This is a genomic window from Novosphingobium piscinae (genome assembly GCF_014230355.1).
GTDB classification, from domain to species: domain Bacteria; phylum Pseudomonadota; class Alphaproteobacteria; order Sphingomonadales; family Sphingomonadaceae; genus Novosphingobium; species Novosphingobium piscinae.
This window is the reverse complement of the sequence record NZ_JACLAX010000010.1, coordinates 1-115,343: the sequence shown is the minus strand read 5'-3', so window position 1 is coordinate 115,343 and position 115,343 is coordinate 1. Positions and strand designations below refer to the sequence as shown.

Sequence of the window (115,343 nt, the reverse complement as noted above, 5' to 3'; positions counted from 1 at the left end):
CGAGCATGCGCTCCAGCCAGGGGTTGCCCGCAGTGCGCCAGATGAGCTGGTGGAACCGGCGATCGAGATCGGCCGCCTCGGCCAGCGGCCCTTCCCAGTGCTCCATCTGCTCGACCAATGCCTCGAGCTGCGCCCGGACCTCCGCGGTCATGTGCACGCGGGCCAGCTTCATCGCCTCGGCTTCCAGCACGATCCGCAGCGAGTTGATCTGCTGCACTTCCACCTCGGACAACTGGATGACGAACATCCCGCGCCGCTCGAGGTTCATTACAAGGCCCTGCTCCTGCAGATGCGATAGAGCCTCGCGTACCGGGATGCGGCTGGTCGAGAACTCGCGCGCGATCTGGCTCTCGTTCAGGCGGTCGCCCGGCTTGAAGCGCCCCTCGAGAATTTGCTGGCGCAGGACCCGCGCGATGTGGTTGCGCAACGTGGATGGGGTTTCGCTGGGGGCGAGGTGTTCGACAGTCGCCACGGAGCCAGATTCCTCTTTGCCAGAGCCGATGCAGCCCTTCCGCGCCCGTCTCCGCCTCGGGGCTAGCATATAGTCGCCAATTCGGACCACGCAAGCGGCGCCGCGCCAACCGAGCGGGGGAACGCACCATCCCGACGCCTCAGTGGTTGTGGCGGGGCAATCGTGCCCCGACCTGCTGGAACTCGACCGCATACTCCAGCACCGCACCGCCTTCGAGGCTGCCGACGTGGGCGCGGTACATGGCCTCCCACGGGGTCTGGCTTGCCGGCATCGCAGGAGGGACCTCGGCGCGGCGGCGGGCGATTTCAGCCTCGTCGACCAGGGCGTCACAGCGGCCGGTGTTGAGATCGATCCGGATGATGTCGCCGGTGCGCAGCCATGACAGTCCCCCGCCCGCCGCCGCCTCGGGGCTGCAGTGGACGATCGACGGGCTGTCCGACGTGCCGGACTGGCGTCCGTCCCCGATTGTCGGCAGGCTGGTGATCCCGGCGCGGATCAGGGCGTCGGGCGGCTGCATGTTGACCACTTCGGCGCTACCCGGCCACCCCAGTGGCCCGGCGCCCCGCATCACCAGGATGCACGTCTCGTCGATCTGCAACGCGGGGTCATTGATGCGGTTGTGGTAATCGTCGCCGCCGTCGAACACGATCGCGCGGCCCTCGTAGACCCCGGCAGCGCCGGGCCGCTCGAGATAGCGCCGACGAAACCCGTCGCTGATCACGCTGGCCTTGAGGATCGCGAAATCGAACAGGTTGCCGGTGATGGGCAGCAGCCCGGCCGCGGGCAGCAGAGGTTCGGCCACGGTGCGGATCACGTCGCCATCGGCATCTGCCGCATCGGCGATGTTGGCGCCCAGTGTGTGGCCGGTCACAGTCATCCGATCGGGGTGGAGCAGGCCGGCGCGGGCCAGCTCCTTGAGCACGACGGGCACACCCCCCGCCCGGGCGAAGCCTTCGCCCAGATGGGTCCCGGCCGGGGCCATATTGAGGATCAGCGGAACACTGGCGCGCTCGCGCCAGTCCTGCACAGTCACGGTCTGGCCAGCGTGACGGGCCATCGCGGTGATGTGCGGCTGGGCATTGGTCGAGCCGCCGATTGCCGCGGTCAGGGTGATGGCGTCGAGGAAAGCCTCGCGGGTCAGGATCCGGCTCGGACGCAGATCCTCCTCGACCATCTCGACGATGCGTCGTCCGGTAGCGTAGGCATACTGTGCCCGCTCACGCCAGGCTGCCGGGATCGCCGCGCAGCCGGGCAGCGACAGACCCAGCGCCTCGGCGATGGCGTTCATGGTGGAGGCTGTGCCCATGGTGTTGCAATGACCGACCGACGTGGCCGAGGCGGCGGCAGCGGCGATGAAGTCCTCTTCGTCGATCTCTCCGGCGGCCAACCGCTTGCGGCTGGCCCAGATCACCGCACCGGACCCAACCCTGCGGCCCTCGTGCCAGCCGTCGAGCATCGGCCCGCCCGACAGGACGATGGCGGGCAGGTCCATCGTGGCGGCGGCCATGATCCCGCTCGGCGTGGTCTTGTCGCAGCCAGTGGTCAGGACCACGCCGTCCAGCGGATAGCCGTTGAGAATCTCGACCAGCCCGAGATAGGCGAGATTGCGGTCCAGGGCCGCGGTTGGCCGGCGACAGTTCTCGAAGATCGGGTGGAGCGGGAATTCCATCGCAATTCCACCGGCATCGCGGATCCCTTCGCGCACGCGCTGGGCCAGCTGCAGATGCACCCGGTTGCAGGGGTTGAGATCACTGCCAGACTGCGCGATGCCGATGATCGGCCGCCCCGAGCGGAGCTCGTCCGGAGTCAGACCATAGTTCATGAAGCGCTCGAGATAGACCGCGACCATGTCGGGCCGAGCAGGATTGGCAAACCAGTCCTGCGAGCGCAGGCGCCGTGGCGATGCACCGTCAGGTCTGTCGCTGGCTGTCACCCGGTCTCCCCCGCATCGGCGCTGTCTGCCGCCTTGCGCGGCCGCCAAACTGTATATAGACGACAGTTTATGACTGTCAAACGCGTGCCTGTGGGCGCGACCCCGCGATGAAGATGGCGCCGCCGGACGGCGCGGTCATGGCGCGCCGGGCCGAGATTGCCTCGGCCCTCGCCGCGCTGGTGCCCGATGGCGTCATCGCCGACGATGCCGGCGTCTCGCCCTATGGCAGCGATGGCCTCACCATGTACCGACAGAGCCCGTTGGCGGTCGTGCTGCCGCGCACGACGGCCGAGGTCTCGGCGGTGCTGGCCTGGTGCCACGCGCAAGGGGTCAAGGTGGTGGCGCGCGGAGCGGGCACATCGCTCTCGGGCGGGGCGCTGCCGCTGGCCGACGGCATCGTGCTGGGCATGGCCCGGTTCAACCGCATCCTCTCGATCGACTACGCCGACCGGGTGGCCGTGGTCCAGCCCGGCGTGACCAACCTCGCCGTGTCCCAGGCAGTCGCCGCCCGAGGCTTTTACTATGCACCCGACCCGTCAAGCCAGATTGCCTGCTCGATCGGCGGCAACGTGGCAGAGAACGCCGGGGGCGTGCACTGCCTCAAGTACGGCACAACCAGCCCCAACCTGTTGGGGGTCGAACTCGTGTTGATGGACGGCACCGTGCTGCGACTGGGCGGGGCGGGAATGGAGCAGCCGGGCTATGACCTGCTCGGACTGGTCTGCGGATCCGAGGGCCTGCTCGGCGTGGTGACCGAGGCCACGGTCCGCATCCTGCCCCGGCCGGCGACGCAGCGCGCGCTGCTGCTGGGCTTTCCCAGCGTGGCCGACGCGAGCGACTGTGTGGCCGCAATCATCGCCGCGGGCATTATCCCAGCCGGGCTGGAGATGATGGATGCGCCGGCAATCCGGGCTGCCGAGGCCTTTGTTCAAGCGGGCTATCCGACCGACGTGGCCGCGCTGATGATCGCCGAGGCCGATGGCTGTCCGGCCGAAGTCGACGACCAGATCGCCCGCATCACCGCGATCGCCCAGGCCCACAACTGCCAGCACCTGAAGGAAAGCAGCGACGAGGCCCAACGCCTGCTGTTCTGGGCCGGGCGCAAGGCGGCTTTTCCGGCGGTGGGACGCATCGCCGCGGACTATTACTGTGTCGACGGTACGATCCCGCGCCGCCAGTTGGGTGCGGTCCTGGCTGAGATCTCGGCGATCGCCGCCCGTCATGGCCTCGGCGTGGCGAACGTGTTCCATGCCGGCGACGGCAACCTGCATCCGCTGGTAATGTACGATGCGCGGATCCCGGGCCAGACCGAGGCCGCCGAGGCTGCCGGGTCCGAGATTCTCAAGGCCTGTGTCGATGCCGGTGGGGTACTGACCGGCGAGCACGGCGTGGGGGTCGAGAAGCGCGACTTGATGGAGCACCAGTTCGGTCCGGTCGACCTCGCCGTGCAGAGCCGGCTGAAATGCGCGTTCGACGAGCGCGGCCTGCTCAACCCGGGCAAGGTGTTCCCCACGTTGAGCCGCTGCGCCGAGCTCAACGCCATGCATGTCCATGGTGGGCAGCTTCCCTTCCCCGACCTGCCGCGGTTCTGATGGTCTACCGTCCCGCCTGCGTCGAGGACCTCGCAGAGACCCTGCGCACCGCCGGCGCCCGGGGCGAAACCCTCGCGGTGACCGGCAGCGGCAGCAAGCCGGGGCTCGGCCCCGGCGAGGCGGCGGCGAGGCTTGACCTGACCGCGCTGGGTGGCCGGGTGGAGCACGATCCGGGCGAGCTTCTGCTGACCGCACCGGCCGCCATCCCGCTGGCCGAGATCACTTCACTGCTCGCCGACGCCGGCCAGTGCCTCGCCTTCGAGCCGCTCTCCCCAGCCGCGATCTGGGGACAGGGTGAGGGCACGCTGGGCGGGACGGTCGCCTGCGCCCTGTCCGGTCCTCGTCGTCCCTTCGCGGGTGCCGCGCGGGACCATGTCCTCGGCCTGGCCGGAGTCACCGGGCGCGGCGAGATCTTCCGCGCCGGCGGCAAGGTGCTGAAAAACGTCACCGGCTTCGACCTGCCACGGCTGCTCACCGGTTCGCGCGGAACCCTCGCGGTGATCACCGAGCTGACGCTCAAGGTGCTGCCGCTCCCCCCGGCCGAGGCAACGCTGCGCCTGCCCGCCGCCACGGCGGCCGGCGCGGTGCGGCTGATAGCCGAGGCGCTGATGGTCGATGGCGGGTTGACCGGCGCGGCCTGGCGGGACGGCATGGTGCTGCTAAGGCTGGAATCGACTGCCCGGGCCCTGCCCGCACTGGTCGCCGCCGCACAGGCCAGGCTGCCCAGCGGCGAGTTGGTCGAGGGGGCCGCGAGCCGGGCGCTGTGGGCCGCCGCGGCCTGCCTGCCCGCGGCGACCGATGCCGGGGACAGTCTCTGGCGCTGTGCGCTCCCCGCCAGCCGCGCTCCCGCTCTGGCCGCGCTGCTCCCCGCTGGCGCCGGGCTGACGCTTGACTGGGGCGGCGCCCTGGCCTGGCTAAGTCTGCCGCCTGAGCTGGCCGAGTTCGATGTCCATGCCGCGCTGGCGACCGCCGCTGGGCGCGAGGGGCATGCCGAACGGCTGCGCGGACCCGCCGGAGACATCCCCCCCCGCGCGCCGCTCGAACCCGGGCCAGCAGCGCTTTCGGCCCGGCTCAAGGCCCTGTTCGATCCCGCCGGGATCCTGTCGCCGCGGGCCGCCCCTGGAGCCGGCGCATGAGCGAAAGACCGGCCGGCATCGATCTGGACGGCGCCGCGGCGCGGATCCGACAGTGCGTGCACTGCGGGTTCTGCACCGCCACCTGCCCGACCTACCTGGTCACTGGCGACGAGCTCGACAGCCCGCGGGGTCGGATCTGGTTGATCAAGGACATGCTGGCCGCGCCCGACCTGGCGCCGTCGCCCCGTGCGGTGCACCACATCGACCGCTGCCTGTCCTGCCTGTCGTGCACCACGACCTGCCCGTCAGGGGTGGACTACATGCATCTGGTTGATGCCGCCCGGGCGCATATCGAGACCCGTCATCGCCGGCCACTGGGGCAGCGGCTGCTCCGTGCCGCGCTACCGGCACTGCTCACCCGGCGGCGCCTGTTCCGCCTGCTGCTGCGCGCCGGACGCCTCGCGCGGCCGCTCAGCCGGCTCCTCCCCGCACCACTCGCCGCCATGATCGCGATGGTTCCCGCCACGCTCGCCGCGCCGGGTCTGGCGGAGCAGAGGCAGGCCCTTGCTCCGGCTGCCCCCCGGCGCGGGCGGGTGATCCTCCACCTTGGCTGCGTCCAGCCGGTCCTGCGACCGGCGATCGACGATGCCGCGCTGCGCCTGCTTGCCCGCCACGGGATCGAGGTGGTGATCACCCGGCAATCGGCCTGTTGCGGTGCGCTCGATCACCATCTGGGCCGCGAGCCCGCTGCCGTGGCCCATGCCCGCGCCAACATTGCGGCCTGGGAGGCGGCCGGGCCGGTCGATGCCATCGTGATCACCGCCTCGGGCTGCGGTACTGTGATCAAGGATTACCCGGCGCTGTTCGCTCAGGATCCGGATATGGCCGCCCGTGCTGCTGCGGTCTCCGGAAAGGCGGTCGATATTGCCGAGTATCTGGCCCGGCTGCCCGCCCTGCCATCATGCCTTGCGCCCGGTGTACCGGTGGCATGGCACAGCGCCTGCTCGTTGCAACATGGCCAGCAGGTCAAGACTGCGCCGCGCGCCCTGCTGGTCGCGGCCGGCTTCGACGTCAGGGATCCGGTTGAGGCCCACATCTGCTGCGGCTCTGCTGGCAGCTATGCGATTCTCCAGCCCGCGCTCTCGGCCACGCTTAAGGCCCGCAAGCAGGCAGCACTGATGGCGACCGGCGCGCGCATCGTGGCTAGCAGCAATATCGGCTGCATGGGCCAGATTGCCGCGGATCAACTGCATACAGTGCATCTGGTCGAGCTGCTGGATTGGGCCAGCGGCGGACCGATTCCTCCGGGGGTGGCCGCAGCCAACTGTTGAGTTTTGGCATCACCGACACACTTTCGGTGGTCCCGACCGCAAAGGAGACCTGCCCGAGACGAGAACCCGTTGACTGTATCTGTATACAGTGTACAAGAAGGTCAAGCCAATGGCCGTGACGGCTGTGGTGGCCTGCCAGTGTCGTGACGCCTCCGCCAAGCAGCGGCGGCGCACGTGAGTTGGTGCAGGGAGGATGCCTTGGCAGCGCGACTGCCCGCCCCCGGCAGCATCCGGCGGGCGATTGACATCGTCTCCTCACCGGCTCGGCGCATGCGGCGGGCAAGATCGCTCTGGGGGAGATAACATGAAGCGCATCGAGTTCATGAAGTCGGATCGCCTGCATCGCGCCACCTACCTGACCGGCGCGGCCGTGCTGGCGCTGACCCTTGCCGGCACCGCAGCGGCCCAGACGGCTGCCGCACCGGCCGATGCCAAGACCGGGGCGGCGACCGCGGGCGCCGGCACCGGGGAGGACGATTCCGAGATCGTGGTCACGGGCACCAGTATCCGCGGTGTCGCCCCGATCGGCTCGCCATTGGTTGGCGTCGATCAAGAGTTCGTCAAGGTCAATGCCCCGGCCAACATGTCCGAACTGCTCAGCCTGGTACCCCAGCTGGGCAACTTTGGCGTCAACCACGAGATCGCTACGACCGGGCGCTTCCGCACCGGCGGCTTCCTGCCCAACATCCATAACATCGGCATCTTCGCCACGCTTGCGCTGTTCAACGGCCACCGCATGGCCGCGGTCGGCGGCGAGGCGGTCCTGCCCGATCCGGGCATTGTCCCCGTCATGGGCATTGGCCGGGTCGAGATCGTCGCCGACGGCTCATCAGCGGTCTATGGATCGGACGCCGTCGCCGGTGTGGCGAACTTTATCTACCGCCGCGACATGGACAGCTTTGAGGCTCAAGGCACTTACGGGTTCTCACCCGAGCACAGCTACGAAAAGCGCAACCTCGGGCTCGGTTGGGGCAAGAAGTGGTCCACCGGCAACGTGATGATCGTTGGCGAGTACAGCTCCAACAAGTCTCCGTTCAACTCGGAGATTCCCTTCCTCCGCGCGGATCAGCGCTTCCGTGGCGGCCGCGACCAGCGCACCACGGTCTGCGACCTGCCAAACGTGACGATCGGCAGCACAGTCTATGCTTATCCGTCCTTCGCGGTAGGCACCGCCAACCGCAATCGCTGCGAGAATCAGCTCAACACCGAACTGGTCCCGGAATCGACCCGCTATTCGATGCTCGCGACCTTCCGGCAGGAGCTCAACGACACGATCACCGTGTGGGCCGAGGGCAACTACTCCAAGCTCGACACCTCGCGCGTGGCCAACCCGCGCGCACTCAACCTCACCGTGCCCCAGACCAATCCCTACCTGACCCTGCCCCCCGGCGTGACGCTCGCGCCGGGCCAGACGGTCGCCGTGGCGCGCAATGGCGAAGGCCTGTTCCCCAACCCGGTGAACGTGCAAAGCTCAGAGGTCATCGGCGTGACGCTGGGCGCAGACGTCAAGCTCGGCAGCGGCTGGCTGCTCAACGTGATGACCCACTATTCGAAGACCAACGACTTCAACTCCCAGCCGGAAATCGATCTGGTGGCGGCGCAGAACCTGGCCAACGGCACCACCCTGGCCACGGCGTTCAATCCCTTCGGGCAGGCCGCGCAGAACAACGCCAGCGTGCTGGCCCAGATCAACAACGGTTTCACCCAGATCAACGACAGCTCGCAGTACCTGCGTCAGCTGATGGTCAAGGCCGATGGTCCGGTGTTCGCGCTGGGCGGCGGCGACGTCCGTGTCGCGATCGGCAGCGAGTTCCGCGACGAGCAAGCCAACCAGCTGCAGATTGGCGGGGTTCCCGGCCCGCAGCAGCTGCTGGTCCGCAACGACAAGATCTCGCGCTTCGTCGCGGCGGCCTTCACCGAGATCAACTTCCCGTTCTTCACCTCAAGCAACGGCCGTCCCGGGCTTGAACGGCTCGAACTGTCGGTGTCCGGCCGCTACGATCACTACCAGAAGCTGGGCGGCACATTCAATCCGAAGGTCGGCCTGGTTTGGGCACCGGTCGAGGACCTGTCGCTGCGCGGCTCGTGGAGCACCAGCTTCGTCGCGCCGAACCTGGGCCTCATCACCTCGATCTTCGGCGTGCCGCAGATCGGGCTCAACATCGCCGGCTTCGGCAACAACGTGAACATCTACAACCAGGGCGGTGGCAATCCGGCCCTGACCCCTGAAGAGGCCGAGACCTACTCGCTCGGCGCCGATTTCAAGCCCAGCTTCATCCCGGGTCTGAAGTTCAGCGCCACCTACTACAACGTCAAGTACAAGAACCTGATCTACAAGCCGACCCAGGCGGACGCGTTCAACAACCCGTTCTTCGCCTTCGCGGTGGTGCGCAACCCCACTGCCGCCCAGGTGGCAGCAGCAATCGCCGCCGCGCCGCCACAGAGCCCGGTGCCGTCGCGGATCGACGCGATCTTCCAGTCCTTTGCGATCAACGTGGGCCAGCGGATCATCGACGGTCTCGACTTCGACCTGAACTACCGCGTGCCCACCAGCATCGGCAACTTCACCGTCAACGTGAACGCCAACCGGCAGCTGGGCTTCCGGCAGGAGTTGGCGCCGGGCACCGGTTTCCAGGACATCATCGGTCAGCAGAATGCCATCAAGTGGCGCGGCCGCGGCCAGCTGAGCTGGAACCGCAACAACCTCACCGTGTCCGGCTTCATGACCTATGTCGGCGGCTTCACCAACATCACCACCGGCACCCCGTTCCCGAATGTGAAGAGCTGGGAAACCTTCGACCTGACTGTCCAGTACGATCTGCCCAACGTACTCAAGGGCAGCCAGATCCAGCTGCGCGGCTCGAACATCTTCAACCGGTGGCCACCGTTCTACGACGGAACGCTGGGCTTCTTCCAGAATGCGCACTCCCCGTTCGGGCGCACGCTGGAGATCACCTTGCGCACCCGGTTCTGAGCTTCACCCTGAAGACCCTTGTGCCGGGCGCTCGCGCCCGGCCCTTTTTTCAGGGCCCTGCGAGAGGAGTCCCCGCATGCAGATGACCCGTCGCCGGTTCGGCCAGTCAGCGCTCGCCGCCACCCTCTTCGCCGGGTTCCCCAGCCTGGCCATCGCCGAGGCCGAAGGGGTCCTGCCCCGCAAGTCGCCGCTCGGCGTGGCCGCGACCGGACTCTCGGCGCACCTGCGCGGACTGGACGGGGTTGCCAAAGGCCTGCGCGAGGATCCCGTGGCCTTCCTCGACTATGTGCGCAGCCTCGGTGGCGGCGGGGTGCAGATCGGCGTGGGCCAGGCCGACATTTCACGCTTCCGCGCCCGGCTCGAGCAGCTCGGCATGTACTACGAGGGTCAGGCCAGCCTGCCCACCCGCAGCGACGGTGACTATGGGCCGTTCGAGGCCAGTGTCCGGGCCGCAGCCGAGCTTGGCGCGACCTGTGTGCGGGCGGTCTCGCGGCCGCCAGCGGACAGCACTGGCCGGCGCTACGAGTCCTTTACCAGTCTGGCCGACTGGTCGCGCTGGCTGGCAGAAGCCAACACCATTATCGAACGCTGCGTGCCGATCGCCGAGAAGTACCGCGTGGCGATCGCGCTGGAGAACCACAAAGACCGGACAGTCGCGGAGCACGTCGCGCTGCTCAAGCGGATCGACAGCGCCTATCTCGGCAGCCTGATCGACCCGGGCAACAACATGAGCTTCATGGAACGCCCCGAGGAAACCGTGACCGCGCTCGCGCCTTGGGTGAAGGCCTGTTCGCTCAAGGACATGGGAGTGGCCCCTTACGCCGAGGGTTTCCTCCTGTCGGAGGTGCTGTTCGATACCGGGATGACCGACCAGGCGCGGCTTTTCGCGATCATGCGCAAGGCCAATCCCCGAATTTTCCCGACCACCGAGCTGATCACCCGCGATCCGCTGAAGGTGCCGGTCCTGACCGACCGCTATCATGCGGCCTTCGCCGACCGCCGGCCACGCGTCGACCGATGGATGGCAATGGTGCGGCGCCGGCAGACCGCACTGCCGATCGTGAGCACGCTCTCGCCCGCGGAGCAGTTCCGGCTTGAGGAGGAGAACAACCGCCGGGTGTTTGCCTGGGGTCTGGCCAAGCTGGCCTAGCCACAGGGTCGCACCGCGGGGCGCGCCGGACCGCCGGCCTGGCGCGCCCCGCGTCGCCGCCTAGCGGGTCGGGGTGAGCTGCGGGTACTTGATCCCCAGCTGCTCAAGGTAGCTCGGGTACTTGGCAGGGTCGTAGTAGTACTTCTTCAGCTCGGGCCGGATTCGCTCCATCAGCTCCTTGTTGAGGTGGATCGCCGGCTTGTCCTCGGGGGTCAGGACCGGATCGTACTTCTGGTCCTTGAGCTGCACGGTCTGAAAATAGGTCTTGGCATCGGTGACCAGCTTGGGCGTGGTGAGCACGTCGAGCACGGTCATCGCCACGGCCTTGGCGCCGGCCACCGCCCCCTTGTGGGCGATCGGCGTGGTCATGGCGATCGCCGAGGTGACGTTGTGGCCGATCATGCTGGGGATGTTGGACGGGAAGCGGATCGTGATCGTCGGCACGGTCCACATGATGTCGCCGATGTCATCCGATCCACCGCCGGTCGACGGACCGCGCGTGTCCGGGTTGGATAGCGGTTCGACCTCGGTCTTGAGCGGAGCGACCTTGAACTTCAGCGCCTCCTGGACCGCCTTGGTGAAAGCCTGGTCGTCGGGCGTCCACTTGGGCATGCCGACCAGCTTGATGTTCTCGTAGGCGGCCTCGGCCAGCGGCTTGTTGCCGAAGTTCGGCGCGGCATAGCCGAGCACCCGCTTGGTCATGGTTGTCCCGGTCGCCTTCGCCGCGGCCTCGGCGATCTCGGTGCCGGTCTGGTAGAGCTTGCGGATCGAATCGAAGGTCTGTTCACGGAAGTAGTACCAAACCGTGGCCTCGCCCGGGACGATGTTGGGCTGCCCGCCGCCATTGGTGATCACATAGTGCGAGCGCTGTGTCAGGGGCAGGTGCTCGCGCCGCATGTTCCAGGCGATGTCCATCAGCTCGACGCCGTCAAGCGCGCTGCGCCCGGACCACGGCGAGCCCGCGGCATGGCTGGTGATTCCCTTGAAGGTGTATTCGACCGAGACCATCCCGTTGTTGCCGGAATCGCCGTAGCTGGTGCCGAAGCTGGAGGCGACGTGGGTGAAGATCGAGACGTCGACGTCCTTGAACAGGCCGGCGCGAACATAGAACGCCTTGGTCGCCAAGAGCTCTTCGGCCACGCCGGGCCACAGCATCAGCTTGCCCTTGAGCTTGTGCTTGATCATCACCTCCTTGGTCGCCAGCGCGGCGGCGATGATCAGCGGCATGCCCGAGTTGTGGCCCTCGCCGTGACCCGGGGCACCGGCCACCAGGGGCTTGATCTGCGGCACCCCCGGAACCTGCGACAGTCCCAGCAGACCGTCGACGTCCGAACCGAGCGCCACGACCGGTCCGTCGCCGTTGCTCCAGGTGGCGGTCCAGGCGGTGGGAATGCCCGCCACGCCGCGGTTGATGGTGAAGCCGTTCTTCTCGAGGATGCCCGTCAGGTATTCCGCGGTCTGGTACTCCTGGAACCCCGGCTCCTGGAAGCTGAACACCGAATCGACCATCTCCTGAACCAGCTTGGCCTGGCCATCGATCAGTGCCGCCGCTTCGGTCTTGAGCGCGGGCGGGGCCTTGGCTGCCACGCTCAGCGGGGTGCCGGCGAGCAGCAGGGCCATGGTCGAAAGTACCGCTGTCTTCATCATCATCGTCTCACTCCCATCGGGAACTGTTGAAGCTCTCCCGCGCCCGGGGCGCCGCGCCGCGCCACCCCGGGCCGGCGGTTTACATCTTGATGCGCACGCCCATCCGGAACACGCGACCGAGCACGTCGTAGAGCGCGCGGTTGGTCTGCGGATAGGCCGGGGTGTTGTTGCCGGTCGGGCCGTTGCCGACCAGCACCGGATCCTTGTTGGTCAGGTTGCGGATCGACAGGAAAGCCTGGGCCTTGGCGCCCGCCACCTCGAAATTGTAGCTGGCGTTGATGTCGTAATAGAACGCGCCGGCAATCGAATTGAGGTTCACGGTGCGGCGGTCAGCGGTCGAGAGCGGACAGTCGGCGGTGCAGACGATGTAGTTGTTGTTGTAGACGCCGCCCGACACGCCGCGGGCCACGCCCTGGATGCTGAAGCCGCTGTCGAAGTCGTAGCCGGCGGTGAAGCGGTAGGTCCACTTGGGCAGGCCGCCGGTATTCTGGCCGGCGGCATCGGTCTGCAGCGTCACGCCGTTGTCGGTCACCAGCTCGATCGCATGGCTGGCAAGGCCGCGCAGGGTCAGGTTGCCCGGACCGATCTGGCGGCGGTAGCTCGCCTCGATATCGATCCCGCTGGTCTCAAGACTGACGAAGTTGGTCGGCTTGATCTCGATGCTGGTCACCGCGAGGCCGGGTGTGGTGACCCCACGACCGCCGGTGGTCGAGATGAAGGTACAGGCCGTGGCGATCTGCTGGAGATAGCACTGGTCAACCAGCGTCTGCGCGGTCAGCGAGTCGATCGAGCCCGACAGGTCGATCTTGTAGTAGTCCACCGACATCGCGAAACCGGGCAGGAAGGCCGGTGTGGCGACCACGCCGACGCCGTAGGTGCGCGCCACCTCCGGCTTCAGGCCGGGATTGCCCACCGTCGATTCGTTGAACTGGTTGGCGGCGACCGAACCGTTGGGCTGGGGCACGTTGACCGTGTTGGTGCGGCCCGTGCCCGGGGCGAACAGCTCGGACAGGTTGGGCGCGCGGATATCCCGCGAGACCGTGCCGCGCAGCTTGATGTCGGGGATGACCTGCCAGGTCAGACCGGCCTTCCATGTCGTCACCGTGCCCGAGGTCGAATAGTCCGTCAGGCGCGCCGCCCCGTTGAAGTCGAGCCCGGAGGCCAGCGGCACGATGGTTTCGACGTAGCCTTCCTTGACGGTGTAGGCACCGATGGTCGGCAGGTAGTTGCCGTAGATCCAGGTGCCGGTGGTCACCCCGTTGGCGACCAGCGGGCGGAACAGCTGATCGACCTGCCCGTTCACCGATTCCTTGCGGTATTCGCCGCCGAAGGCGAGCGAGACCTGGCCGGCCCAGGTGCTGAACAGATTGTTGGTCGAAACGTTGAGCGCGACCACCTCCTGCTTGAGCTGCTGGGTGCGCAGCGGCTGCTGGCCGTTGTACAGCACATAGTCGATCGCCGCCTGCGAGGCGCCGTTGGTGCCGATCCGGTTAAGCGGGACACAGGAGCGGTCGTCGTTGGTGGTGTTGGCGTCGACGTTGATCCGGCAGACCACCGTGCCCGCAGCATAGCCCCCGACGTTGCCCGCCAGCGCGGCCACCGCATCGGTGGCTGCAGCCATGCGCGCAATGTTCCAGGTGTTGGTCAACAGCTCGCGCGTCTTGGTCTCGCCGAGCTGGTAGTAGCCATCCCACTTCCAGTCCTTGCCCAGCGCGCCGAATTCGCCGTTGGCTCCGACGACGTAGCGATAGACCTCGCGCGTATTGTCGCTGCCCTGCGGCGGCAGGAAAATGTTGCTGGTCCCGATCTGGATCGAGTTCAGGTTGTTGGCGACCATCGCCGCCCGCACCGAGTCCGGCAGGAAGGCGTTGTCGCGCTGGATCGTCACACCCACGGTCGGGGTTTGCTGATAGAAGCTCTGGCCGTTGTACTTGCTGTAGGCGAACTGGCCGAAGACGTTGAACGCAGGCGAGAACTCGAAACTCAGGCGTCCGAAGGCCGAGGTCCGCTTTTCGGCAGGGAGCAGGGTGGCGCTGCTGCGATGACCAGCCGTGGTTATCGCGAGGTCGCCACCGACCATCCACTGGCCGCTGGTCGGGCCGAACACCAGCTGGTTGACCGTGGCCCTGCCCGTGGCCGGGTTGATCGAACCGAAGTAGGTCCCGCTGAGCGGCCCGGTGCTGATCAGGCCGCCGGGGGTGAACTGGCCAGTGCCGATTCCCGATGCGATCAGAAACTCGTTGACGCAGGGCGTCGAGGCCAGCGTATCGCGGCAACCGGCGGCGCTGTAGGCCGGGTTGTTGGCGAGGAAGAAGCCGCTGTCGTTCCAGTCGCGGTCGATGCTCTGGATGCCGGTCTGGGTGAAGTGCTCGACCGAGGCGATGGCGTGGCCGCGCCCGTCGGCGAATTTCGTGCCGACCGTGCCGGACAGCTTGTGGTTCGGACCATCCCCATAAGTGGTCACGCCATACTCGTACTCGGCGTTGAACCCGGTGAACTCCTTGTTGAGGATGAAGTTGACCACGCCCGACACCGCATCGGAACCATAGGCCGACGAAGCGCCGCCGGTCACAACCTCTACCCGCTGGATCAGCGCCTGCGGGAAGGTGTTGACATCGACCGTGCCCGTCGTGGTCGAGGCAACCGAGCGCTGCCCGTCAAACAGGACAAGGGTGCGCACCGCACCGAGCGCACGCAGGTTGACGCTGTTGATCCCGGCGGCGCCGTTGGAGAGCGAACCGTTGGTGCTCGCGGCCGTGGTCGATCCGCGCACCGCGGGGAGCGTGTTGACGAAATCCGAGATGTTGGCGGGCGCTTCGGCCTTGAGCTCCTTCGTGCTGACCACGCTCACGGGGGTCGGCGCATCGTACCCGTCGCGGACGATGCGCGACCCGGTGACGGTGATCTGCTCGACCGGATTGCCGACCGTGTCCTGCTCAGCAGGAGCCTGCGGAGCGACGTCCGCCGCCTGGGCCCACGCCGAGGATGGCAGAGCGAGACATGCCAGCGACACGCTGCCGAGCAGCGCTGTCGACGAGGCCACCCCACGGAAACTCTTCGCACCCACCCGATGCTGCATTGTAACCCCCCTATTTCAAGTTGAAATCGCGACCTTTCGTCTCTCCTCATAGAAATACTGCGTTCAGTACTTTCATAAGTTTGAATCTTTGATCATATTCTGCCCATTGTCGAAAAATCTGGGCGGTCCGATGGCATTGGGAAATGCGCAGATTAGGACCCTTGACAAGATCGCAATCGGAAGGTCCTGATTGATTCTTGAATCGGTCCCGCGCATTACCACGGACAATTTGATTTTTAATAAAATCACCTTTCAAATGAGCTGAGAAATTTGTCTTTCAAATCTTCTTGGCCTCCTGTTGATCGATTTTGAAACAGTCGGGCAGCTTGTGATGGAACTGGACGAGGTGGATTTCCGGCTGCTCGAGCTCCTGTCGACCGACGGGCGCTGCACCGACGTGGCCATGGGCGAGCAGCTCGGCCTGTCGAGCCCGGCGGTGGCGCGCCGAAGGCGCATCCTCGAAGAAAACGGGATCATCGCCGGCTACCGCGCCCAGCTATCGCTCGAACAACTGGGCTTTTCGGGAGTCGTGATCGTGATGATCGAGCTGCGCTCGCAGGCTGAGCAGGTGCTCAACGAATTCGAGGAGGAAGTCGTGAAGTGCCCCTCGATGTCCTATTGCGGCTTCATCTCGGGCGACACCGATTTCATCCTGATTGTCCATGTCAGTTCGCTCGACGAATACGACACGATCTACCGCCGGGAACTGTCGAACCTGCCGCACGTCGCGAAGATCCGGAGCAGCTTCATTCTGCGCGAAGTGGCCCGCCGTTCGACCATTCCCATCGTTTTTGACCGCGCCCGGACCGGGCGCGGCCACCCCCCGCGTTGATCATCGTGGAGCCAAAGCCCATGCCCCTGTCCCGTCGCATCTACCCCCTCGCCTCGGCTTCGGCCCTCGCCCTGATCGCGCTGTCGGGGCCGCTTGCGCGGGCTCAGGCCCCCACCCCGATGGCAACGCCGACCAGCCCGACAGCGATGCGGATGGAGGGTTTCGTGCCACTCGTGTGGGATGCGGCCAAGGGCCGCATGCTGATCGAGGTGCCCGCCTTCGATACCGACATCCTCTACTATGTCTCGGCCGCAAGCGGCGGCGGCTCGGTCGAGTTGCCGCTCGATCGCGGCATCCTCGACAGCGCGGTGATCCGCTTCCAGCGCGCCGGGTCGCGCGTGCTGGTGGTCGAAATCAACACGGGCTACCGCACCACGGCCGGCACAGCCCAGACGGCGACCGGCGTGGCCGATTCCTTTCCCACCTCGGTCCTTGCGAGCCTGCCGATCGAATCGACCGCGGGAGGCAAGATAGTGGTTGATGCCACCGGGCTGTTCCTGCGCGACGCCGCCGGGATCGAGGCCGTTCTGCGGCGAGCCAACCAAGGCGGCTGGCGGTTCGATCCGGCGCGCAGCGCGTTCCACCTGCCGGCCACCAGGGCCTTCCCGGACAACTCCGAGGTGGAGACGATCGCCACTTTCGCCGGGGATGCCCCGGGGGCACTGGTGCGCAGCGTCACGCCCGATCCGCGCAGCCTGACCCTGCGCATCCACCACAGCTTCCTCAAGGCGCCAAGCGGCTATGTCCCGCGTCTCGGCGATCCGCGGATCGGGGTGAGCGAGCTGACCTTCCGCGATTATGCCAAGGAGGTGAGCGAGCCCACGGAAACCAAGTGGATCACCCGCTGGCGGCTCGAGAAGAAAAACCCCTCGGCCGCACTGAGCGAGCCGGTCAAGCCGATCACCTTCTACTTTGATCCGGCCATCCCGGCCCCCATCCGCACCGCGATGAAGCAGGGCACGCTGTGGTGGAACAAGGCGTTCGAACAGGCCGGCTTCATCAACGCGGTCCGCGCCGAGGATGCCCCCGCCGACATGGACCCGATGGACATCCGCTACGCCTATGTCCTGTGGATCAACCGGGACGAGCGCGGCTTTTCCAGCGGCGGCACCTACCGCGACCCCCGCACCGGTGAGATCCTCGGCTCGAAGACGCGGATGGACACGCACCGCATCCGCACCATCGCCAACTACTGGGATGCCTATACCGCAGCGCTCCCCGCCGATGGCAGCGGAGTGACCGTGGCCGATCCGGCACTGGTCACCCCCGGCGCCTTCGCCGGGATGCCAGCCGGGCAGCGCGACATGGTGCTGGTGCGTCAGGCGCTGCTCACGGCGCATGAACTCGGCCATGCCCTCGGCTTCCAGCACAACTTCGCCTCGAGCCTCGACGATCGTCAGTCGGTGATGGAGTATCCCTCGCCGCGGGTGAAGGTGGCCGGGGACCATGTTGACCTGTCCGAGGCGTTCCAGAAGCAGATCGGCGCCTACGACAAGATGATGGTCCGCTACGCCTATTCGGTCTTCGCCCCCGGGGCCGAGAAGGCTGGGCTGGCCAAGGTGATAGCCGACATGCGCGCCGCCGGTCTCCACTATGTGCCCGACACCGATCCGCGCTGGACCTGGTACGACGATCGCGCCACTCCCACCGCCTATCTGCGCGAAACCTACGCGGCGCGGAGCATCCTGCTGAAGACCTACGGCCAGGCAGCGCTGACCCCCGGCGAACCGGTCGGCGCCCTGCGCGACGCGCGGCTGTGGATGGTCTACCTGCACCACCGCTATGCGATCGAGAGCGCGGCAAAGTACGTGGGTGGGCTCTACCAGAACTTCGTGGTCAAGGGCGATACTGTCCCCCCCACCGAATTCGTCCCGGCCGCCCTGCAACGGGAGGTGTTGGGGCTGCTGCTCGATGCGGTGCAGCCGGCGGCGCTGGCCATGCCGGAGAGCCTGTTGGCACAGCTGGTTGCCGCCCCCGGATCGAACAAGGAGGATCTGTCGGGCGATCCTGCCTTCGATCAGCTGCAGGCCGCCCGGATCGCCACGGCCCTGGTGCTCGAGCCGCTGACCGAGGCCGCGCGGGCCAATCGCATGCTCGCGCTGGCCGCCCGCCAGAAGGACACGCTGACGTTCCCCGAGATGGTCGATGCGATCGTGGCCCGGACACTGGGCGCCCCGCGCGAGGGAACCGAGGGTGGCCGGGCCGTGCAGACCGCCGTCCAATCGCTCACGCTTGATGCCTTGATGATCCTCGGCGCCCATCCGGAGGCAGCCCCTGCAGCTCGCGGCTATGTGCTCGAAACGCTGCAGCGCCAGGGTGCGCTTCTGGCCGGGCGCCGCGATCCGGACCGGCTGGTCGGTGCCTGGGCCGCCCGCAGTGCCGCCGCGATCGCCCGCTACCTTGAGGATCCGGCTGCCCACGCACCCAAGAAGCTGGCGCCCGACTGGGGCGAGGGACCGCGCTCGCGGTTCCCCCAGCCCCCCGGCCCGCCGCTCGGCTAGCCCGGGGCGCAGAGGTTTCTCGGGGACCTTTGGGCAAATACGCAGGTCGGCCACACCGATTGTCAGGCGACGCGAGGTTAGCGTGGTAGCGCGAAATTAACCAAGGACCCCGTCTGCCCATGATCCAGACCCAGGCCCGCAACGGTGTGCGCATCCTGATCTCCCTGCTGCTGGTGGCAGTGGTGATGGGCGGGCTGGCCGTGGCACAGATCCGCTTCGGCGGTCCGATCTCGCGCGCGACATCACTGCAGGACGAGCTGCTGGCCGATATCCTGCCACCGCCTGCCTTCGTGGTGGAGCCCTACCTCCACGCCACGCTGATCACCACCAACCCCGAGACCATGGCCCAGGAGCTGGCCCAGATCGACGAGAACCGCGCCGCTTTCCGGCAACGGCGGGAATACTGGAAAACCGCACCGATTCCGGACGAGCTGCGCGCCGAGCTCGAGAGTTCGCTGACGAAGGCCGATGCTTTCTGGGAGACGATGGACACCCGCTTTCTGCCCGCGGCCAAGGCTGGCGACATCGCCCGTGCCAACGCCATCCGCAATGCCGAGCTCGGCCCGCGGTTCTCGGCCCAGCACGACCAGATCGAGCAGCTCGTCGCCGCCTCGAACCGCTACCGCGCGACGCTGGTCGCCGACGGACAGCGCACCACGGTGCTGGCGATCGCGGTGGTGGCGCTGTTGGCTGCCGCGATCATGGCGCTGGTCCTCATCGCGGGACGGTTGATCGGAAGCCGCATCGTCGCCCCGCTGGCCGATACGGCCAAGGCGATCGAGGCGCTCGCCGCAGGTGACTTCCAGCGCACGATCGATGGCCAGGAGCGCCAGGACGAAATCGGCACAGTGGCGCGAGCGATGGAAACCTTTCGCCAGGGGGCGATCGCCAAGACCCGGGCCGAGGAAGAACAGCGGCAGGTCGTCCGCGCTCTGTCCGACGCGCTCGACCACCTTGCCGACAAGGACCTGGAGTACACGATCGAAGAGACCTTCCCGGCCGGCTACGAACAACTGCGTCACAACTTCAACCGCGCGCAGGACTCGCTGCGCGGCGCGATCGGCACGGTGCGCGTCAGCGCGCGCGGTGTGCTCGCCTCGATCACCGAGATCCGCGCCGCCGCCGACGATCTGGCCAGGCGCAACGAGCAGCAGGCGGCCAATCTCGAGGAGACCGCCGCCGCGATGAACCAGGTGACCGGCTCGGTCAGCGCCACCGCCGCCGGGGCCGTGGCGGTGCAGCAGTCGATCGCCCTGGCCCATGGCGAAGCGCTCGAAGGTGGCCGGGTGGTCGAGCAGGCGGTTGCGGCAATGGCCCAGATCGAGGAATCGGCACAGCAGATCGCCCAGATCATCAGCGTAATTGACGGGATCGCCTTCCAGACCAACCTGCTTGCGCTCAACGCCGGGGTCGAGGCAGCGCGGGCCGGCGAGGCGGGCAAGGGCTTCGCCGTGGTGGCCAACGAGGTCCGCGCACTGGCCCAACGCAGCGCCGACGCCTCGCGCGATATCCGCGCGCTGATCTCGAACAGTTCGGACCAGGTCACCGCCGGGGTCGGTCTGGTCGGTACCACCGGAACCCGGCTGCGCGAGATCGTCGGGCGGATCGGTGAGATCAACACCCTGGTCGCCGAGATCGCCAGCGCGGCCGAGCAGCAGGCCAAGAGCCTGCAGCAGATCAACGGCGCCGTGCTCGACATGGACCGGATGACCCAGCAGAACGCCGCCATGGTCGAGCAGTCGACCGCCGCCACGCGCGCGCTCAACACCGAGGCGGACTGCATGATGGACCTGGTCTCGGCCTTCCGCACACGCGATGTCGCCAGCCGCAGCGGGCATCGCGCCGAGACCAACCGCCGGGCCAGCGCCGTGGCGAGCCGGCCGGCACAGCGCCCCGCCGCACCGGCCCTGCCCGCCCCTGCACGCGCGGTCACCATGGCGCCCCCGGTGACCGGCAACCTGGCCCTGGCGCGTCCGGACGACGACTGGAGCAGCTTCTGACCCGGCACGGCCCCCGCGCTGCGCTCATTTACCTTTCCCACAGCGCCAGGCGCTAAGGTCAACCGCCAGCCTTGCCTCGTGGAGCTCCCGGCGTGACCCTTCGCCCCAAACCCGTAATCGCCGTGGTCGTGCTGGCGCTCAGCTGCGTGGCCCTGCAGCCGGGTCCTTCGGGTGCAGCCGATCCCGGCACCCCCCGGGCCCGGGCCCTGCCGCCGCCGGCTCCGCCGACAACGCTCCCGGTGGCACTGCCGCCGGTTGATCCTGCCGTCGCCGATACGCTCTATCCGTTCTACATGCCGACGCGCGGTCTGCGCCGCCCCGCGGTGCGGCTGGTGATCCGCTGCGACGCCTCGCGCGCAGCAGGACGCGAGGTCTATGCCGGCCGCGGCGCGGACTCGCTTGGCGGCCGGGTCGAGGGCGGATTCGAGTTCGTCTACGAGGCGCTCGACGGGGCCGGCCGGCCCTGCGTCTACCCCTTCGCGCCGTGGCAGCCGCAGGTGGTCGGACCGCTCGACGGGACCCAGTATCTGATCCGGTCATCGATCCCCGGGCGGCGGGTGACCTTCCGCACCAATGATCCGTGGGCCTCGCTCGGCCTGCGGCTGTTCGATATCGGCACCCAGCGGATCCACTTCGAGCTGCGCGACGTCGAGCTCGACTTTCCCGGCGCGATCCAGCCCAAGGGCGCGCTCAACCTCGAGGTGTTCGACGGCCAGCGCCCCGGCCTGTTCAGCGCCGTGCTGCGCCGCGTCCGGCTCTATGGCGGCAAGAACGCCCTGTTCCTCCCCAGCGGACAGACCATGCTGTTCGTCGAGGACAGCGATATCGCTGGCAATGTCGGGACCAACACCGACCAGGAGCACAGCACTTACATCAATGGCACGCTGGTCACGCACCTGCGCAGTTCGGTCTGGCGCGGCCAGCGCGCGTGGCAGGACCAGGCGAGCGGGCACCAGCTCAAGGACAAGGCCTATCTGCGCATCTACGAGAACCTGACCGTGTCGAACGTGCCGGCGGGGTCCCCGCCTTCGGCCATGCCGCTGATCGATGCCTCGTCCTTCGGGTTCACCTGGGCCAACTATCTGCGGCTCTACCGGGTCGCGCCACTCCAGACGGTGCGCGACACCCTGGTCGATCTGCGCGCCGAGATCGTCTACGGCCAGCCGCAGAACTACCCGTGGCCGGTGCTGGTCACCCCGGCGTGGCGGATGCCGCCGGCCCCGCTCGGCGTGCTCGACCGCGTCTATCTGTCGGTGTTCCAGAACGTCACGGTCGAGAGCTTCAGGACCGAACCCTATGTCTTCGCGCTGCGGCCGCAGGGGCTGGCCATGGCGCCGGGCGGCTCGACCACGGTGGAGGGGCAGGACCGCACCACGCGGGCCCAGCAGCGGATGGTCTCGCTGGCCTTCAACACCCGTGGCCGCTTCACCCGTGCCTTTTCGCCCGAAGGCTGGACCTATGTCGATCCGGTGCTGCCGCCGGGCGCGGAATGGGTGCGAGACCGCGATGCCTTCATCCGGCATGCGCTGGGCCTGATCGGACGTTAGGCGGCGCCAACCGGCATGTCAGATCCGGGGCGGCCTTGCGACTCGGCCGACCATGACAGCCTTGACTGGTCGCGATCTGGACAGTGTTTCGGTAGTACTTGGGATACACAAGTTATCAAAGTCGTCACAATTCATTCAATTTGACGGCTATGTTCGCACCTACAGCATGAAAAAGTGGCGAATTTCTGCGGTGCAGCAGAGGATTTCGGGTTGTCGCCCCGTATTGTCAGGCTTATTTGACAACTAAGCGCAACTAGAACGCTGACAGGCATGAGAGGTCAACGCACCCCGGATAAGCCTGACGCCGGAACTTCTCAAGTATTACCCAAATCAAAATAGATAATAACATTCGCAGGAGAAAGACCATGAAGATCCTCCCCGCCGCGCTGGTCGCGGTTGCCCTGCTCGCCGGATCCTCCGCCGCCCTCGCCGGTGGCCGCGAGAAGGTGAGCCTGCCGGTCGTCGCCAATGGCGTCGATTTCGCCAACCCCGAGTCGGTTGCCAAGTTCCGTTCGGCCGCTGCACGTCAGATCGCTGCTGCGTGCAACCCGGGTGACCGCATCGGCGCCGACCTCTCGCCGGACTTCAAGTGCCGCCGTGAGATGAGCGCCAGCATCGAGCCGAAGGTGCGCCAGCTCGTGATGGCCGCGACCAACAACGCGCGGATGGCGACCAACTGAGGTTAGCCGGGGTGTCCGGTCCGGCCCTGCGCCGGACCGCGCCCCGCTGGCCCTGGCCCGCCAACCCAACCCGCCCACGCGATGGGCTGCACGCCGGGGACGCTGTCTCCGGCGTTTGTGCGTCGCCGGTCGGCTCGCGGCCTGCGGTTCAGGCGGCCTCGGCCAGCGGCGGCTCGGCCTCGCTCACCGGGCCGCCGGTCAAGGCGCGCAAGCGGCGACTGACCGCCTGCGGCGAGGTCGTATAGGGGGCCAGCCAGCGGTACAGGACCGGGACGACAAACAGCGTGACCACCGTGGCGATGGTCACGCCGAACACGATCACCATGCCGATCGCGCCGCGCGCACCGGCGCCGGCGCCCTGGCTCAGCGCCAGCGGCACCGCGCCCGCCACGGTTGCCAGCGAGGTCATCATGATCGGCCTGATCCGGCGGACCGAGGCTTCGCGGATCGCCTCGGGCACGGCCAGACCTTCGTCGCGCAGCTGGTTGGCATACTCGATGATCAACACGCCGTTCTTGGCAGCCAACCCGACCAGCATGACCAGCCCGATCTGGCTGAACAGGTTGATCGTCATGCCCGCCGCGGCCAGCCCGATCACCCCGCCGGCCACGGCCAGCGGCACGGCACTGATGATCACCGCGGGATGGATGAAGCTTTCGAACTGTGCCGCCAGCAGCAGGTAGATCACCCCCACGGTCAGCCCGAAGACGATCCAGATCGATCCTCCGGTCTGCTTGAGCGACTGGCTCTCGCCCTTGTAGCCCACGCCGATGACCTCCGGTGACTGCGCCGCCTGGGCCTCGAGGAAGGCCAATGCCTGGCCCAGCGTGTAGCCCGGAGCCACGCCGCCCTGCAGGGTGATTGCCCGCAACTTGTTGTAGCGTCCCAATTCCTTGGCAGTCGAGCTCTCGCGCAAGGTGACGAGGCTCGACAGGGGCACCAAGGCGCCGCTCCGCGCCCGGAGATAGACCGTGCCGAGCTTTTCCTCGCTGGTCCGCTCGGCCGCATCCGCCTGGACGATGACCCGGTACTCCTTGCCGTCACGAACATAGGTCGAGACCCGCCGGGAGCCCATCAGGGTCTGCAAGGCCTGGCTGACGTCATCGACCGAAATGCCGAGATCGCCGGCGCGCTGGCGGTCGACGTCGATCAAGGTCTGGGGCTTGGTCTCGATGTAATCGGCATCGAGGTTGAGTATGCCGGGATTGTCGCGCGCCGCGGCGAGGATCCGGTCGCGGGCCACGGCGAGATCCTCGTAGGTCGTTCCGGCGATGACGAAGCTGATCGGCTGCCCACGCCCGCGCGCCAGCGAGGCGCGCACCGTGGCGTTGCCGCGCAGCGCCGCCAGCTGGCTGAGCTTGCGGTTGATCACCCGGGTTACGTCCTGCGAGGTCTGGGTGCGCTCGTCCCAGTGCTTGAGGAAGATGGTGACGTTGGCGGTATCGAAATCCTCGCTTGCCCCGGCACCGAAGCCGCCGGGCAGGCGCGCGTTCATGGCGCGTACCGGCCCCTTGCCGACCAGGGGCACGATCGTCTTTTCGACTTGCTTCATCCACGCATCCAGCTGGGCATAGCCCGTCCCCTCGGGGGCATTGAGGCGGATGTCGACCAGCCCGGTGTCCTCGGGCGGGACCAGCTCGGACTTGAGCGTCATAAACAGTCCGGCGGACCCGACGAGCAAGACGGCGACGCCCACGGCCAGCGGCTTCCAGTTGGCCAGCACCCGGTCGAGCAGACGGGCATAGTGCTGGGTGTAGCGCTCGAGCACGGCCTCGACCTTGGCCGAAAAGCCTTCACGGCTGGTGGGCCGGAGCAGCTTCGAGCACAGCATCGGCGCGAGGGTCAGCGCCAGAAAGCCGGAAATCCCGACCGAGGCGATCATGGTCGCGGCGAGTTCGCGGAACAGCAGACCGGTCTGACCCGCCAGGAACATCACCGGCACGAACACCGCACAGACCACCAGGGTGGTGGCGATCACCGCGAAGCCCACCTGCCGCGCGCCGCGGAACGCCGCAACCAGCGGGGGTTCGCCCTCCTCGATGCGGTGGTGGACGTTCTCGAGCACCACGATCGCATCGTCGACCACCAGGCCGATCGCCAGGACCATGGCCAGCAGGGTGAGCAGGTTGATCGAGTAGCCGAGCAGCCACAGCACCGCGAAGGTCGAGATCAGGCAGATCGGCACGGTTATCGCGGGAATCAGCGTGGCGCGGCCCGAGCCGAGGAACAGGAAGATCACCACCGTGACGAGCACGGCGGCCTCGAGGAGAGTGTGCCAGACGCCCTTGATGGCCTGCTCGATGAACAGCGAACTGTCGCTGCCGTAGAGGATCTCGACCCCGGGCGGGAGGTCCTTGCGCAACTGGTCGACCGCGACCTTGATCGCCTGGGCCACAGCCAGGGTGTTGGCTCCCGACTGGCGCACCACGCCGATGCCCACGCCCTCCTCGCCGTTGTAGCGGAAGGCCGAGTAGGGGTTCTCGGCCGCCTCCTCGATCCGCGCCACGTCGCCCAGTCGAACCAGGTAGCCGTCGGCGCCGCGGCCGACCACCAGGGTCCGGAACTCGGCGGGAGTGGTGAAGCCGCGACGGACGCGCAGCGACAGGTTCTGGGACCGACCCTCGATCCGCCCGGCCGGCAGCTCGACGTTCTGGCTGCGCAGCGCGCTCTCGATATCGCGCGGGGTCAGACGGAAAGCCGCCAGGCGACCGGGATCGAGCCAGATCCGCATCGACGGGCGGGCCAGGCCGATCTGGTTGAGCTGCGCCACCCCGTCCACCGTGGCGAGCCGGTCGATCACCTGCCGCTCGGCGAATTCGCCCAGCCTGACCTGATCCCAGCCCGGTGCCCGGACGAACAGGAACATGATCGGCTGCGCATCGGCATCGACCTTGCGCACTTCGGGGGCCAACGCATCCTCGGGCAGGGTCGAGGCGGCCCCACCAACGCGATCACGGACGTCATTGGCGGCCGAATCGACATCGCGTCCCGGACGGAACTCGATTGTGATGTCAGAGCGTCCATCCTGCGAGCGCGACGCAATCGAGTCGATCCCGTCGATCCCGGCGAGGCGGTCCTCGAGCGGCTGGGTGATGCGGTTCTCGATCACCTGGGCACTGGCGCCGGTATAGGTTGTCGAGACCGAGACCACCGGCGGATCGGTATCGGGATATTCCCGGACCGGCAGGCCGAGGAAGCCGACCACGCCGATCACCGTCAGCAGGATGGCCAGGACCGCCGCGACGACCGGCCGGCGAATCGCGAGGTCGGAGAGGATCATGCGCTGCCCGGGGTGCGGCCGGGCCCAGGTCCGGCGCCGCCTGCGGCGGCACGCTGCCCCACAGCCGTCGGTTTGCGGTTGGCCCGCCCGACCTTGTCGCCCTTGTCGCCGTTGTCGCCGCCGACCCGCACCGTCATCCCGTCGGCAACCTTGATGACACCTTCGCCAATGACCCGGGCCCCCGGTGGCAGGCCAATCACCTCGACCATCCCGGCATCGCGCAGGCCGGTGCGCACCGCGACGCGCTTGGCCTTGCGCTCGGGGGTGACGACGAAGACAAAGCGCTCCTCGCCGCGTCCGGTCACGGCATACTCGGGCACGGCCGGGCCATCACGTTCCGTCAGGCGCACCGTGACGTTCATCAGCATGCCCGGCTTAAGCCGCCCTCCCGGATTGGGCAGCAGGGCCCGGACCAGCACAGCGCGGCTGCTCGGATCGATCGCCGGATCGATATTGGCGACGGTGCCGGTGAACGTCTCGCCCGGAAAGGCAGAAGCGCGGGCGGTGATTTCCTGCCCCTGGCGCAGCCCGGCAAGCTGCGTTTCCGGCACGGTGAAATCGAGCTTGATCCGGCTGATGTCGCTGATCGTGACCAGCGGTGTGCCGGCCGCGACGATCGCACCGGGGGAAATCGTGCGCAAACCCACGATCCCGGCGAAGGGGGCCCGGATCAAGCGATCACCGATTGCCGCGCGGGCTCCGGCCGCACTGGCGCGCGCGCCCGCTGCGGTGGCCTCGAGCAGCTCGAGCTGTGCGCGGGTGGCAAAGCCGCGGTCGTACAGGGCCTTGATGCGGCTCAGTTGGGTGGTGGCCTGGGCCTCGGCGGCGACGGCGCCCTGTAGCGAGGCGGCTTCCTGTCCCTGGGTCAGCACGGCCAACAGCTGGCCCCTGCCCACCGTCATGCCATCGTCGAACAGCACCCGTTCCACCCGTTCGGTTACGGCCGTGGAGAGGGTGACCTGCTCGTTGGCGCGGGCCGTGCCGATCGCCTCGATCGCCTCGACGAAGTGGTGGCGCTCGGCCGGCGCAGCCTTGACCAGCGGGGGTGGGCGCTTGCCCGGCCCGTCGGCCTTGCTTCCGCAACCGCCAACGAGGGTGGCCGCGAGCGCAGCGAGCAGACAGGAAACGGGCAAGCGCTGCACGGTGAGCTTACTTCAGCGTGCCGAGGTAGGCGATCACATTGGCCCGTGCGGTGGCGTCCTTCACCCCGGCGAAAGCCATCTTGTTGCCCGGGACGGCCTTGGCCGGCGCGGTCAGGTAGGCGTCGAGGTTGGCCGGAGTCCAGCTCCGCTTGGCCCCCTTCATGGCCGCCGAGTAGTTGAACCCGGCGAGGGTACCGGCGGGACGACCGACAACCTTCCAGAGGTTGGGGCCGATCGTGCTCTTGCCCGAGGCGTCGGCCTTGTGGCAGGCGGCGCACTGGGCGAAGACGGCCTTGCCCTTGACGGCATCGCCGGCGGCATGCGCGGCGGGGGCAAGGGCAAACGTGGCGGAAGCAAGCGCTACTGCGATAATCGTGCGATTCATGGTCATTCTGTCCGTAGCAGTTGGTGGCGGATGACCGGACGAATCCGGCCCTGACCGCGATCAGGCGGCGAGCGCACGCTGGTGCAACCGCTTGATCGCGTCGAGCGACGATAGCAGGGCTCCCTCCATCCAACAGCCGTAATATGAGGCATGTTCACCGGCGAGCACGATCCGCCCGTCCATCGACACCAGATTCTGGTAGTGCTGGGCCCGGCTGTCCTCGGTCCAGCTGGCGCAGCAGCCCAGGATCCACGGCATGCGGCTCCAGGCCACCGAGGCGCCGTTGCGGAATTCCTTTCGGTAATCAGCCGGATGGAACACCGACCCCTGCGCCAGTGCCGTCTCGATCCGCTGCTCCGGGGTCATTCCGGCCAGCTGGTACCCGCCCGCGCCGCTGGCGAAGGCGCCCAGCAACACGGCCGGGCCGTCCTTGAAGAAATTGTAGTTGGGATAGGACACCAGCCCGATCGCCTGGTCGGTGAATGAATGACCGCCGTAGATCGAATCCTTTTCTTCCCAGAAGCGGCTGGCCATCTCGAGCCCGATCTTGACCTGCGCCGAATAGGGCAGGGCCCGCAATGCGGCCTTCTTGCTGTCGCTGACCTGGATCTCCATCTGCGACAGGATCGTCGTCGGCAGGGTGCACACCATCCAGTCGGCCTTGCTCTCGCCGGTCTGCCCGGTGACCGTATCGGTCCAGCTAGCCGTCACGCCCTTGTCGTCCTGGGCGATCTTGGTGACCTTGGTGTTAAGCCGCACCAGCTTGCCGACCTGGCGGAAGAAGCCCTTGCCGATCATGTCCATGCCGCCCTTGGGCTGGAACATCGTGGTCTGCATCACATAGCTGAAGTAGAACCCCATCTGGGTCCAGACGTGGCTGTCGAGCACGTCGGGCAGGCCATTGACGGCGGAAGGCGTCGGCGCTCCGCCGGTCCCGCCGCCGGGTGCCTTGTCATAGCCGCGCTGTGCCGACACCGCGAGGCTGGTCGAATACTTCATGTTCGCGTCGAGCACGCCCCATTCGCGCATCGCGACGAGCAGGCGCTCCTTGTCCTCCTTGGTCACCTGGGCGTCGAGTGCCCCGGCATTCAGCGCCTTGCCGAGCAGCTCGGAGACGTGGCCCTTGAAGTCGGTCGCAAGCTCCTTGTAGCGCTGCGGCTTGCCACCGAAGGCATCCTTGCGGTGGACGAAAGCGTTATGGTTGAGCTGGATGAACGGCTCGAGCTCCACCCCCAGCGCCTTGCAGTAGTGCAGCAGCGTGCGGTGGTGGTGCGGGATCCGCCACGGGCCGGGGTTGAGGTAGTTGCCCGGGGCATAGCCGACCTTCTGGACCGCGCCGCCCACCTCGGTGATCGTGTCGCCGCCGCGCACCGAATAGTTCCGTCCGCCGGGACGCGACTGATACTCGAGCACCTGGACCTTGTAGCCGGCCTTGGTCAGCTCGAGCGCGGCGAGCAGGCCGGCGAGGCCTGCACCGAGCACCAGCACGGTCGAGCCCGGGCGTGCCCCCGACAGGTTGGGCGGCCCGGTGAACTGGGTTTCGGCGGCGTGGCCCAGCGCGGTCATCGCCTGGTACATGGCCATGCCCCCGCCCACCTTGCCGATCATGGCGAGCAGGTCGCGGCGGGTCTGCGGGGTGATGTCGTTCAGCATGGGCAAGGCCTTGGTTGGGGCGGAAACGCCGGGATCACATCCCGCAGGTGTTGCATTCACGGACCGGCGGCGGCGCGCTCGACACGCGCTTGATGTCGGCCTCGGTCACGGTGCCGGGGAAAGCGTTGAAGTGACCGCGCACATAGTTGATCACCGCCGCCATCTGCGCCGGGGTGAGGAGATCGGTCATCCACGGCATCCCGCCGCGGCCCTTGAGCAGCAGCGTGATCGGATAGTCCTTGTCAGCCAGCTTGGGGTTGCCGGCGAGCGCCGGGACGGCGGCACCAGCCGCACCGCCGCCCTTGGCATCGGCCATGTGGCAGGCTTGGCAGATCTGTTCGTAGACCTCCTTGCCTTCCTGCGAGACCTGGACCGAAGTCTGCCCGCCGGCAGTATCCTGGGCGCGACCTGCCATCCCCCCGATCAGCGCGGCCAGCGCGATCGACAGGGCAATGCCCCTGGCCGGTCTTGCGCCCCGCCCCCTCATGCCGGCACTGCTCCGCCGACATGAGCCCCGCCGCGGCCGGCAACCGCGCAGCGGTGCACGTCGGCGACGAAAATGAAGAACCTTTCAGACATCTCTACCCGGGTGGAACTGGAGACAAAGGCAGGATACAGCCCGCGGCGCACTCACGGCGCCTTGGCGGCGATCGCCTCGATCTCGACCAGCATGGTCGGACGCCCGAGCGCGGCCACCTGGACGGTCGAGCGCGTGGGCTTGTTGGGCTGTTCGGGGGTGCCGAAGTAGGTCTTGAACACGGAGTTCATGCCGGCCGAGTCCATCCGCCCGCCGGGCAGCGCCGCGACCAGGAACACGTTCATCTTGACGATGTCGCCCATCGACCAGCCCATCCCCTCGAGCTGGGCCTTGATCTTGCTGAGAACCGACTGGGTCTGCGTGGCCGTATCGCCCAGTTCATCGGGCTTGGCCGGATCGATCGGCGAAGGGGTCGTCCCGGAGATGTAAAGGATCTTGCTGCCCACCGGCAGCAGCGCGGTGCTGGCGATCACGCCCTGCGGCTGGCCGGTGCGCTCGATCACGGCGGGCGCGGGGGGCGCCTTCTTGGCCTGCACGGCAGGGGCGAACAGCGCGGCGGCAAGCGCCGCGGACAGGGCGCCAACAGTGGCGAGGGTGGGTTTGGTCATGGGCGGTCTCCGCAACGGAACAGGGTGGACCTGCAAAAAAGGGGGCGGCCGCAGTGCGGCCGCCCGAGGCGCAGGATCAGAACTTGATGACGGCGCGGGCGTAGTAGTACCCGCCGTTGGTGCCGTAGGGGCCGAAGGTGTAGGGCCCGTTCAGCGTGCCGCCGTTGTTGATGTAGGGCGAGCGGCCGTTGCGGTAGAAGGTCGAGCCCGGGGTGTAGTCGGCCACGAAGGGCGGCGTTTCCGGGATCTTGTTGAACAGGTTGTTCGCGCCCACCGCGATGTTGAGGAAGTCGGTCACATCGTAGGACAGTTCGGCGTCCACGATGACCGCCGGTGCGACGCTGGCCTCGTAGAACTCACGGTTGATCGGCGGGATCGTCCCGTTGGCGATCGAACCAGCGTTGGGCCGCACGTAGGAGATGGTCTCGCTGTAGTAGTTGGCGCGCAGGTTGGCGGCAAAGCGGCCGCTGGTGAACAGCGCGTTGACGTTGCCCTTGAAGATCGGGCTGGCGCGCTCGATGATCTGCCGCGCCTGGATGCCGAACAGCGAGCCGAGGCCGTTGCGGGTCACCTTGGTCAGGTTGTAGTTGGCGCCAGCGGTGAGGTCGAGCTTGCCGAAGGACAGGTCGAACGGATAGCGGATCGCCAGTTCCCAGCCCTTGGTGCGGGTGTCGATCCCGTTGGTGTAGGTCTGGATCGACAGCGAGCCGTTCGACAGCACGGTCGGGTCAAGCTGCTTGCCGCTGGCAATGATCGCGTTTTGCACCAGCTGGTACTGCGACAGGCCGTTGATGAACGAGTTGGTCAGGCGCACCGGGGCGGTGTTGTTGCCGGTGAACAGCTGGCCATCGATCGTGCCCGACGAGACGATGCGGTCGCGGATCTTGATGTAGTAGGCGTCCAGCGTGATGACCAGGCGCGGGATCGGGCGCAGCACGATACCGGCCGAGAAGTTGGTCGACTTTTCCGGGCGGAGCGAGGAGAACCCGGCTCCTGCGGCCGCCGGCGAGTTCGGCGCCAGCTGCAGCACCGCGCTGGTCGGGCCAACGTTGGTGGCCGAGTAGCCGGCTTCCGGCAGCGACGGAGCGCGGAAGCCGGTGCTGGCCGTGGCGCGCACGGCGATCGCGTCCGAGAAGTCGTAGCGGGTGGTGATCTTGCCGATCGTGGTGTCGCCGAAGTCGCTGTAGTGCTCGTAACGGCCGGCAAGGTCGAGCGTCAGGCCCTCGACGGGCTTGGTCGCCAGATCGATGTAGACGGCCTTGGCGTCGCGGGCATAGCGGCCGGCGTCGGTCGGGCTGTAGCCCGGGAACGACTGGCCACCCTCGATATAGAGCGAGCCGGCATCGCCCTGGCCGATGCGGTAGGTTTCCTTGCGGTATTCACCGCCGAAGGCCACGTTGAGCGGCTCGGAGAAGCCAACTTCGAACTCCTTGCGCAGGTCGAGCGTGGTGGTGAACTGGGTGAAATCGAACCGCCCGTCGTAGAAGTCGGTCGGGCTGAACCCGGTGAACCCGAACAGCGAGGCGTTGACCGAGCCGGTGGTGTAGACCTTGGCGGCGTCCTCGGCGTAGGTCGCGGCGAGGTCGAAGTTCCAGCCGCCCAGATCGCCGCGCAGACCGTTGGTGATCGAGAACTCGTCCTGGAACACTTCGATGTGCGGGACGAGGCCGGTCTGACCGGTGTTGGCAAAGCAGTTGGCCGGATTGGTGCCCGGGCTCTGCGGGGTGTTGGTCACCGGATTGCGGCAGACGCGGGTCGGCACGCGGTAGCCCTGCAGCGCGTCACCCTGGCGGTACGACACGTTACCGAACGAGTAGAGTTCGACCCCGCCGAAATCGTAGCCGAAGTTGTAGAAGCCCAGGGTCAGAGCCGAGGCTGGCTGACCGCCGTTGATCCCGGCGGTCCCGCGGGTTGCCGCAAGGTTGTTGTAGATCGGCTGGAACGCCGCCTGGGCTGCCGGCAGGGTTACCGCGGTCCCGTCGACATTGACCACCTGGAGCTGGCCGTCACCGACCGTGGTCCACTGGCTGCGGCGGTGGAACAGCGCGAAATCCAGGAAGCCGCTCTCGCCGACCTTGGTCGCGAAATTGCCGCTGGCGCTGTAGGTCGTGCCTTCGCCGTCGTAGAACTGGCCGGTGTTCAGACGGATGGTCGAGCCTTCGGTGTCGCTCTTGAGGATGATGTTGATGACGCCCGCGATCGCGTCCGAACCGTACTGGGCGGCGGCGCCGTCCTGCAGCACTTCGATGCGCTTGACGATATCCGGCGGGATCAGGTCGATGCTCGGCGCGGCCGAACCACCGAAGGCGCCGTTGATCACCTGGAGGATCGAGTTGCCGTGGCGACGCTTGCCGTTGACCATCACCAGGGTGTGGTTGGGTGACAGGCCGCGCAGACGGGCCGACAGCGAGAAGCTCGCCATGTCGGTGCCCTGGGTCTGGGCCTGGAACGAGGGGACCAGCTGGGTCAGCGCCTGGTTGAGGTTGGGCTGCGCGACGCGGGTGATCGCGTCCTGCGAGATGAGCTGGATCGGGGTGGCGCTCTGCGCGGCCTGCTGACCGGCGGTGCGGGTGCCGGTGACGATGATCTCTGCGCTCTCGGCCGGGGCGGGGGCATCGGCATCAGCCGGCGCTGCGACCTGGGCCTGCGCCGTCCCGGCCAAGGCGGTCGAGGCGAACAAGGCAGCGGAAAGAATCCTGGTGTAACGCGACATATCGTAAGCCCCCATGGTTATCGCGCCTCGTCAGGTGTTCTCGTCCCCCTCGGATCTGACCGACGCCACCAATTGTGTGGCTCACGCTGATCGACCCGGTATTATGGCGTCTGACGAGCTCGACCCGACCGGGGCCGGGGACTCGCCGTTGACACTCAGGAAAAGGCCTCAGGTGGGCCAAACCAACCATACGCCGTTTGGCGTATCAGCATCGTCCGGTCCCCGCCTAGGGTGCCGGCGGGACGGGAGAGAGCCTTGGTCGACTCCTGCAGAAGCCGAATTTATTCCTCAATATCAGCACTATAATTAAGGAGTCATCGATGCGCGTGAGCACCAAGCTGGTCCGGTTTGCCCTGCCTGTGGCGGCCCTGGCCCTTCCCCTCGCTGCCCAGGCCCAGGTGACCAAGATCAAGTCGAATCCGCAGGCGCTGATTCTCGACGCGGCCGACGTGAAGGCCGGTACCGACATGATCTTCGTGTCGGGCCAGCTCGCCTCGCCGGTCGATCCGGCCAAGCCGATGAGCGAGGTCAAGAGCATCGAGGACCTCGGCGACACCAAGGCCCAGACGATCAGCGTGCTTGGCAAGATCAAGGCGCTGATCGAGAAGCAGGGCTACACCATGGCCGATCTGGTCAAGCTGACCCTGTTCGTCGCGTCGGACCCGCGCCTTGGCAAGATGGATTTCGTCGGCGCCAACGAGGGCTTCAAGCAGTTCTTCGGCACCGCCGAGAACCCGACCACGGTGGCCCGCTCGACCTTCCAGGTCGCGGCCCTGGTCGGGCCCTACTACCTGATCGAGATCGAGGCCATCGCGGCCAAGAAGAAGAAGTAACCGGCTCAGGGGGGCGGGGTCGGGGTTTCGGCCCCGGCCCCTGCAACGCGCCCGCTTTCGCGCTCCCGCTGCCGCTGCCGCTGCGGGGTCTACTGGCCGATCGCGCGGATCGCGATGGCGGCGGCGGCCGAGCGGGTTTCCACCCCGAGCTTTTCGTAGATCCGTTCGAGGTGCTTCTGCACCGTCCGCGGGCTGATCTCGAGCACATCGCTGATGTCGCTGCTGGCCTTGCCGTAGCTGACCCAGAGCAGCACCTCCGCCTCGCGCTGGGTCAGCCCGAGGCGTTCGCCCAGCTGCGCCGCGTCGCGCTCCGGGTTCAGCTCGTTGAGCCGGATCAGCACCTCATTCTCGCGGTAGAGCGCGACCACGGTGAGCTCGAGCGAGCCTGAACCTCGCTGGTCGAGTCGGACGCTAGCGCCCGCCAGCTGCTGCCGTGCCAGCAGCTGCTCGACCGGGCCACGCAGCATGTCGGGCAGGGCCGCGTCGCCGCGGGTCCAGTTCGGATCAAGCCGGGTAATCACATGCTCAGCGCCCGGCGTGCACCACAGCACGTTGCCAGAACGGTCCGTGGCCAGCATGCGCCGTCCGGTCGCGTCAAGGCTGGCCACGCTGGCCTGCATAGCGCGCCCTTGGGCCATGTGGACCCGCACCCGGGCCAGCAGCTCCATGTGGTCGACCGGCTTGCGCACATAGTCCGCCCCGCCGACCTCGAAGGCCTCGACGACATGCTCGCTTTCGGTCAGCCCGGTCATGAAGATCACCGGAATCGCCGCATAGGCCGGGTTGGCCTTGATCCGCACGGTGGTCTCGAACCCGTCCATCCCCGGCATCACGGCGTCCATCAGGATCAGATCAGGCACGATATGGTCGAGCAGATCGAGCGCGGCCTTGCCCGAAGTGGCGACCAGCACCGAGATCTCGGCGCTTTCCAGCACCGTGGTGATCACGCGCAGCGAATCGGGTTCGTCATCCACCACCAGCACCGTATCGGTGCGGCCCGGTCCTCTTGACTGGTTCATGCCCCTTCCAATTCCCTCTTCATTCCCGCCAGATCGAACCGGTCGAGCCGGTCGAACAACCGGGCCGCCAGTTCTTGCGCGCCTTCGCCATGTTCGGCGAGCGCCCGGATTTCCGCCTCGATGCCGCGGACGTAACCGATCCGCAGCAGTTCGCGCAGCCGCTCGACGTGGCGTGTCGCCTCATCGTCCAGAGGAGCCGTGCCCGGACGTGCCGCAGGCAGCGGCACGGTGGCAGCCGGCGCAGGCGCCATCGCCGGCGGTTGCCGGCGCGGTTCGGCCACGCCAGGCAGCGGTTCCATCCGCCAGACCAGCCCGAGCAAACCGCCGACCACCTCGGTGAGCGTATTGAGCTCGACCGGCTTGGTCAGGAAATGATCATGCGAGGGTGTCGCATGCTCGGGCTTGTGGAATTCCTGGGTATTGGCCGAGAGCATCAGGATGCGGATCGCCCGGCCGTGCGCAGCGCGCAGCCTGGCCGCCACCTCCCACCCCGATATGCCCGGCATGGTGATGTCGAGGATGGCGAGGTCGAAGGCCTGGGTGCCGGCCAGCGCGGCGGCACTCTCGCCATCGCCGCAGGTGGTCACGGCGAAGCCCAGCCCGCTGAGCAGCCGCTCGAGCAGCAGGCGCTGGTCAGCCTCGTCATCGACGATCAGCACCGAGCGGCGCGGCCCCTCGTAGCCGATCGTGCGGCGCGGCTGCACGCGCCGGTCGATCTTCCCGGCCACTTCGCCGACCATCATGGTGACCCGGAAGCAGGTGCCCTCGCCCAGGGTGCTTTCGACCTCGAGGTTGCCGCCGAGAATCCCGACGATCGCGCGCGAGATCGACAGGCCGAGGCCCGCCCCGGGCCGGGCCAGCTTGCCGGCATCCTCGCCGCGGTCGAATGGCTCGAAGATCCGGCTGAGCTCGTCCGGGTGAATCCCGGGACCGGTATCGCGCACCTCGAAGGTGGCGATCTGGCCGGCATAGCGCACCGCGAAGGTGACCTTGCCGTGATCGGTGAACTTGATCGCGTTGGAGAGCAGGTTGAGCAGGACCTGGCGGAAGCGGCTCTGATCGAGCCGGACGATCTCGGGCAGGCGCGCGGGCGGGAGGAATTCGAACTCCACCCCCTTGGCCGCGGCGGCCGGGCGCATCATCGAGACGATCTGCTCGAGGAAGGCCGGGAAGCGCACGTCCTCGGTCCGCACCCGCAGCACCCCGTGCTCGACCTGCGAGACGTCGAGCAACCCTTCGACCAGCGTGGTCAGGTGCTCGGCGCAGCGCCGGATCACCCGCGCCGCCTCCTGCGGATCGACCCCACCCTCGTTGCGCTCGACCAGCTGGGCATAGCCGTAGATCGCATTGAGCGGCGAGCGGATTTCGTGGCTGACATTGGCAAGGTAGCGGCTCTTGGCGAGATTGGCAGTCTCGGCCGCCTCAGCCCGGGTAACCGCGGCGGCGCCGGTTCCGCTGGCTAGATCCGCCTCGGACGCAGCGGCCACCGGCGCGACCTCGCCGGCGCCACGCCGGCGAGCGGACAAGGCAAGCCCGACAATCGCCAGGAGAGCCAGCACCGCCAGGGCGTGCAATAGCGCCGGATTGCCCACTCCGAGACCAGCCAGAAGCAGCATGGTCGCGGCGCAGCCGGCGGTCAGCGCAATGGGTGTCAGGACGGCGCCGGGACGGGTCTGCGGGTTCAGCACGACACTACCCCGCCCGCATGCTGCAGCCGGTTCATCGCCTGTGCGCGACTCGAAACAATCCAGTTGTCCGGTCTCATTCGCTGCGCCCCTGGCGCCCCCATAGGCGCCACCTTTTCTGCCCTCATCCTTGCTGCGCTGCAAACAATTGTTGCGCAACAGCAAGCAGTGGAGGTTTTCAACTGTCTCTATGTATGCTCAATCCGCGACGGCTTGGGCCGTCCCGATCCCTCCGGTTCAATCGCGATCCCTAGCTTTCATCGGCGTTCCATGTCCGCGTGGTCAACGCGGCGGCGGCGGCGCGGGCAGCACCGCATCGCCACGCAGGCCGCCGGGCGGCGTCCCCGCCGGCGCCGCCGGATAGCCGTTGCGCTGAAGAATGAAGGCGACAATCTTGGCATTGTCCTCTGCCGAGAGGGTCCCTGGCGCAAACTGTGGCATGGCCCGCCCGACATAGGCCGACAGGTCGCCCAGCGGCCGGCCACCCCAGTTGGCGACGAACTTGCCGGTCAGACCCGGCACCTCGTAGGTCCCCTCGAGCCGCGCCCCGTGACACATCGCGCAGCGTATCGCGTACAGCTGCGCGCCGGCCGTGGCCTGCTCCGCGACGTAAAGCCCGCGGACGGGTGGCGCAGCCACCGCCACGGCCCCCCCCGCCACGAGGGCAAGGCCGAGCCCGAAGAGGAGCCGGGGCCCTGTCACGCCTGCCTCGGCGCAAGTGCGGGCGCGATGATCGCCAGCCCGGCCTCGATGTCGGCCAGGTTGGCCAGTTCCATCGCATTGCCAACCCCGAGCATGTCACCCAGGTCTGGATTGTTGTTCATGATCACCACCCCATCAGCCTTGGAGAGCAGCGACACGTTCTTGTAGCGCACGGAGTAGTTGGCCTCGGTCTGCGGCACCAGCCAGCCGGTCTGGCCACGTACCGGAATGATCGTCTTGTCCTGCCACAGGTCGCGCGCGGCATAGCCGGTGCAGTGGATCACCACCTTCTGCGGCAGTCGGCCCAGTTCTGCCGGACCATGGAAGTCGCGCATGACGAACTGGCCGCCGCGGCCGAAGAACTCGCTGAGCAGCATCTGCGCATAACTCGGGAAGTTGAAATGCATCTGCGAGGTGCGCTGGGCATAAGGCAGGGCGAAAGGGTTCTCTTCCGCGCTCAGGTCAACCGGCTGCGGAACGATGTCCTTGATCCGTTCGTCGAGATGGGCGAACTCGGAGTTCTGCTGGGGCAATCCGGTGGTGGCCCAGGAGCCGGTGATCGCCGGATCGGCCGGCCACTTGCGTTTTTCGAGCGGCTTGTCGGAAAGCGCGTAGGAATCGCCGAACTCGACCGGCTTGCCCGGCAGCCCCAGGCAGGTGCGGAACGCCTTCCATGACAGGCGCGCCATCATCTCCCACTGCTCGGCGAACTGGGGCCCGGCCGGCTCGGCAAGGGCGATGCGCGAACCCGGGGTGTAAGACCCGCTGGCGCGGAACGAGCGGGTGCGCTGGATCATCTCGCGGGCATAGATGGTAACCTTCAGCCCGGCGCGCTGGGCAACCACCGCTGTGGTCAGCCCGATGATCCCGCAGCCGACCACGGCGATCTCGCTCGGCAGGGTGCTGAGCGCCTTGCCCACGGCGATCTCGGCCGATCCCCACGACAGCGACCAGCCGCTGCCGCCGTGACCGTAATTGTGGATCACCAGGGCATCGCCGACCTGCTCGGTGGCCAGGTTGGGCCCGGCCGCGCGCAGCGGGCGGATGCAGCACTTGATGTCGATCAACTGGTCGCGCGAGATCCGCATCGGCACCAGCATGGGCGGGCCCTCGCCGCGCCGTGGCGCCGGCGGCGGCGGCACCGGGGGCGCGGTCCGGGTGATCTGCACTGAGGGAGCACAGGCCTGGAGCGCGGTCAAACCGGCCAGTCCGGATACACCTTTCAGCACGGCGCGGCGCCCGGCAACCCGGTGGATGGCGTAAGCGTGACTCATAAAACCCCTTCCGGGTGGAACTTGCGGCCAAGTCCCCGCCAGCCCTTGACGTATAATTGCGTATTGCATCCCGCGAGGCTCTGCCCCGAGGGGCGCGACCGAGTCACGCCTTGGCCAGGAACGGTGCGGCGACCGCTGACGGCACCCGCAGGAGCCGGCCGGTGACCTTGTCGATCAGGGCCCAGGTGGTCCGCGCCGAGACGATCACCCGCCCCTCGGCATTGCGGAAGTCGACCCGACGGTCGAACCGGGCGCCGCTGGGTCCGTCGGGGATGAAGGTCTCGGCGGTCACGCTTTCGCCCTCGCGGATGTTGCCCTTGTAGTCGATCTCGTGCCGCGCGACGACCCAGACATAGGCGGCGAGATGCTCCGGCGGGGCCACCGCCTCCCAGTGGGCCGTGGCGATCGCCTCCATCCACTGCACCCAGACCGCATTGTTGACATGACCGAGCACGTCGATGTGCGCGGGGTCGGCGGTGAAGGTCAGGGTGAACTGGGGCTGCATCCGTTCCTCGTGGCTTGGACCCCACCTTACCCGTTCGCGTCGAGCGAAGTCGAGACACACCGTGCAGGTGTCTCGCCTTCGCTCGACGCGACCGGAAGGGGGCCGATCTTGTCCGGCTGACCGCGAAGGTTTGGACAGCCCCGGCGCCTAGCCGTCCACGCCGAGCTGCCAGAGGATGAAGGCAAACTCCTCGGCGGTTTCGCGCAGACTTTCGAACCGCCCGCTCTTGCCGCCGTGGCCCGCCCCCATGTTGGTCTTGAGCAGCAGGACATTGCTGTCGGTCTTCAGCGCGCGCAGCCGGGCGACCCACTTGGCCGGCTCCCAGTAGGTCACCCGCGGATCGTTGAGCCCGGCGGTGACCAGCAGCGGCGGATAGGCCTGGGCGCGCACCTGGTCATAGGGCGAATAGGAGCGGATCAGCTCGAACGCGGCCCGGTCCTCGATCGGGTTGCCCCATTCGGGCCATTCGCCGGGGGTCAGCGGCAGGCTCGCGTCGAGCATGGTGTTGAGCACGTCGACGAAGGGCACGTGCGCCACCACCGCGCCCCACAGCGCCGGATCGGAGTTGATCACCGCGCCCATCAGCTCGCCCCCGGCCGATCCGCCCGAGATGCTGATCCGGCCCGGCGCGGTGTAGCCCAGCTCGACCAGCCCGCGCGCGACATCGACGAAATCGGTGAAGGTGTTGGTCCGCCGCTCGAGCTTGCCCGCCTTGTACCAGGCCCGGCCAAGGTCGTCGCCGCCGCGGATATGGGCGATCGCATAGGCGAAGCCGCGGTCGACCAGGCTCAGCCGGGTGGTCGAGAAGCCAGGTGCGATCGCGATCCCGTAAGCCCCGTAGCCATAAAGGTGCAGCGGCCCGCCGGCCGGCCGGTCACGCCGCGCGACAATCGAGACCGGGATAGGGGTGCCGTCGCGCGCCGGGATCTCCAGCCGCTCGGTGACATAGCGCGAGGCGTCATAGCCCGAGGGGATCTCCTGGACCTTGCGCACCTCGAGGCGACGTTCGGCGACGTGGTAGTCGTAGACCGTGGCCGGGCTGACCATCGACTCGTAGCCCAGGCGCAGGACCTGGGTGTCCCACTCGGGATTGTCGCCCAGTCCGGCATCGTAGCTGGCCTCGGGAAAGACGATCGGCTCGGTCCTTGCAGGATCGTTGTACCAGCGAAGCAAGATCTGATCGAGCCCGTTGCGGCGGCCTTCCACGACGTAGAAGTCCTTGAACAGCTCGAAGCCGGTCAGGTAGAAATCATCGCTGCCGTCGATCAGCGTGGTCCACTCGCCCGGCGCCGATAGCGGCGCGGTGGCGAGGCGGAAGTTCTCGTGGGTGTCGTTGGCGTGGACGAACAGTGTGTCGCCGCGCAGGTCGACATCGTACTCCACCCCGGCCTGGCGCGGCTTGACCAGCAGCGGCGGGGCCAGCGGATCGGCCGCGGGGACCAGCCGCACCTCGCTGGTCTCGTGATCGCTGGTCGAGATCACCAGCCACTCCTCATTGGCGGAGAGACCGGCGCCGACGCGGAAGCCCTCGTCGTCCTCGTGGTAGAGTTCGACGTCCTGCTCGACCGGCTCACCCAGCCAGTGGAGCCGGGCATTGTCGGTGCGCCACTGTTCGTTGGCCAGACTGTAGACCAGCCCCCTGTCGCCCGCGACCCAGACCAGCGCCGACAGCGTGCCGGGAATGATATCGGGCAGCAGTTCGCCAGTCGCGAGATCCTTGATCCGCGCGGTGAACCGTTCCGAGCCGTTGTCGTCGATCGCAAAGGCCAGCAGGCGGCCATCCTTGCTGACCGACAGGGCGCCCAGGCGGAAGTAGTCCTTGCCGGCGGCGAGCGCGACCTCGTCGAGGATCAGCTGGTCGGCGCTGCCGTCATCGGGCGCGCCAAGCGGGCGGCGCCACCACTTCTTGTACTCGGCCCCCTCCTCGAACTCGATCCAGTAAAGGTAATCGCCGTCCTTCTGCGGCACCGAGCGGTCGGCCTCCTTGATCCGGGCGCGCATCTCGGTGAACAGCGCGTCGATCCGCGGCTGGTGCGGCGCCATGCAGGCCTCGAACCAGCCATTCTCGGCCTCAAGATGCGCCAGCACCGCGGGATCGCTCACCTCGGGATAGCCAGGGTCGCGCAGCCACGCGTAGTCATCGGTGATGGTGATGCCGTGGTGGGTGACGCGGTGGGGCCGGCGGGCGGCCACCGGCGGGACGACGGGAGGGGTGTCATTGGCCATCCAGCGCATCTATGGTGGCGGAGGAACCAGAACAAGCCGGACTCGCCGACCATGCTGATGCACACCCACGAATCCCGCCTCAAGGCCCTGCGCGAGGAACTCGCCCGGCAGGGGCTCGACGGCTTCGTCATCCCCATCTCCGACGAGCACATGAGCGAATATGTCGGCGCCTATGCCCAGCGCCTCGCCTGGCTGACCGGGTTCGGCGGCTCGGCCGGCACCGCCGTCGTGCTGAAGGACCCCAGGGACGGCAAAGGCGCCGCCATCTTCGTCGACGGGCGCTATACCCTGCAAGTGCGCGAACAGGTCGATGGGCGGCTCTACGACTATGTCGGTGTGCCGCAGACCCCGGTCGCGCAGTGGCTGGGTGAGCATGCCCCCGAGGGGGCAAGGATCGGCTACGACGCCTGGCTGCACGGCCCGCGCTGGGTCGCAGCGGCAGGACGGGCCCTGGCCAAGCGCGGCGCGACGCTGGTCGCGGTTGCGCACAACCCGGTCGACGCGATCTGGACCGACCGCCCGGCGCCCTCGCCCGCCCCGGCAATCGTCCATCCAGAAGCCTATGCCGGCGAATCGAGCGAAGCCAAACGGGCCGCGCTGGCGGAGTGGCTGACCAGCCGCGGGCTCGATGCGGTGGTTGTCTCGGCGCTCGATTCGATCGCCTGGCTGCTCAACCTGCGCGGCGCCGATGTCGAGCGGACGCCGGTTGCGCTGTCGTTCGTCCTCGCCCGGGCCGATGGCACAGCCGAGCTGTTCATCGCCGAGGAGAAGGTCACCCCCGAGCTGCGCCAGCACCTGGGCAATGCCGTGGTGATCCGCCCGCGCGAGGCCTTCGTGCCAACGCTGGAGGGGCTGTCCGGACTGAAGGTGGGGGTCGATCCCGAGCGCACGGTCGCCGCGGTTTCGGCCGCGCTGAGCACCGCGGGAGCCACCGTGATCGAGGCGATGGACCCCACGGTCTTGCCCAAGGCGATCAAGAACCCGGTCGAGCAGGCGGGGCACCGCGCTGCCCAGGCCCGGGACGCAGCCGCCATGGTGCGGTTTCTCCACTGGCTGTCGGTCACCGCACCGCAGGGTGGCGTCACCGAGCTGTCCGCCGCCGACCGGCTGCAGCAGTTCCGCCAGTTGAGCGGCGACCTACGCGATCTGTCGTTCGACACGATCTCGGGCGCGGGGCCCAATGCGGCGATCCCCCACTACCGGGTGAGCGAGGAATCGAGCCTGCCGCTCGAACCCTCGAGCGTCTACCTCGTCGACAGCGGCGGGCAGTATCCCGACGGCACCACCGACATTACCCGCACAGTCTGGGTGGAGGGGCCGACCGAACCTCCGGCCCAGGTCTGCGATCGCTTCACCCGCGTGCTCAAGGGGCACATCGCGCTCGCCCGCGCGGTGTTTCCGCAAGGTACGGTCGGCGGCCAGCTCGACACCCTGGCACGCCATGCCCTGTGGCAGGCAGGCCTCGACTACGCCCACGGCACCGGGCACGGGGTGGGCAGCTTCCTGTCGGTCCACGAAGGCCCGCAGCGCATCGGCAAGAGCGCCGGCGGCCAGGCGGGGACCGACCAGGAATTGCTGGCCGGCATGATCCTGTCCAACGAGCCGGGCTATTACAAGAGTGGCGCGTACGGCATCCGCATCGAGAACCTGGTGCTGGTCGAGCCCCGCGCGATCGAGGGTGCGGAGGGAGACTATCTCGGCTTCGAGACGCTGACCCATGTCCCGATCGAGCGCCGGCTGCTGAGCCGCACGATGCTCGATCCGGGCGAGATCGCTTGGTGGAACGCCTACCATGCCCGGGTGCTCGAGATCGTCGGCCCGCAGGTCGAAGGCGAGGTGCTGGCCTGGCTGCAGGAGCAGTGCGCGCCCCTTGACTAGGGACGCGCGCGGAGCACTGGCCAGCTGATCGATGTTCTTGTAATGTTCGCTTGCGACTCGGTTCCGGAGCTCGCGCAACAGGGGAGCTACCAGGATGATCGGCTATGTCACGCTCGGCACCAACGACCTGGCGCGCGGAGCGGCGTTCTACGACGCCATCGCCGCCGAACTCGGCACCGGCCGGATGATGGAGTGGGAGAAGGCGATCGCCTGGGGCACCCCGGGCGGCGGGGCCGGAATCGGCCTGATGAGCCCCTATGACGGGCAGCCCGCAACCGTTGGCAACGGTGTCATGGTGGCGCTGGAGGCGAAGGACCCCGAACAGGTCCGGCGCCTGCATGCCATTGCCCTGGCCCATGGCGGAACCTGCGAAGGCGCGCCGGGTCTGCGCGGCGGCGGGTTCTATGCCGCCTATTTCCGCGACCCCGACGGCAACAAGCTCAACGCCTTCGTGATGGGCGTCCCGGCCGATGGCTGAGCAGGCCAGCGCGCGCCCCTCGCTGTTCACCCACCCGGTGCACCTGGGGCTGGGGGCAAGGGTGCTCCCGCAGCCCGCGTTCACCGGCATGGCCTGGTACGCCGACTATGTCGCCCGGGCTGCGGCCGATGGGGTGGAGGGCCGGCTGGTCTCGCTCTACACCTTCGCGGAGAGCTGGGATTCATGGGAGATGCACCCGGCCGGCGACGAGCTGGTGGTCTGTCTCGCCGGGGAGATCACGCTGCACCAGGAGACGCCGGACGGCACCGCGGCGGTGGTCACCCTCGGCGCCGGCGAGTATGCGGTCAACGCGCCCGGGGTGTGGCACACGGCTGATGTCGGCGGCACGGCCACGGTCCTGTTCATCACCGCAGGGGTGGGCACCCAGCACCGGCCGCGCTGAGGCCCGGGCGTGCCGGCGCCGCACGCTCAGCCCAGGCCGAGCTTGTCCGCATAGAGCAGGCGCCCGCCCGACAGGTGCCAGAGCGCCTCGTTGAAGTCGGCCTCCCCCATCGCGAAGCAGCCGTCGCTGCGCCCGAGCTTGCCCCATCGCTCGAGCATGGCAGGATTGGCATACCATGCAGGGTGCAGCACGATCGCGCGGTCGAGCGCGTTCGAATTGTCGGCTTCGACCCCGCCGAGCCGGATCGAAGTGCCGTACTTGCCCTTGTACCATTCATAGGTGACGTAGGCCCCGCGGCTGGTGGCAAGGCTGTTGGGCACGTTCGAGAAGGTCTTGAGGAAGCCGTCGTGCTCGGGATCCGAGCCCTTGCCATGGGCGACCAGGAACGAGCGCACCTCGCCCCGTTCAAGATCGGCGAAGTGCAGGCGCGGCAAAGACGACGGCAGCGCGAAATCGGCGATCCCGACCACATCGCTCCGCCACAACCGCGCACGGTTCCGCTCGAGTTGGTCGGCGGCAACGGCAAGGACCTTGCGGTGCTGCTCGCTGATCGACCAGGGCTGCGCGGGCACGCGCGTCGGCCAGGCCGCCAATGCGCCTGCAGCCAGTCCTCCGCTTAGCAGCTGTCTCCGATCCATCGGGCCTGCCTAACCCGGTTGCGCCCGCTTCGCCAGCGCTGCCAGCGCCGCCCCATCGACGCGCATGACCGTCCAATCGTCCATCGCCCGCGCGCCGAGCGCCCGATAGAACCCGATCGAGGGGGTGTTCCAGTCAAGCACCGACCACTCGAAGCGGGCACAGCCACGCTCCAGCGCCAAGGCAGCCAGGGCGGCCAGCAGGGCGGTGCCCAGCCCAGCCCCACGCGCCGCGGGACGGACAAACAGGTCCTCCAGATAGATCCCGGGACGCCCCTCGAAAGTGGAGAAATTGTGGAAGAACAGGGCGAAACCCTGAGCCTGGCCGGCGCACTCGCCGATCAGCACCTCGGCCATCGGGCGCGGGCCGAACAGCTGTTCGCCCAACTCCGCTATGTCGAAACGGACCTCGTGAGCCAGCTTCTCATAGGCGGCGAGTTCGCGGATCAGGGCGGCGATCAGCGGCAGGTCGTCAGGAGTGGCGCGACGGATCGACGGCGTGGCGGGAGTGCTCATCCTGCGCGCGGTAGCGGCAAGCCCGGCGACTTGGCAACCGCCACCGGATCAGCTGCGCGGCTCGAGCACCAGCCGATCGCCGCTCAACTCGACCCGGCCGAGCCGGGCCAGCGCGGATTGGCCCAGCAGGCTGGTGCCAAGATCCTTGACCACGACGGCGGTGACGTCCCGCAGCTCGACCTGACCGATGGCCAACCGGTCGAGCCGCGCCGGCGCGCCATAGCCCTCACCCGAGGCGGTCCGCAGGATCGGACGATAGCTCGCCGGATCGACCACCAGCCCGGCGCGCTCGGCATCGGCCTCGGTCAGGGCGACAACATCGGCCCCGGTATCGACCAGGAACCGGGCCGGCGCGCCGTTGACGACCAGATCGACATGGAACTGCCCCGAGGCATCGCGCGGGATCACCAGGCTTTCCCCCGCGAAACTTGCCCGGCGGGCAGCCGGAGCGCTGGGAGTGATGGCGGGGACGGGCGCTGCCCCTGGCGCGGCCGGGGGGCCGTCCGGCGAACGGCTCCCGCCAAAGGCCAAGGCGATCGTGGCGAAGCCCACCAGAATGACGCCGAGCTGCTTCATCGCGCCGCAGTCTAGCGGCGAGACCTTACCGGTTTATTCCGCGGCGACCGTGTCCGCATTGCCGGCATCGCTGGCCTCACCCTCGATCTCGGCGGCCTTGGCCTCGACCAGACTGACGATGTGGTCGAGCATGGCCTCGCTTTCCACGGTATGGTCGGTCACGCCCGACAGATAGACCATGTGCTTGCCATTGCCGCCACCGGTGAGACCGATGTCGGTCTCGCGCGCCTCGCCCGGACCATTGACCACGCAGCCGAGCACCGAGAGCGAGAGCGGGGTCTTGATGTGCGACAGGCGCTTCTCCAGCGCCTCGACCGTGCGGATCACGTCGAACCCCTGGCGCGCGCAGGACGGACACGAGATCACCCGCACCCCGCGGGTGCGCAGGCCGAGCGCCTTGAGGATCTCGAAGCCGACGCGGACCTCCTCCTCGGGCTCGGCCGAGAGCGACACACGAATGGTGTCGCCGATTCCGGCCCAGAGCAGGCTACCGATCCCGATGGCGGACTTGACCGTGCCGCCGATCAGCCCGCCGGCCTCGGTGATGCCAAGGTGGAGCGGACAGTCGACCGCCTCTGACAGGCCCTGGTAGGCGGCCACGGCAAGGAACACGTCGCTGGCCTTCACCGCCACCTTGTATTCGTGGAAGTCATGGTCCTGCAGCAGCTTGATATGATCGAGCGCGCTTTCGACGAGGGCCTCCGGGCAGGGCTCGCCGTACTTTTCGAGCAGATCCTTCTCGAGGCTGCCGGCGTTCACGCCGATGCGGATCGCGCAGCCGTTGGCCTTGGCCGCGCGGACCACCTCGGCGACGCGGTCGCTGCTGCCGATGTTGCCCGGGTTGATCCGCAGGCAGGCGGCGCCAGCATCGGCAGCCTCAAGCGCGCGCTTGTAGTGGAAATGGATGTCGGCGACGATCGGCACCTTGGCGGCGCGGGTGATCTCGCGCATGGCCGCAGTGCTGGCCTCGTCCGGACAGGACACGCGGATGATGTCGGCCCCGGCGTCCTCGCAGCGGCGGATCTGGTCGATCGTGGCGCGCGCGTCCGACGTGAGGGTGTTGGTCATCGTCTGCACGGTGATCGGCGCGTCGCCGCCCACCGGAACGGATCCGACCATGATCTGGCGGCTCTGGCGGCGCACCACGGTGCGCCAGGGTCTGATCGAGGACATGGCGGCCGATATAGAACGCCCCGCCGGTTCGAGCAATCGCGGTCATCGGGACAGACGCAGATCGACGGCGCAGCCCCCGCGGACCGGCTTGCCTTCGTCGGCGCGGGCGATAGCATGGCTCAGGGTCAGCACTTGGCAGGGGTTGGCATGGGCAGGCGAACGGGGTGGTGCGGCATCGCCGCAATGGTCATGGCCAGCGGCCTGTTGGCGTCGCAGGCGCCGGCCCAGGCGCCAGGGGCAGCCGCCAGCGGACCACCGGTGGGAACGCCCGCGGCGGCCTTGCAGGTGCCGCCGCAGACGATCGAACTGACCGACGCACTACTTGCCCAGAACGCGGCCAGCCCGGTCCCGGCACGGATCCCCGCCAGCGTCTTCGCGGCCCCGGCCGACTTCCGGGACATCAAGCTGTCCCCGAGCGGATTGCGCCTGGTCGCACGCGTGACCTTCGAGGGCAGGCAATTCGTGCGCATCCGGCGGCTGGACGGTTCCGAGGAGCCGTGGACGTTCCAGATCCCCGACAAGATGGACCTCAACTACTACACCTGGGCGGGCGAGGACCGCCTGCTGGTGAGCGTCGGGCAGATCGTGCCATGGGATGGCGATGAGGCGCGCTCGACCCGCCTGGTGATCGCCGACCTGACCACGCACAAGCTGCAGGTGATCGGCAAGGGTTTCGCGATGGGCCTGCGGGGTGATGACCTGCTCTGGACCGATCCGGAGGGCAAGACCGCCCTGGTCGCCTTCCAGCCGACGATTTATGATTACCCGGCGGTATTTAGCGTCGATCTCGTGGCCAATCGGGCGAAAACCGTGGTCTCATCGATGACCGGCATCTGGAACTGGTACGCCGACACCTCTGGCGTGGTCCGCTACGGCTATGGCTGGATCGACGCGCACAATTGGCAGATGGTCTATCGCAAGGATGGCGCTGGCCGCTTCCAGGTGGTCGCACGCGGCACCGACAAGGACGACCAGGCGGCCAAGTTCGCCCGCGACAAGAGCTTCACCATTGCCGCCGGAGCGGACGAGGGCTTCGTCTATGATACCGCCGCGGAGGGGGGGCACCTTGCCGTCTACCGTTACAACTTCGCGACGCACCAGCGCGGCGAATTAGTCTACGCCGCGCCCGGCACCGACGTGGGCCAGGCCTGGACCACAGAGGACGGCAAGAGCCTGTTCCGCGCCGTGTACACCGACAGCCGCGATCGGGTGAAATGGTTCGACCCGGGCATGGCCGAACTGCAGGCAGCGCTCGACAAGGCGATCTCGGGGAAGCTGGGCGACCGCGAGGTGTGGATTGGATCGCGCAACCGCGACAACACCATCATGGTCGTGCAAGCGCTCGGCTCGAATGATCCCGGCCGCACCTATATCTGGCAGGCCGCTTCTGGGACCCTGACCCGCCTGTCCACGCGCAACCCGGCGCTCAAGCCGGCCGACCTCGCCGTCAGCCGCTACGTCCACTACCCCGCGCGCGACGGCATGGCGATCCCGGCCTACCTGACACTGCCGGTCGGGCGCGCAGCCAAAGGACTGCCGCTGGTCATCCTCCCCCACGGCGGCCCTTACGGGGTGCGCGACCACGGCGACTACGATCCAGACGTGCAGTTCCTGGCCAATCGCGGCTACGTAGTACTGCAGCCGCAATATCGCGGATCGGACTCCTATGGCGCGATGTTCGAACGGCGCGGCGAGGCTCAGTGGGGCCGGACCATGCAGGACGACATCGACGACGGCATGGACTGGTTGGCCAAGCGCGGGATCATCGACCCGGCGCGGGTCTGTATCGTCGGGATCTCCTACGGCGGCTATGCAGCGCTTTGGGGCGCCACGCGTAACCCCGAGCGCTACCGCTGCGCGGTAAGCTTCGCGGGGATCTCGGATATGCCGCGCAGCCTGAAGTACCAGCTCAACTCATTCGACGACAAGCAGGCGCGCGAAGCCTGGCGCCAGAAGGTCCAGGGCGATCCCACCTTTGACCTCCGGACGATATCGCCGCTGTTCAACATCGACCGGCTCAAGGTTCCGGTCATGCTGCTCCATGGCACCGACGACCAGATCGTCCAGCCCCGGCAGTCACGGCTTTATGCCGAAGCGCTGAAGGCCGCCGGCAAGCCCTACGAATACTACGAGATCCCCGACGAAGGGCACGGCTACACGACCACGCAGGGGGCCCAGCTGTGGTATGACAAGCTCGACGCGTTCCTGGCCAAGTACAATCCGGCGCCATAGGTGCCGGCTCCTTCAGAACAGGCGCGCGAACAGGAACTCCTCGTCGAGCTGACTGCCGACGCGAAAGGTGATGTCGGCCACCTTGGCGAAGCCGTAACGCTGATAGAAACGCTGGGCCCCGGGGTTGCCCGACCAGACCGAGAGCTGCACCTCGTCGGCACCGCGTGCGGAAAACTCGGCCATGGCCCAGTCCATCAGCCGCCTGCCCAGTCCGCCACCGGTGGCATTGGGGGCCAGATAGAGCTGCTTGAGTTCCATCACGCGTTGGCCGCGGGCCTGTTCGGGAAAGCCGCAGACCAGCCCGAGCTTGCACCAGCCAATCAGTTCGCCGTCCTGTTCGGCCACCTGGTAGAGCTTGGCGGGATCGGCCAGCTCGGCCGCAAGCGCCGCCTCGCTATAGGTCTCGCGCAGGAATGGCAGCAGGTCGTTTGGCCGGTAGAGCCCGCCGAACTTGTGAACGAAGGCGGCCATGCCCAGCACCGACAGGGCGGTCAGATCCTCGCCGCGGGGTACGCGCAGCCGGACCGCGCCGGGGACCGCGGCCTGTTCAGCCACGCGGCCGGGCCTGCCGATAGCATCCGAGCAGGCGCAAGTCCTTGCAATGGAAGGCGAGCTCCTCGAGCGCCAGATCGACCGACGGATCGCCCGGGGCGCCGAGGATGTCGGCGTAGAACATCGTCGCCGAGAAGCTTGCCCCCTTCTGGTAGCTCTCCAGCTTGGTCATGTTGACCCCGTTGGTGGCAAGCCCGCCGAGGGCCTTGTAGAGCGCCGCGGGCACATTGCGCACCTCGAACACCATGGTGGTCATGGTCGGGCCGGGGCCCCGCTCCGCCTCCGACAGCGGGGCACGGGCGAGCACGACGAACCGGGTGGTGTTGTCTGCGGCGTCCTCGACCCCCTCGGCCACGATGTCGAGCCCGTACAGCGAGGCGGCGAGACGGGGCGCGATCGCCGCCGCCGCGGGATCGCCCTGCTGCTTGACGAAGGCCGCGGCCCCGGCGGTATCGGCGTAGGACATCGGAACGATGCCCCGCTCACGCAGGAAGTGGCGCGACTGGCCCAACGCCTGAGGGTGCGACCAGGCCACCGCGAAGGGGCCCTTGGCGCCGGGCAAGGCCATCAGGTCATGGGTGATCGCAAGGAAGTGCTCGGCCACGATCGACAGCCCGGATTCGGGCAGCAGGAAGTGGATGTCGGCGACGCGGCCATGCTGCGAGTTCTCGATCGGGATGATCGCCCGGTCGGCCCGGCCCTCCTTCACCGCGTCGAGCGCATCCTCGAACGAGAAGCACGGCAGGGGCAGGCAATCGGGGGCGAATTCGAGCGCGGCGCGATGCGAATTGGCCCCGGGGGCACCCTGGAAGGCGACCGCGCGCGAGGGGTCGGCCAGGGCGTCGCGGGTCATCGTCGCGACGAGGGCTTCGGCGGGTTGCGGATAGCTGTGCATGGCCCCCGGCGCTTATGCCGGGCCAGGGGTTGTGGGCAAGGGCAATCATGCCGCGGCGGACCCAGGAAACGACCCGAGCGACCGTCCGGAAGGCCACGGCTCAACCCCCGGACCCGCACCAAGGGGCGGATCGCGCTGCGAACGACCGGAATCGCCCTTGCGCGCCGGCGCAGGGCTCACTAGAGCGCCACCCAAACGCCAGAGCAACCTCGGGGCACTGATGGAAGACCGCAACAATACGATCGCCGGCTGGGCACTGTTTTCGGGCATCATCGCCCTCGGACTGGGCAGTCTGTCCGCTCACTACTTCCTGGCCGACAAGCCTGAGCGCCCCGAGAAGATGGGCTACGAGATCGAAGGCGTGGTCTCCAGCGAAGGCGGCGATGCCGGCGGCGCGGAGAGCATCGAGGTGCGCCTGGCCAAGGCCGACGTCGCCAAGGGCGAGGGCACCTTCAAGAAGTGCCAGTCGTGCCACACGATCACCCCGGGTGGCGCCAACGGGATCGGTCCGAACCTGCACGGTATCGCCGGTGACGTGGTTGCGGGCGCGCGCGGCGGCTTCGCCTACTCCGCCGATCTCAAGGCCAAGGGCGGCAACTGGGACTGGGCCACGCTGGATGCCTGGCTGAAGAGCCCCAAGGCCTTCGCCGCGGGCACCAAGATGACCTTCGCCGGTCTGGCCGACGCCCAGGAGCGCGCCAACGTGATCCTTTACCTCAACAGCCAGGGCGGCAAGCTCACTCCGCCGGCCCCCGGGGCTGCCGAGCCGGCGGCTGCCGACGCCGCTGCCGAAGCGCCGGCCGCCGAGGCCAGCGAGGCTCCCGCGCAGTAATGCGGTCCGGACCCGGCGCGGTCAGCGCGCCGGATCGGCGAACGGGCGGGGCTGCGGCTCCGCCCTTCGTGTTTGGGGACAATGAACGCGACCAAGGCCCGGCATCACACCGGACAGGCCGCGCTGGCGCGGTCAGCCCGCAGCGCGGCCCTTGAAGCCCTGGGCGATCACGTACCACTCCGACGAATCCTTGCGGCTCGCCGGCGGTTTGGCGTGCTTCACCGTGGCGAAATTGCGCTTCAGGATCGTCAGCAGCTCGCCGTCGGTGCCCCCGGCGAAGACCTTGGCGACGAAACCGCCGCCGGGCGCCAGGGTGCTGATCGCGAAGTCCACCGCGGTTTCGACCAGGCCCATCGTGCGCAGGTGGTCGGTCTGCTTATGGCCCACCGTGTTGGCGGCCATGTCGGACAGGACCAGGTCGGGTGGCCCGTCGAGCGCGCCTTGAAGGGCGGCCGGAGCGGCGTCAGCCATGAAGTCCATCTCGAAGATGGTGACCCCGGGGATCGGCTCGGTCGGCAAAAGGTCGATCCCCACCACCCGCGCAGCCGGGGCGCGGGCGCGGACGACCTGGCTCCACCCGCCAGGCGCGATGCCCAGATCGACCACCCGCTGCACACCCTTGAGCAGGCCGAAGCGCTCGTCAAGTTCGGCCAGCTTGTAGGCAGCGCGGCTGCGATAGCCGTCTGCCTTGGCCTGTTTGACATAGGGGTCGTTCAGCTGACGCTGCAGCCAGCGGGCCGAGCTGACCGTGCGCTTCTTGCCTGATTTGAGGCGGGTGTCGGGATCGCGGCCGCCGCGGCTCATCGCTGGTCCGCCCGCGCCGCGGCGGGGGCCGGGGACGCATCCGGGGCAGCGGCGCCCGGGCGCGACAGCCCGGTGGCCATCAGGCTGCGCAAGATGCCCTCGCGGATGCCGCGGTCGGCCACGCCGAGCCGTTCGGCCGGCCAGATGTCGAGAATCGATTCGAGAATGGCGCAGCCCGCCACCACCAGATCGGCGCGTTCGCGCCCGATGCAGGGCACCTCGCGCCGCTCGGCCAGGCTGAGCCCGGACAGCCGGGCGGCGATAGACCGCATGGCCGATGCCGGGACAATCACCCCGTCGACTGCGCTGCGATCATAGGCCGGCAGGTCAAGATGCAGGCTGGCCAGGGTTGTCACCGTGCCCGAGGTGCCGAGCAGACGCAGACCGCCCGAACCGGCCATGTCGGCACGCGCCGGGGCGACGCGTTCGGCAAAGGGAGCGAAGGCTGCATCGACCAGACCGCGCATTTCGCGGTAGCGCGCGGCGCGCTCGCTGACCCCACCGCTTTCAGGGCCACAGGTCTCGCTGAGCGAGACCACCCCCCAAGGCACCGATTGCCAGTCCAGGATGCGCGGCACGGTCGGACCGTTCTCGATCAGCACCAGCTCGGTCGAACCGCCACCGATGTCGAAGATCATCGCCGGACCATCACCCTGTTCCAGCAAGATGTGGCAACCCAGCACCGCCAGCCGCGCCTCCTCCTGCGCGCTGATCACGTTGAGCGCGATGCCGGTCTCGCGACGCACGCGTTCGATGAAGTCCGCACCATTGCTCGCCCGGCGGCACGCTTCGGTCGCCACCGAGCGGGCCAGATGCACGTTGCGCCGGCGCAGCTTGTCGGCGCAAATCTGCAACGCGGCGAGCGCGCGGTCCATCGCCGCATCGCTGAGCCGCCCGGACTGGGCGAGCCCCTCACCCAGTCTCACGACACGGCTGAAGGCATCGATCACGACAAACCCGTCACCGGCGGGACGGGCGATCAGCAGACGGCAGTTGTTGGTACCGAGATCGATCGCGGCATAGGCCTGCCGTTGGCCCGGCCCGCCGCCAGGGCCACGGGCGCCGGTACGCCGCGCGGGATCCGCACCCGGTGCCGGGTGCGAAGGGGGTGGTCCGTCTGCCGTGCCACCGCCGGGGGCAGCCTCACGTGCAACCGGCGGAAGATGGTCCGCCATGGTCAACTACTCTGATCTCTGGGCCCCGCGCGATCGCGGGAATATTGCTCAATCGTAGCGGCCGGGGCCGCTGGCGGCAAGGCCAGCGCCGAAATGAGGCTGCGGGAGAATTCACGATCTGTGATCAACCTGTCCAAAAGGACTGTTCAGCCTTCGTGACGCATATTACCCATGGCTCTCGGGGATCGAGGGCCGTGCGCCCTCGGTGTGGCCCATGAGACACGTTGAGTCTCGCGATCGGGAGTGGCCTGTGCCGATGATGCCCTTACCAGAAATGCTCGAAAAGAGCGCCATCGCCGCTGTCTTGAGCAATCCGCGCCTGCCGGACAACCCGATCGTGGAATGCAATCGTGCGTTCGAGGAACTGACCGGCTACTCCTCGGCCGAGATCCTTGGCCGCAACTGCCGTTTTCTGCACGGGCCGGAAACCGAGCCATGGCTGACCGAAACGCTGCGCACCGGGATCCGCCGCCGGCAGCCGGTCATGGTCGAGATTACCAACTACCGCAAGGATGGCAGCCGCTTCCGCAACGCGGTGATGGTTGCCCCGATCTTCGACGACAGCGGCGAACTGATGTACTTCCTGGGTTCGCAGGTGGAGATCCCCGGAGAGCAGGCGCGCGAGAACGACATCCGCCGTCAGGTCGCGCACGAGAAGATCCAGGCCCTGTCGGCGCGTCAGCGCGCGGTGCTGGTGCAGATGGCTTCGGGCAAGCTCAACAAGCAGATCGCCTGGGAGCTGGGCCTGTCCGAACGGACCGTGAAGATGCACCGCGGCGCCGTGCTCAAGGCCCTCGGCGTGCGCACCACAGCCGATGCGATCCGCGTCGCGATCGAGGCCGGTTACTAGTCTGGGCGGGGCCCTGACCGCCCCGCCCAGACGCGCGAATCCCCTTGACCACCCCGGACCGCCAGACTAGAGGGCCGGCTCCGCGTTGCCCCGTCGTCTAAAGGTAAGACTACGGACTCTGACTCCGTCAATCGAGGTTCGAATCCTCGCGGGGCATCCAAGGAAATCTCAACAAAATCAGACGGTTGAGTGGTCGGCAAGGACGATTCGAGCATTTGCTCGCAGTCCTTCGTTGCCCCTTATTTTCCCGAGTTTTCCGTGGCTTTCCGGCACGCTCCGGCGACTCCACGCAACAAGAATGCAACATGGCGCCGCTGCGTAGCGGCCGCCATGTCACATCGTGCTCCTCAGAAGACGTGGACCTGCGAGAGAGGCGGAGTAGTGCGGACCGCCGTGACCGCCGACGACCCAACGAACAGCGTCCGGCCGCCAGCTCCATTGCGGATGACCCACACGTCGCGTCCGTATGGCCGGACCTCCGTTACAGGGATCCAGCCGTCGGTCGCGGTATGCACCTCGACGGTGACGTTCGGGTCATCGGTAGCTTGGCGCGCGATATCGATCAGTTCTCGTCCAGACATTTTGCGCTCCAGATCCAGGACCAGCAGGTAGGTGCGGCCGCCGGGCGTCGCTCGGCGACCGCGATATTGCGGTTAGTTCCGCGGACCGTGCTTGCCGGTCTTGTAGGTCTCCACCACGGTGGTGCGCGGCCTGCGCTCAGCATCCTGAACCGGAATAAACTGACCGGTCCGAGCATCGCGCCCGCGCTGGTGATGGTGCTTGGCTGCCATGGCTTATCACCTCCTCTCAGCAGCAGGCTGCTGCATGATCAGAAGGGGAAAGCGCCCTGGGCCGGGGGCACGTTGGGGTAGCGCCGGTCCCTCATGACCTCGGAGACACGACCCTGGTTGAGCCCGAGGAGGGCCGCGACCTGGTGCTGATAAAGCTTCCGCACCTTCACCAGAAAGCGGATGTGGGCTGCCATTTCGGGGGTGATCGGGGGGGAGGGTGTACGGTTCATCGTCTTCAGCCTTTCTCGGCAAAAAGCGATGAAACCGGGTTGACTTTCTACCCCCCAGAAACGAGAGCTTCGGGGCTTAATCAGCAAAAAATCATCCGCGGTCTCATCGCGGTGAATGGCCCGGGGGCGGTAACGACGCCCTCGGGTCTTTTCGTTTTAGGTCTCGATTCGCCTTACCGCAAGCGACCATGCGATTCTTTCCCCAGAGACAGGGCGTACAGCGCTGATGGCGTCGCAGTGGGCCGCGGACACATGCAAGGTCCGTTTTGGCTCTCCACGGGGCTTATTTCGCCGATTTAAGCGTCCATGTAACACGGACATGGCAAGGGGAGGTAGAGAAGACTCTTTGCCACCAACCGCCTCAATCAGCGTTCGCCGACTGTTCGGCTGACGTTCCCTCTCCGTGCCGCTGCGGTAGCTGCTCGAGCATCAGCTCACCGTCTCACCGTGGTAGAGCGCGTCCATTATGAAGCGGGAGACGCCCTCGTACACCCAGGCGTCAACGTCGATCGACTCGCGGGTGGGAGGGAGGATATCAGCGCCTCGATCGCAGCCCGGTCGGGCTGGGTCAGGCCGGCCCCGCGCAGGATCCCTGCACTCTGCTCAGGCTAGCCTAGCTCATCCTCGAGGCGCCAGTGGTTGAGCTCCGCCACGCCGGCTTGGCAAACCGCGACCTCCTGGGCCTACAGGTCGGTCAGCGGCCGTGGCATGACTGGACAAGTCTGGCTGTGCGCCTCGCATCATGATGCTGAAGTGCGCTGCCCCGCCGTCGTCCAGCACGCGACTGGGCCGGAGCGCATAGCCAGGGCGGACACGTCTCGGGTGTTGAGGGCGACGTTCTCGGGGACGATACGTCCGGCGGAATCGACAAAGGGCATTGCCCGCTGCTCCCTGATCAACCCGGTGCCTGTTCGGCCGAGGGCGGTCGGCGGAGGTGCCGAGCAAGGAGAAGCTGGGCCCAGTTGCCGCGGTCCGTTACCGCCGTCAGGAACGGGGGTCGGCATGCATATCCTGATCGCCATTGCACTCTTCATCGCCATTGCGGTGGCGTCGAGCACCAAAGAAGGCCGTGCAGAGTTCCGCAACAGCCCTACATACAAAACGATGGAGCGGATCTCATGGTGGGGCATCGCCCTCATTGTGGGGTTATTCCTGCTGACCGAATTTTGGCCGCGCTCATCACCCTAAGGACCGGACTTCGCCAACTGCCTCGCCGGCATGATCGAGCTGGAGGACTGGACAGAGGAGCTGCGTACCTATCCGGTGAGCTCCGCCTTGCTCGGCCGCTGAGTAAGCGCTGTTAAGCGTGCTCTTGTGCGTGCGCTTAGGAGCGGTGGGTGAGCCAGATCACGGTGTTATCGGGGCCGGAACGGCGCCGGCGGCGGAGCGAGGAGGAACGGCTACGGGTTCTGACCGAGGCGTTCTCGCCGGGAGCCTGCGTGGCGGAGGTCTGCCGGCGGCACGATATCTCGACCTCGCTGATCTACACCTGGCGGAGCAAGCTGCGGCGAGCCCACGCCGACGCGGAACCCAGCGAACCGTCCGTGCCTGCCTTTCCCGAGGCCGTGGTCGTCGAGGAGGATGCGGGGCGGTGCGCCGGGGGCGGCTCCCCGTCGATGGTCATCGATCTGGCCCGCGGCAATCGGGTGTTCTGTGAGTCAGATCGCGGCGGCCTGCGAGCGGCAGTACTCTATACGCTGATCCAGACGGCGCGGGTCCTTTTCCCTATTAACAAAGATCCTGCAGTCATCCAGCAAGCGGGGACTCGCGGCCACGCGCCATAGTGCGCGTTGTCAGGCGAAGACGTGTGTTACTACTGCATCCACATCGCCAACACGGACGACTGACGGCTCAGGTGGCGCCGACCTCCACACTCACCCTAGTGATGTTGTAGAGCGTCACCGCCCCACCGACTGCCGTGGCCGGAGCGAATAGCGCCAGATTGATCCCTTCGCTGACCGAACTGCGATAGAGCACCCCGTCGAACCCCGACTTCTTGATGAACTCGCACAAATATTGGCTCGGGATATAATCGATGGCAGCGCGCTGGGGCAGAACCGGCCTAGTTAGCTCACCGCCAAGCCGTTCAAGTAGCGGCAAATCTGCGCGCAGCTGGCCGATCTTGCTGGCATCACCCAAAACGAAGGGCGAGACGAAACCGCGCGGGTTGCGTAAGTCGACGACCCTGACGTCGGGGATCGTGAAGTCGGCGATACAAGCGACCTCGCCGGTATGCGGCCGGATTTCGGCGGCTGCCGTATCGGGCCGCGAGCCCAGATAGAGATAGGGTATGCCGGCCGGATTGGCGCGCCCGTGCGACGCGAGATGCTTGGGCGGCGCATTCATTTCGCCGATTGAGAAGATGTTGTCGCCGGTCTTGATGCGGGCACGATACCATGTTTTGGGGACATTGGTCTCCAGTAGCATCGCAAGCAGGCCGGTCAGGCGCTCTCGGTCGATGTCCTGTTCGAGGAACCAGCGGTTCTGGAACATCATCTCGTCGCGCAGGGTCTCCCAATGCACGAGGCCTTCGCTGGTGTAGCTCGACGACGGTGAGAATGTCTGGCGGACAATGTTGCCATCATCAAGGATCTCGCCGAGCAGCTGGCTCGCATGCGCCTCATCGAGCTTGGCGTCGGGGAAGAGCTGCCAGTCCTCCTTCATCCACTCAACGAGCGTCCGACCGGCGGGGTCTAGCTCATAGACATTGACCAAGGACTCGAACTCGTTGGCGAGCGCTGTCGGGTCGACGAGCGGGACATCGGCCGTACCGCAGAAGCCGCAGGTGCCGGTTTCGGCGCTCAGCGACGGGATGTGATCGGTGCGTAGCCAGCGATCATCAAAGCATTCGGGGCAGCACTTCTTCTTCGCCATGGGCCTAGCCCAGATAGGCGGCGAGGGTCTCGATGTGATGCTTCATCGAGAGCTTCTTCACATAGCCCAGACCGGGGAAGTGCTTCTTTGCGTGGAGTTCGCGAAACTCTTGGATTGCGCTGGTCTCAAGCAACTTCGAGTTACCGGTGTCCAGATTTTTGATGAGCTTGTCGAGGGCCTGCGCGAACTTGCCGGCCGGATCGGTCGGGGTATCGTTGGTCGTCGAGACGAAATGATAGACGAACATAACGTCGTCATTGTCGGTATCGATATAAGTCAGATGGATGGCGACCGCGTAGGCTGGCCCACCACCTTCTGAATAGACATCGCCCACGATTAGAAAGTCGCCGAACCCCGCCATTCCGAGATCGCCGTAGGTGACATGGAGCTCGGAAAACTTTTCGGGCGAATTCTTGGCATAGTCGGCATTCTTACGGCGCTCGAATCCATCGTGGACGAGAATGCGCGTGCTACCATTGAAATGTTTACGGTAGAGCGTGTCGGCAGGGCTCGAAACGAAGACGTGCGTCGAGTTCTTGAGATCGTCGCCGAGAAATCCCGCGAGCGCTTTGGGCTCGGTGAAACCGGCGTGGACGAATGTAGGATGATGGCCCTTATGGGCCTCGAAGCAGCCCTTGGCGTCGTCGAAGCTGGTGTTGCTGCGAAGGAGAATGCCGGCTGAAATCTTATCATTGCCGATGAAGCCGCCCTGCAGCAGCGCCGAGATGTTAGCGCCGTCATCGCCATGGTCGCCATGATAAGGATTGACGATGACGATAGCGCGGCCATCGGCCTCGCAAATCGCCTTCAGCGTACGCTCGAGGCCCCCAAGCGACTCCCGAACGGGCTCGATGATCGGCACGAAATGGCGCGCCGCGAGCAGCGGCGCCATTTCGCGGATGGTGATCAGCTCGAACTGTTTGCCGCGGAAATAGGGATGATACATGCGGCGGTCAGGCCCAAGCCATCGCGGCGTCGAGAGGGGTCGAGACCGCCTCGACGATTCTGTTATGATCCGCTCGCCGAACCTGGATCGACAGTGCTGCTGCATGCAGCGACGACGGCAAACGATTGACGAAGTCACTCAAGGGCGCGAGGTCCCGAGTGCGCTTGAGCGTCTTCACCATCGCCACATGCACGGCGGCGGGATCCTGTACGTCGAACAAGCCGCGCAACACCGCATGACGCTGTGTGTTAGGAACGTCGGGAACGGCGACGCCCATGCTCCTCAAGATGGTCACGGCCTCGGACGAGCGCAAAGACTCGAACACCGTCGCTGGGCAGATGCGGTCGGGCCGGTCCTCTGCCTCGCGCACTGTCGATATCTGGTAGCGCGACGAGAGCATCATCACGCCGACATCGTCGGGCACCGTGTCGAGTACCCCCGCCACATGGCTCTCGCTCGCGATCACATAGACCTTGGCGAAGACATGCTTGTAGTTGGCGACCTGATTGGCGAGGCGCGCGAGTGAATCGCGTTCGGACTTGATCTCATAGACCGTCGCGGTGCCGTTTAGGATCGCGAGATCCGCCTTGCACGCACCGGCACGAAACTCAGTCAGCATGCACGCCGTATTGAGCGAGTGCGTTCCCATGAGGACCTTATGGGTCAGTGCCGCTCGATAGACATATTCGTCACGCCGACCGGCGGTCTTTAGCACGCCGAACGCGGCATCGAAGGCCTGACCGACCGTCGCGTCGGCAGTGCACCGGTCAGCGATGTCCGTGAGACCGAGCAGGCGCGCGAATAATGGCGATTGTCCCTTCCGCGCCATTTCGCGAAAGACACCGGACGAGAATAACCGGGTCATCGCCGAAAGCTGACTTGAACTTGGTGCCACCGCCCCCCCGCGACGCTCAGGGCTCAAGCCCGCCGATGAGGTTACAGGCTATATCTGATTATGCCCGCTGGGGGAATCCGGTTATTGAGCGGGTGCCATAAACATACCTTGATGACGAATTTTCGAGTGCGATCGAACGCGTCCAGCTCGAGAACGGTCGACATGCAACCCAGTCCGCTGGCCGCGACCGTCACGATTTTGGCGCCATAAGCGGTTGGCGGCTCGCCCTAAGATAATCGCCAGCCTCGTTTAGCGGGCATCCTGCCCACACGTCATCTCGAGAATATTCCGCTTACATCGGCCGGGTCGTTGCACAATGTCCGCTTTGGTGGAGGCTTGCCCTGAAGGCGCCTGTCCACAACCTCCCAAATATCGCAGCGCCGCGACCTTCACCGGATGGTTACGCAACTAGTCGTTGCGACATGGTCAATAGGTGATCGCTAGCGCCGCCCTGAACGCAACAAGAACACGGATGGCGCGCAAGCTGGCGCGTCTGCGTAGGGCTACTGGCGAACAACACTGAGGCGAGCTAGGAGGTTCCGCACAGTGGTCGCATGCCAGCGACCACTACGCGCGGTGACAAACCCACCCTCGTTCAGCGCGCCAGCTATCGCGTTCAGCGACACGATGCCGCGCTCACGCATGTCGTCGATCACGGGGCGCAGGTCGGCAGCACGGGCATCAGCATCCGCTCGCAGCGCCTGAATAGCTGCAGCGTTGCCCTGATTGGCTCTACGCAACGCCGCCGCGCCGTTCGGGTTGCCCAGCTTCACCCCCCGAGCCTTCGCCACCTGCAGGGCCTCCCGGGTGCGCCTCGAGTTGGCCTTGCGCTCGTGCTGAGCCATGGCGGCCATGATGTGGATCGTGAGCTCGTTCGCCTCGGGCATATCAGCCGCGATGAACATGACCCTGCTCTCCTGCAGCGTGGCCAGAAACGCCAGGTTGCGGGACAGGCGATCCAGCTTGGCGACTACCAGCGTGGCGCCGGTGACCTTGGCACGGTGCAGGGCCTTCAGTAGCTCGCGGCGATCGTTCCGCTTCCCGCTCTCGACCTCGGTGAATGCAGGCGCGACCAGCTCCCACCCCCTGCCGGCACACAGGCCCTCGACAGCGCTACGCTGGGCGTCCAGACCGAGACCCGATCGGCCCTGCCCCTCGGTGCTTACGCGGTAGTAGGCGATCGCCTTCATGACCTCGGCCTTGACTATAAACCCTCGTACCGTTCGTTACGCGGTTTTATACGCACCGCTAGACGTGCTCTTCGGTGCCGATGGAACAGCGCAGGTCATCCGAGGTGCATCGGAACAAGTCTGCCCCGGCGCGCAGCTTGCTAGGTGCCCGCAACCTTCTCGGCAGCGTCAGTTATAGGTGCCTGTGGATAGACGCTGTTGCGCCTAAAAGCGTCGGTGAACCACCTCATGCCGATGCTATTCTACGTCATCTCTCCCATCCTTGGTCGTGCCGTGCCTAACGCGGAACATGCCTCGATGCTCGCCATGGGCATTCTCGCCGTCAGCTTTGCTGAAGATCGGGCACCTCTGATCGAGGATCGCTCAGTCGCGGCGGCACCCGGACACGCCTACGCCGCAGAAAAGCTAGCACGGCGGATCGCGGCCGAGCTGCGTCACCCGCGACCGATCTTCACGTGGCGCGCCCTGCCGCTGGTCATGCCTTGTTTGCGGATCCTCTCTGAGGACGCTTCCGCCCAGGCAGCCCTCGATCTCGCCAAGGCAGTGCATGGCTGCATCGAGCTTGGCCTGACCGACGCCGCCATCCTTGGGGCAGAAGCTGCGGATGGCCTTGCTGCCCTGCCGAGTTCACGACGTGAGGAGGCCATCGAAGGCTTCTACGATCTTCCGCCAGGGAAGCAGGTGTGTGCCTTGAAGGAACTCGCAGCGGAGGATTTCCGGCGCGTCAGGCCGAAGAAGCAGCCGATCCGCGACGAGGAAGAGTAGACGAGCTTGCCGAGCCCCCATCGGCCGCCGGACTTCCCGCCCTTTCCGGACTTGCCGTGACGCCGCCAAAAGTTGCGGAAGTTTTCCTCGTCAAGCTGGTCGATGGCGCCGGTCAGGCCACGGGTGTTGAAATCCTCAATCACCAGCAGGTCCGCGGACGGCTCGTCCATCGCTGCCGCGGACAGACCACAGGCTGCTAGGTGTGGAAGGAGTGACGGGAACAGTGCGCGGAATGCGTCGGCCCGCTGCCCTTCAAGCGTATGGCGAGCAAACCGAACCTTCACCGGACCTGAATCGTCGGAAGCATCGGACGAGTTCTGGATCACCTCGCGCACTAGCGCGCCGGCAAGGCCGACCTCATCGTTGTTGAATTGGTCCCTCTGGGTCGGATCCTGTTCGACAAGATCGGCAGGATAAACGGGAAACTCCCACGCAGGCATATCCAATCCCCTTCCTAGTGCAGCTCAGAGCCGAAACTCGCCACCGCCACTGTCGCCGTTGCGGGCAAAGCGCCCCTTGGCTGCCTCAACCGCCTTTTGCACCGCCGAGAACATCTTCTTGATGTCGGCCTCGGTAAACTCATAGGCAGACCTGTTTGACAGATTCCCCACAAGTTGCAGATCCTTGATGACCCGGTTCACCCGCGCTTCCGCAAGATCGACGAACTTTTCCCGCTTTGAGCTCATATTCCGACTCACTCACACTGGTGGAGTGCCAAATATGTGGATTCAAGCGATCTTATGTCAACAATATATGGCCAACATTCCTGATATATTATGCGAGCGCGATCGCGCTGGCCGTCTTTATCTATCTATATCAGCTGGTTAGTGACTTCTCGGTAAATTGGAAATGATCATAGGTAGCGCGCATTCGGCGGTGAATCGCAGCCCCGATTAACACTTGGCGGGGGCAAACATAAAATGGCTGCTGTCCACCTTCGTCCGGCACAGGACGAGTTCTGTTGCGGCATCATCCGGGGCAGCGAATGATCCAGACCGGTCCTGCCAGGCGAATGCTGATAAAGTCCGGCAAGCTGCCGCGACTGCTTCAGCATCGCTCCGGGCAAGAGTTGTTAGGCGCGCCTCAACTGCGGCAGCATCTATTCCAACGGAAGAACATCACGCTCGCCCTGCAAACGGCCCAGCACAGCGGCTAGTCAGGCCTTCAGCGTGCCGCTCACCTAGCTCCCAGCGGTAGCAACCGGACATCGCTGATAAAGCTTTCGAGCGTCTGCAGGTGAGGCTGGACCGGCTTCGGAAACTTTTCAAAAAGCCCAGCTGGCACGACCAGCTGGACCCCCGCCTGCGTCATCTCGCGGAACTGGGATTCTGAAACACCCTCCTGCAGGGTTAGCAGATGCTTTGCTGGAATGTGGTCGGCTTCATTTAGGATCTGGCGCCAGCGGTCCCGGCAGGTGGTCTTCACCGCGAGCATGCGCAGCCGCTCTCGGGGAAACGACCCATCGTGATAGGCAGCGGCGGACGGAAACAGGAAATCGGGCCGCTTACCTGGCTCGGACTCAGGCTGGTGCACGAAGTGCGTGCCCTCGACTAGCCGTTCCTCGACGAAAATGGCGCGGGCGTGGAGCTCGAGGGAATGACCCGAGCGCGCTTTGCGGCGTTGCAAGATAGTCTGCGCCCGGGTGATGAAAGCGTCGATCGTCGTAAAGCCGGCAGTGATGTGCGGTAATTCGATTGCCTGCTCAACGCTGCGGAAGATTTCGAACTCGCATTCGCGCCGGCGCAGCAGGCGGCGATCGGGGTCAAGCGCAGTGTCGGGACGCAACTCGACCGCGCGGCGGATGATGTCGGCACCGCTTGGGAAGCACACCCGCCACTCTGCAGGAATCTCAGCATCGTCGAGCCAGCAGCTCGTGCGTACAGGCGTTTGCGCCGGAAGCCCAAACAGCCCCCCCTGCGCCGGTGGCCAGATCAGGTACTTGCCGGGTTCGACCGGACCGACACGGTCTTCAACGATTTCCTCCTCGGTCTCGTGGCGGCAGACCCAGACGTGGCAGTCGGCGATTTCGGCAGGCGGTCGGCTGAACGCGAATACCGCTAGCGCGCCGGTACTTTCAGGATCGAGCAGGGCGGATGCCCCGCCGCCGAAGCCCGTTACCCGTGTCTCGTCACGGCCACGTGCGGCTGCAGTGTCGTGGAAACGGTTGTTGTACCAGATCGCACGGACCTCGCGATGGTCGGAATGCGAGTCGAGATAGAGGTTGAAGCGAACGTCGGGGTTCTTGACCTCTCGGCGGTTCAGCGCGGGGAATATCTCGAACAGGAAATCACGCGGAATGTAGGGCCCGGCTTGGTGGCTGCCATTGGCCAATGTGTCATTGCCAGAAAGCCGCTTCACATACCATGTGAAGCCGGGCGCGCCGTGCTCTTCGAGCCATTCGACAAGCTCACCCACCGCCACGGTCTGCCCCCCTGATTACTCCAGTGCGCGCCTTGGAATGCAACCACTCCGCGACGCCGGCGATTACTGCGTCGGCACCGATACGCCCCGGCCCCTTGAGAGCGCATTCCCAGACTTTGAGCACTCGCCAGCCGGCATGGTCAAGCGCGGCGTCGGTCTCACGATCGCGCTCCATGTTGCGACCGATCTTGGTCCGCCAGAAATCCTGCCGGGTGCCCGGCCAGCGGAACAGCGGACAGTCATGTCCGTGCCAGAAACAGCCCTGGACCTGGATCACCGCGCGCCAGCGCGGCAGCACGAGATCGGGGCGACCGGGAAGCGTGCGGTCGTGCAGCCGGAAACGGAAGCCGAGAGCGTGTAAGCCGCGGCGGACTGCAAGTTCAGGCTTTGTGTTCTGGCCGCGGATACCGGCCATCATGCGGCTGCGCGTAGCCGCATCGACGACATCACCCGGCAAGCGCGAGCTTTCTCTGGAGTCGTTCGGGCGCTAGCTCGGCAGGATCGATCAGCCAAGGCAACATATGCTCAGCGACGGCCCGGACGACCGGGACCACCACCGAATTGCCAAACTGACGATAAGCCTGGGTATCGGAGACCGGAATGATAAAGTCGCGGCCGCCGGGTTCGTCAAACCCCATCAGGCGGGCGCATTCGCGCGGGGTCAGCCGGCGCGGGTTGCGGCCTTCCTGCGCGACGAGGATTTCCGAGCCGTCTTTGTAGTAGCGCGCAGACAGAGTGCGCGCGATGTCGCCGCGTCCGACTAGCCCGAAGCCAAACCCATTACCGGCGGCTCGATGCTTGTCGGCATAATCCTGCAGATATTTCCACAGGTGGTCGGTCAGCGTGTATTTCTCCGACACGGAACCGATATTGCCGCGAGTATACGGCGCATCGACCTCCTCAGTGCCGTCCTCAGGGTGCAAGATAGCTCCAAGCCGGGGTCCATTGAGCGCGTCGGGCAGCACCAGATCACTGAAGGTGAAATCATTTGCATCGCGGAAACCGACGATGAAAATGCGCTCACGCTGCTGGGGCACGAAGCACTTGGCATTGATGACCTTCCAGTGGACTTGGTAGCCGAGCTCGGCGGTCAGCGTGCGGTGGATGACCTCAAAAGTCCGGCCTTTGTCATGGTTGACGAGGTTCTTGACATTCTCGAGCAGAAACGCCTTTGGGCGATGGTGCCGGATTATTTGGGCGACGTTGAAGAATAACGTGCCCTGCGTTTCGTCGGCAAAGCCGTGCGGGCGGTTGAGAGCATTCTTCTTGGACACGCCGGCAATCGAAAAGGGCTGACAGGGAAAACCCGCAAGCAGCAGATCATGCGCGGGAATTTCCTCTACTGGTACCTTGGTGATGTCGCCCACCACCTCATGCTCGCAGTCGAAGTTCGCGAGGTAGGTCTGCTTGGAATATTTATCCCACTCACTGGTGAAGACGCAGCGCCCTCCGAAATCTTCAAAGCCGCGGCGTAGGCCACCAATACCTGCAAACAGGTCGATGAAACGGAAACTGCTAGTTTTATTTGCTGGGGTATCGCGGCTCTTGCGCGCCATCGACTTCAGCAGGCGGACCGCCGCCAGCCGCGGGATCGCATCGCCGCTCTCCCAGCGGTAGACAGTCCGGCGCGAGAAGCCGGCCTGGTCGGCAAAATCCTCGATGCTGATGCCGGCCTTCGCGCGAAGTAGGGAGAATTCGGTCGTCGCTGACATACATGGCGCCTCAGGGAATAATTGTGCCATAATGTCGTAGGGCGTTCCGAAATGCAAGAACAAAGAGCGAATATCTGGCTGTCACGCTTCCCCCTTGCGGCAAGCAGCTCACCAGCGGGAAAACGGGCTCCGGGCATCTAAATCCGGATAGGCCTCGTCGGTGCCGAGAGGCATGGTGGCAAGCGAGGACATCAATCCCCAGCTACCGAGCATCTGTTTCATCCTCAGGCCGAGCTGCGTTATCACTGACAGCTCCTACCTCGAACGTGACACTCACAGCACCGCCGTCAGCAACTGCACGTTTTACCGCAAGCGACATCTCAGCATGGAACGTACGGCGCAGGTAGTCTTCGGCCCAATTGCTCGGACAGATCACGCGAAGATTGGTGCCATCGCAGAGAAGTGCGACGGCGCTAAACCAGTGATCCACGGCATGCTTGCCAAGCTGCTTTACCAGCTCCGCACGGATGGCACGCGATCGCAGGTCTTCGTCGCTGCGAGCGATGACGCGCTTGGACACGCTGTGTTTTGCGGCGTGGGTCGGCGCAGCCCACTCAAAGCTGGTGCCTGCTGCGAGGGCCTGCATCATCCTGAGATTATCTTGGACCAGCCAAAGCTCGAGCGCGGACGTCCAGTCGCGCTTGATGGCATTAGGACCCGATGCGCTCTGCCAGTGGAAGTAGAAAGACTTGCAGGACGCCTCAAAAGCCCCGGCTGGCCATTGAGCGACCATCCTGGTTACCGCGGCTGACAGTTCATTGACAGCGGGGGGCTGCCAATCCTTGGGCAGATGACAGCCAACGACGGGCACATTAACCCGAACTTGTTTCGAACTGGCGGCTGGTTTGTGGCGCGCTGGCGCGACACCTAAGGGGGGTTCAGGTTGGTTGAGAGGGGTTTGAGTCAAACTGTTAGACTGGTGGGGTGCACCTGCTTGACTGCTGAGGTTATCCGGTTTGACCGGTCTGTCGTTCTGACCCGTCAAACAACGTGACTGGTGACACGACTGATTCGCAAGGGGCAAACGCCGGATCGCATCGAGGTTGATGGCATAATCCTTGGTAAAGCCGTTGCTGTTTTGACGCAGCCCCTTTTCCACCAGAAGGCCATCGTCGATGAGGCTCTTTATCGTGTTGATGACCGTCGGCTTTGAGACCTCCAATTCCGCCGCCAGGCGCGGTTTGCTTGCCCAGATCCCAGTACCGTCATCACTCGCCTTGTCGGCAAGCAGCACCAGAACGTGCTTACGCATGTGCGTACCCACCTTACGCTTCCATACTTCTGAGAGGACAAGGTTGCTCATCCTTACTCAGCCGTGTCCGAGCGAAAAGCTGCTTCCAGCTCCGTTTTACGAAAATACAGAGCTCCGCCCTTGCGGATGCACGGCAGGTGGCGATGTTCGACCAAGTGATAAACAGTGCGCGGCGACACTCCAAGGTAGCAAGCGGCAGCCTTTGCGCCCCGCAATAGGTCAACAGAGATCTTGCTCACAACCGCCTCGTGTGGAATTCAAATGGAAACGCCACCCTATCGATTTCACTTGCGCCGTCAAGCTGAAATGGTAACGGTTCCCTTTCGATAATGAGGCAACGCATGACTTACACCTTTGGGGACATCATTCAGGCTCTCGAAGTGATGTACGGGATACCTGACAGCCGCCGATCCACTTTCGCGGCTCGGCTCAAGCACTTTCAGAAGCTGGGTTTCCCTCGCGGTACAAACACCGGACGAGGCCACGCCGCAGTCTATAGCGCCGAACACGCCTTTCTTCTTGCCTTCGTCCTTGAGCTTAACCAGCTGGGCCACACGCCAGAGCGCTCAATAGCGCTGGCCGGTAAAGTCTTGTTTGGCGTGATTGACGCTATTCCTCACATTCTGCAGAAATTCGCCAATCCCGACCGAATTTTCTACATTAGAATCCAATCTCGTATGCTCACCTACGCACTAACCGGATCTAAACGCCTGCCTATTGGCATGTTTTCGGTGAATAATGGTGAGTCATTTCCAGATTCATTTCTCCAAGATCCTTCTGTTGCTTTTATGAATGTAAACATCATAATTGAAAAGCTGATAACATGCATGGCCACGTTTTCGCCAAAATTTTCTGATGAATTGATTGCATGGGCTAATGCAAACCATTCTAGAACAACCGAATACTACGATTTTGATTCAAGCCATGGCGATTCGTAAGCGAGTTTGGTGCCTGCCGGATGGCACAACCAAGCAGGCTTGGTTGGTGGACTACCGTGACCAAGCGGGCATACGCCGCGCAAAGCAGTTCGCCCGTAAGCGTGATGCGGAGGAATGGGCCATCACCGCTAGGGCTGAAGTGCAACGAGGAGTCCACACTCCGGAGAGGACATCCGTTACGATCGCAAAAGCGGCTGATTTTTGGTTGGATACAGCACGTGCAAATGGCCGTGAGCCCACGACGATCGCAGCCTATGAGCAGCAGGTAAGGCTTCACATTGTCCCGGCCTGCGGAGCAATCAAGCTGTCTCAGCTAACAGCCCCCAAAGTCCGGTCCGTCCTGGATGGATGGCGTAGCTCGCTCTCTAAGCCGATGACATCGCGACTACTCCGATCGCTAAAGTCCATCATTTCGGAAGCCCAAGAACGAGGGTTCCCGCGCTCGCTAGGAAAGACCAGATCTAGGTCGCTTACTGGGCATGCGAGTTTCCACGTTTTCAGGAGAGTGACGACCCGCGGCGGAAGCGGAATGGTGCGGAAACCAGCCTTCGACTTGGGTGGGCCGATCACGCCGGCAGCATCAGCTCGCTGGCTGACAGTAACGGTGCCGTTGGTGAAATCGACGCCCTTCCAGGACAGCCCCCGCAGTTCGGAGGCTCGCAAACCGCTAAACACCGCTAGTTCGACCAATACCTGAGTTTTCAAGTCAGCTTGCTCGCCCGCAGCCTCCAATATCGCGCGCAAGTCGCCTTTCGCAGGGGGAGTTACCTTCCCTTTTTCTCGGGCGTCGCGAGGTAACTTGACCGCAAGTGCGACATTTTGAGCAACCAAGGCGCTATCGCACCGCACCGCAACCCTCGCTATTGTTGGTCCGGTCCAGATCGCGGCGGGTGTAGCGAGAGCAACAGTCTCGGAACATGGAGAGACCGTGTTGTCTCCCAAGTACGGCCTCCATGCGTTCCGCCATGCAGCGGCATCCCTCTGGATCGAACAGGGGCTCAACGCCAAACGGGTTCAGGTGCTGATGGGCCACAGCAGCATACAGGTCACCTTCGACACCTATGGCCATCTGTTTGAACAACACGAGAAGGGGCGCCAGGATGCGGCAGCCATCGAACGCGCACTGTTCTCAAATGCTACATAGATGCAACAAATAGCTAAAACAGCTAGGTTTCCGTAGCGTCAAAAACGCACTCTGACTCCGTCAATCGAGGTTCGAATCCTCGCGGGGCATCCACGCTTTTCCGCCAGCCCTGGTTCCCTCACCCGGCCATCCGCCGGTAGGCGCAGCACACTTGCGCTGGATCAATGCGCGTCCGTGCGCCAGCCTTGATCCTGTTGACTGTCCAACCGGCGAGACAGTCCCATGCGCATTCTTCTGGTCCATCCCAACTATCACTCCGGCGGCGCCGAGATCGCAGGCAACTGGCCGCCCGCCTGGGCTGCCTATCTGGCTGGAGCCCTGCGCGGGGCCGGCTATGACGACGTGCACTTCATCGATGCGATGACCGACCATGTCGACGATACCGAGCTGGAGGCGCGAATCCGCGCGCTCAAGCCCGATGTGGTCGGCACGACGGCGATCACGCCATCGATCTACAAGGCCGAAGAGGTGCTGCGCCTGGCCAAGGCGGTGTCGCCGGCGATCGTCACCATGCTGGGCGGGGTCCACGCCACCTTCATGTTCAAGCAGGTCCTGACCGAGGCGCCGTGGATCGACGTGATCGTCCGCGGCGAGGGCGAGGAGATCCTGCTCGACCTGATCCGCGCCATCGACGAAGGCCGCTGGCCGCTGGCCCGCCACGCCATCCAGGGCCTGGCCTTCCTCGACGGGCCGGACATCATCGCCACCAAGGCCGCACCCACGGTCAAGGACCTGGAGAAGATCAAGCCCGACTGGGGCATCCTGGAGTGGAGCAAGTACGTCTACATCCCGCTGGGCAAGCGGGTGGCGATCCCCAACATGGCGCGCGGCTGCCCGTTCACCTGCTCGTTCTGTTCGCAGTGGAAGTTCTGGCGCGACTACCGCATCCGCGATCCCAGGGCCGTGGTCGACGAGATCGAGACCCTGGTCAACGATCATGACGTGGGCTTCTTCATCCTTGCGGACGAGGAGCCGACGATCAACCGCAAGAAGTTCATCGCCTTCTGCGAGGAACTGATCGCGCGCGGCCTGCCCGAGCGGATCCAGTGGGGGATCAACACCCGCGTCACCGACATCCTGCGCGACGAGGACTACCTGGCGCTCTACCGCAAGGCCGGGCTGGTCCACGTCTCGCTCGGCACCGAGGCGGCCGCGCAGCTCAAGCTGGACCTGTTCAACAAGGAAACCACGGTCGAGCAGAACAAGAAGGCGATCCGCCTGCTGCGCGAGGCGGACATCCTGGTCGAGGCGCAGTTCATCGTCGGGCTGGAGAACGAGACCGCCGAGACCCTCGAAGAGACCTACCGCATGGCCCAGGACTGGAAGCCGGACCTCGCCAACTGGTCGATGTACACGCCCTGGCCCTTCTCCAACCTGTTCGAGGAGCTGGGCGACAAGGTGGAGATCCACGATTTCGACAAGTACAACTTCGTCACCCCGATCATCAAGCCGGCGGCGATGGAGCGCGGCGAGCTGCTCGACCGGGTGATGAACAATTATCGCCGGTTCTACATGCGCAAAGCGCTGTTCTCGTACCCGTGGCAGGGCACCGGCTATCGCCGCAAGTACCTGCTGGGTTGCCTGAAGGCCTTCCTCAAGGCCGGGTTCCAGCGGACCTTCTACGATCTCGGCCGGGTCAACTACTGGGGCCCGCAGTCGCGCAAGACCGTGGACTTCCAGTTCGACCGCAGCCGCACCCTGGCGCCGGCCCAGACCGCCGACTGGCAGGCCGCCGCCGAGCGCAGCCGTAAGGCGGCGGAACGCGGCGCGGTGGTCCATGATGCGGCGGGCGCGATCAAGGCCTGCGGCGGCGGTGACCAGCAGCTGAGCGAGGACGAGCCCGATGCCTTCGCGCCCGCAGCAGACCGCTCCACGGCGGGCGGCGGGTTCGCCCACCTGTGAATGCGCCCGCTGAGGTGGCGAGCGGGCGCGTCGGCCCCAATGCCATTATCCAGCTCGTCGCCGCGCTGCAGGCCCGCCACGGTCCAGGCGCGGCAGAGGCCCTGCTGCATGCCGCCGGACTTGACCACTACCGCACATCCCTGCCGGAACGGATGACCGACGAGCGCGAAGCTGCTGCACTTCACCGCGCGGTGATGGTCCACTATCCAGCCGAATGGTCCGATCTGGCACGCCGGGCCGGGGAAGGCACGGCCGAGTATCTCCTCGCCCATCGTATCCCGCGCCCGGTGCAGCGGGTGCTGCGCTGGCTGCCGCCTGGCTGGGCCGCACGCCTGCTGCTCCGCGCCATCGCCCGCCATGCTTGGACCTTCGCGGGTTCGGGCAGCTTCACCGCCCGACTGGAGCGGGAAGGCGTGACCATCATGATCGCCCACAATCCTGTCGCCACCCCCGGCTGCCCCTGGCATGTCGCCGTGTTCACCACGCTGTTCCGCGCCCTCGTGTCCCGGCGCACCCGGGTAGAGCAGCCCGACTGCTGCGCCCGCGGGGACGCGGCCTGCCGGTTCGTGCTCACCTGGCATCGCCCGCGATCTGGCTGGTGGCGTCCTGGTGATCAGTTGCCTGTTGCCTCCGGCTGAGAATTTGCGCACGCTCGCCGTCTGAGACTGTTCGGACGCCACCATGCCCCCCTTCGATCGCCGCCGCCTGCTTTCCGCCGCCGGACTGGCCCTCGTCACCGGGGCCGGTCGCGGTCTGGCCCGGACGGTCGACCTTCCGTTCGACAACGGCACGCGTCCGCTGGTCAGACTGCCGCAGAAGCGCGAGATGATCCTGCTGACCGCGCGCCCGCCGCAGCTTGAGACCCCGTTCAGCGTCTTCAACACCGGGATCATCACCCCCAACGACGCCTTCTTCGTCCGCTATCACCTTTCCGGCCTGCCGACCGAGATCGATCCGGCAACCTTCCGCCTCACCATCGCTGGCCATGTCGAGCGGCCTCTCTCGCTCTCGCTGGCCAGCCTCAAGCGGGACTTTCCGGCAACCGAAGTGGTGGCGGTCAACCAGTGTTCGGGCAACAGCCGCGGCTTCGTCGAACCGCGGGTCGGCGGCGGCCAGCTCGGCAATGGCGCGATGGGCAATGCCCGTTGGCGGGGCGTGCCGCTGCGCGCGCTGCTCGACCGGGCGGGGATCCGCGCTGGGGCGGTCGAGGTGACCTTCAACGGACTCGACACTCCGCCAGCCGAAACCGTCCCCGACTTCATCAAGGCCCTTGACCTTGACCATGCGCGCGATGGCGAAGTGATGGTCGCCTATGCCATGAACGGGACCGACCTGCCATTGCTCAACGGTTTCCCCCTGCGCCTGGTGGTGCCTGGTTACTACGGCACCTACTGGGTCAAGCATCTGAACGAGATCACGGTGCGCGACAGCGCGTTCGACGGCTACTGGATGAAGACCGCCTATCGCGTCCCGGACACCGCCTGCGCCTGCGTGGCGCCCGGCGAAAAGCCGACGGCGACCCGGCCGATCTCCCGCATGAACGTGCGCTCTTTCGTCACCAGCCATGCCGACGGGGCCCGCGTCGCGGCCGGGCGCACGGAGGTGCTGCGCGGGATCGCTTTCAGCGGTGGCGAGGGAGTGGCTCGCGTGATGGTCTCGACCGACGGGGGACAGGTCTGGCAGGAGGCCAGACTGGGAGAGGATCTGGGTGGTTATTCCTTCCGCGAATGGCAGGCCGGCGTGGTGCTGCCACCAGGGCGCCATCGCGTGATGGTGCGCGCCACTACCCGCGATGGCGAGACCCAGCCGCTCGAGCCGCGCTGGCAACCGGCCGGCTACATGCGCAATGTGGTCGAAACCGTCCTGGTGGAGGCGGTTTGATGCGCGCACCCGGATGGCTTTTGACGGCGGCTGCGGCCCTGCTGTCCAGCGGACTGGCCGCCCGCCCCTTGACCCTGACCCTGCCCGAGGAGACGGTTCCGGCCGCGCTCGCCGATGCCGAAGGCGAGACGGTGGTCACCCATTGCTCCGCCTGCCACTCGCTTGAATACATCGTCACCCAGCCGCGCGGCAAAGGGGCCCAGTTCTGGAAAGATGCGGTGACGAAGATGGTCAACGTCTACAAGGCACCGCTCGAGCCTGCCGAGGCCGACGCCGTCGCCGGGGTGCTCGCGCGCAAGTTCGGCTAGGCCGGGGCGGATGGCCTGCCGGCCGCGGCCGAGCGGCGCGCGATTCGTCCGGTTCTGGCAGGTCCTGGAACCAGGCCGGCGAGGACTTGGGGGTGCTCCGAAAGGAAATGTGCACAGTTCGGTCGCCCGCCAGCGGCAGCCTGGCGCGACGTGGCCTGTAGGCCGTCTGGACGCACTGTCTTTTTGGCACGCAATGTATACAAGGCGTGCAGATAACAGAACGGGCCGGGCCGGGTCGCCCCGCTCGTCGCCGCCAGGAGGAGGATCCCTTGCCGGACCATGGTTCGACTTCCCGTTCCTCGAAGCTGATCAAGCTGGGCACGGGGATTCGCGATCTGCTTGTCCAGTCCGACGCCCTCGGACTGCCCTATGTCGCCATCCATTTGTGCAACGCGCTCGAATCCCTCGAGGCCGAAGCGCCGATGGGTGACATGTCTGTCGGGACCGACGGGGCCGATGGCGCCGGGCCGCTGCCCGGCTGACCCCCGCGCCGAATTGCCACAGCCCCCCCAAAAGGCTATAATCCCGCGGGAACCGTGCCCGGGATGGGCTTGCGCCCCCAGCTTCAGGATCACCGCACGATGGCATCGTCCATGCTATCCGAGACCCCCGAGGAGAAGCAACGACAGCTCGCGCGCCTGTCGATCAAGGAGCGCGAGGTGCTTGATCAGCTGTTGCTCCACAAGCCGCTTAAGCTGGTCGCCCATGACCTTGGCATCACGCTGAGTGCAGTCGACCAGCGCCTCAAGGGCGCCCGGGTCAAGCTGGGTGCGGCCGACCGCAACGCAGCGGCGCGGGCCTATGCCGCGCTGCTGGCGACCTGTAGAGAATCCACATATGGATCTGAGGCGGTAGGCGCCGACCCCGAAGCGCAGCTAATCCGGTCCCCGGAACCGCTTACGGGTGCCACCTTCATGTTGCAGGACAGCGGCACGATCATCGTTCCGCCAGGCCTGTTTGGAGCCGGCCATTCCGAGGCGGTCTCGGAGGTTCTGGACGAGAAGTTCGGGCGGCTTTGGCGCGTGATCGCCATTCCCACCCTGGCTCTGGCCATCGCCATGCTGGCGTTGGCCCTGATGAGCATGGCCCGGGTTTTGGGCGATCTGCTCTGACGGGGATCTCCGCAACCCTTGGTTCGGGCCTGCCATGGCCCGCCCCGCCGGAGATGCCATCATGACCATGACGACCGAAATCGCCACCCTGCGTATCGCCCGTGACCTCAAGACGCTGGAGGACGCGATCGATGCCGCCATCGCGGCGCAGTGCGCGCTGGGCGCGACGCTCGCCCAGGCCCGGATCGACACCGAGACCCCGATGGTCAGCGGCCACGTGGCGATGATGCGCCTGGCCAAGGCCGGACAGATGCTGATTGCCGCACGCGCTGACACGATCCGCGCCCATGAGGACCTCTACAAGGTCGGCGAGGAGCGCGGCAGCGTGCTCACTTCGCCGAAGCCTGCCGCCGCGCTCGAGCGGTTCGAGGTCGCCACCGCAGCTTGACGGGCCGTGGCCAGCGGCAACAAGGTTGGGCATGGTGCTTGTCCTGCTCAACCTGTTGCTCGGCCTGGTCGCCGTCATCTCGGCCCTGCGACTGGGAGGCGATATCGAACGCCGCGGGGCCTGGCTGATCGTCGCAATGTACGGGCTGGGGTTTGCCGGCGACTGGCTGCTTGGCAGTCGGTCGGCCCCGCTCAGTCCCGCCGCACTGGCGCAGGATCTCGTCGCCTTCGTGGGGTTTTCCTACCTGGGCATCTATTCGAAAAGGGTCTGGCCACTATGGGCCGCAGCGTTTCAACTGCTGAGCGTCGGAGCTCATGGTGTGCGGGCTTTCGAAATCGCCGTGCGCCCGATCGTCTATGCGTGGATGATGACCGGACCCACCTGGGCGGTGCTGGTGCTGCTGCTCATCGGAACCTTTGGCCATCGCCGGCGGATGTCTTCGTCCGCCAGCGCGCGCTCCTGGCCAAGCTGATCGGTGGTGACCGCGTCGGGGCTGATCAGGTCGCGATGCGGTTGATGGCCGCTTTCGGCTCGATCGGTAGTGTGATGGCGGCGGAGCCGGCTGCGCTGGCCCGGGTGGTCGATGACCCTGGGCTGGTTGACCGCCTGAGCGCCGCTCGCGCCGCAGTCATGGAGGGGCTCAGCGAACAGGTCCAGCAACTGCGCTTCGATCTTGGCCAACTGGCTTTGCAGCAGTGGATCATCGCCCTGTTCAAGGGCCTGCGCCGCGAACGCATCCATCTCGCGCTGCTCGACTCGGACCGCCGGCTGATCTGTGACGAGCCGCTGGGCGACGGCGGCTTGCGCGGCGTCACCGGCAACCTGCGCCGAATTGTCGGCCGCGGGATCGGGGTGGATGCCGCCGCCGTGGTCCTCATGCACAACCATCCTTCGGGCAATGTCCGGCCCAGCGCGGCCGACATCGCCGAGACCCGCCGGATCGGCTTCCTGCTAGGCAATCTCGATCTGCCGCTGGAGGATCACCTGGTGGTGGCCGGCAATGCCATCTTCAGCATGCGCGGGGCGAACCTGCTATGACCCGGCCTGCTCCCGAACCCCACCCGCCTGAACGCCGCGTTGCGGACGCAGGCATGACCAGCGAAGCACGACGCCTGGACCAGGCCGCTGAGGCCGAAGCGCTTGGCCGGAGCCTGCTCGACCTGGCCGCGCGGATCCGCAACGACACCTCCCGGCGCGAACCTGCGCCCTCCCCGACCGAGCGGCCGGCGAAGCCGGCCGTCGCGGACCCCACGACACTCGCGCGCACCGTGGCCAGCCTGCAGGGGCTACGACAGCGACGCTTGCGGCATTTCGGCCTGGCTCTCGCCGGCGAGGCGGCGTGGGACCTCCTGCTCTCGCTCTACGAGGCCCGCCTGGCCCGCCGCGAGCTGAGCTTCTACCAGCTCTGCGCGACTGGCGGCGCCTATCCGGCGACGATCCGGCGCTGGCTGGCAGTGCTGGCCGGCCTCGGCCTGATCGAGGTCGAGGGTGAGGGCGGCGACCCAGTCGCGGAGCGTCCGCGACTGACCCGCAAGGGCGAGATCGCCATGACTGAGTGCCTCAGCGGGCTGTCGCTGCCCGCCTGAGCCCGCCCGTCAGACCAGCTCGACCGCCATGGCGGTGGCCTCGCCGCCACCGATGCACAGCGAGGCGACCCCGCGGCGCAGCCCGCGCTCCTCAAGCGCACCGAGCAGGGTGGCGAGAATGCGCGCCCCGCTCGCGCCGATCGGATGGCCCAGCGCCGTCGCGCCGCCATTGACGTTGAGCGCCTCGGCCGGGATGCCAAGCTCCTTCGCGGCGATCATCGCGACCACGGCGAAGGCCTCGTTGACCTCGAACAGATCGACGTCGCTCACGCTCCAGCCCGCCTTGGCGAGCAACTTCTGGATCGCCGGGACTGGCGCCGAGGTGAAGCGTGCCGGCTCATGGGCGTGGGCCGCACAGGCGACGACGCGGGCCAGCACCGGCAGACCGAGCCGCTCGGCCACGCTCGCCCGGGTCAGGACCAGCGCGGCGGCACCGTCCGAGATCGACGAGGCATTGGCCGCGGTGACCGTGCCATCGGGTACGAAGGCGGGCTTGAGCGTGGGAATCTTGGCTGGGTTGGCCTTGCCCGGCTGCTCGTCGGTATCGACCACGGTTGCCCCGCCGCGGCCGGGGACCGAGACAGGCACGATCTCGCGCGCGAAGGCCCCGCTGGCGATCGCCGCGTTGGCCCGCTCCAGCGAGCGGATCGCATAATCGTCCTGCTCGGCACGGGTGAACTGGTAGGCCCGCACCGCGTCCTCGGCGAAGACGCCCATGGCCTTGCCGGGTTCATAGGCGTCCTCGAGCCCGTCAAGCGCCATGTGATCGAACACGCGGTCGTGGCCGAAACGCGCACCCGAGCGGTGCTTGGCGAGCAGGTAGGGCGCATTGCTCATGCTCTCCATGCCCCCGGCCACGACCACATCGACCGCCCCCGCGGCGAGCGCCTCGCTGGCCATGATCGCCGCCTGCATGCCGGAGCCGCAGACCTTGCTGACCGTGGTGGCCTGGACCGACAGCGGCAGCCCGGCGCCCAGCGCGGCCTGGCGCGCCGGAGCCTGTCCGAGCCCGGCGGGCAGGACGCAGCCCATGTAGAGCCGCTCGATCGCGGCGGGATCGACCCCGGCGCGCTCGACAGCGGCCTTGACCGCCACGGCCCCGAGCTCGGTCGACTTGAGCGCGGCGAAGGCGCCCTGGAAGCCGCCCATCGGCGTGCGGGCATAGCTGGCGATGACGACGGGATCATGCGACACGGGCAGACTCCTTGAGCAGGCGCGGGATGCGTTGGCGGCCCACATAGGCGGCCGGAATGCGCTCGACAACACCTGCCCAGCCGATCGCGGCAGGGATCGCGGGGGCAGGACCACCCCAGCGCGGCCATCGCGCTCAGCGCGGCTCCAGCGCGAGTTGGGGGGCCGCGGGATCGCTGGCCGTCGTCCCGAGCGCCGACAGTGTGACACCGACCAGCCGGATGCCCTGCGGCAGGGGAAACAGCCCTTGGACCAGGGCGAGGCTCAGCGCATGGAGCTCGGCGCGGCTGGCGATCGGCGCGGCCAGGGTGCGGCTGCGGGTGGATTGGCGAAAATCGGCCCACTTGACCTTGACCGTGACCGTGCGGCCGCGCCCTCCGCTGCGCTCGCACCACGCCCAGACATCGTCGGCCATGGCCAGCACGCCCCGCTCGATCCGCGCCGGATCGCTGAGATCGGCATCGAAGGTCGTCTCCGAGCCGACCGATTTGCGTGTGCGATCCGGGTTGACCGGGCGGTGATCCTCGCCCCGCGCCAGCGCGTGATACCAGCGTCCGGCCCGACCGAAGCGCTGGACCAGGGCCTCGAGCGGCCATTCCCGGAGATCGGCGCCGGTGCGGATACCGGCAGCGTGCATCCGTGCGGCGGTGGCCGGGCCGACACCATGGAAGCGCGTAACCGGGAGGGCCGCGACGAAGGCCTCGCCCTCACCCGGCTGGATCGCGAACTGCCCGTTCGGCTTGCGTTGGTCTGAAGCCAGCTTGGCAAGGAACTTGTTGTACGAGATTCCCGCGGAGGCGGTCAGCCCGGTCTCGGCCTGGATGCGCGCGCGGATCGCGCGGGCCGTGGCCCAGGCACTGGGCATGCCGGCGCGATTGGCGGTGACGTCGAGGTAGGCTTCGTCCAGCGCCAGCGGTTCGATCAGCGGGGTGAAGGCAGCGAAGATCGCATGGATCTGGCGCGACACGGCCCGGTAGACATCGAACCGGGGCGGCACGAAGACCAGGTCGGGGCAGCGCCGCAGGGCGGTGACCGAGGGCAGCGCCGAACGCACCCCGAAAGCCCGCGCCTCGTAGCTGGCCGCCGCCACGACCCCACGCCGCGCCGGATAGCCCACCGCAACCGGACGGCCACGCAGGGCGGGGTCGTCGCGCTGCTCGACCGACGCGTAGAACGCGTCCATGTCGACGTGGATGATCTTGCGGATCGCCGGATCGGCCATGCCCGTCCCTTAGCACGGTGCGGCCACCGGGCGAGCGAACTGTTGGATCGCCCTGGCCGGCCGCGCTGCGACCTAGCGGCGTCCGTTCCCGATGGGACGGATGCGGGGCAGCTCGGGCGTAGCGCGCCGGGCGTCGACCCGGCCCACTCGCACGCCACGCGCCATAGCCGCCCCGCGGCAGGTCCGGCGCTGACGGCGACGGGCCCGGAGACGGTCAGGCGAGTGTGCTGGTGCTGCTCGCGAAGTAGTCGGAACGGATGACCTCGACGTCCGAAAGGAAGGTCACGCCAGGGCGGGTCTCGAACAGACGCGACAGGCCGATCGCCACTTCGCTGATCACCGGAGCCTCGGCCACGCCGACGAACATGACCAGCCCGGTGTGGTCGTTGAAGATGCTGCGGCCCTGGTGGAATCCGCCGTGTCCCATCCCCGCGACGTCGCGGATCATGGTCCAGCCGCCGACCCCGGCGGTCTTGAGCAGGTCCTCGACCGCGCCGTGGTCTTCGGCGTGGACGACGATCTCGATCTTTCTCAGCCGGTGCAGTTGCAGCCGGGTGAACGCGTTGGTGCTCATGCGAAAATCTCCTAGGCGAGGGTCAGGTCTTGCGGATCGGTGCCTTCGGCGTCGGGTTCGGCCCGGGGCTGCCAGCAGCGCGTGCGGCCGGTCTCGGGATCGATCACCACCAGCTGGACCCAGCCGTTGCCGAACAGCCGGCCAAGGATCTCGTTCGCGGTGATCACCGCCTCGACCCGGGCGAGCGGGGCATGGACCACGGTGAGCAGGCGCTGCGGCACGTGGTAGGCCTCGCCCGCATCGGTGAACAGCGACTGCCGGGGCAGACCGATGCGCAGATCGCCGCCGTTGCCCTGGATCACCCCGATCCCGCCGAGCACGTTCTGGGTGACCTTGTCGCCCGAGCCGTAGCGGTGGTTGTCGACCGTGGAGAACAGGTACTGGCAGTTGATCCACTGCGCGACGACCATCGGCGCGGTGAGGATCGTGGTCAGCGCGGTGCCATCGGCATCAGCGGTCCAGTCATAACTGTGCAGGAAGGCGCGGCCGGCCAGATCGATCCCGCTGGTCCAGGCCCGCGGCCCGACGAGGAACGCGGCATTGCCCGCCAGACCCCATTCCGGACGGACCTCGCCCCAGTGCACCGCACCCGTCAGCAGATCTTCCGGCGAGCGGCCGAGCAGCGGCGCGCGGCGGGCCCGATTGGCGGCAGCCGCGCGTTCAAGCGCAGCCTCGAGCGCGGCGAGATCGGCGGCATGGCTGGCGGGGACCCGGTCGCGGTCGAACAGGACCACAGTGTCGGTGGTCGTATCGTGCTCGGCGGCCAGCACCACCGTGTCGGCCGGCAATACCAGTCCCTGCGCAGCAAGGCCCTCGCGCACCGCGGGCTCGTTGAGCATCGCGGCGAGGATCCGGGCATTCGCCCCGCCCTTGTGGCCCCCGCAGGCGCCACAGTCCAGCGCGGCGGCATAGGGATTGTTGACCGCGCTGCCGCCATGGCCGGCCAGCACGAGCAGACGGGCGGTCTGCGGCTTCAGCCCGGTCAGCCGGAACAGGGCCGAGGCGTAACCGATCTTGTCCTCGAGCGTGAAGGCTGGCCGGGCGCAATCGCCCGGATGCCGGTCGAGCGTGGGCGCCAGCACGGCTGACCGCTCGGGCGCGAGGGCCCGGCTGACCCGCTGGAGCGCACGCGGGCCGACCGTGCGCGCCGCCATCAGCAGGCCGGCGAGCGGCCCGGTCGCCTCGGCGGTGGCGAAGGCGGTCGCGGTACCCTGCTTGGCGGCCCCGAACAGCGCGGCCGTGCCACGATCGCGGACAAGGCCTTCCGAGAGGCTGGCGGCAGCCGCCTCCTGCCCCGGCACCGGAGCCTCGGCCACGTCATGCTGCGGGGCGAGCAGGACCGGCAGGAACCGCTTGCGGCGCTCCTCACCGTGCCGATGGAGCGCGATCGGCAGCCCGAAGAAGCCGGCATAGCCGAAGGTCTCGTACGAACCCTGGGCCTCGAGCGCCCGCCGGAACGGCTCCGAGCGCACGTCGATGCAAAACACCAGTTGGGCATCGGGGCGTGCTTCGACCGCGGCGCCGGCGACGTCGAGCCGCGCGGCGGCGGTCTCGAGCTGCGGAACGAGGGTGTTGCGATAGGTCCATTCAGCCGCGGTCATGAACAGTCCGCCCAGGCGATCATCGCTGTACCCGGCAACCTGCCGCACAATCCCGCTGGCGCTGGCCAGGGCGGCGTCGCGGGTCGCGGCATCCCAGCCGAAGTGGGCGGCCAGCGCCGGGACTGCGGCCGTCGCCGGGTCCGCGGCGACTGGACGGGGGGTCAGCGCCCCGGCCCGCTCGAGCAGCAACCACAGGGCCAGCAGGTCGGCCATGGTGCCGGGAGCGGCGGCCACATTGGCGGGATCGGTGTGCTCGGCCCGCCAGCGGATGTGCCCGGCCCAGCCCGGCAGCCGCGCGACCAGTCCGGCAAGATGGCCGACCTCGCCGCCCTCGGGCACGCCTAGCGCGGCCAGCCCCTCGGCGATGGCGGTGAGCGGATCGCGCGACACCGTCAGCAGCAGCTGGGCTCCGGCGGTGCCGGTCAGCCGCGCATAGTCGGGGTCATGTCCGGCCAGGGCCAGGACCGCGCGATAGAGCCCGAGCTCGCGGTGCGGCATCGGACTGGCCGCCTGGCCCTGGTCGAAGAACGCGGCGCACCACTTGGCGAGGAAGGCGACCTCGGGTGTCAGGGCCTCGCGTTCGACCTCCGCCTGCTGCGGGTCAAGCACGGTGAGGCGGGCGATGAGCAGATCCAACGCGGTCACCCCGGGGGTCACGACCGCATGGGCGGGATAGCTGCCCCCGAGCGCGCGGATGGCGACATCGCGCAGCATCCGCGGGTCGATCCGCCCCGCCGCATAGAGCTGGCGCCAGGCGGTCAGCGGCAGGCTTTCCCGGGCACCGAAGCGCTGCGCCGCCTGTTGCACGGCCTCGGCGAAGGGCAGGTCCTCGAAGCCGGCGAGCGGATTGACCGCGATTGCGCTTTCCAGCGGCCAGAGCGGCGGCACGCTGCGGGCGGCAAGGGCGACCAGCCCGGCGGTCTCGGTGCGGGTCAGCACCACATCGGGGACGGTGAGAGCGGCCATCATGTTCATGTCACGTCTCCGGGGTAGCCGGGGCGATCCCGGCATTGAGCAGGTGGATGTAGAGCGCTGCGGGCAGCGGCCGGGCCTGGCGATGCTGCTGCCAGACCCACGCGGCCAGGAACCCGGCCAGCAGGGCAAGCAGCGCCCAGGGTGGCAGGATCGCAGCAGCGTCGGGGCCCACCAGATGCTCGATCACGGTGAGCCCGGCGACATGGAAGCCGATCAGGGCCAGGACCAGACTGCCGATCGCCAGCCGCGCCCGCCACGGCAGGGTCGCGCCGAAACCGGCCGCGAGGGTGGCGAGGGCCGTGGCGAGTCCGAGCAGCAGCGGAACCAGGCTGCCGCCCGGCGCAGAGGTGAGGGTCAGCCAGGCGCCCAGCGCCAACGTGGCCGTGGCCACCATCGTGACCATACCGGCGCTGCCCAGCCCGGCAGCCTTGTCGGCGCGGGTACCAACCGACGAGCCCGAACCGAGGAACAGCCACGCCTTGAACAGGCCGTGGGCGACAATGTGCCAGAGCGCGGCGGCATAGGCGCCCAGTCCGCAGCTCATGATCATGAAGCCCATCTGCGAGACGGTCGAACCGGCCAGCGAGCGCTTGATGTCGGGACGCACGCTCATCACCCCGACCCCGTAGAGCGCGGCGAGCAGGCCAATGGCGACGGCTACGATCCGGGCCAGCGGTGCGGCCTCGAACACAGGGGCGAAACGGATCAGGAGAAACCCGCCGGCATTGACCAGCCCGGCGTGCATCAGCGCCGAGACCGGGGTGGGAGCGGTCATCGAGGAGAGTAGCCAGCCGGAGAAGGGCGGCAAGGCGCAACGCGCGGCAGCAGCGACCAGCAGCAACAGGGCTGCGGCGAGGGTGAGCTCGGCCGGGAGCGCCGGGGCAGCGGCCACAATGGCGTCGATCCGGATAGTGCCCGCAGCGCTGGCCAGCAGGGCCAGGGCCGCGAGGAACGCCGCATCGCCCAGCGCGAAAGTCCGCAGGGAGCGGCTCGCTGCGGCACGCGCCTCGCTCCAGGCCGCCTCATGGCCGACCAGTTGCGCCAGCAGGAGACCACTCGCCACCCAGCCGGCAGCCAGCACGATCACGTTGCCGGCAAGGGCGAACAGCAGCACGCTGCCGACCAGCAGGCCGACCTGCGTGAAGTAGCGCCCGGGGCGACGATCGGCGCGCATGTAGCGCAGCGAGAAGGTGGTCACGATCGCGGCGACGAAGAGCGTCAGCAAGGCGATCACGGTCTCCAGCCCGGTCATCCCGGCGGGCGGGCCCTGCAGCACAGCGGTGGCGGCGCCAAGCAGAGCGAAAGCGCTCCACAGGGCGGTGGCAAGCAGCCGCCCGGCCCGAGTGCCGTGCGGGCAGGGTCCGGACACGAGGGCGGCCGGGGCCGGTTCGGTCGGAAGTCTATCTGCAGTCGACATGGTGTCCCCTTTCGAGGGTGGCAGATGGCGCAACCCCACCAATTGGTGAAACGAGTTATGAAAATACCAGCCATTGACATTGGAAATGGTAGATGACAGAGCCAGGGCCATGCCCGGCACCCGCACGCTCGATCTCGACCTGCTCCGCTGCTTCGTCACCATTGCCGAAACCGGCAGTTTCACCCGCGCCGGCGAACGCCTCGGGCGGACCCAGTCCACCATCAGCCTCCAGGTCAAGCGGCTCGAGGACCAGCTCGGCCGGGTGGTTTTTGCCCGGACCCCGCGAACGCTCAGCCTGACCCCCGAGGGCGAGCGGCTGCTCGGGCCCGCACGCCAGCTGCTGCGCCTCAACGACGCCGCCATCGCCGAGCTGTTCGAGCCGGACATGACCGGCCGGGTCCGACTGGGCGTACCTGAGGATTTCGCCACGGCCCATCTGCCGACGGTGCTGTCTGCCTTTGCCAAGGCCCACCCGCTGGTCGAGCTCGAGGTGACCTGCGACCTGACCCTGAACCTGCTCGACCGCTTCCATGGCGGCGCTTTCGACCTGGTGCTGGTCAAGCGCGAGCCTTCGGCCCCGCTCGAAGGCGTGCGGGTCTGGCGCGAGCCGCTGGTCTGGGTGGCGCGCGATCAGCTCGCCGTGGCCGGGCAGGCTTGCGTTCCGCTGGTCGTCTCACCCGAGCCTTGTGTCTATCGCAAGCGCGCGGTCGAAGCGCTCGAGGCAACCGGGCGGACCTGGCGGATCGCCTACACCTCGACCAGCCTGGCGGGCAGCCAGTCAGCCGTGAACGCCGGGCTGGGCATCACGGTGCTCCCGCGCGAGATGGTGCCGCCCTATCTCACCGCGATCACCGACGATCCGGCCCTGCCCCCGCTCTACGATACCGAGATCGCGCTGATCGAGGCCCCCGGCCTGTCGGCTACAGCCCACCGCCTGGCCCAACATATCGTGGCCGCCCTGGAGCGTGGTGCCTAGCCGGTCAGCGATTCAGCCGGCGGCGATGCCCTGGCGCAGCAGACCGTTGGCCAGGGCAGCGATCTCCTCGGCGGCCAGGTCTTCGCTCCACACCACGTAGCGCAGCCCGAGAAACACGTTCATCCCCATGATTGCCCAGGCATGGGCCTCGCTGAGATCAGAACGGAAATCCCCCCGCGCCATCCCCGCGGCCAGCCGTTCGTGGATGCGTCCGGCGGTAGTCTCGTAGTGGCGGCGAAAGCTGGCCGGGTCGACGAACTCGGCCTCGTCGATGATCCGGTAGATCTCCTTGTGCTCGCGCGCAAAGCGCAGGAACGCTGCGAGCGCGGCGCGCTCCACCGCAAAGGAATCTCCGCCCGGTGACGGGGCCTGCCGCGCCGCGTCGCGCACCCGGCCTGACAGGTCGCGGACCAGCGCCTGGAAGATCTCCTCTTTCGATTCGAAGTAGGTGTAGAAACTGCCCAGCGCGGTTCCGGCGCGCCGGGTGATGCCGGTGATCGAGGTCTCGTGGAAACCCTTCTCGCCGAATTCAATCGCCGCGGCGTCGAGCAGCTTGCGCAGGGTCTTGCGGCCCCGGTCGGTGCGCGGAACGCGATCCCCGGGCGGCGGGGCAGGGTCTGGACCTGTGTTCATTGCGCCACAGCTACCGGGAACCGCCGGTATTGGCAAATAATGAAAGTTGAACCGACTTTCATATTGAGGTAGCCGTGTCCCATAAGGTTCAGATGGGAGCATAGGGATGTTCAAGGCACGCATTTCTGCCAATCGTCCGAGCGCGCTGGCATTGGCCACGCTGCTCGTCGCCGCCCCAGGCGTCCTGGCCACTCCGGCCGCGGCGCAGGATCAGCCCGCGCCGGCCGCGGCTGCCGACGACGGCGACGGCGCGATCGTCGTCACCGCCCGCCGCCGCGAGGAGCGGCTGGTCGAAGTGCCGATCGCGCTGACCAGCTTCAGCGCCGACCAGCTTGCCCGCAGCGGCGCGCTCGACATCACCGACCTCGCGCAGGTCGCACCCAACGTCACGCTGGAGCCGTCCCGCGGGACCAACTCGACCCTCTCGGCCTTTATCCGCGGCATCGGCCAGCAGGATCCGGTCTCGGGCTTCGAGCAGGGCGTCGGCATCTATCTTGACGACGTCTACCTCAACCGTCCGCAGGCGGCGGTGCTCGATATCTACGACGTCGAGCGGATCGAGGTGCTGCGCGGCCCGCAGGGCACGCTCTATGGCCGCAACACCATCGGCGGTGCGTTGAAGTACGTGACCAAGATGCTGCCCGACACGCCTTCGCTGCGCATCCGGGCAACCTACGGCACCTACAACCAGGCAGAAGCGGTGATAACGGCCTCGGCCCCGGTCTCGGACCTGATCCGCGTCGGCGGCTCGCTCGCCCGGCTGCGGCGCGACGGGTTCGGCAAGAACCTGACCACCGGGCTGGACAACTACGACAAGAACATCTGGGCCGGTCGCGCCACGCTCGAGCTGGGCGGCAATGGTCAGCCCGTGCTGGTGCGCTTCTCGGGCGACTACACGCGCGACAAGTCCAATCCGCGGGGCGGCACCCGGCTCATCCCCGGTCTGCTTTCGGGCGCCCCGGTCCTGCCCAACGTGTTCGACACGCGTGGCGGACTGAACGATCCGCGACAGGACATCGAGGCTGGCGGCTTCGCCATCAACGCGTCCGCCGAGCTCAGCGAGGCGATCACGCTGCGGTCGATCAGCGCCTGGCGCCGCGACGTCAGCCGTACCCCGATCGATTTCGACGCGCTCCCGGCAAGCGACGTCGACGTGCCCGGAATCTACCGGAACGAGCAGGTCAGCCAGGAATTCCAGGTGCTGTATGACGACGGGCCGCTCAAGGGCCTGCTCGGCGCCTACTACCTCGGGGCCAAGGCCGACACGCAGTTCGACGTGCGCCTGTTCACCACCCTCGCCGGGCTTACCGCCTTCACCCAGGCCAATGTCGATACCGAGACCTGGGCGGTCTTCGGCGATTTCACCTACGACGTGACCGAGCAGGTCAGCCTGTCGGTCGGCGGCCGCTACACCTCGGACGAGCGGCGGGCCAACATCCTGCGACAGAACTACCTCGGCGGCGGATCCCCGGTGTTCGGCGGCGCCGGTGTGGCCTTCGGCGCACCAAGCACCAACTTCACCGGGCGCTCCGTGTTCCGCAAGTTCACCCCCCGCGCCTCGCTCAGCTTCAGGCCCAACCGCGATCACAACCTCTACGTGTCCTATTCACAGGGCTTCAAGGGCGGCGGGTTCGATCCGCGCGGGGTGGGCGTGAATGCCCCCGACCTCAACAACGACGGGACCCGCTCGCAGGACGAGATCGCCCGCTTCCTCAGCTTCCGGCCGGAAAAGGTCGACAGCTACGAGGTCGGCTACAAGGGCAACCTGTTCGACGGCGGGCTCTACATCGCCCTCGCCGGCTTCTATGCCGACTACACCGACGTCCAGATCCCGGGCTCGGTCGCCTGCACCGTCGGCAATCTGCCCAGCTTCTGCGGCGTGGTGTCGAACGCCGGCAAGGCCCGCTTCAAGGGCGTCGAGGCCGAGGGCACGGCCCGGCTCGGCCGGGACCTGCTGTCGCCGGGCGATCGGCTCAGTCTGTCGGGCACCTTCGGCTACATCGATGCCAAGTTCCTGCAGTACATCACGCTGGTGGCAGGCCAGCCGACCGACGTGGCCGCCTTCCGCAAGGTCCAGAACACTCCACGCTGGACCTGGAGCAGCACCCTTGCCTACGAGACCCCGCTGGGCGAGGGCCGGCTCAACCTCGGCACCACTGTCTCCTACCGCTCGAAGACCTATCAGTTCGAGATCCCCAACCCCTACATCGACCAGCCGCGCTTCGCGCTGTGGGATGCCAGCGCGGTCTATACCGCCCCGGGCGGACGCTGGAGCCTCGGGATCTATGGCCGCAACCTGCTGGACCAGAGGTACAAGACCTCGGGCTACACCTTCATCGCCGCCAATGCGACCACCGGCGTCCCGGTCCTCGGTGGCAACGGTCTGCCGATCGCCTCGCTCGGACGCGAGGGCACGCTGACCGCCTTCTACGGCAATCCGCGGCAGGTCTTCGCCACGGCGACGCTGCAGTTCTGACCAGGTCAGGCCGGGCGGAGATACTGGTCTCCGCCCGGCGCCACGGGAGATCCCCATGGACTACCGCGTCCATCGCTACCGCAGCGCCTGCGGGCAGCTCGACCTGGCTGCGCGGCTTTATCCCGGTGAGGGTCCGCCGCTGCTGCTGATGCACGGGCTGACGCGCAACGCCGCCGATTTCGAGCCTCTCGCCGCAGCGCTGGACGGCCATTACCGGCTGATCGTGCCCGACCAGCGCGGCCGCGGCCTGTCCGCCTGGGATCCCGACCCGGCCCGTTACCGCCCCGACGTCTACGCCGCCGACATGTTCGCCCTGCTCGACGGTCTGGGCCATGGCGTGGTCGGTGTGGTCGGCACCTCGATGGGTGGGCTGATCGCGATGGTTATGGCCGCGCTGCGGCCAGGTGCGCTGCGGTGCATGGTACTCAACGATGTGGGCCCGGTACTCGATCCGGCGGGGATCGCGCGGATCCAGGGCTATGTCGGACCGGGCGGGCCGATCGCCAGCTGGGACGAGGCGGCGGCGCGCTGCCGCGCGATCAACGCCGCGGCCTTTCCCGATTTCGGCCCGAACGAGTGGCTGGCCTTCGCCCGCCGCACCTGCACCGTGACGTCGGACGGCACCATCGCCTTCGCCTACGATCCGCAGATCGCCCAGGGCATCCGCGGAGCCCAGCCGAGCACCGTGCCGCCGGATCTATGGCCGCTGTGGGACGGGCTTGCCGAGACGCCGGTGCTAGTGATCCGCGGCGCGCTGTCGGACTTGCTCTCGCGTGAGACGGTGGCAGAAATGGGCCGACGCCATCCCGGCGTGTTCCAGCAAGCCGAGGTGCCGCGCGTGGGCCATGCCCCGATCCTTGACGAACCGGCGGCACTGGAGCCGCTGCGCCTGTTCCTCGCGGCGCATGCCGGTTGACCCCGCGCCCGGCGCGCCGCCCCGGGCGCCGACGCGTCCCGGGCTAGTGCTGGCCATGCTGCTGGCGGTCTACGTGTTCAACTTCGTCGACCGCCAGATCCTCTCGATCCTCGCCGCCCCGATCCAGGCCGAACTGGGGCTGGACGATGCGCAGATGGGCCTGCTTGGCGGACTAGCCTTCGCCCTGCTTTACTCAACCCTGGGCGTACCACTGGCCTGGCTTGCCGATCGCACCAGCCGCTCCTGGGTGATAACCGGTGCGCTGGCGCTGTGGAGCCTGTTCACCGCGCTGTGCGGTCTGGCCCAGGGTTTCTGGCAGATCTTCCTCGCGCGGCTCGGCGTGGGGATCGGCGAGGCCGGCGGGGTGGCGCCGTCCTATGCCGTGATCGCCGACCATTTCCCCTCCGAGCGCCGCGCCTTCGCGCTGTCGATCTATTCGCTCGGCATTCCGCTCGGCTCGGCGCTGGGCGTCCTGGCCGGCGGCTACATCGCCACCCGGGTCGACTGGCGCGCCGCCTTCCTGGCGGTGGGCTGTGCCGGACTGGTGCTCGCCCCCCTGTTCAAGCTGGTGGTCCGCGATCCCGTCCGTCCGCGGCCCACTCCGGAAGGCGTCGCCGCCCCGGGCTTCCGCCGCGTGGCCAGCGGGCTCGCGCGCAAGCCCTCGTTCTGGCTTCTCTCCTTCGGCGCAGCGGCCAGCTCGATGCTCGGCTACGGGGTTGCCTTCTGGCTGCCGTCCTTGCTGCAGCGCTCCTTCGGGCTCACCCTGATCGAGACCGCCTGGTTCATCGGGGCGATCCTGCTGCTCGGCGGGACCGCCGGCATGCTGCTCGGCGGGTGGATCGCCGACCGCCTCGGACAGCGCCACCGCGGCTACTTCGCCTGGGTGCCAGCGATGGCCTTCGTGGCCGCCACACCGCTCTACGGCGCTGGGCTCTACACCTCGAGCACGATGCTCGCCTTCGTCCTGTTTCTGGTGCCACAGGCCCTGGCCTATGTCTGGCTCGGCCCGGTGCTCTCGGCGGTCCAGCATCTCGTCCGCCCGGCCGAGCGGGCCACGGCCTCGGCCTGTTTCCTGCTGATCAACAACCTGATCGGACTGGGCGGCGGGATCTATGCGCTGGGCGCCCTGTCGCGTGCGCTGGCCCCGGTCTACGGCGCCGAATCGCTGCGCTACTCGATGCTCTGCGGACTGGCGCTCTATCTGGTCAGCGCCGCCCTGCTGGCTCTCGCCGGACGCAAGCTGCCGCAGGACTGGGTCGCGGACGCCGCCGCCGACTGAGCGGCGGCGGCGCGGGTTGCGGCTCAGGCGAGCGCGGCGATTTCCGCCTTGGCCGCGGTGATCGCCGCCTCGGCTGCCTCGGGCCCGAAGGCCAGGCCCTCGGCGGTCACCACGGTCACGTCGGTCACGCCGATGAAGCCGAGCAGGCCCTTCGCGTGAGCGACGGCGAAGGGGAACCCGGCGGCATCATCGTACTTGCCGGCGCGCGACTGGGCGAGGATCGCCCGCTTGCCCTTGACCAGACCTTCCGGTCCCGTTGCCGTGTAGTGGAACGTCGTTCCGGCACGGGCGACGTAATCAAACCAGGCCTTGAGCGTCGAGGGCATGCCGAAGTTGTACAGCGGCAGGCCGATCAGCAGCAGGTCGGCCGCGAAAACCTCGCCGATCAGCTGGTCCTGCAGCGCGCGGGCTGCAGCGAACTCGGCACCTTCGGGCGCAGCGCGGCCGATCCCGGCAAGGCTGGCCGAGGTTACATGCGGCACGGGGTCGGCGTCGAGATCGCGCTCGACCACCTCGGCCCCGGGATGGGCGGCAAGGTAGGCGTCGATCAGCGCGTTGCTGACCGAGGCGGCGCCGGTCGCGGCGGTGCGCAGTACGAGAATCTTGGTCATGGTCGGGGTCCTTTCTGATGAGGGAGGGTCAATCGAAGCGATAGGAATCCATGCGCAGCACCCCCAGGTCGGTGGACTGGTGCAGACGGGTGGCCGTGGCGCCAGGGCCGGCCGCCCCCAGCGCCACGAACAGCGGCAGCAGGTGCTCGTCGGTGGGATGGTTGGCGGCGGCATGCGGCGCGAGCCGGCGGTAGGACAGCAGGTCGCAGGTGCGCCCGCCGAGGATCGCCGCATCCATCCAGTCGGCGAAGTCGCGCACCCAGTCGGGCGGCGCGGTCTCGGGCCCGGCCCCGCGCTGCAAGGCACCAAGGTTGTGGGTGAAGCTGCCCGAGCCGAGCACCAGCACGTTCTCGCGGCGCAGGGCCCTCAGCGCCTGGCCGAGCTGGAGGTGGTGGCCCGGGCCCAGCGCGCTCTGGACGGAAAGCTGCAGCACCGGGATCGCGTGATCGGGCCAGGCCAGCAGGAGCGGCACCCAGGCCCCGTGATCGAGCCCGCGCCCCGCGGCAACGTGGGCGCGCAGGCCGGCGGCGCCGATCAGGTCGGCGATGCGCTCGGCCAGGTCCGGCGCCCCGGGGGCGGGATAGCGCAGATCATAGAGCGGGGCCGGAAACCCCGAGAAGTCATGGATCGTGGCATTGACCGCATTCGCGCTGACCGACGGCACGGCGGTCTCCCAATGCGCCGAAACCACGACGATCGCCGCAGGCCGCGCGAGCGCGCCGGCCAGGTCTGCCAGGAACCGGCGCGCCGGGCTGTCCTGCAGCAGCAGCATGGGCGAGCCATGCGAGAGATATAGCGTGGGCTGCATGGCAGGCTCCGGCGGATCAACGGGACGGACTTGAGCTATTCCGATGACAGACGCATGGATATTCGCTAATTTTGCAGAACATCCATGCGAAAACGGATAAGCCTATGGACTGGGACGACGTGCGCAGCTTTCTCGCGATTGCCCGGGCGCGCAGCCTCTCGGGCGCTGCGCGCGAGCTGGGGGTCCGGCAGTCGACGATGAGCCGCCGGCTCGAGGCGCTTGAGGCACGGGCCGGAGCCCGTCTGCTCCAGCGGACGCCGCGCGGCTACGAGATGACCGCACTGGGCGAGGCCGTGCTCGGCAATGCCGAGCGGATGGAGGCCGAGGCGATCGCGGTCGAGCGCGCGGTCCAGGGCCGCGACGTGGCCCTTTCGGGCGTGGTGCGGCTGACCACCGTCGAGGTGATCGCCGAGCGGCTGGTGCCCCCCGCGATCGCTGCGCTGCATGCTCGCTACCCCGGCATCACCATCGACGTGCTGAGCGATCCACGCTCGTTCAACCTGTCGCGTCGCGAGGCAGACATTGCCATCCGCATGACCCGGTTCGAGGGCGCCGATCTGGTCAGCCGACGCATGACGGTGGCGGCGCTGGCGATCTATGCCAGCGAAGACTACCTTGCCCGGCATGGTGATCCGCTGGCGCCGGACAGCGAGTCCGGGGAGCACAGCCTGGTCACCGTGCTCGAGGACCAGGCCCACCTGACCGAGGTGCGCTGGTTCGAGGAGCAGCTCCCGCGCGCGCGCAAGGCCGTGCGCACCAACAACCGCAACGGCCAGCTGGCCGCCGTGCGCGCCGGGTTGGGCCTCGGATGCCTGCCCTGCGCGCTGGCCGATGGCGAGCCCGGGCTGGTCCGCCTGACCAGCCCGGGCGCCGCCCCGCTGCGCGAGATCTGGCTGGGGGTGCACGAGGACCTGCGCCACATGCCGCGGATCCGGGCGGTGATCGACGCGCTCGAAACCGCTTTCGCCGCGACCCGCGCCGCCTGGCAGGGCCAGTGAGGAGGGCCAGGCCGGCTGGCGTTCTGGCGAAGGTCAGCTCGGGCCGCGCGGCCGCCGGGCCTGGCGCAGCGCGGCAAGATCGATCCCCAGCTTGTTGACGCGGTAGTAGAAGGTCTTGCGCGGCAGGCCGAGGCTGGCAATCGCCTTGCCGACCTCGCCATCGGCAGCCAGCACCGCCTCGACGATGGCCTGGCGCTCGTAGGTCTCGAGCCGCGCGGTCAGCGACGGGCGGACCGCCTCGACCGCGGCGGGCGGCCCGGTTTCGATCAGGCCGAGCACGAACCGTTCGGCGTAGTGGACCAGTTCGCGCACGTTGCCGGGCCAGTCATGATCGTGGAGATAGTCGCGGACGGCCGCGGTCATCGGCGGGATCGGCTGGCGCAGGCGCGCGGTGATCAGGCCGACATGGTGGGCGAACAGCATCGGTATGTCCTCGCGCCGCTCGCGCAGTGGCGGCATGAACAGCCGCACCGCGGCGATCCGGTACAGCAGCGCGGGCAGGATCCCCGCCTGGGCCGGCCCCTGGGTGGTGCCGGCGGTGGCGACGATCCGCAGATCGAGCGGGATCGGGTCCTTGCTCCCGGCGGGGCGCAGCACCCGCTCCTCGGTCGCCTGGACCAGCCGGCCCTGCAATCGGGCCGAGGCCAGATCGAGATCATCGAGGATGAGAGTGCCGCGGTTGGCCGCGAGCATGCTGGAGGGGCCGCCGGGGCCAAACAGCTCGTCCTCCAGCGCATCGGGCAGGCTGGCGCAGCTGACCGACAGGCAGCGATAGCGCCGCCGCTTGCCGGCGCGGTGCAGCAGGCGGGCGAACAGCTCCTTGCCGGTGCCGGTCTCGCCTTCAATCAGGATGTCGAGATCGCTGTCGGCCAGCGCCGGGATCATTGCTCGCAATCGAGAGATCGAAGCAGAATTGCCGATCAGGACCGAGGAGTAGTCGGACAGCGCTTCGGCCTTGAGCCGGCGGTTGTCGAGCACCAGCGTGCGGGCGCGCTGGGCCCGTTCGACCGCCGCCAGCAACGCCTCGGGGGCGAAGGGTTTGGTCAGGAAGTCCCAGGCTCCGGCCTTGAGCATGTCGACCGCCATGGCCACGTCGCCGTGGCCGGTGATGAGGATCACCGGCAGCTCGGCATCCTTCTCACGCAACCGGCGAAACAGCTCGATCCCGGTCATCCCCGGCATCCGCACGTCGGCAACGACCACCCCGTCCCAGGCGTCGTCCAGCGCGGCCAGGGCATCGGCCGGGCTGCCGAAGGCGACGACATCGCACCCGCCCAGCCGCAGGAACTGGGCGGTCGACCGGCGCAGGTCCTCATCATCCTCGACCAGGGCGACACGGTTGGGGGCGGGGGCAGACATCAGGCCACCCGGACCAGCGCGACATCGAACCCGGCGCCGCTGGCGGTGTTCGCGAGCGTCAGGGTCCCGCCGAATTCCTCGACGATATCCTTGGCGATGACCAGGCCGAGCCCGAGCCCGGCGGCACGGCTGGTGACGAAGGGGGTGAACAGCTGCGGCGCGATCGCCGGGTCGATCCCGGGCCCGTTGTCGCGCAGCTGCAGGAGCACCCGGCCGGGCTCGGCCGCAATCGTCAGGTCGATCGCCGGATCGGCCCGCCCCTTCAGGGCCTCTGCGGCATTCTGCAGCAGGTTGACGATGACCTGCTCGAGCCGGACGCGCTCGCCGCGCACCCTCAGCCCAAGCTCGGCGCAGCAAATCCGCAGCGCGATCGGCGACAGCTGCTCCTTCAGGATCAGCCTGGCCCCGTCGAGCACCTCATCGAGCGAGACCGCCTCGCTGCCGGTGGCCGACTTGCGCGCGAAACCGCGAAGGTGCGCGGTCACGGCGCCGATGCGGTCGGCCAGCCGCGCGATCGCGGCAAGATTGGCGCGGGCCTCCTGCTCCTCGCCGCGGTCGAGCAGGAGGCCGGTGGCTGCGGCATAGTTGCGGATCGCTGCCACGGGCTGGGCGGTCTCATGGGCGACGCTGGCGGTGACCTGGCCGAGCGTGGCCAGCCGGTTGGCCTGCCGCAGACCCTCGCGCAGTTCGGCGGCGCGCTGCTCGGCGCCGATCCGGTCGGCGATCTCGCTGCGCAGCTCGGCGGTGCGTTCGGCCACGGCGGCCTCGAGCTGGGCGGTACGGCTGCGCCGCTGCCGTCCACGTTCGACCAGCACGGCGGCCATGCCGAACAGCACGCAGGCGACCAGCCCGGCGATCAGCTGGGTCATCCGCACTGCGGCATCAACCGTCGGCTGGAGCGGCAGCGCGAGGTTCACCTGCCAGCCCGAGGCATCGGGCGGCGTGGCAGCGACCAGGTAGCGGCGGTCCTCGCCGACCGGCACGACCTGGTTGCCCCCCAGCACGCGATAGGGCACCCGGGCAATTGCGCTCACCCCGCTGGTCTCCTCCTCGGCCCGGCGCACCCGCTCCGAGAGCGGCCGGGTGGCGGCAAACCGCCATTGTGGCCGGCTGGAGACAAGAATGACCCCATTGCGGTCGGTCACATAGGTGATCCCCTCGGCGGCGCGCCACTGGGCCTCGACGAGGTCGAACTCGAGCTTGACCACCACCACCCCGTCCTCGACCGAACGGGTCGCCAGGTAGAGCCCCGGCTTGCGGCTGACACTGCCGAGCGCGAACTGCTCACCCGTCCCTGCGCGCCGGGCATCGCGGAAGTAGGGCCGGAAGCCATAGGCCTGGCCGACGAAGCTGTTGGGCTCGCGCCAGTTGCTCGCGCCTACGGTCGTGCCATTGCGGTCGATCACGTAGATCACCGGGGCGCCCAGCTCGCGCGCCAGCCGCTCGAGCTTGGGGTTGAGGCGGCGCTGGGCCGACGCGGTGGGCGATTGCAGCGCCGCGACCACGTCGCGGTCGTCGGCAAGCGCGCGGGGCAGCAGGCGGAACCGGGCAATCTCGCTGGCCAGCAGGGCCTGACGCAGCCGGACGTCGGCGAGGGTGCGTGCCTCGAACCGGGCCAGCGCGACCCGGCGCGCCACGCTTCCGGCCACCAGGGCAATGGCCAGCGCGCAGACCAGCGCGGCGATGATCGCGATCTTGCCCGTATGCCTTACCACGCCGCAGCCATACCCCATTGTGCAGAATTCTGCACATCCCATTCATGTCTGTGTCGAAAAATGCCCAATGTTTCCCGTCGCCATCTGCCATGTGTATGATTTTGGTGATTATTATTTCGGTACGCGTGGACTTGGCGGTTCTCCGCGTCCTGCGCATCCTGCTGCCCTGCGCGGTCCCACCAGAGCGACCGCCGAGGGGATGACGCGAACCGCATGGACCACCCAGCCGCCGAGATGACGAGCCCAGCGGCCGGTACGCGGTGGTATCGCGGGCTCTATGCCCAGGTGCTTGTGGCCATTGCCGCGGGGATCGCGATCGGGCTGGTCTGGCCCGAGTTCGGCGCCCGGCTGCAGCCGCTGGGCGAAGGCTTCGTGAAGCTGGTCAAGATGATCATCGCGCCGGTGATATTCCTGACGATCGTCACCGGGATCGGGGGCCTGCAGCATGCGTCCCAGATCGGGCGGGTGGCCGGACGGGCCTTTGGCTACTTCCTCGCCGTCTCCTCGCTGGCGCTGGTCGTCGGACTGATCGTCGCCAACCTGGTCCAGCCCGGGGCGGGCATGAACATCGATCCGGCCAGCCTCGATGCCGGGGCGGTCAAGGATTTCACGGCCAAGGCGCACGAGGCGACCATTCCCGGCTTCCTGCTCGCGATCATACCCACCACGGCGCTCTCCGCGCTCACCGACGGATCGATCCTGCAGGTCCTGCTCGTGGCCATCCTGTTCGGCCTGGCCCTGGCCACCAGCGGCCCCGACGCGGCACCGATCCTCGCCGGGGCCGAGCGGCTGAGCCGCGTGGTCTTCCGCCTCGTCGCCATCCTGATGCGGGCCGCGCCGCTGGGGGCCTTCGGGGCGATGGCCTTTACCGTCGGGAAGTATGGTCCGCAGGCGCTGCTCAACCTCGGGCAGCTCGTCGCCACCTTCTATCTCACCTCGGCGTTGTTCGTCGTCGTCGTGCTGGGCACGATCGCCCGCCTCGCCGGCTTCTCGGTCTTCGCCCTGATCCGTTATCTCAAGGAAGAACTGCTGCTGGTCCTGGGGACCTCATCCTCGGAGGCCGCCCTACCCGCGCTGATGCAGAAGCTCGAACAGGCCGGCTGCGCCAAGCCGGTCGTCGGCATGGTCATCCCGACCGGCTATTCGTTCAACCTCGACGGGACCAACATCTACATGACCCTGGCCGCGCTGTTCATCGCCCAGGCCACCGGGGTGGACCTGTCGCTGGGGGACCAGATCGCGCTGCTGCTGGTCGCGATGATCAGTTCCAAGGGCGCCGCCGGGGTGACCGGCGCGGGGTTCATCACCCTCGCCGCGACCCTGTCGATCACCCCGGCGGTGCCAGTCGCCGGCATGGCCCTGATCCTCGGGGTCGATCGGTTCATGAGCGAGTGCCGCGCGCTGACCAACTGTATCGGCAATGCTGTAGCCGCGATCGTCGTGGCAGGCTGGGAGCAGGCGCTGGACCGCTCCCGCCTCGCCGCGGCGCTGGCCGGAGCACCACCGGAGCCCCTGGAGCCCCTGGAGCCAATGCCTACCGGCGCGCCCAGTCCGGCCGAATGAGACTGCACAAAGCAAGAAAAACGGGAGGTAAGGACATGACCAAGGACAAGACCATCCGCCGGGCGCTGCTGGGCGTCTCGCTGGCGGCGCTGCTCGCCCCGACCGCGGGCTGGGCCCAGGAGGCCAGCCCGGCAGCCGACACCGCCGAGGCCGGCGATCCGGGTGCGGCGGCCATCACCGTGATCGGTTCGCGCGGCAAGCCCCGCACGGATGTCGAACGACCGGTCGCCGTCGACGTGGTCTCGGGCGCCGAGCTGCGCAGCACCGGGCAGGTCGACCTCGGCCAGCAGGTGCAGTTCACCTCGCCCTCGTTCAACTCGACCAAGTTCGGCGTGAACGGCGCGACCAACTTCGCCGATCCCGCCTCGCTGCGCGGGATGTCGCCCGACCAGGTGCTGCTGCTGGTCAATGGCAAGCGGCGGCACCAGTTCTCGGCGCTCAACCTCAATGTCTCGCCCGGTCTCGGCACGGTGGTGTCCGACCTCAACGCGATCCCCAGCGGCGCGGTCCAGCGGATCGAGGTGCTGCGCGACGGCGCCGCGGCGCAATACGGGTCGGACGCGATCGCCGGCGTGATCAACCTGACGCTCAACAACGCCAGCGAGGGCGGCACGGCCAACATCACCAGCGGGCTCAACAAGGAGGGCGACGGCTTCACCATCCGCACCATGCTGAGCCAGGGCTTCAAGCTGGGCGGGAACGGCGGCTTCGTGAACTACACGCTGGAATACTTCAACACCGAGGGGACCAACCGTTCGGACCCCTACGACGGGGTGCTCTATCCCGCCACGCCGACAAACTACACCGGGCCGACCGCCAACTTCCCCTACACCACGGCCAACCCCCGCGCCGATCGCGGGGTCTATCCGCAGGGCAGCTTCGTGGTCGGCAACTATGGCCAGAACCAGAACCGGACCTACCAGGCCTTCGTCAACTCCGAGCTGCCGCTGTCCGATGCGGTCACCGCCTATCTGTTCGGCGGCTATTCACGCAAGGACATCCGGGCCTTCGGGTTCTTTCGTGCCCCGGCCACCTTCGCCAACTCGAACCTGACGATCTACCCGGACGGCTACGTCCCGATCCTGCCGGGCCGGTCGATCGACTGGTCAGTCAACGGCGGGCTCAAGGGCGAACTCGCCGGCTGGGACCTCGATCTCAGTTACGGGGTGGGCCACAATCACCTCGACCAGTGGGCCAGCAATACGGTCAACGCCTCGCTCGGCGCGGCCAGCCCGACCGAGTTCTACATCGGCCGCAGCGCCTTCACCCAGCACGTGGTGGAATTCACCGGGTCCAAGGATTTCGGCTCGGTGCTGGGCCTCGATTCGCTCAACGTCGCGATGGGCGCGCAGTGGCGGCGCGACAATTTCCAGGTCCGCCGCGGCGATCCCGCCTCCTATGCGATCGGCCCGCTCACCGCCTCGGGCAAGACCCCGGCGACCAACGGCCGCCCAGGCTATGCCCCGCAGGACGAGAACGATCTCAGCCGCCGCAACATCGGCGCCTTCATCGACGTCGAGGCCGATGTAACCGAACGGCTGCTGCTCACCGCGGCCCTGCGCTACGAAAACTACAGCGACTTCGGCGGCAACCTCTCGGGCAAGTTCGCCGGGCGCCTCAAGCTGAGCGAGAACCTCGGCCTGCGCGCCTCCTACAACCGCGGCTTCCGCGCCCCGTCGCTGGCGCAACTGGGGAACCGGGTGAACACCTCGACCGTGCAGAACGGCCTGATCCTGCAGACCCAGCAGATCTCGAGTGACAACCCGCGGCTGGCCCAACTTGGCATCGCCGATCCCAAGGCCGAGATCTCCGACAGCTTCGCCGCAGGCCTGACCGGCGATTTCGACCGGCTGACCGTCACGATCGACGCGTTCCAGATCAACATCAAGGACCGCATCGCGATCACCGACGGCATCCTGAGCGCCAATTATCCCGCGGTGGCGGCGCTGTTCCCCGGCGTGCGCGAGATCCGCTTCTTCACCAACCAGGTCGACACCCGGACCCGCGGGATCGACGTGGTGGCGACCTACCGTATCCCGTTCGACAACGGCAACCGCCTGAGCATTACCCTGGCCGGCACCCATGCCGCGACGAAGGTGCTGCGTCAGCGCGCCACGCCGGCCGCCCTGATCGCCGGAGCCACCGCAGCCAACCAGGCCGCCCCGCTGATCGGGCTGACCGCGATCGAACTGATCGAGGTGGCCCAACCGCGCACCAAGATCCTGTTCTCGTCCAACCTCGATGTGGGGGCCTTCACGCTGGGCGCGCGCGGCAGTTACTTCGGCGCGGTCAAGGCGTTCAGCACCGGGCTCAGCGCGGCCGACAGCAATGTGCGTTGCGATGCTCAGAACCGCTGCGTCCAGACCTTCTCGGGCAAGGCGCTGTTCGACCTCAACGTGACCTACCGGGTCTCCGACCGGCTGTCGCTGACCGCCGGCGGCAACAACATCTTCGACACCTATCCCGACAAGTGGAACGCCCGGCGCAACGGCTTCACCGGGGAGGCCGCGTCCTATTCGAACGGCCAGACGCCCTACACCCGCAATGCCGGCCAGTTCGGCTTCAACGGCGCCTACTACTATCTCTCGGCCAATCTCACCTTCTAGGCCCACCCTGCCTGAACCGGTGGCACTCTGCTCGGCGCCACCGGTTCCCTTTTTGGCAGGCTGGCAGTGACGCTGGTCTCCCCCGCTCCCGGCCTTGGCCTGATCCTGGTCGGCGGACTGGCAGGGGCGATCAACGCCCTGGCCGGCGGCGGCCCGATCCTCACCCTGGCGGGACTGACCGCGCTGGGGACCGATCCCAAGCTGGCCAGCATCATCTCCACCGTGGCGCTCAGCCCGGGGCAGATCGCGGCTGGATTGCGCGGCCTGCCGCTGATCCCGCCGCAACTGGGCCCTACCCGCGTCTGGTGCGCCATCGCGATAGCGCTGGTCGGCGGTGCGGGCGGCGCCGCGCTGCTGCTGGCGACCGGCGCGGTGGGCTTCCGCCGACTGATTCCCTGGCTGATCCTGGCCGCCACGGCGATCTATGCCGGCAGCGGATGGTTCGGCCGAATCGGAGAGCGCTGCGGACTGGAACGATCAGCGGCCTGCGGACCGCGCGGCGACATTGCCGTCCTTCCCGTCCTGGCCGTGCTGGCGGTCTACGGCGGCTATTTCGGCGGGGGCAACAGCTTCCTCCTGCTGGCGCTGCTGGCCGCGGCGGACTGGCGCGGCAGGTCCGGCACGGCACTCAAGAACGTGCTCGTAGCCCTGATCAACCTCGGCGCGGTGATGGTCTTGCTTGGCGCTGCCCCGCTCGACTGGCGGCTGATCGCGCCCCTGGGCTTCGGCGGCCTGATCGGCAGCCTGGCCGGGGCGACGCTGCTGGACCGTCTGCCGACCGGGGCGCTACGCCCACTGGTGATCGCGACCGGCCTCGTCACCGCGGCCTGGCTGGCGCGCGGCTGATCGCGGAGCAATCGCGCGGGGTCGACGACGAAGCGGTGCTGGCGCGCCGCTTGTGCGCGATGAGCGGCAGATCACGGCCCGCCTCGCCCGCGGGCAATGGCTGGTTGAAGCGGTGTGTTTGTGTTGAGGTCTTTTTGGTTGCGGGGGCCCGCACTGGACGGCGTACCAGCCTTTCCATCGAAGTCTGAAGATGATCAGATTAAGTCTTACAGCAGCAGGCGCTTGTGTGTTCGCTCACGCCGAAACTTGTCGCTGGCATGAGCCTAAGCGCCAGAGCCGACCGCGCCGAGATAGCCGACGTCGATTTGGCCTCGACATGGGCTTGGGAAACAACCGACCATTCACCAGACCCGCCAGTCCTTGCAAAGGGTTGGTGCAACCGTCCCTTCTCGTAAGCTGGGCCAGCGCCACGCCTTGCTCGCCGGGCGAGCACATCGAGCCGGAACGAATACAACAGACCGTCTGCGGGTCGCTACCAGCCGCCACCAATCGCGGCCTGAAGCGTGACCAGCCGGATCAGGCTCTCGCCTTGAATCAGGCTGGCCGCGATCCGCCGATCGAACGCCACCGCCCGGGCGTCGAGCAGTTGCACATAAGCGATCGTTCCATTCGCCGCCCGGACTTCTGCTGCGGCCAGCAGGGTAGCGCCTGCCCCGGCCCGCTGGCGGGCGTCCACCAGCTCCGCGCGCCACATCTGCGCGGCCTGGAGATCGTCATAGACGTCGCGCAGGGCCCCGGCGACACGCTCACGGTATTCAGCCTCCACAAGGCCTTTTTCCGCCTTGCCATGACCTACGCGGGCCCGCTGGCGCCCGCCGTCGAAGATTGGCAGGGCCAGTACCGCGCCAAGCCCGAGCACACCGCTTGCCGAGGCGAACAGCTGGCCCAGGCTGGTCGAGGCCTGGCCCTGTACGGCGGTAAGCGCGATTGGCGGCAGCCAGCCCTTGTGCACGGCCGACAGCCGGGCGTCGGCTGCCGCCACCCGCGCCTGTGCCGCGCGCAGGTCGGGCCGCCGGTCCAGCAGATCGGCCGGCAGGCCGGCAGGAATAGGCGGCATTTCGGGTAAGCCCGCGGTGTCGGCAGACCATGCCGGATCTGCTGTTTCGCTGCCGAGCAGGAAGACAAGCTGGCGGGTGGCATTGTCGCGGGCGAATTGGAGCGCCCGGGTCCGCGCTGCGGCCTGTTGCCATTGCTGGCGCGCGGCCTCGACCTCGGTCAGGCCAATCAGGCCGAGGCCTTGCCGCTGCTCGGCAATGTGGGCCACATCCTGCCGCGCGCGCGCCGCCTGCCCGGCATCCTCGGCCGCCAGGGCCGCGCTCTTGCGGGCAAACCACGCGCGGGCGGCCGCGGCTTCGATCAGCAGGGTGGCATCGGCCAGCGCGGCCTCGGCGGCGCGGACATCTTGCCGCGCGGCCTTCCTCTCGTCCGACAGCCGGCCGAGAAGGTCAAGCTCCCACGAAGCCATGGCCCGGGCGGTGAAGAGATCGCCGCTCTGGCCGGCTGCATTGACCAGCGGGCCGGAGGCATGGGCGGCCGAGGCATCGAGTCCCAGCGTGGGCCGGCCGGCGGCGGCGGTCATCCGGGCATCGGCCCGGGCCATGGCCAGCCGCGCGGCGGCCTGGGCGATGGTCGGATTGGCGGTGTGCAGCCGCGCCATAACGGCATCGAGCCCGGGATCCCCGTAGATCGACCACCAGCCCGTTCCCGCCGCGGGCAGGATCCGGTCGACGGGAGCAGATGGTGCAGGCAGGGCCTGCCCCGCATCGGCAACCGGCGCCGGACCGGCACTCGTGGCAAGAACGGGACTGGCTGCTGACACGGACAAGAGACCGGCGATTGCCAGCCCCAAGTACCTTGCCGGGTGAGCGGTCCGTGCCAGCATGCTGTGAAAGGTCGGCCGACCGGAACGAACCAGACCGGCCGCCCTTCCGACAGGATCAGAGACCCGCGCAGCGCGAGTAGTAGACGACGGTCGTCTTGGTCTTGCCGTTCTGGTTCTGCTTCTGGCCCGAAACGTCGACGGTGCTCGTGCTGCTGTCCACCGAGGTGCTGCTGGAGCCCGAACCGGCGCGCAGGTTGGTCTTGATCTTCATGAGGCATTCCTTCTGTCGTTAACGTGCCTGGGCACGGATATCCGCCGAAACAGGGGTCGGCGAATGGGGGAGAGCGGAAGCAGGCTTCCGAGCGATCCGGATGCTGCGGGCGTCGACCGCGATGGTCAGGCCGAGCAGCTGGTGGAGTTCGTCGGGCAGGAAGGGGACCGAGCGTTGGTCGGCGCCCATCAGCACGTGATAGCGATTGAGGTCCTGCAGGCTCAGCGCCCTTCCCGGCGCGGGACGATGGAGCAAGCGGCCAAGCCGGGTCTGGATCGTTTCCGCCAGCCCGAGGATACGCTGCGCCCGGCCCAGGAAATCGCCGACGATGCCAGCGAACTCCGCCGCCAGCGCGCCGCTGTCTGCTCCGAAGTGCTCTGCCGCGGCCGCGGCCAGCGCCAGCTGGGCCGCCGGGTCGATCGCCCCGGCACCGCCGATCTGCAGGGACAGGGGAAGCTCGGGCCAGTCACCCGCCACGCCGCGAGCGCAGGCGGCGAACATGTCATCGTAAACCGCCTCACGGTGCGTCCGCCAGTCTTCGCTGGCCAAAAAGGAGCGGTGGCTAAGCGCGTCAAAGTGTCCGACGAACCGCTCGGCCATCGCCGCGGCAACCGGCCGGGTGCCCCCGGCCAGAACTTCATGCAGACGGGCATAGCAGCGCGCCATGGCCGGCCACAGCGTGAAGACCGTGCCGAAGGTCTGCAAGCCCAGCAGGCCATAGTCGAGCGCTGGCTCCAGCAGATCCAGCGCGGCGGCCAGCTCGGGATCGATCATGGCGTCGAACCCGCTGCGCGGCGCGGCGCCGTCCAGCAGCACGGCGAGGAAATCCTCGATCATGAAGCGCGGACCCGCGCAGACCCCGTGTTCCGAATGGAACAGGAAATTGCGCTCGGCATAGGCCAGGATGTGCTCGGGCGTGACCGGGGCATCGGGCGCGTGCATCGGTTCGAACAGCGGCACGAACAGCATATGGTGCATGGTCATGCGCAGCCCGTCGGTCACCCGGAACAGATTGGATAGCGCCGGATGGAGATCGCCGTTGGCGGTCGGCCGGTCGAAGCGCAGCATCAGATAGCTGGGCAGCGCCAGCACGCAGACGGTCAGCCGCTCGACATGGGCGACGGTCCAGCCCTGCCGCGCTTCGGGGAAGCGTCGGAGGTAGGCTTCGCGGATCGGGCCGAGCAGCCCCATCATCTGCCGCCATTGCGCGCGCATCGCCTTCAGCGCGGTCATGTTCATCGGCTTGTCGGGCTGGTAGCGGTTGCCCGGATAGGGGCAACCGCGCCATTCGGTGGGCACCTCGGTGCGCGCCGCGGCGGGAAAGGCATTGGCCTCGCCCACATGGCGCCCGTCACGATCGAGAAACAGGTGAGCGGTGCGGAACACCGGGACGACCGTTTCCAGCCAGGCGAGATCGATCTCCGAGCCTGTCAGCTCGCGCATCAGCGATTCCGCGTCCATCCAGCTGCGCGCCCGGTCCAGCGGGGCCGGCGGCAGCGGCGAGGGCATCGGCTGGTTGTGGTGCCGCTCGGCGGCGACCGGGCAGGCGTCGGCGCGGACCAGAATGCCGGCCTGGAGCAGATCGGCCAGCATCGGCCTGGCCTCAGCCCAGTCGAGCCCGCTCCGCGTCGCCAGTTCGCCCGCGGCGAGCGGCAGGCCGGCGGTCAATGCCTCGGCCAGCGCGAAGTGGCGAGGATCGTCCCAGCTGATTTCCTGATCGCGGATGAACAGGGTGAGCAGCGGTGCCCCCCCGGCATCGTGGGTGTGCTGGAGCAGCGCGGCGCGGGCCTGCGGCAGCACGAGCACGGCGCGCGGAGACAGCGACAGGATATCCTGCCCCTCCGTCTCTGCCTCGATCCGCGTCACCACCGTCACCGCCGGCATCTCCTGCAATCCAATGCAGGCCACAACGGCCACCGACGCGGGCTTATTCCGGCAGCGCAAAAATAAAATAACCGCGGAATAAACGGCGCCCCGGCTCCGTTGACACCTCCGCGCGATCAATTCGGGGACACTCATGGCAGTATCGTTTTCGCGGACCGCGCGCGCGCTGGAGACTGAGCGCGGCCGGGGTGCCCGGGTGCTCCTGCTGGCGGCCATGGCCCTCTTCCTCGCCTGGGCCGGCTGGTTTTTCCTCGGCCGGATCAATCTCTACGAAGTATCCCGTCAGGCGCGGATCGAGGTGACCGCCGCATCGCGCACCCTGGCGGCCGAACATGGCGGACGGCTGGTGGCTTCCGGGCTCTACATCGGCCGCCGGGTCCGTGCCGGTGAGGTGCTGGCCGAACTGGATGCTGAACCGCAGAAGCTCCGGCTCGCCGAGGCCGAGGCGCGGCTGGCCGGCTATCCGGCGCGGATCGCGGCGGTGAAACAGGTGCTGTCCACCAGCCAGGCAGCGCAGGGCTATGCCGCCCGCTCGGCCGCGGCAGCGGTGGCCATGGCCCGCGCGCAGAGCCGCGCGGCGCAGGCCGATGCGGCTTTCACCGGCGATCTGGCCCGGCGCCTCGACCGCGATGCAGCGGCGGGCGGAGTCTCCCCCATCGACGCCGCGCGCTCCAGTATGGAGGCGAGCAAGGCGGCCGCAGCACGCGAAGCCTCGGTGATGGCCGAAACGCGCGTGGCCGGCGAGGTGCATGGCACCGCCGCGGGCCGTGCCGCCGCCGCGGCCGATGCCGAGGCTCAGCTCGCCGCACTGACCAGCGAGTGGAACGCCGCCTCGGCCATGGTCGAGCAGCTACGCCGCGAGCTCGACGCCCGCCGCATTCGGGCCCCGGTCGACGGGGTGATCGGCGATGTATCAGCGCTGCGATTGGGCGACGTACTCGGGGCCGGCACCCGGCTTGCCACGATCGTGCCCGGCGGCGCGCTGCGGATCGTCGCCGAGTTCAACGCCGCCCGTGGACTTGGACGCCTGACCGAGGGGCAACCCGCGCGACTGCGGCTGACTGGCTTTGCCTGGACCGAATTCGGCGACTTCCCGGCACGGGTCGAGCGGGTCGGCGCCGAGCCCAACGGCGATCTGCTCCGCGTCGAACTGCGGTTGCCGCCGGCCGGCCTGGGCGAACTGCCCCTGCGGCACGGGATGGAAGGCCAGGTCGATGTGCTGGTCGAGACGGTCTCGCCCGCTGCGCTGGTGCTGCGCACGCTGGGGCAGGCGCTGGCATGAGACAGCAGGGATGACCTGGCGGCCGGCGGCGCTGCGCAGGGCCGAGGGGCGCAGGCTCTTCGCCCCCGAGGTGGTGCAGACATCCTCGATGGATTGCGGCCCGGCCGCGCTCAAATGCCTGCTCGAGGGGCACGGGGTGCGCGTCAGCTACGGTCGGCTGCGCGAGGCCTGCCAGACCAATGTGGACGGCACCTCGATCGACGCGATCGAGGCCGTGGCCCGCCAACTCGGCATCCGCGCCGAGCAGGTGCTGGTGCCTAGCGACTTCATCTGTCTGGACGACGCCCCACGCTTCCCGGCTGTGGTGGTGGTTAATCATGCCGACACGGCCACCCATTTTGTGGTGGTCTGGGCGCGCCATGGCAATTGGCTACAGATCATGGACCCCGCTGTCGGCCGGCGCTGGGTGTCGCAGCGCGAGTTCGAGGAGAGCGTGTTCACCCACCGCCAGTCGGTGCTGGCGCCCGACTGGCGCGACTGGTGCGACAGCGAGGATTTCCGCGGTCCGATGGCCGCGCGGATGGCCGCGCTGGGGCTGGACGAGACAGCGGCTGCGGCGCTGCTGGCCGAGGCGACTGCGGACCCGGGCTGGTTTGGCTGCGGCGCGCTCGATGCGGCGGTGCGACTGTGCCGCGCGCTGGTCGCCGCCGACGGGCTGGCGCGCGGCACCGAGGCCGCGCGGGTGCTGCGCGCGCTGTTCCGCGACACCACAGCCAGCGGGCACCACATCTTCGCGATCATCCCGCCCGAATACTGGTCGGCCCTGCCGGATATCACCAACACCGATCCCACCTGCGAGATGCTGGTCATCCGCGGCGGGGTGATGCTCAAGACCGCCGGGCACGATGCGGCCGCGGCTGATGCCGCACAGGCCGTGCTTCCTCCCGAACTCGCCGCGGCACTGACCGAGCCAACAGTACGGCCGATGGCGCGGGTCTGGGCCATGCTCCGCGCCGATCCGGCCTTCCGCCCTGCCCTGCCGGTGCTGGCTGTGCTGGGTCAGGGGCTGGCGGTGCTGGGCCAGGCGCTTGTGTTCCGCGGCCTGATCGAGGTGGCGCAGCAGCTCCAACTCCCGCTCCAGCGAGTCGCGGCGCTGGTCGCGATCCTGCTGCTGGCGCTGATGACTGGGCTGCTCGACCTGGGGCTCGCAGCCATGGCGATCGGTCAGGGCCGGCGGCTGGAAGCGCGGCTGCGCGGTGCGATCCTGGCCAAGCTGCCGCGCCTGCGCGACCGCTATTTCCAGAGCCGACCGATTACCGACATGGCTGACCGCAGCCACGCGATCCATCTGGTGCGCGGCCTGCCCGCGCTGGTGGTGCAGGCCGCGCAGGCGGTGAGCGATCTGGCCTTCACCCTGCTCGCGCTCGCCTGGATTGCCCCGGCCAGCCTCGGCTGGGCGCTGGCGCTGTCGATCGTTGCGGGCGCCGTGCCGCTGCTGGTCCAGCCGCTGCTCAACGAGCGCGATCTGGCCGTGCGCAATCACGGCGGCGCGCTGCACGGGTTCTTCCTTGATGCCCTGCTCGGCCTGGCCCCGATCCGCGCGCACCGCGCCCAGCGCGCGATCGCGCGCCAGCACGAGAGCCTGCTGGTCGAATGGGCCGGCGCCGCACGCGGACTGGCGCGCTGGTCGGTAGTGAGCGAGGGCGTGCAGGCGCTGTTGACGTTGGGCCTCGCAGCGGCCCTGTTGACCTCGCACTTTGCCGATAGAGGCGGCATCCGCGGCACCGACCTGCTGCTCGTGTTCTGGGTGCTGCGCCTGCCCGGCGCGGCCCAGCGGCTCGCCGGTCTGGCGCGCAGCTATCCGGCGATGCGCAATGCGCTGCTGCGGCAGCTCGAACCGCTCGACGCGCCCGACGAGGACGCGGCCGCCGCGCGGCAAGCGGCCGCGCCTGCCGCGACAGGACCGGCCCGCATCGCGATCACCGGGGGGCAGGTTGTGGCCGGCGGCCATGCCATCCTGCGCGATGTCACCCTCACCATCGCGCCGGGCGAGCATGTCGCAATCGTTGGCCGCTCGGGCGCAGGCAAGTCATCCTTGCTTGGTCTGCTGCTCGGCTGGCACCAGCTGGCCTCCGGCGAGCTGCTGGTCGATGGCCTGCCGCTCGGCGCCGAGCGGCTCGCCGCGCTGCGGCTGGAAACGGCCTGGGTCGATCCGCAGGTGCAGGTGTGGAACCGCACCCTGCTCGACAATCTGACCTATGCGGTGGACGGGCAGGACCTCTCGCGGGTCCGCGAGCTGGTCGAGGCCTCGGGTCTGATGGGCGTCTCGACCCGCCTGCCGCAGGGGCTGCAGAGCCCATTGGGCGAGGGCGGCGCGCTGTTATCGGGCGGTGAGGGCCAGCGGGTTCGGCTGGGCCGGGCGCTGCTCTCGCGCTCCTCGCGGCTGGCCCTGCTGGACGAGCCGTTCCGCGGGCTGGATCGGGAGCAGCGCCGCCACCTTCTCGCATCGGCGCGCAGCTGGTGGGGCCAGACGACCCTGCTCTGTGTGTCGCACGACATCGCCGAGACGCTGGACTTTCCGCGCGTTCTGGTGATCGAGGACGGCCGTATCGCCGAGGATGGCTGCCCGGCTGACCTCGCTCGCGGCCAGACCCGCTACCGGGCGCTGCTGGAGAGCGAACTTCGCATCCGGCACGATCGCTGGTCAGGCCATGATTGGCGGCGCTGGCAAGTATCGGGCGGAACCGTGACCGAGCAGGGCTCGGCGTCCTGAATGCCTGGCGAGGCTTTCCTCGATGCTGCCTGGTGGCCGCTGACCGCTTTGGCCGAGGCGCTGGAAGCGCTGGCCGGCGCGCATGGGCTGGCCCCGGCGACACCGGTCGACAGTGCAGCCGGCGACAATCCGCCCGCGGACGAGCTGCTGAACGACTGGCTTCACTGGGCCGCGGCACGGTGTGACCTGGAGGCCGTGCCCGTCCAGACCCCGGTGCGCGAACTGCGCGCCTTTATGCTCCACGGCGCCCCGGCCATCGTCCGCCTGGATCGCGGCTGTGAGCGCGGCTTTCTGGCCCTGACCGGCCAACGCGGCGGCCAGCCGTTGTTCCTGACCCCACCCGGCCAACGCCTGCGGATCCGCTGCGAAACCGTCGAGGCCCTGCTGATCCGCGAGCTGGTCGAACCGCTCCAGCCCGAGATCGTGCGGGTGCTCGACGCCGCCGGGATCACCCCGACGCGCCGGGCGCGGGTGAGTACGGCCATGGTCTGCGAGCGGATCGGCGGTGAACCCGTGGGCGGGCTTACCCTCCTGCGCCTTCCGCCAGGAGCCGCATTTACCCGGCAGGCCCGGCAGGCGGGTCTCCACCTCCGGCTCTCCCAGATCGTCGGCCTGTTCGTGCTGCTCTACGGGGCCGAGCTGTGGAGCTGGCAGCTGATCGGCGGGGCGACGATCAACGGCAGGCTCGACTGGGGTTGGCTGGCGGCCTGGGCGCTGCTGGCCTTCACCATGCTGCCCGGCCGGCTGCTGGCGGGCTGGGTGGAATCCTTGTTCGCGCTCGATTTCGGCCGGCTGCTCAAGGCGCGCCTGCTGGCCGGCGCGCTGGCCCTGCCGCCCGACGCGGTGAAGCGGCGCGGCGTAGGCGCGATGATCGGGCAGGTGATGGAGGCCCAGGCGCTGGAGGGCATGGCGCTGGCCGGCACCTTCGGCGTGCTAGTGGGAATGATCGAACTTGGCTTTGCCGCTTGGGTCCTGCGGCTCGGTGCAGCGCCGGTGCTGCACACCGCGCTGCTGGCCCTGTTCGCCGCGCTGACGATCCTGCTTGGCCTGCACTTTCATCGCCGCATCATGGCCTGGACGAGGCAGCGGCTGGGCCTAACGGACTATCTGGTCGAGGCGATGATCGGCCACCGCACCCGGCTGGCGCAGGAGCGTCCGCCGCGGCGCGACGCCACCGAGGATGCCCTGCAAGCCAGCTACTTCGGCACTGCGCAGCAGATGGACAGTGCCACACTGCAGTTCGGATCGGGTCTAGGCCTCGCCTGGAACCTGCTGGGGCTGGCCGCGCTGGCGCCGGCGTTGGCCGGTGCCGCCCCGCCCGGTGCAAGTGCCCTGGCTATCAGTCTGGGCGGCCTGATGCTGGCCCAGCGCGCGCTCGGCGGGATCGGCGGGGGCCTGTCCAACCTGTCTCGCGCGCGCTTCGCCTGGCGTGAGGTCGCCACGATTTTCCGCGCCGGGCTTCGGCCCGAACGCCCCGGTCTGCCGGTCGATCCACGCGCCCCGAAGTCTGCCGTTCAGGGCCCCGTGCTCGAAGTGCGCGGCCTGCGCTATCGCCACGAGGGCGCGAGCACGCCGGTGTTGCAGGGCGTGGACCTGGCCATTGCCGCGGGCGACCGGATCCTGATCGAAGGCCCTTCGGGCGGAGGGAAATCGACACTGGCCAATGTGCTAACGGGCCTACGACCCGCGCAGCAAGGGCTGCTGCTGCTCGACGGGCTCGATCCGCCCACGCTGGGCGACAGCTGGCATGCCCGCATCACCGCTGCACCCCAGTTCCACGAAAATCACATCCTGTCGGGCACGCTGGCTTTCAACCTGCTGATGGGCAGGCAGTGGCCGCCAAGCGAAGCCGATCTGGCCGAGGCCCACGAGGTCTGTGAAGAACTTGGCCTGGGCGACCTGCTGCGCCGCATGCCGGGCGGGCTGCACCAGCGGGTCGGCGAGACGGGCTGGCAGCTGTCCCACGGCGAGCGCAGCCGGGTATTCCTGGCCCGCGCCCTGCTGCAACGGGCAGCGGTGACGATCCTGGACGAAAGCTTTGCCTCACTCGACCCGGCCACGATGGACCGCTGCCTCGATACGGCCCTGAAGCGGGCGGAAACGCTGGTGGTGATAGCCCACCCCTGATGGGCTCGCGGCGGCGTCAGGGATAGGCAATCGCTTCGGGCTCGGGCGGGGACCAGGCGGCCCAGTCGAAATCGGCCGCACCACGCCTGAAATGCAGCACGGCCCAGTCCATCGCGCCCATGAGCTGGTCAGGCGTAGCGACGGAGCAGCGCTCCGCAATATCGCGTTGGACCGCATCCGCAGTCTGCCCCAGCACGGCGATGTGGCGATCTGAAAGGAAGGCCCGGGCGAACCCCTCCCCCATCGGCCGCTCTTGCCGGAAGAGGCTGATCCCGGCCCCGGCGATGGGCGTGCTGCCCGCGCGCGCATGGGCGGGATCGTGGCGCTCCACATCGGGCGCATCAAGCGCGCCGAACAGCAGAGCCAGCCGCCGGAAGAGCGGCCGCACCTGTTCGGCAAAGGGCACGGCTAGCTTGTCGCCCAGCGGCGTGCGGTTGCCCAGGATATGCGCCAGGGGGTGGCTTTCGGGCAGGTCCATCGCGGCGTGAATCACGAAGAAGCTGCCCGCAGCGGCCAGTGTGCGGCACACCCCCTTGCACACCGCGACATCGTCCAGCCAGTGCAGCGCCTGCGATACGGTGATCACATCGAAGCTGGCATCCAGCTGGACCAGCCGGTTGCAGCTTTCATTGATCGCGCCGAGTGCCAGCCCGCGCCGCTTCGCCTCGGCGCGGGCGGCGGCAACAAAGCCGCGCGACAGCTCCATCACGCTCACGTGCGGCGTATGCTCGGCCAGCGCCAGGGCCAGGCTGCCCGGCCCCGAGGCGAGATCGAGCACGCGGCTCTGGCCGCCAATTCCGCCCGCCCGGCGCAGGTGCCCGACCAACCCTGTCGGAAAGGGCCGGTGTACGAGATAGTCGCGTGCCATCGCCTTGCCATAGCGTGACAACTCTCCGGCCGGCGCGATCAACACCCCGGCCGCCACCATCCCCGCAATCGCGCGATCGATCCGCTTCTGCTCACCCAACGGATCGGCCGCGGGGCGCAGGGCCAGCAGCGCCTTCATCGCCTCTTCCACCGGCACGCCGCCTTTGCGGCCGAACAGGGCGAACAGCAGGCGCTCGCGTTCGCACAGCCAGTACTGCGGGTAGGGCTCAACCTCGCCCACCACATAGGCGCTGCCGTTGGCCGCTTGGCACAGGGAGAAGTTGGGTGAAGCGGTCAGCCGGGCGACGGCGGGCATAAGAGTCACTCAGGTTCCGGAACTGGTTTGCGCCTGTCTACAACGATCCTGTGTGCCGATTATTCTCCCGCACCGGCCTTCGTTACCAACCCAGCCCGACTTTTGAACAACCTGAGAATAATTCCGTTTGCGATCCGTTGGTGGCAATGGAGGTTTGATGACCGGACCCGTAACCGAACCTGCTAAGGACGAGCTGCGCGGCCGCATCGTCGCTTTCCTGCCCAGGCTGCGGCGCTTCTGCCGCGGCCTGGCGGGGGGCGACGGCGATCGCGGGGACGACCTGCTGCAGGCGGCGGTTGAGCGGGCCCTGTCGCGGCTGGACCAGTGGCAACCGGGCACCAGCCTGGAAAACTGGATCTTCAAGCTGACCACGAACCTCCACATCGACCAGATCCGCAGCCAGCGGGCGCGCGGGATCGCGGTCGAGCTGGAGGAAGCCTTTGAGCTTCCCGGTGAGAACGAACTGGAGCGGCTGGAATTTCGCTCCGAACTGGAAGCGGTGCGCGCGGCCCTCACCGCGATGCCGCCGGACCTGAGGAACGTGATGACGGCCGTGGTACTGGACGGGCACAGCTATCGGGATGCCGCGGAGCTGCTGGCCGTGCCGATCGGTACCGTAATGAGCCGGCTGGCGCGGGCCCGACAGTTTGTGGAAGTCTATGTCCGGCGCGGGCCGGAAAGGATGGTGGCCGCATGAACGGCAAGGAACGACCCACGGATCAGGATGCGCAGCAGGCGCGCCTGTCTGCCTGGCTGGACGGTGAACTCGACAAGGAAGGAGCGGACAGCATGAGCGCCCTGATCTCGACCGACGAGTCCCTCGCCGGCCGTGCCGAACGAATGCAGCGGATCGATGCACTGGTTCGCGCAGCCGTGCCGGAAGAAGATGTGCCGGCCGAGCTGTTGCAGCGGCTGGGCCTGGCCCCGAGCACGCCAACCACAGAGGTCGTCGATCTGGCCGTGGCCCGCCGCGAGCGCAGCCTTTCGGCCACCCCGGCTGCAGCGCAGCGGCAGTGGTCGGGACCGGCGCTTTGGCGGATCGCCGCGCAAGTACTGGTCATCGGCGGCGTCGGCCTGGGGGCCGCGCTGTGGCTGACCCCGGGCGAGCATCAGGCCGAGCCAGCGGCGGCCTATCGTACACTGAGCAATGCCCCGCGCGCGGCGCAGTCCGCCGCGCCGGTGGTCAATGCCGTGATCGTGTTCGCGAACGGCACCGATTCCGCCGCAGTGCAGCAGCTTGCGGCTACGGCCGGAGCGCGGCTGGTGGGGCCGCCCAACGGCGCCGGCGCGTGGAAGGCGAGCATTGCACCGGGCCGACGCGACGCCGTGCTTGATGCGCTGCGCCGCGACCGCCGGGTTACCATGGCCGAGCCGCTGGATGGGGCCACGCCATGACCCGGGTCCGGTTGCTGCCGCGCGGGGACGTGGCAATTGCCTTGACGCTCTGTCTGGTGCTGGCCGTCTCGCTGGTTCTTCCCGGCGCTGCGCGAGCCGATATGCCTGCGGCCGGACCATCGGCCGCCACCGACTCGACCCTGCGCGCGCCAGCGCCGGCCCCGGCCACCAGGCGGCGGGTGATGGTTATGCTCGACATCGGCCCCGACCACCTGCGCGCCGGCGGCGACTATTCAGGCCCCTATGGAGATGTGATGGGCGAGCAGGCGCGGCTGCGCACAGCACGCAAGATCGCCCGCGAACATGGGCTGACCGTGCTGGAAAGCTGGCCTATGCAGCTGATCGGCGTGGACTGCGTGATCATGGCGATCAACGATACGCGGTCGGTCGAGGCCGTGGCGCGCGAGATATCCGGCTTGCCCGGCGTCGCCTGGTCACAGCCGCTCAACGAATATTCGATGCAGGGCCGAACCGCGCCGAACGCCCGCCCGGCTGCAGGTTACAACGATCGGCTGTTCTCCGCGCAACCGGTGGCGGGTCGCTGGCGACTGGCCAGCATGCACCGCATCGCGACCGGCAAGGGCGTGACCATCGCGATCGTCGACAGCCGGATCGATACCGGCCATCCCGATCTGGTTGGCAAGATCGCCGCCTCGCCCGATTTTGCCACCGGCGAGCAGCATCAGGCCGAGCGCCACGGCACGGGCGTGGCCGGGATCATCGCCGCCCGCCCGAATAATGCGATGGGCATCGCCGGCATCGCCCCGGGCGCCCGGGTGCTGGGGCTGCGCGCCTGCTGGGAGCGGCCCTGGGGCGGCGCCACCGTGTGCGATTCGCTCAGCCTGGCCAAGGCCCTCACCTATGCGCTGGAAAATCATGCTGACGTCATCAACCTCAGCCTGACCGGGCCGCCCGACCGCCTGCTCCAGTCGCTGATCGAACTGGGCCTGCGCCGCGGGATCACCATCGTGGCCGCGGTCGATGCGTCGCGACCCGCCGCGAGTTTCCCGGCATTCGTCGCCGGCGTGATCCCGGTGGCGGACGGAGGCTTGCCGGCCGGAAGCCCATCTGTCTACATAGCGCCGGGTCAGGACGTTCCGACAACGGAGCCGGGGGGCAAATGGGAATTGGTCAGCGGCAGTTCGTTCGCCGCCGCGCATGTGTCGGGGCTGGCTGCCCTGCTCCGCGAACTCGCCGGCGGGCAGGCACATCACGTTCCGGCCGCGGCTTGGCTCGGACCGCGCGGCACGATCGATGCCTGCGCCGCGATCGCCAGGTTGTCACCGCTTGAACGGGGCGATTGCACCCAGCGGCCCTAGCCGCCAGAGCTTGAACCGCTGGCGCCGCGTGGTGCTGGCTGGGATGCTGATCGCCGTCAATGCTTGCCCCACCCCCGCCAGCGCCCAGTTGGCCGGCACGCTGTCGCTCGCGTCGAACCAGATGTTTCGCGGCGAAAGCGTCAGCCGCGATGGACCGACCGTCTCGCTGGGGCTCAACCTGGACAGCCCCGAGGGCTTCTATCTGGGGGCCAGCGCCAGCGTTGCGGTCAACGGCGATGCGGCGCGGGTGAGCACCGCCGAACAGTATGCCGGCTTTGCCCGGCGGATCGGCGAGACCTCGATCGAGATCGGCGCGATCCACCGCAGCTACGAGCGGGTGATCGATGAGGACTACCGGCGCGGCTTTTTCGAAGGCTATGTGGGGATCGTCCACCGCCGGCTGCGCGCGCGGCTCTATGTCTCGCCCGACTACCTGCGCAGCGGCCCGCCCACCTATTATGTCGACCTCAATGCGCGGCTCCTGTCCCTAGGGCCGTGGAGCCTCGAGGGTCATGGCGGGCTCTCGCTGATCCCCGCCTTGCAACCTGACGGCAGCCGCAAGCTGGACCGGTTCCAGGACTGGCGCCTGCAGGTCAGCCGCCCGGTGGAACGGCTGCTGGTCTCCACGGGGGTGAGCGCGACCAACTACCCGGTCTACAGCGAGAGCGGCCGGATCAGGGCCTATGCGGCAGTGATGGTCGCCTTCTAACGGGAGGGCGTGTTGACGGGCGATGTTTGAATGCTTGGTTGCGGGGGCAGGATTTGAACCTGCGACCTTCAGGTTATGAGCCTGACGAGCTACCGGGCTGCTCCACCCCGCGTCACCAAAGGGGGCTGATTGGTTCAGCCCGAAGTTCCGGCGTGGTTGTG

At 67.6% G+C, this 115,343-nt stretch carries 99 protein-coding genes, 2 tRNA genes and 2 pseudogenes (1 of these 103 running past the window's edge); 49 read left to right on the top strand and 54 right to left on the bottom strand.

The annotated features are described in order from the left end of the window. Positions 1-472, bottom strand: the 5' portion of a protein-coding gene (locus tag H7F53_RS11445) for an FCD domain-containing protein (protein WP_185679619.1). The gene continues 206 nt to the left of window position 1, outside the view; the window shows 472 of its 678 coding nt (coding positions 1-472); its start codon is at positions 470-472; the stop codon falls past the left edge of the window. 139 nt (positions 473-611) lie between these two features. Continuing rightward, a complete protein-coding gene (locus H7F53_RS11440) occupies positions 612-2,405 on the bottom strand; it encodes an IlvD/Edd family dehydratase (RefSeq protein ID WP_379542847.1) in 1,794 nt (597 codons plus the stop codon). Positions 2,406-2,512: 107 nt separating this feature from the next. On the opposite strand from H7F53_RS11440, the gene H7F53_RS11435 reads away from it, so the two are divergent. The 5 genes from H7F53_RS11435 to H7F53_RS11415 all read left to right on the top strand — a co-directional run bounded on the left by H7F53_RS11435 (position 2,513) and on the right by H7F53_RS11415 (position 10,528). Next, positions 2,513-3,997, top strand: coding sequence for an FAD-linked oxidase C-terminal domain-containing protein (locus H7F53_RS11435; RefSeq protein ID WP_185679618.1), 1,485 nt, complete (start codon positions 2,513-2,515; stop codon positions 3,995-3,997). Next, a complete protein-coding gene (locus H7F53_RS11430; protein ID WP_185679617.1) occupies positions 3,997-5,133 on the top strand; it encodes an FAD-binding protein in 1,137 nt (378 codons plus the stop codon). Before H7F53_RS11435 ends, H7F53_RS11430 begins: the two co-directional genes overlap by 1 nt. Further along, the gene (gene glcF / locus H7F53_RS11425) at positions 5,130-6,404 is read left to right on the top strand and encodes a glycolate oxidase subunit GlcF (protein ID WP_185679616.1); all 1,275 of its coding nucleotides are present in this window, start codon (positions 5,130-5,132) and stop codon (positions 6,402-6,404) included. The genes H7F53_RS11430 and glcF overlap by 4 nt, the downstream gene beginning before the upstream one ends. 304 nt (positions 6,405-6,708) lie before the next feature. Beyond that, entirely contained in the window at positions 6,709-9,378 is a 2,670-nt protein-coding gene (locus tag H7F53_RS11420) for a TonB-dependent receptor domain-containing protein (RefSeq protein ID WP_185679615.1), read from the top strand. A gap of 76 nt (positions 9,379-9,454) precedes the next feature. Next, positions 9,455-10,528: a sugar phosphate isomerase/epimerase family protein gene (locus tag H7F53_RS11415; RefSeq protein WP_185679614.1), complete on the top strand. Its 1,074-nt coding sequence runs from the start codon at positions 9,455-9,457 to the stop codon at positions 10,526-10,528. A gap of 60 nt (positions 10,529-10,588) precedes the next feature. Here the strand turns inward: H7F53_RS11415 and H7F53_RS11410 are convergent, their stop codons facing one another. Both H7F53_RS11410 and H7F53_RS11405 read right to left on the bottom strand, forming a co-directional pair. Further along, positions 10,589-12,178 (bottom strand): amidohydrolase, encoded by a 1,590-nt coding sequence (locus tag H7F53_RS11410; protein WP_379542846.1) that lies wholly within the window; start codon positions 12,176-12,178, stop codon positions 10,589-10,591. 76 nt (positions 12,179-12,254) lie between these two features. Continuing rightward, positions 12,255-15,242: a TonB-dependent receptor plug domain-containing protein gene (locus tag H7F53_RS11405; protein WP_343062037.1), complete on the bottom strand. Its 2,988-nt coding sequence runs from the start codon at positions 15,240-15,242 to the stop codon at positions 12,255-12,257. Between the two features lie 343 nt (positions 15,243-15,585). Between H7F53_RS11405 and H7F53_RS11400 the strand changes: the two genes are divergently transcribed. The 5 genes from H7F53_RS11400 (at position 15,586) to H7F53_RS11380 (ending at position 22,814) form a co-directional block, all read left to right on the top strand. Then, entirely contained in the window at positions 15,586-16,086 is a 501-nt protein-coding gene (locus H7F53_RS11400; protein ID WP_185679612.1) for an Lrp/AsnC family transcriptional regulator, read from the top strand. 20 nt (positions 16,087-16,106) lie between these two features. Beyond that, positions 16,107-18,587 (top strand): zinc-dependent metalloprotease, encoded by a 2,481-nt coding sequence (locus H7F53_RS11395; RefSeq protein ID WP_185679611.1) that lies wholly within the window; start codon positions 16,107-16,109, stop codon positions 18,585-18,587. Positions 18,588-18,706: 119 nt separating this feature from the next. After that, the gene (locus H7F53_RS11390; protein WP_185679610.1) at positions 18,707-20,587 is read left to right on the top strand and encodes a methyl-accepting chemotaxis protein; all 1,881 of its coding nucleotides are present in this window, start codon (positions 18,707-18,709) and stop codon (positions 20,585-20,587) included. Between the two features lie 92 nt (positions 20,588-20,679). Next, positions 20,680-22,134 (top strand): hypothetical protein, encoded by a 1,455-nt coding sequence (locus H7F53_RS11385; protein ID WP_185679609.1) that lies wholly within the window; start codon positions 20,680-20,682, stop codon positions 22,132-22,134. A gap of 365 nt (positions 22,135-22,499) precedes the next feature. Then, entirely contained in the window at positions 22,500-22,814 is a 315-nt protein-coding gene (locus H7F53_RS11380) for a UrcA family protein (protein WP_185679608.1), read from the top strand. 148 nt (positions 22,815-22,962) lie between these two features. Here the strand turns inward: H7F53_RS11380 and H7F53_RS11375 are convergent, their stop codons facing one another. The 7 genes from H7F53_RS11375 to H7F53_RS11345 form a co-directional block, all read right to left on the bottom strand. Continuing rightward, complete coding sequence (locus H7F53_RS11375; RefSeq protein WP_185679607.1) at positions 22,963-26,094, bottom strand: efflux RND transporter permease subunit; 3,132 nt, start codon at positions 26,092-26,094, stop codon at positions 22,963-22,965. Continuing rightward, positions 26,091-27,236, bottom strand: a complete 1,146-nt coding sequence (locus tag H7F53_RS11370) for an efflux RND transporter periplasmic adaptor subunit (RefSeq protein WP_343062036.1) — start codon at positions 27,234-27,236, stop codon at positions 26,091-26,093. Before H7F53_RS11370 ends, H7F53_RS11375 begins: the two co-directional genes overlap by 4 nt. Before the next feature lie 7 nt (positions 27,237-27,243). Further along, positions 27,244-27,621 (bottom strand): c-type cytochrome, encoded by a 378-nt coding sequence (locus H7F53_RS11365; RefSeq protein ID WP_185679606.1) that lies wholly within the window; start codon positions 27,619-27,621, stop codon positions 27,244-27,246. A 60-nt stretch (positions 27,622-27,681) separates the two neighbouring features. Beyond that, the gene (locus H7F53_RS11360) at positions 27,682-29,274 is read right to left on the bottom strand and encodes a flavin monoamine oxidase family protein (protein WP_185679605.1); all 1,593 of its coding nucleotides are present in this window, start codon (positions 29,272-29,274) and stop codon (positions 27,682-27,684) included. A gap of 34 nt (positions 29,275-29,308) precedes the next feature. Next, entirely contained in the window at positions 29,309-29,689 is a 381-nt protein-coding gene (locus H7F53_RS11355; protein ID WP_246438834.1) for a c-type cytochrome, read from the bottom strand. A 215-nt stretch (positions 29,690-29,904) separates the two neighbouring features. Next, on the bottom strand, positions 29,905-30,420 hold the full coding sequence (locus H7F53_RS11350; protein WP_185679603.1) for a Rid family hydrolase: 516 nt from the start codon (positions 30,418-30,420) through the stop codon (positions 29,905-29,907). Between the two features lie 76 nt (positions 30,421-30,496). Further along, positions 30,497-33,148 carry a TonB-dependent receptor plug domain-containing protein gene (locus H7F53_RS11345; protein WP_246438833.1) on the bottom strand — a complete coding sequence of 884 codons (2,652 nt, stop codon included), beginning with the start codon at positions 33,146-33,148 and terminating at the stop codon, positions 30,497-30,499. Between the two features lie 305 nt (positions 33,149-33,453). On the opposite strand from H7F53_RS11345, the gene H7F53_RS11340 reads away from it, so the two are divergent. Next, complete coding sequence (locus tag H7F53_RS11340) at positions 33,454-33,966, top strand: Rid family hydrolase (RefSeq protein WP_185679602.1); 513 nt, start codon at positions 33,454-33,456, stop codon at positions 33,964-33,966. An 89-nt stretch (positions 33,967-34,055) separates the two neighbouring features. On the opposite strand, the gene H7F53_RS11335 is transcribed toward H7F53_RS11340, so the two are convergent. The 6 genes from H7F53_RS11335 to H7F53_RS11310 all read right to left on the bottom strand — a co-directional run bounded on the left by H7F53_RS11335 (position 34,056) and on the right by H7F53_RS11310 (position 41,386). Further along, positions 34,056-34,985 carry a response regulator gene (locus tag H7F53_RS11335; RefSeq protein WP_185679601.1) on the bottom strand — a complete coding sequence of 310 codons (930 nt, stop codon included), beginning with the start codon at positions 34,983-34,985 and terminating at the stop codon, positions 34,056-34,058. Further along, on the bottom strand, positions 34,982-36,673 hold the full coding sequence (locus H7F53_RS11330) for an ATP-binding protein (protein WP_185679600.1): 1,692 nt from the start codon (positions 36,671-36,673) through the stop codon (positions 34,982-34,984). Before H7F53_RS11330 ends, H7F53_RS11335 begins: the two co-directional genes overlap by 4 nt. 279 nt (positions 36,674-36,952) lie before the next feature. Further along, a complete protein-coding gene (locus tag H7F53_RS11325; protein WP_185679599.1) occupies positions 36,953-37,309 on the bottom strand; it encodes a c-type cytochrome in 357 nt (118 codons plus the stop codon). A 59-nt stretch (positions 37,310-37,368) separates the two neighbouring features. After that, positions 37,369-38,646, bottom strand: a complete 1,278-nt coding sequence (locus tag H7F53_RS11320) for an FAD-dependent oxidoreductase (protein ID WP_221773703.1) — start codon at positions 38,644-38,646, stop codon at positions 37,369-37,371. A 103-nt stretch (positions 38,647-38,749) separates the two neighbouring features. Beyond that, positions 38,750-39,151, bottom strand: coding sequence for an acyl-CoA thioesterase (locus tag H7F53_RS11315; RefSeq protein WP_185679598.1), 402 nt, complete (start codon positions 39,149-39,151; stop codon positions 38,750-38,752). A 147-nt stretch (positions 39,152-39,298) separates the two neighbouring features. Then, a complete protein-coding gene (locus tag H7F53_RS11310) occupies positions 39,299-41,386 on the bottom strand; it encodes a S9 family peptidase (RefSeq protein ID WP_185679597.1) in 2,088 nt (695 codons plus the stop codon). 42 nt (positions 41,387-41,428) lie between these two features. Between H7F53_RS11310 and H7F53_RS11305 the strand changes: the two genes are divergently transcribed. From H7F53_RS11305 to H7F53_RS11295, 3 genes are all read left to right on the top strand, one after another. Further along, the gene (locus H7F53_RS11305; RefSeq protein WP_185679596.1) at positions 41,429-43,255 is read left to right on the top strand and encodes an aminopeptidase P family protein; all 1,827 of its coding nucleotides are present in this window, start codon (positions 41,429-41,431) and stop codon (positions 43,253-43,255) included. 94 nt (positions 43,256-43,349) lie between these two features. Then, positions 43,350-43,733, top strand: coding sequence for a VOC family protein (locus tag H7F53_RS11300; protein ID WP_185679595.1), 384 nt, complete (start codon positions 43,350-43,352; stop codon positions 43,731-43,733). Next, complete coding sequence (locus tag H7F53_RS11295; protein ID WP_185679594.1) at positions 43,726-44,136, top strand: cupin domain-containing protein; 411 nt, start codon at positions 43,726-43,728, stop codon at positions 44,134-44,136. The genes H7F53_RS11300 and H7F53_RS11295 overlap by 8 nt, the downstream gene beginning before the upstream one ends. Before the next feature lie 26 nt (positions 44,137-44,162). Here H7F53_RS11295 and H7F53_RS11290 read toward each other — a convergent pair whose 3' ends face one another. The 4 genes from H7F53_RS11290 to ispG all read right to left on the bottom strand — a co-directional run bounded on the left by H7F53_RS11290 (position 44,163) and on the right by ispG (position 47,036). Next, on the bottom strand, positions 44,163-44,708 hold the full coding sequence (locus H7F53_RS11290; protein WP_343062033.1) for a murein L,D-transpeptidase catalytic domain-containing protein: 546 nt from the start codon (positions 44,706-44,708) through the stop codon (positions 44,163-44,165). Between the two features lie 75 nt (positions 44,709-44,783). Next, complete coding sequence (locus H7F53_RS11285; protein WP_185679592.1) at positions 44,784-45,287, bottom strand: GNAT family N-acetyltransferase; 504 nt, start codon at positions 45,285-45,287, stop codon at positions 44,784-44,786. A gap of 48 nt (positions 45,288-45,335) precedes the next feature. Then, positions 45,336-45,863, bottom strand: coding sequence for a retropepsin-like aspartic protease family protein (locus H7F53_RS11280; RefSeq protein ID WP_185679591.1), 528 nt, complete (start codon positions 45,861-45,863; stop codon positions 45,336-45,338). A 33-nt stretch (positions 45,864-45,896) separates the two neighbouring features. Continuing rightward, positions 45,897-47,036, bottom strand: a complete 1,140-nt coding sequence (ispG, locus tag H7F53_RS11275) for a flavodoxin-dependent (E)-4-hydroxy-3-methylbut-2-enyl-diphosphate synthase (RefSeq protein WP_185679590.1) — start codon at positions 47,034-47,036, stop codon at positions 45,897-45,899. Positions 47,037-47,294: 258 nt separating this feature from the next. On the opposite strand from ispG, the gene H7F53_RS17925 reads away from it, so the two are divergent. Beyond that, positions 47,295-49,268, top strand: coding sequence for an alpha/beta fold hydrolase (locus H7F53_RS17925; RefSeq protein ID WP_185679589.1), 1,974 nt, complete (start codon positions 47,295-47,297; stop codon positions 49,266-49,268). 12 nt (positions 49,269-49,280) lie between these two features. Here the strand turns inward: H7F53_RS17925 and H7F53_RS11265 are convergent, their stop codons facing one another. Together H7F53_RS11265 and H7F53_RS11260 are read right to left on the bottom strand one after the other, a co-directional pair. Beyond that, positions 49,281-49,823 carry a GNAT family N-acetyltransferase gene (locus tag H7F53_RS11265; protein ID WP_343062032.1) on the bottom strand — a complete coding sequence of 181 codons (543 nt, stop codon included), beginning with the start codon at positions 49,821-49,823 and terminating at the stop codon, positions 49,281-49,283. Beyond that, positions 49,816-50,715 (bottom strand): prephenate dehydratase, encoded by a 900-nt coding sequence (locus H7F53_RS11260; RefSeq protein ID WP_185679588.1) that lies wholly within the window; start codon positions 50,713-50,715, stop codon positions 49,816-49,818. Before H7F53_RS11260 ends, H7F53_RS11265 begins: the two co-directional genes overlap by 8 nt. A gap of 220 nt (positions 50,716-50,935) precedes the next feature. Between H7F53_RS11260 and H7F53_RS11255 the strand changes: the two genes are divergently transcribed. Continuing rightward, a complete protein-coding gene (locus H7F53_RS11255; protein ID WP_185679587.1) occupies positions 50,936-51,547 on the top strand; it encodes a c-type cytochrome in 612 nt (203 codons plus the stop codon). 132 nt (positions 51,548-51,679) lie between these two features. On the opposite strand, the gene H7F53_RS11250 is transcribed toward H7F53_RS11255, so the two are convergent. Beyond that, positions 51,680-52,351 carry an RlmE family RNA methyltransferase gene (locus H7F53_RS11250; RefSeq protein ID WP_185679586.1) on the bottom strand — a complete coding sequence of 224 codons (672 nt, stop codon included), beginning with the start codon at positions 52,349-52,351 and terminating at the stop codon, positions 51,680-51,682. Then, positions 52,348-53,526, bottom strand: a complete 1,179-nt coding sequence (locus H7F53_RS11245) for a Ppx/GppA phosphatase family protein (protein ID WP_185679585.1) — start codon at positions 53,524-53,526, stop codon at positions 52,348-52,350. The genes H7F53_RS11250 and H7F53_RS11245 overlap by 4 nt, the downstream gene beginning before the upstream one ends. A gap of 259 nt (positions 53,527-53,785) precedes the next feature. Here H7F53_RS11245 and H7F53_RS11240 point away from each other — a divergent pair, with 259 nt between their 5' ends. Both H7F53_RS11240 and H7F53_RS11235 read left to right on the top strand, forming a co-directional pair. Next, positions 53,786-54,376 carry a response regulator transcription factor gene (locus tag H7F53_RS11240; protein ID WP_185679584.1) on the top strand — a complete coding sequence of 197 codons (591 nt, stop codon included), beginning with the start codon at positions 53,786-53,788 and terminating at the stop codon, positions 54,374-54,376. Between the two features lie 86 nt (positions 54,377-54,462). Next, positions 54,463-54,536, top strand: a tRNA-Gln gene (locus tag H7F53_RS11235). 493 nt (positions 54,537-55,029) lie between these two features. Here the strand turns inward: H7F53_RS11235 and H7F53_RS11230 are convergent. Further along, entirely contained in the window at positions 55,030-55,167 is a 138-nt protein-coding gene (locus H7F53_RS11230; protein ID WP_185679583.1) for a hypothetical protein, read from the bottom strand. A gap of 38 nt (positions 55,168-55,205) precedes the next feature. Then, a complete protein-coding gene (locus tag H7F53_RS11225; protein WP_185679582.1) occupies positions 55,206-55,397 on the bottom strand; it encodes a helix-turn-helix domain-containing protein in 192 nt (63 codons plus the stop codon). 1,002 nt (positions 55,398-56,399) lie between these two features. Here H7F53_RS11225 and H7F53_RS11220 point away from each other — a divergent pair. Next, complete coding sequence (locus tag H7F53_RS11220; protein ID WP_185679581.1) at positions 56,400-56,585, top strand: hypothetical protein; 186 nt, start codon at positions 56,400-56,402, stop codon at positions 56,583-56,585. Between the two features lie 149 nt (positions 56,586-56,734). Then, positions 56,735-57,115 (top strand): annotated as a pseudogene (gene tnpA / locus H7F53_RS18000) (IS66-like element accessory protein TnpA); the annotation flags it as partial. A 133-nt stretch (positions 57,116-57,248) separates the two neighbouring features. Here tnpA and H7F53_RS11210 read toward each other — a convergent pair. From H7F53_RS11210 to H7F53_RS11195, 4 genes are all read right to left on the bottom strand, one after another. Then, positions 57,249-58,271, bottom strand: a complete 1,023-nt coding sequence (locus H7F53_RS11210; protein WP_185679579.1) for an RES family NAD+ phosphorylase — start codon at positions 58,269-58,271, stop codon at positions 57,249-57,251. Between the two features lie 4 nt (positions 58,272-58,275). Continuing rightward, the gene (locus H7F53_RS11205; RefSeq protein WP_185679578.1) at positions 58,276-59,217 is read right to left on the bottom strand and encodes a sce7725 family protein; all 942 of its coding nucleotides are present in this window, start codon (positions 59,215-59,217) and stop codon (positions 58,276-58,278) included. 7 nt (positions 59,218-59,224) lie between these two features. Further along, complete coding sequence (locus tag H7F53_RS11200) at positions 59,225-60,082, bottom strand: sce7726 family protein (protein ID WP_185679577.1); 858 nt, start codon at positions 60,080-60,082, stop codon at positions 59,225-59,227. A 533-nt stretch (positions 60,083-60,615) separates the two neighbouring features. Further along, entirely contained in the window at positions 60,616-61,302 is a 687-nt protein-coding gene (locus H7F53_RS11195; RefSeq protein WP_185679576.1) for a recombinase family protein, read from the bottom strand. A 216-nt stretch (positions 61,303-61,518) separates the two neighbouring features. Between H7F53_RS11195 and H7F53_RS11190 the strand changes: the two genes are divergently transcribed. Next, positions 61,519-62,067, top strand: coding sequence for a hypothetical protein (locus H7F53_RS11190; RefSeq protein WP_185679575.1), 549 nt, complete (start codon positions 61,519-61,521; stop codon positions 62,065-62,067). On the opposite strand, the gene H7F53_RS11185 is transcribed toward H7F53_RS11190, so the two are convergent. From H7F53_RS11185 to H7F53_RS17830, 7 genes are all read right to left on the bottom strand, one after another. Continuing rightward, positions 61,959-62,513: a hypothetical protein gene (locus H7F53_RS11185; protein WP_185679574.1), complete on the bottom strand. Its 555-nt coding sequence runs from the start codon at positions 62,511-62,513 to the stop codon at positions 61,959-61,961. The two genes, H7F53_RS11190 and H7F53_RS11185, sit on opposite strands and share 109 nt — an antisense overlap. A gap of 18 nt (positions 62,514-62,531) precedes the next feature. Next, on the bottom strand, positions 62,532-62,753 hold the full coding sequence (locus H7F53_RS11180) for a hypothetical protein (RefSeq protein WP_185679573.1): 222 nt from the start codon (positions 62,751-62,753) through the stop codon (positions 62,532-62,534). Positions 62,754-63,243: 490 nt separating this feature from the next. Further along, complete coding sequence (locus H7F53_RS17920) at positions 63,244-64,488, bottom strand: type II restriction endonuclease (RefSeq protein ID WP_185679572.1); 1,245 nt, start codon at positions 64,486-64,488, stop codon at positions 63,244-63,246. Next, complete coding sequence (locus H7F53_RS11170; RefSeq protein ID WP_185679571.1) at positions 64,475-64,945, bottom strand: very short patch repair endonuclease; 471 nt, start codon at positions 64,943-64,945, stop codon at positions 64,475-64,477. Before H7F53_RS11170 ends, H7F53_RS17920 begins: the two co-directional genes overlap by 14 nt. Continuing rightward, entirely contained in the window at positions 64,935-66,200 is a 1,266-nt protein-coding gene (gene dcm / locus H7F53_RS11165; protein ID WP_185679570.1) for a DNA (cytosine-5-)-methyltransferase, read from the bottom strand. The genes H7F53_RS11170 and dcm overlap by 11 nt, the downstream gene beginning before the upstream one ends. Positions 66,201-66,402: 202 nt before the next feature. Further along, on the bottom strand, positions 66,403-67,452 hold the full coding sequence (locus H7F53_RS11160; protein ID WP_185679569.1) for a helix-turn-helix domain-containing protein: 1,050 nt from the start codon (positions 67,450-67,452) through the stop codon (positions 66,403-66,405). Positions 67,453-67,505: 53 nt separating this feature from the next. Beyond that, the gene (locus tag H7F53_RS17830; protein WP_185679568.1) at positions 67,506-67,691 is read right to left on the bottom strand and encodes a helix-turn-helix domain-containing protein; all 186 of its coding nucleotides are present in this window, start codon (positions 67,689-67,691) and stop codon (positions 67,506-67,508) included. Between the two features lie 102 nt (positions 67,692-67,793). Here H7F53_RS17830 and H7F53_RS11150 point away from each other — a divergent pair, with 102 nt between their 5' ends. Both H7F53_RS11150 and H7F53_RS17995 read left to right on the top strand, forming a co-directional pair. Further along, positions 67,794-68,390, top strand: a complete 597-nt coding sequence (locus tag H7F53_RS11150; RefSeq protein ID WP_185679567.1) for a hypothetical protein — start codon at positions 67,794-67,796, stop codon at positions 68,388-68,390. Then, positions 68,329-68,721: pseudogene (locus H7F53_RS17995) on the top strand (tyrosine-type recombinase/integrase); the annotation flags it as partial. The gene H7F53_RS11150 and the pseudogene H7F53_RS17995, both read left to right, overlap by 62 nt. Here H7F53_RS17995 and H7F53_RS17990 read toward each other — a convergent pair. Continuing rightward, positions 68,700-69,239, bottom strand: coding sequence for a site-specific integrase (locus tag H7F53_RS17990; protein ID WP_379542848.1), 540 nt, complete (start codon positions 69,237-69,239; stop codon positions 68,700-68,702). The pseudogene H7F53_RS17995 and the gene H7F53_RS17990 overlap by 22 nt on opposite strands. 13 nt (positions 69,240-69,252) lie before the next feature. Between H7F53_RS17990 and H7F53_RS11135 the strand changes: the two genes are divergently transcribed. The 11 genes from H7F53_RS11135 (at position 69,253) to H7F53_RS11085 (ending at position 76,711) form a co-directional block, all read left to right on the top strand. After that, positions 69,253-69,534 carry a tyrosine-type recombinase/integrase gene (locus H7F53_RS11135; RefSeq protein WP_185679649.1) on the top strand — a complete coding sequence of 94 codons (282 nt, stop codon included), beginning with the start codon at positions 69,253-69,255 and terminating at the stop codon, positions 69,532-69,534. Positions 69,535-69,756: 222 nt separating this feature from the next. Then, a complete protein-coding gene (bchE, locus tag H7F53_RS11130; protein ID WP_185679565.1) occupies positions 69,757-71,436 on the top strand; it encodes a magnesium-protoporphyrin IX monomethyl ester anaerobic oxidative cyclase in 1,680 nt (559 codons plus the stop codon). Continuing rightward, positions 71,433-72,074, top strand: a complete 642-nt coding sequence (gene bchJ, locus H7F53_RS11125; RefSeq protein WP_185679564.1) for a bacteriochlorophyll 4-vinyl reductase — start codon at positions 71,433-71,435, stop codon at positions 72,072-72,074. The genes bchE and bchJ overlap by 4 nt, the downstream gene beginning before the upstream one ends. Before the next feature lie 43 nt (positions 72,075-72,117). Further along, complete coding sequence (gene sorA / locus H7F53_RS11120) at positions 72,118-73,317, top strand: SorA family sulfite dehydrogenase catalytic subunit (RefSeq protein ID WP_185679563.1); 1,200 nt, start codon at positions 72,118-72,120, stop codon at positions 73,315-73,317. Continuing rightward, a complete protein-coding gene (gene sorB / locus H7F53_RS11115; RefSeq protein WP_185679562.1) occupies positions 73,317-73,625 on the top strand; it encodes a SorB family sulfite dehydrogenase c-type cytochrome subunit in 309 nt (102 codons plus the stop codon). The genes sorA and sorB overlap by 1 nt, the downstream gene beginning before the upstream one ends. A gap of 269 nt (positions 73,626-73,894) precedes the next feature. Continuing rightward, complete coding sequence (locus H7F53_RS11110) at positions 73,895-74,107, top strand: hypothetical protein (RefSeq protein WP_185679561.1); 213 nt, start codon at positions 73,895-73,897, stop codon at positions 74,105-74,107. Between the two features lie 99 nt (positions 74,108-74,206). Further along, positions 74,207-74,737 (top strand): helix-turn-helix transcriptional regulator, encoded by a 531-nt coding sequence (locus tag H7F53_RS11105; protein ID WP_185679560.1) that lies wholly within the window; start codon positions 74,207-74,209, stop codon positions 74,735-74,737. Positions 74,738-74,798: 61 nt separating this feature from the next. After that, complete coding sequence (locus tag H7F53_RS11100; RefSeq protein ID WP_185679559.1) at positions 74,799-75,125, top strand: hypothetical protein; 327 nt, start codon at positions 74,799-74,801, stop codon at positions 75,123-75,125. Between the two features lie 31 nt (positions 75,126-75,156). Then, positions 75,157-75,597 carry a hypothetical protein gene (locus H7F53_RS11095; RefSeq protein ID WP_185679558.1) on the top strand — a complete coding sequence of 147 codons (441 nt, stop codon included), beginning with the start codon at positions 75,157-75,159 and terminating at the stop codon, positions 75,595-75,597. Between the two features lie 44 nt (positions 75,598-75,641). Beyond that, positions 75,642-76,163 carry a JAB domain-containing protein gene (locus tag H7F53_RS11090; protein WP_185679557.1) on the top strand — a complete coding sequence of 174 codons (522 nt, stop codon included), beginning with the start codon at positions 75,642-75,644 and terminating at the stop codon, positions 76,161-76,163. A 53-nt stretch (positions 76,164-76,216) separates the two neighbouring features. Next, a complete protein-coding gene (locus H7F53_RS11085) occupies positions 76,217-76,711 on the top strand; it encodes a hypothetical protein (protein WP_185679556.1) in 495 nt (164 codons plus the stop codon). A gap of 9 nt (positions 76,712-76,720) precedes the next feature. Here H7F53_RS11085 and H7F53_RS11080 read toward each other — a convergent pair whose 3' ends face one another. The 5 genes from H7F53_RS11080 to H7F53_RS11060 all read right to left on the bottom strand — a co-directional run bounded on the left by H7F53_RS11080 (position 76,721) and on the right by H7F53_RS11060 (position 83,691). Beyond that, the gene (locus tag H7F53_RS11080; protein WP_343062029.1) at positions 76,721-77,905 is read right to left on the bottom strand and encodes an acetyl-CoA C-acyltransferase; all 1,185 of its coding nucleotides are present in this window, start codon (positions 77,903-77,905) and stop codon (positions 76,721-76,723) included. 133 nt (positions 77,906-78,038) lie between these two features. Further along, entirely contained in the window at positions 78,039-79,124 is a 1,086-nt protein-coding gene (dinB, locus tag H7F53_RS11075) for a DNA polymerase IV (protein ID WP_185679554.1), read from the bottom strand. 214 nt (positions 79,125-79,338) lie between these two features. Then, a complete protein-coding gene (locus tag H7F53_RS11070) occupies positions 79,339-79,698 on the bottom strand; it encodes a P-II family nitrogen regulator (protein ID WP_185679553.1) in 360 nt (119 codons plus the stop codon). An 11-nt stretch (positions 79,699-79,709) separates the two neighbouring features. After that, positions 79,710-82,274 carry a DUF2309 domain-containing protein gene (locus tag H7F53_RS11065; RefSeq protein WP_185679552.1) on the bottom strand — a complete coding sequence of 855 codons (2,565 nt, stop codon included), beginning with the start codon at positions 82,272-82,274 and terminating at the stop codon, positions 79,710-79,712. 1 nt (position 82,275) lies between these two features. Next, entirely contained in the window at positions 82,276-83,691 is a 1,416-nt protein-coding gene (locus tag H7F53_RS11060; RefSeq protein WP_185679551.1) for a proton-conducting transporter transmembrane domain-containing protein, read from the bottom strand. A 109-nt stretch (positions 83,692-83,800) separates the two neighbouring features. Between H7F53_RS11060 and H7F53_RS11055 the strand changes: the two genes are divergently transcribed. Beyond that, entirely contained in the window at positions 83,801-84,667 is an 867-nt protein-coding gene (locus H7F53_RS11055) for a LysR substrate-binding domain-containing protein (RefSeq protein WP_185679550.1), read from the top strand. Between the two features lie 12 nt (positions 84,668-84,679). On the opposite strand, the gene H7F53_RS11050 is transcribed toward H7F53_RS11055, so the two are convergent. Continuing rightward, positions 84,680-85,300 carry a TetR/AcrR family transcriptional regulator gene (locus tag H7F53_RS11050; protein WP_185679549.1) on the bottom strand — a complete coding sequence of 207 codons (621 nt, stop codon included), beginning with the start codon at positions 85,298-85,300 and terminating at the stop codon, positions 84,680-84,682. 106 nt (positions 85,301-85,406) lie between these two features. Between H7F53_RS11050 and H7F53_RS11045 the strand changes: the two genes are divergently transcribed. Genes H7F53_RS11045 through H7F53_RS11035 form a run of 3 tightly spaced genes read left to right on the top strand, consistent with a single transcriptional unit; the run spans position 85,407 to position 89,971 of the window. Then, positions 85,407-87,776 (top strand): TonB-dependent receptor, encoded by a 2,370-nt coding sequence (locus tag H7F53_RS11045; RefSeq protein ID WP_185679548.1) that lies wholly within the window; start codon positions 85,407-85,409, stop codon positions 87,774-87,776. Positions 87,777-87,831: 55 nt separating this feature from the next. Further along, entirely contained in the window at positions 87,832-88,692 is an 861-nt protein-coding gene (locus H7F53_RS11040) for an alpha/beta fold hydrolase (protein WP_185679547.1), read from the top strand. After that, complete coding sequence (locus tag H7F53_RS11035; protein WP_185679546.1) at positions 88,682-89,971, top strand: spinster family MFS transporter; 1,290 nt, start codon at positions 88,682-88,684, stop codon at positions 89,969-89,971. Before H7F53_RS11040 ends, H7F53_RS11035 begins: the two co-directional genes overlap by 11 nt. A gap of 23 nt (positions 89,972-89,994) precedes the next feature. Here H7F53_RS11035 and H7F53_RS11030 read toward each other — a convergent pair whose 3' ends face one another. Both H7F53_RS11030 and H7F53_RS11025 read right to left on the bottom strand, forming a co-directional pair. Beyond that, positions 89,995-90,582: an FMN-dependent NADH-azoreductase gene (locus H7F53_RS11030; protein ID WP_185679545.1), complete on the bottom strand. Its 588-nt coding sequence runs from the start codon at positions 90,580-90,582 to the stop codon at positions 89,995-89,997. 28 nt (positions 90,583-90,610) lie between these two features. Continuing rightward, on the bottom strand, positions 90,611-91,390 hold the full coding sequence (locus tag H7F53_RS11025; protein ID WP_185679544.1) for a DODA-type extradiol aromatic ring-opening family dioxygenase: 780 nt from the start codon (positions 91,388-91,390) through the stop codon (positions 90,611-90,613). Positions 91,391-91,494: 104 nt separating this feature from the next. Between H7F53_RS11025 and H7F53_RS11020 the strand changes: the two genes are divergently transcribed. Beyond that, entirely contained in the window at positions 91,495-92,388 is an 894-nt protein-coding gene (locus tag H7F53_RS11020; protein ID WP_185679543.1) for a LysR family transcriptional regulator, read from the top strand. Positions 92,389-92,421: 33 nt separating this feature from the next. On the opposite strand, the gene H7F53_RS11015 is transcribed toward H7F53_RS11020, so the two are convergent. After that, entirely contained in the window at positions 92,422-93,747 is a 1,326-nt protein-coding gene (locus H7F53_RS11015) for a sigma-54-dependent transcriptional regulator (RefSeq protein ID WP_185679542.1), read from the bottom strand. After that, positions 93,747-95,462, bottom strand: coding sequence for a sensor histidine kinase (locus tag H7F53_RS11010; RefSeq protein ID WP_343062026.1), 1,716 nt, complete (start codon positions 95,460-95,462; stop codon positions 93,747-93,749). Before H7F53_RS11010 ends, H7F53_RS11015 begins: the two co-directional genes overlap by 1 nt. Positions 95,463-95,696: 234 nt before the next feature. On the opposite strand from H7F53_RS11010, the gene H7F53_RS11005 reads away from it, so the two are divergent. The 3 genes from H7F53_RS11005 to H7F53_RS10995 all read left to right on the top strand — a co-directional run bounded on the left by H7F53_RS11005 (position 95,697) and on the right by H7F53_RS10995 (position 100,477). After that, entirely contained in the window at positions 95,697-97,025 is a 1,329-nt protein-coding gene (locus H7F53_RS11005; protein WP_185679540.1) for a dicarboxylate/amino acid:cation symporter, read from the top strand. 35 nt (positions 97,026-97,060) lie between these two features. Continuing rightward, complete coding sequence (locus H7F53_RS11000; RefSeq protein ID WP_185679539.1) at positions 97,061-99,631, top strand: TonB-dependent receptor plug domain-containing protein; 2,571 nt, start codon at positions 97,061-97,063, stop codon at positions 99,629-99,631. Positions 99,632-99,697: 66 nt separating this feature from the next. Beyond that, positions 99,698-100,477, top strand: coding sequence for a TSUP family transporter (locus tag H7F53_RS10995; protein ID WP_185679538.1), 780 nt, complete (start codon positions 99,698-99,700; stop codon positions 100,475-100,477). A 472-nt stretch (positions 100,478-100,949) separates the two neighbouring features. Here H7F53_RS10995 and H7F53_RS10990 read toward each other — a convergent pair whose 3' ends face one another. The 3 genes from H7F53_RS10990 to H7F53_RS10980 all read right to left on the bottom strand — a co-directional run bounded on the left by H7F53_RS10990 (position 100,950) and on the right by H7F53_RS10980 (position 104,445). Further along, positions 100,950-102,296 (bottom strand): efflux transporter outer membrane subunit, encoded by a 1,347-nt coding sequence (locus H7F53_RS10990; RefSeq protein ID WP_185679537.1) that lies wholly within the window; start codon positions 102,294-102,296, stop codon positions 100,950-100,952. A 118-nt stretch (positions 102,297-102,414) separates the two neighbouring features. Continuing rightward, positions 102,415-102,570: a hypothetical protein gene (locus H7F53_RS10985; RefSeq protein ID WP_185679536.1), complete on the bottom strand. Its 156-nt coding sequence runs from the start codon at positions 102,568-102,570 to the stop codon at positions 102,415-102,417. Positions 102,571-102,588: 18 nt separating this feature from the next. Continuing rightward, positions 102,589-104,445: a hypothetical protein gene (locus tag H7F53_RS10980; protein ID WP_185679535.1), complete on the bottom strand. Its 1,857-nt coding sequence runs from the start codon at positions 104,443-104,445 to the stop codon at positions 102,589-102,591. Between the two features lie 142 nt (positions 104,446-104,587). On the opposite strand from H7F53_RS10980, the gene H7F53_RS10975 reads away from it, so the two are divergent. The 3 genes from H7F53_RS10975 to H7F53_RS10965 are packed head-to-tail and all read left to right on the top strand — an operon-like array spanning position 104,588 to position 110,576. Beyond that, positions 104,588-105,736, top strand: a complete 1,149-nt coding sequence (locus H7F53_RS10975; protein ID WP_185679534.1) for an HlyD family secretion protein — start codon at positions 104,588-104,590, stop codon at positions 105,734-105,736. A 10-nt stretch (positions 105,737-105,746) separates the two neighbouring features. Next, positions 105,747-108,449: a cysteine peptidase family C39 domain-containing protein gene (locus H7F53_RS17825; protein ID WP_185679533.1), complete on the top strand. Its 2,703-nt coding sequence runs from the start codon at positions 105,747-105,749 to the stop codon at positions 108,447-108,449. Further along, positions 108,450-110,576, top strand: a complete 2,127-nt coding sequence (locus H7F53_RS10965) for an ATP-binding cassette domain-containing protein (RefSeq protein ID WP_185679532.1) — start codon at positions 108,450-108,452, stop codon at positions 110,574-110,576. A 16-nt stretch (positions 110,577-110,592) separates the two neighbouring features. Here H7F53_RS10965 and H7F53_RS10960 read toward each other — a convergent pair whose 3' ends face one another. Continuing rightward, positions 110,593-111,759 carry a class I SAM-dependent methyltransferase gene (locus H7F53_RS10960; RefSeq protein WP_246438840.1) on the bottom strand — a complete coding sequence of 389 codons (1,167 nt, stop codon included), beginning with the start codon at positions 111,757-111,759 and terminating at the stop codon, positions 110,593-110,595. A 157-nt stretch (positions 111,760-111,916) separates the two neighbouring features. Here H7F53_RS10960 and H7F53_RS10955 point away from each other — a divergent pair, with 157 nt between their 5' ends. The 4 genes from H7F53_RS10955 to H7F53_RS10940 are packed head-to-tail and all read left to right on the top strand — an operon-like array spanning position 111,917 to position 115,182. Then, positions 111,917-112,456: an RNA polymerase sigma factor gene (locus tag H7F53_RS10955; RefSeq protein ID WP_185679530.1), complete on the top strand. Its 540-nt coding sequence runs from the start codon at positions 111,917-111,919 to the stop codon at positions 112,454-112,456. Next, on the top strand, positions 112,453-113,154 hold the full coding sequence (locus H7F53_RS10950; RefSeq protein ID WP_185679529.1) for an anti-sigma factor family protein: 702 nt from the start codon (positions 112,453-112,455) through the stop codon (positions 113,152-113,154). Before H7F53_RS10955 ends, H7F53_RS10950 begins: the two co-directional genes overlap by 4 nt. 29 nt (positions 113,155-113,183) lie before the next feature. Further along, a complete protein-coding gene (locus H7F53_RS17915; protein WP_185679528.1) occupies positions 113,184-114,473 on the top strand; it encodes a S8 family serine peptidase in 1,290 nt (429 codons plus the stop codon). Positions 114,474-114,483: 10 nt separating this feature from the next. Further along, a complete protein-coding gene (locus H7F53_RS10940; RefSeq protein WP_185679527.1) occupies positions 114,484-115,182 on the top strand; it encodes a TorF family putative porin in 699 nt (232 codons plus the stop codon). 35 nt (positions 115,183-115,217) lie between these two features. On the opposite strand, the gene H7F53_RS10935 is transcribed toward H7F53_RS10940, so the two are convergent. After that, positions 115,218-115,294: transfer RNA gene (locus tag H7F53_RS10935), tRNA-Met, on the bottom strand. Positions 115,295-115,343 lie beyond the last annotated feature (49 nt).

Bases quoted from the DNA above. Each gene is read 5' to 3' on its own strand.
- H7F53_RS11435 (WP_185679618.1), top strand. From the start codon at position 2,513: ATGAAGATGGCGCCGCCGGACGGCGCGGTCATGGCGCGCCGGGCCGAG.
- H7F53_RS11430 (WP_185679617.1), top strand. From the start codon at position 3,997: ATGGTCTACCGTCCCGCCTGCGTCGAGGACCTCGCAGAGACCCTGCGC.
- glcF (WP_185679616.1), top strand. From the start codon at position 5,130: ATGAGCGAAAGACCGGCCGGCATCGATCTGGACGGCGCCGCGGCGCGG.
- H7F53_RS11420 (WP_185679615.1), top strand. From the start codon at position 6,709: ATGAAGCGCATCGAGTTCATGAAGTCGGATCGCCTGCATCGCGCCACC.
- H7F53_RS11415 (WP_185679614.1), top strand. From the start codon at position 9,455: ATGCAGATGACCCGTCGCCGGTTCGGCCAGTCAGCGCTCGCCGCCACC.
- H7F53_RS11410 (WP_379542846.1), bottom strand. From the start codon at position 12,178: ATGATGATGAAGACAGCGGTACTTTCGACCATGGCCCTGCTGCTCGCC.
- H7F53_RS11400 (WP_185679612.1), top strand. From the start codon at position 15,586: ATGGAACTGGACGAGGTGGATTTCCGGCTGCTCGAGCTCCTGTCGACC.
- H7F53_RS11395 (WP_185679611.1), top strand. From the start codon at position 16,107: ATGCCCCTGTCCCGTCGCATCTACCCCCTCGCCTCGGCTTCGGCCCTC.
- H7F53_RS11390 (WP_185679610.1), top strand. From the start codon at position 18,707: ATGATCCAGACCCAGGCCCGCAACGGTGTGCGCATCCTGATCTCCCTG.
- H7F53_RS11380 (WP_185679608.1), top strand. From the start codon at position 22,500: ATGAAGATCCTCCCCGCCGCGCTGGTCGCGGTTGCCCTGCTCGCCGGA.
- H7F53_RS11375 (WP_185679607.1), bottom strand. From the start codon at position 26,094: ATGATCCTCTCCGACCTCGCGATTCGCCGGCCGGTCGTCGCGGCGGTC.
- H7F53_RS11365 (WP_185679606.1), bottom strand. From the start codon at position 27,621: ATGAATCGCACGATTATCGCAGTAGCGCTTGCTTCCGCCACGTTTGCC.
- H7F53_RS11360 (WP_185679605.1), bottom strand. From the start codon at position 29,274: ATGCTGAACGACATCACCCCGCAGACCCGCCGCGACCTGCTCGCCATG.
- H7F53_RS11355 (WP_246438834.1), bottom strand. From the start codon at position 29,689: ATGGCAGGTCGCGCCCAGGATACTGCCGGCGGGCAGACTTCGGTCCAG.
- H7F53_RS11350 (WP_185679603.1), bottom strand. From the start codon at position 30,420: ATGACCAAACCCACCCTCGCCACTGTTGGCGCCCTGTCCGCGGCGCTT.
- H7F53_RS11345 (WP_246438833.1), bottom strand. From the start codon at position 33,148: ATGGGGGCTTACGATATGTCGCGTTACACCAGGATTCTTTCCGCTGCC.
- H7F53_RS11340 (WP_185679602.1), top strand. From the start codon at position 33,454: ATGCGCGTGAGCACCAAGCTGGTCCGGTTTGCCCTGCCTGTGGCGGCC.
- H7F53_RS11335 (WP_185679601.1), bottom strand. From the start codon at position 34,985: ATGAACCAGTCAAGAGGACCGGGCCGCACCGATACGGTGCTGGTGGTG.
- H7F53_RS11320 (WP_221773703.1), bottom strand. From the start codon at position 38,646: ATGAGTCACGCTTACGCCATCCACCGGGTTGCCGGGCGCCGCGCCGTG.
- H7F53_RS11315 (WP_185679598.1), bottom strand. From the start codon at position 39,151: ATGCAGCCCCAGTTCACCCTGACCTTCACCGCCGACCCCGCGCACATC.
- H7F53_RS11310 (WP_185679597.1), bottom strand. From the start codon at position 41,386: ATGCGCTGGATGGCCAATGACACCCCTCCCGTCGTCCCGCCGGTGGCC.
- H7F53_RS11305 (WP_185679596.1), top strand. From the start codon at position 41,429: ATGCTGATGCACACCCACGAATCCCGCCTCAAGGCCCTGCGCGAGGAA.
- H7F53_RS11300 (WP_185679595.1), top strand. From the start codon at position 43,350: ATGATCGGCTATGTCACGCTCGGCACCAACGACCTGGCGCGCGGAGCG.
- H7F53_RS11295 (WP_185679594.1), top strand. From the start codon at position 43,726: ATGGCTGAGCAGGCCAGCGCGCGCCCCTCGCTGTTCACCCACCCGGTG.
- H7F53_RS11285 (WP_185679592.1), bottom strand. From the start codon at position 45,287: ATGAGCACTCCCGCCACGCCGTCGATCCGTCGCGCCACTCCTGACGAC.
- H7F53_RS11280 (WP_185679591.1), bottom strand. From the start codon at position 45,863: ATGAAGCAGCTCGGCGTCATTCTGGTGGGCTTCGCCACGATCGCCTTG.
- ispG (WP_185679590.1), bottom strand. From the start codon at position 47,036: ATGTCCTCGATCAGACCCTGGCGCACCGTGGTGCGCCGCCAGAGCCGC.
- H7F53_RS11260 (WP_185679588.1), bottom strand. From the start codon at position 50,715: ATGCACAGCTATCCGCAACCCGCCGAAGCCCTCGTCGCGACGATGACC.
- H7F53_RS11255 (WP_185679587.1), top strand. From the start codon at position 50,936: ATGGAAGACCGCAACAATACGATCGCCGGCTGGGCACTGTTTTCGGGC.
- H7F53_RS11250 (WP_185679586.1), bottom strand. From the start codon at position 52,351: ATGAGCCGCGGCGGCCGCGATCCCGACACCCGCCTCAAATCAGGCAAG.
- H7F53_RS11245 (WP_185679585.1), bottom strand. From the start codon at position 53,526: ATGGCGGACCATCTTCCGCCGGTTGCACGTGAGGCTGCCCCCGGCGGT.
- H7F53_RS11240 (WP_185679584.1), top strand. From the start codon at position 53,786: ATGCCCTTACCAGAAATGCTCGAAAAGAGCGCCATCGCCGCTGTCTTG.
- H7F53_RS11230 (WP_185679583.1), bottom strand. From the start codon at position 55,167: ATGGCAGCCAAGCACCATCACCAGCGCGGGCGCGATGCTCGGACCGGT.
- H7F53_RS11225 (WP_185679582.1), bottom strand. From the start codon at position 55,397: ATGAACCGTACACCCTCCCCCCCGATCACCCCCGAAATGGCAGCCCAC.
- H7F53_RS11220 (WP_185679581.1), top strand. From the start codon at position 56,400: ATGCATATCCTGATCGCCATTGCACTCTTCATCGCCATTGCGGTGGCG.
- H7F53_RS11210 (WP_185679579.1), bottom strand. From the start codon at position 58,271: ATGGCGAAGAAGAAGTGCTGCCCCGAATGCTTTGATGATCGCTGGCTA.
- H7F53_RS11205 (WP_185679578.1), bottom strand. From the start codon at position 59,217: ATGTATCATCCCTATTTCCGCGGCAAACAGTTCGAGCTGATCACCATC.
- H7F53_RS11200 (WP_185679577.1), bottom strand. From the start codon at position 60,082: ATGACCCGGTTATTCTCGTCCGGTGTCTTTCGCGAAATGGCGCGGAAG.
- H7F53_RS11195 (WP_185679576.1), bottom strand. From the start codon at position 61,302: ATGAAGGCGATCGCCTACTACCGCGTAAGCACCGAGGGGCAGGGCCGA.
- H7F53_RS11180 (WP_185679573.1), bottom strand. From the start codon at position 62,753: ATGAGCTCAAAGCGGGAAAAGTTCGTCGATCTTGCGGAAGCGCGGGTG.
- dcm (WP_185679570.1), bottom strand. From the start codon at position 66,200: ATGTCAGCGACGACCGAATTCTCCCTACTTCGCGCGAAGGCCGGCATC.
- H7F53_RS11160 (WP_185679569.1), bottom strand. From the start codon at position 67,452: ATGCGTAAGCACGTTCTGGTGCTGCTTGCCGACAAGGCGAGTGATGAC.
- H7F53_RS11150 (WP_185679567.1), top strand. From the start codon at position 67,794: ATGACTTACACCTTTGGGGACATCATTCAGGCTCTCGAAGTGATGTAC.
- bchE (WP_185679565.1), top strand. From the start codon at position 69,757: ATGCGCATTCTTCTGGTCCATCCCAACTATCACTCCGGCGGCGCCGAG.
- sorA (WP_185679563.1), top strand. From the start codon at position 72,118: ATGCCCCCCTTCGATCGCCGCCGCCTGCTTTCCGCCGCCGGACTGGCC.
- sorB (WP_185679562.1), top strand. From the start codon at position 73,317: ATGCGCGCACCCGGATGGCTTTTGACGGCGGCTGCGGCCCTGCTGTCC.
- H7F53_RS11105 (WP_185679560.1), top strand. From the start codon at position 74,207: ATGGCATCGTCCATGCTATCCGAGACCCCCGAGGAGAAGCAACGACAG.
- H7F53_RS11100 (WP_185679559.1), top strand. From the start codon at position 74,799: ATGACCATGACGACCGAAATCGCCACCCTGCGTATCGCCCGTGACCTC.
- H7F53_RS11095 (WP_185679558.1), top strand. From the start codon at position 75,157: ATGGTGCTTGTCCTGCTCAACCTGTTGCTCGGCCTGGTCGCCGTCATC.
- H7F53_RS11090 (WP_185679557.1), top strand. From the start codon at position 75,642: ATGGCCGCTTTCGGCTCGATCGGTAGTGTGATGGCGGCGGAGCCGGCT.
- H7F53_RS11085 (WP_185679556.1), top strand. From the start codon at position 76,217: ATGACCAGCGAAGCACGACGCCTGGACCAGGCCGCTGAGGCCGAAGCG.
- dinB (WP_185679554.1), bottom strand. From the start codon at position 79,124: ATGGCCGATCCGGCGATCCGCAAGATCATCCACGTCGACATGGACGCG.
- H7F53_RS11070 (WP_185679553.1), bottom strand. From the start codon at position 79,698: ATGAGCACCAACGCGTTCACCCGGCTGCAACTGCACCGGCTGAGAAAG.
- H7F53_RS11065 (WP_185679552.1), bottom strand. From the start codon at position 82,274: ATGAACATGATGGCCGCTCTCACCGTCCCCGATGTGGTGCTGACCCGC.
- H7F53_RS11060 (WP_185679551.1), bottom strand. From the start codon at position 83,691: ATGTCGACTGCAGATAGACTTCCGACCGAACCGGCCCCGGCCGCCCTC.
- H7F53_RS11055 (WP_185679550.1), top strand. From the start codon at position 83,801: ATGCCCGGCACCCGCACGCTCGATCTCGACCTGCTCCGCTGCTTCGTC.
- H7F53_RS11050 (WP_185679549.1), bottom strand. From the start codon at position 85,300: ATGAACACAGGTCCAGACCCTGCCCCGCCGCCCGGGGATCGCGTTCCG.
- H7F53_RS11045 (WP_185679548.1), top strand. From the start codon at position 85,407: ATGTTCAAGGCACGCATTTCTGCCAATCGTCCGAGCGCGCTGGCATTG.
- H7F53_RS11040 (WP_185679547.1), top strand. From the start codon at position 87,832: ATGGACTACCGCGTCCATCGCTACCGCAGCGCCTGCGGGCAGCTCGAC.
- H7F53_RS11035 (WP_185679546.1), top strand. From the start codon at position 88,682: ATGCCGGTTGACCCCGCGCCCGGCGCGCCGCCCCGGGCGCCGACGCGT.
- H7F53_RS11030 (WP_185679545.1), bottom strand. From the start codon at position 90,582: ATGACCAAGATTCTCGTACTGCGCACCGCCGCGACCGGCGCCGCCTCG.
- H7F53_RS11025 (WP_185679544.1), bottom strand. From the start codon at position 91,390: ATGCAGCCCACGCTATATCTCTCGCATGGCTCGCCCATGCTGCTGCTG.
- H7F53_RS11020 (WP_185679543.1), top strand. From the start codon at position 91,495: ATGGACTGGGACGACGTGCGCAGCTTTCTCGCGATTGCCCGGGCGCGC.
- H7F53_RS11015 (WP_185679542.1), bottom strand. From the start codon at position 93,747: ATGTCTGCCCCCGCCCCCAACCGTGTCGCCCTGGTCGAGGATGATGAG.
- H7F53_RS11005 (WP_185679540.1), top strand. From the start codon at position 95,697: ATGACGAGCCCAGCGGCCGGTACGCGGTGGTATCGCGGGCTCTATGCC.
- H7F53_RS11000 (WP_185679539.1), top strand. From the start codon at position 97,061: ATGACCAAGGACAAGACCATCCGCCGGGCGCTGCTGGGCGTCTCGCTG.
- H7F53_RS10985 (WP_185679536.1), bottom strand. From the start codon at position 102,570: ATGAAGATCAAGACCAACCTGCGCGCCGGTTCGGGCTCCAGCAGCACC.
- H7F53_RS10975 (WP_185679534.1), top strand. From the start codon at position 104,588: ATGGCAGTATCGTTTTCGCGGACCGCGCGCGCGCTGGAGACTGAGCGC.
- H7F53_RS17825 (WP_185679533.1), top strand. From the start codon at position 105,747: ATGACCTGGCGGCCGGCGGCGCTGCGCAGGGCCGAGGGGCGCAGGCTC.
- H7F53_RS10965 (WP_185679532.1), top strand. From the start codon at position 108,450: ATGCCTGGCGAGGCTTTCCTCGATGCTGCCTGGTGGCCGCTGACCGCT.
- H7F53_RS10960 (WP_246438840.1), bottom strand. From the start codon at position 111,759: ATGCCCGCCGTCGCCCGGCTGACCGCTTCACCCAACTTCTCCCTGTGC.
- H7F53_RS10955 (WP_185679530.1), top strand. From the start codon at position 111,917: ATGACCGGACCCGTAACCGAACCTGCTAAGGACGAGCTGCGCGGCCGC.
- H7F53_RS10950 (WP_185679529.1), top strand. From the start codon at position 112,453: ATGAACGGCAAGGAACGACCCACGGATCAGGATGCGCAGCAGGCGCGC.